The following is a 107,950-nucleotide window of genomic DNA, read 5'->3' as shown; positions in this document are numbered from 1 at the left end:
TGAGGGCGCGGACGCGGATTTTCGTCTACTACCTCTGCGGCGTATTCGCGGCGGCCCAGCTGGGCAAGCTCGCCGCGCTGGCGCCGCTGATCTCGCGCGACCTGCAACTGGGCCTGGCGGCGATGGCGGCCCTGACTTCGCTGCTCGAGGTCTGCGGCGCCCTGCTGGGCGGCGCGGCCGGCCACCATCTGCCGCGCCTGGGCATGCAGCGCAGCCTCGTCCTCGCCATGGGCTGCCTGGCTCTGGGCTCGGCAGGCGCCGCGCTGGCCCACGGCATGCCCCTGGCCGTCCTCGCCCGCCTCGTCGAGAGCCTGGGCTATCTGATCACCGTGGTCGCGGCGCCCGTCATGATTGCGCTGGCCGCGCCCGCTCACCGACAGGCGGCCGCCATGACGTTGTGGGGCACCTTCGTGCCGGTCGGCATGGCTGTCGGTGCTGCGGCCTATGCCTATGCGGCCGGCCTCAGCGACTGGCGCTGGGCCCAGGGCCTCAGCGTGCTGGCCGGCCTGGCCCTGGCGGCCGCGCTGATCAGCATGCATGCCGCCAACCCTCACGCCGGACCACCGGCGGGCCCGGCGAAGAGGCAACGCACCGGCGCCACGCTGTGGGCCCTGGTCGCGGCCTTCGGGGCCTATGTCATCAGCGAGGTGGGCCAGCTGGCCCTGATGCCCAGCCTGCTGAAGGAGGCCGGGCTGTCGCTGTCGGCGGCGGGAAGCTGGACGGCGCTGGCGGCCCTTGCCAATGTGCCGGCCGGCATCATCGGCGCGCGGCTGATGCGCCATGACGGCCTCGTGCGCCGCGCCCTGGTGCTGAGCCTGGTGGTGACCGGAGCGCTGTTCCCGCTGGTCTACCAGCTGGGCGCGCCGCCGCTGCGGCTGGCCGTCATGGCCATCGGCGTCAACCTCGCCTCCGGCATCTTCGCCAGCCTGGTGTTCGCTTTGCTGCCCCGCGTGGCCGGCAGCCCCGAGCGATTGAGCCTGGCCAGCGGGCGGTTGACCCAGTTCGGCGCCTCCGGGGCCCTGATCGGACCGCCGCTGATGGGCAGCATCGTCGAGCACGGCGGCTGGCAGGCTGCGGGTTGGGCCAGCCTGGTGTTGTCCCTCGTCGCGGCGGGCCTGGCGTGGCGAGCGGCCGCGAACGGGGCGCTGTCGCCCGCCCAGCAGCCTCAGTGAATCTGCGCGATGCGCAGCAGATTGGTGGTGCCGGGGGTCCCGAAGGGCATGCCAGCGGAGATGACGACGGTCTGGCCCGGGACGCCGAAGCCTTCGCGGGCGGCGGTGCGGCAGGCCAGCTCGCTCATCTCGGGCACGTCAGCCACCTCGTGGCAGAGCACGGCGTGCACGCCCCAGGCCAGGGCCAGTCTGCGCGCCGTGGCCAGGCGCGGCGTCATGCCGATGACGGGGGCCTGCGGCCGTTCGCGAGCCATGCGCAGGGCCGAGTAGCCCGAGCTGGTGTAGGCCACGGTGGCGACGGCGCCGAGCTGGACGGTGATGTCGCGAACGGCACTGCCGATGGCGTCCGCCGTGCCTGAGCGCATGGCCGAGCGGGACGCGGCAATGGCCTCGCGGTAGTAGGGATCGGCCTCGGTGTGACGCACGATGCTGGCCACCATGCGCACCGCCTCCACCGGGTGGCGGCCGCTGGCGGATTCGGCGGACAGCATGACCGCATCGGCGCCTTCGTAGATGGCGGTCGCCACGTCGGATGCCTCGGCCCGCGTCGGCACCGGCGCGGCCACCATGGACTCCAGCATCTGCGTGGCGACGATGACCGGTTTGCCGGCGCGGCGGCAAGCCTGGATGATGCGCTTCTGGATGGCGGGCACCTGCTCGGCGGGCAGTTCCACACCCAGGTCGCCGCGGGCCACCATGACGGCATCGGTCTCGGCGACGATGGCCTCCAGCGAGGCGATGGCCGCGGGCTTTTCAAGCTTGGCCACGATGCCGGCGCGGCCGTCGACCAGGGCGCGGATCTCGACGATGTCCTCGGGCCGCTGCACGAAGGACAGGGCCACCCAGTCCACGCCCAGCTTCAAACCGAAGGCCAGGTCGGCGCGGTCCTTCTCGGTCAGCGCCGACAGCGGCAGCACCACGCCGGGCACGTTGACGCCCTTGCGGTCGGACAGCGGGCCGCCGTTGACGACGAGGGTCTCGGCGAAGTCTTCGCCGAAGGCCTCGACGCGCAGCCGCACGCGGCCGTCGTCCAGCAGCAGCTCGGTGCCCACCTGCAGGGCCGCGAAGATCTCGGGGTGGGGCAGTGCGACGCGGGTGGCGTTGCCGGGCTTGGCGGTATCCAGGTCCAACCGAAAGGGCTGGCCTTCCTTCAGCTGCACCGGCCCGTTGGCGAAGCTGGCAATGCGCAGCTTGGGGCCTTGCAGGTCCAGCAGCACGGCGATGGGGCGGCCGCTGTCCTGCTCGATCTGGCGGATCAGGTCCAGGCGGCGCTGGTGGTCTTCGTGCCTGCCATGGCTGAAGTTGAGACGGAAGACATCGGCGCCGGCGTCGAACAGGGCGCGGATCGTTTCCTTCTGGTCGCTCGCGGGTCCCAGCGTGGCGACGATCTTGGCGTGCTTGGTGTTGCGTTTCATGCGATGAAGATGGCGCGGAAGTCGTTGACGTTGGTCAGCGTGGGACCGGTGACGACGGAGTCGCCCAAGGCCTCGAAGAAGCCGTGGCCGTCGTTGTCGTCCAGGCTTTCGCGGGGGTTGATCTCGCGGGCCCAGGCGCGGGCCAGCGTGTCGGGGGTGAGGACGGCGCCAGCAATCTCTTCCTGGCCGTCCACGCCGTCGGTGTCACCCGCCAGCGCATGCACGCCGGGTTCGCCCTGCAGGGCGAGGGCCAGGGACAGCAGGAACTCGACGTTGCGCCCGCCGCGGCCGTTGCCGCGCACGGTGACCGTGGTTTCGCCACCGGACAGCAGCACGCAGGGCGGCGTGAAGGGCTGGTGGCGGCGGGCCACCTGCAGCGTGATGCCCGCGAGCGTCTTGGCCACGTCGCGCGACTCGCCTTCCAGCGCGTCGCCCAGGATGTGGGTGGCGATGCCGGCGTCGCGGGCCACGCGGGCGGCGGCCTCGAGGGCCATCTGCGGCGTGGCGATGAAGTGGGTCTGGATGTCGGGCAGGCGCGGGTCGCCGGGCTTGAGCGTCTCGCCTTCGCCGCTCTCGAGCAGCACGAGCGCCGCGGGTGTCACGTCAATGGCGTAGCGGCGCAGGATGTCCAGCGCGTCGGCGCAAGTGCTGGCGTCGGGCACGGTGGGGCCGGAGGCGATGTCGATGGGGTTGTCGCCCGGCACATCGGACAGCAGCAGGTTCACGACCCGGGCCGGTGCACAGGCAGCGGCCAGGCGGCCGCCCTTGATGGCCGACAGGTGGCGGCGCACGCAGTTCATCTCGCTGATGCTGGCGCCGCTGGCGAGCAGCGCCTTGTTCAGCGCCTGCTTGTCCTGCAGCGTGAGCCCGGGGAGTGGCAGGGGCAGCAGCGACGAGCCGCCGCCAGAGATCAGGCAGAGCACCAGATCGTCGGCCGTGAGGCCTTGCACCAGTTGCAGCAGGCGCCGGGCCGCCGCCTCGCCGGCCGCGTCAGGCACGGGATGGGCGGCCTCGACGATCTCGATGCGGTCGCACGGCACGGCATAGCCGTAGCGCGTGACGACCAGGCCGCTCAAGGGCCCCGGCCAATGGTCTTCCACCGCCTTGGCCATGGCCGCGGAGGCCTTGCCGGCGCCGATGACGACCAGCCGCCCCTGGGACGGCTCAGGCAGGAAGCGCGGCACGCACAGGGCCGGCTGGGCCGCCGCAATGGCCGCGTCGAACATGGCCCGCAGCAGCTCGCGGGGATGGTGCGGGTTCATGTCGTTGCGGCGTTAGGGTCTCAGGCGGCCTTGCGCTGCAGGTCAGCGGCCAGGAAGGCGCAGACGGCAGCCGTCACGTCGGCCGTCATGGCCTTGCCGCCCAGGTCGCCCGTGTGCAGCGCGGGGTTGGCGGTGACGCTTTCGATGGCGGCCATGACCGACTTGGCGGCAGCGGTCTCACCCAGGTGCTCCAGCAGCATGACGACCGACCAGAAGGTGCCGACCGGGTTGGCCAGGCCCTTGCCCATGATGTCGAAGGCCGAGCCGTGGATGGGCTCGAACATGGAGGGATAGCGGCGCTCGGGGTCGATGTTGCCAGTGGGCGCGATGCCCAGGCTGCCGGCCAGGGCTGCGGCCAGGTCGCTGAGGATGTCGGCGTGCAGGTTGGTGGCGACGATGGTGTCCAGCGTGGCGGGCTTGTTCACCATGCGGGCCGTGGCGGCGTCCACCAGTTCCTTGCCCCAGGTCACGTCCGGAAATTCCTTGGAGATCTGCAGCGCGATCTCGTCCCACATCACCATGGCGTGGCGCTGGGCATTGCTCTTGGTGATGACGGTCAGCAGCTTGCGGGGGCGCGACTGGGCCAGCTTGAAGGCGAAGCGCATGATGCGTTCGACGCCGGCGCGGGTCATCATGGACACGTCGGTCGCGGCCTCGATGGGGTGGCCCTGGTGCACGCGACCGCCGACGCCGGAGTACTCGCCCTCGGAGTTCTCGCGCACGATGACCCAGTTCAGGTCTTCGGTCCTGCAGCGCTTCAGCGGCGCGTCGATGCCGGGCAGGATGCGCGTGGGGCGCACATTGGCGTACTGGTCGAAGCCCTGGCAGATCTTCAGGCGCAGGCCCCACAGCGTGATGTGGTCGGGGATGTCGGGATCGCCGGCGGAACCGAACAGGATGGCGTCCTTGTTGCGCAGCGCGTCCAGGCCGTTGGCCGGCATCATCTCGCCGTGCTCGCGGTACCAGTCGCCGCCCCAGCCGAAGTTCTCGAACTCGAAGCGGAAGGCGCCGCTGGTGGCGGCCAGGGCTTCCAGCACCTGCTGGCCGGCCGGCACGACTTCCTTGCCGATGCCGTCACCCGGGATGGTTGCGATGCGATAGGTCTTCATGATGGGGTTCTCCGAGAGAAGGATGTGAGGGGGTGTTGAGGTCAGTGCGCAGCGGCCGTGCTGGCCGGCGCCGTCTGGCGTTGGGAGCGGGAGAGCAGCAGGGTCAGCACGGCCGACAGCACGAGCAGGCCGGCGACGAAGTACAGGCCGCCCGCGAAGCTGCCGGTCTGGTCCTTGATCCAGCCGATCATGGCGGGGCCGACGAAGCCGCCGAGGTTGCCGATGGAGTTGATGGTGGCGATGCCCGTGGCGGCGGCGGCACCCGAGAGGAACATGGTGGGCATGCTCCACAGCGGCGGCTTGGCGCAGCTGATGCCGATGTTGACCAGGGTCAGCGCGGCGATCAGGCCGACCATGCCGTTGGCACCGGTGGCGACGACCAGGCCGATGGCCGCGGCCAGGCAGGCCAGCACGACGTGCCAGGTGCGCTCGCCTGTGCGGTCGGAGTGACGAGACCACAGCACCATGGCAACGACCGAGACGGCGGGCGGGATGGCATTGAGCAGGCCCACGGTCATGGACGACACGCCCAGCTGCTTGATGATCTGCGGCGCCCAGATGCCCAGGGTGTAGAGCCCCGCCGAGGTGCCGAAATAGATGAAGGCCAGCGCGATGACACGCGGGTTCAGCAGGCCGGCCAGGCTGCCGTGCTTGGCGTCGCCGCCCTTGGCCGCGGCCTCGGCCTTCATCTCCTTGACCAACCAGGCGCGCTCGTCGTCCTTGAGCCAGGTGGCCTGCTCGGGCCTGTCGGTCATGTAGAAGAACACAACCACACCCAGCAGCAGCGCGGGCACGGCTTCCAGCACGAACATCCACTGCCAGCCGTGCATACCCAGCACGCCGTCCATCTCCAGCAGCGCGGCCGACAGCGGCGAGCCCAGGGCCGTGGAGATGGGTGCGGCCGCCATGAAGAAGGCGGTGACGCCGGCGCGGTGGCGGGCCGGGAACCAGTAGCTGATGTAGAGGATGATGCCGGGGAAGAAGCCGGCCTCGGCGGCGCCCAGCAGGAAGCGCATCAGATAGAAGCTGGTGGGGCCTTCGACGAAGGCCATGCCGGCGGAAATGATGCCCCAGGTGACCATCACGCGGGCGATCCACAGCCGCGCGCCGACCTTGTGCAGGATGATGTTGGAGGGCACCTCGAACAGGAAGTAGCCCCAGAAGAAGATGCCGGCGCCGAAGCCCAGGATAGAGGCCGTGAAGCCCAGGTCGCCCTTCATCGTCAGCGCCGCGAAGCCGATGTTGACGCGGTCGATGTAGGCGATGAAATACAGAAGCATGATGAAGGGCACGATGCGCCAGGTGATGCGCTTCAGCGTCCGCTTCTCGAGTGCCATGTCCATGGCTTGTCTCCTAAGTTGGGTGGTTCCCGCGCCATCCACGGGAGGCTCGGGCCTCGTGCTGGGTATGACGTGGGACGGAGCGTAAGACCGCCGTTTGAAGTGATGAATCGAACTAAACTTCATTCATAGTTGCAAAAAACTGATGAATGAACGCCGACACGGACCTGGGCTTCTTCTGCCTGCTGGTGAAGCAGGGCAGCCTGGCGGCCACGGCGCGTGAGCTCAACCTCACGCCGCCCGCGGTGTCGCGGCGGCTCGCTCTGCTGGAGGCGCGGCTGGGCGTGCGCCTGCTCAACCGCACTACGCGGCGCATCAGCCTGACGAGCGAGGGCGAGGTCTACTTCGCCCACGCCCAGCGCATCAACAGCGACATCGAGGACGTGGAGCGCCTCATCGGCAGCAGCCGCGGCGCACCGCGCGGGCTGCTGCGCGTCAACGCGCCGCTGGGCTTCGGCCGCTCCTACATCGGCCCGGCGATCTCGAGCTTCACCCGCATCTGCCCCGAGGTGGAAGTGCAGCTGCATCTCAGCGACCGGCCCGTCAGCCTGCCGGATGACGCCATCGACCTGGTCATCCATTTCGGCGAGATGCCCGACTCGCGGCTGGTGGCCCGGCGCATCGCCGCCAACCGCCGCCTGCTGGTGGCGTCACCGGCCTACCTCAAGACGGCCGGCGTGCCTGCGGCGCCGCACGATCTGACGCAGCACCAGTGCATCGTGCTGAGGCAGAACACCTCGGCCTATGGCAACTGGCGCCTCAGCAAGGGCGAGCGCACCGAGACCGTCAAGGTGCACGGCCGGCTCAGCACCAACGACGGCGAGGTCGCCTTGAACTGGGCGCTGGAAGGCCACGGCGTGCTGATGCGTGCCGAGTGGGACGTGGCCAAGTATTTGCGCAGCGGCCGGCTGGTGCGCGTGCTGGCCGACTTCGAGACGCCTCCGGCCGACGTCTACGCGGTGTTTCCGGAGCGGCTCAACCTCTCCGCCAAGGTGACCCGCTTCCTGGACCATCTGCGCGAGTTTCTCGGCGAGCACGCCGATGGGCCGGAGGCAGGGGGCGCCAACTGGTAGGGAGGCGCGCCTGGCTAGAGCCTGCTGACGGCCTCGTAGCGGGCCGCGCCGACGACGCCGAAGACGGCGCGCGTGGATTGGCCACCGAGGCTGGTCACGGTGATGGCCTGCTGCAAGGACATCTGGCTGATCACAGGCTTGGAGCCCATGGCGGCCCGGCGTGATGCCTGGACCTCGGCAAGTTCAATCGACCGGACGACAGCGTCCGTCGCCACGATGGAAGGGAGTTTCATCAGACAAAGGCGGCTGCATCGTGCGGCATCGTTGCCGCTGCAGGTCGGCGAGGCTGGCGTGGCTGAGCCCTCGCGACCCAACCGCACATCCTAGGCAAGGGAGATGCCCGGACCGTTCGCGATCCCGCGTCGCCCGTGGCGAATTGCCGCTTGGCGCGCAAATCGTGTCGGAGCGCGCGTCGTCAGCTGCCTCTTCGCGCCTCGAACGCCTGCTTCAACCGCCGCATCGACTCCACCGATTCCTGCTCCACCCGCCGCCTCCCGATCAGCCGGTTGTAGAGCCCCCAGATGAAGCCCGGCAGGGTGTAGACCAGCCGGCGCTCGAAGCGCGTACCGGCCTCGCAGGCCTCTACCCGGTAGTCCACGCGCAGCCACAGACGATGTGGACCTCGGGCCTCGGCCTGCCAGTGCTGCCCCGGCCGATAGCCGGTGACCTGCCAGCGCAGATGCCCCGGGCGGCCGCCAGCATGGATGTCTTCCTCGAAGCAGGCCGCGGGGCCCTGCACGCCGGGCCCGACCTGCACACCGCGCGAGGAAGGGTGCCATTCGGGCCAGTGGCCGGGTGTGCCGGCATAGGCCAGCACCGCGTCGGGCGTGCCGCGGATCTCGACGCTGTGGGTCATCGCGGTCTGCTCAGCTTCATTCACATCGGGCTCCCAATGCAGGGTGCCGCACAGCCAGTCCATCAGCGGCATGACGATGTTGAGATTGCGCTCGGCCATCAGGCTGCGGCGGTGGTGCAGCTGGTGCAGGCGGCGCATCTGGCGGATCCAGGGCCAGGCTGCGAGCGGGTGGCCGTCGGGCAGGTGCTCGCAGGCATGCATGACCTCGTAGAGCAGATAGCCGGCGATGACCGTGCCGCCGAACAGCGCGGCGGCGTTGGGGCTCCAGTGCTGCAGCAGCCACCAGGCCGGCAGGGCCAGCGTCAGCGTGAACACGACGATCAGCCAGGGCGGAAACAGGATGACGCGCCAGTCCCGCGCGCCCTCCCAATGCATATTCCCTTCGGCGAAGAAGCTGTGGTGGTCGCCCGTGTGGCGCTGGTAGAAGAGCTTGCCCAGCCGCGTCTTGGTGTGGCCCAGGCGCTGGTGGATGCGGTACTCGCCCCAGTTGCAGAACAGCAGGGCCGCCGGCACGGCCAACCACTCCAGCGCGCTGGGACCCCCCACCCGGTGCCAGAAGAACCACAGCGTGGCCGCGCCCCAGGCCAGCACGAAGCCGCCGTGCAGCCAGGCGTTGTAGCGCGGCGAGATGGCGGCACGGTAGCGGGCGCGAAAAGGGGCGACGTCGTGGACGGGGGCCGCGGGCTGGCTCATGGGATGTCTCCTGTCTGGCCTCCAGCCTACGCAGCGCACAATCATCTTTCCAATGGATATTGCGGGGCAGCGTTATTCATGAACCCGATATGGCATCGGCTGGACCTGAATCTGCTGCGCGTCTTCGACGCGCTGATGCAGGAAGGCCACCTCACCCGCGCCGCCGAGCGCCTGCACCTGAGCCAGCCGGCGGTCAGCAACGCGCTGGCCCGGCTGCGTGAGCAGCTCGGCGCGCCGCTGTTCGTGCGCAACGCCCGCGGCATGACGCCGACGGCCCAGGCCCTGGCCCTGTACGGCCCGGTGCGCGCCGCGCTGCGCCTGCTGCAGGACGGCCTGGCCCCCGAAGCCGCCTTCGAGCCCCAGCAGGCCGAGCAGCGCTTTCACCTGTCCATGAACGACTACGCGCAGTTCGCGCTGCTGCCCGCGCTGCTGGCACGCGTGCGCGAGCAGGCGCCGCTTCTGCTGCTGCAGGTCGAGCCCGACGCCGCCGACACCCTGCCTACGCGCCTGGCCGCCGGCACCCTGGACCTGGCGCTGGACTACCTTCACTTCGAGGCCTCCGAGCTCTGCTACCAGGCTCTGCACCAGGAGGAGCTCGTCGTCATCGCCCGCCAGGGTCACCCGGCGCTGTCGCGCGGCGGGCGCAGCATCAGCTTGGCCCGCTACGAGGCGGCCCGGCACGTCACCATCCCGCCCCGTGCGGGTCGCGGTTCGCCACTGGAGATCGTGCTCGGCTCCGCCAAGGTCCGCCGCCGCGTCGGCCTGTTCGTGCCCGGCTATATGGCCATCCCCGGCGTCGTCGCCCAGTCCGACCTGCTGGGCACCATCCCCCGCCGCCTGGCCGATGCCTGCGCCACGAGTCTGCCGCTGGCCGTGCTGCCGCTGCCCTTCGCGATGCCCCCGGTGCAGGTCAGCCTGATCTGGCATCGCCAGCAAGACGGCAACCGGGGCCTGCAGTGGCTGCGCCAGCAGGTCGTGGAGGCGGTGACCGGCCTGACGCGCTAGGCGAGGGAGCTCTGCGCAAGCTGGGAATCGAATTGAAGTGAACCTAGGGGTGCGTGCCATCCCATCCGTCCCCTTGTGGATTCGTGCCTAACGCCCCCGAGCGTAGATTGCCTTCATCGCAACCTCGGGGGTGAACCATGATGCTCTTCCAGCAAAGCACGCCCCGGTTCCGCACGCAGGCGCTGCTGGCCGGTTTCGGCCGGACCCTCGCCCTGGCCGCTGCCCTGGCCCTCACGGCCCCGGTGTTCGCCACGCCGCCACGGCCGCCCGCCTTCCTGACGGATGGCGACAAGCTGACGGCCGATCGCGAATGGGTGCTGGAGCGTGCGGCGCTGCCGCTGCAGGTGGTCATGCGCGAACCCGGCATCTCGGCACTGGCGCTGAGTGCCGCGGTGGTGGCCATGGAGCCCGGCAAGCCCGAATTCACGGCGCCGCAAGTGCTGTGGCGCACGGAGGTCAAGCCCGCGGCGCGCGGCGCGTTCGCGGCGGTGGAGGTGCCGCTCAAGGGGCTCAAGCCCGGTGAATGGCGGCTGGAGGTGCGGCTCACCGGCAAGAAGGGTGGGACGGAAGGCTTCTCGCATTTGCTGGTGCGCTACCTGGTCGTAGACGCCGACGGGCGCATCCGCGTGCTCTCGCCGCAGCAGCGCAGCCTGCGCGGTGCGGCCGAGCGGCAGCGGCAGTTCGACGTCGCGCGCCGCGGCGACGACCGCCAGCACCCCATCCGCCTGCTGTTCGGTGACACGGTCACGCTGCCGGCGGATGCGAAGGTGGCCGATGTCGCCACCTTCGTGCCGCGCGACCGCCGCATCGAGGTGCGGCCGGCCGAGCTCACCCCCTTCCTGCGCGAGCACAGCGCCGACAGCACCGCCACCAGCTACACCTCGCGCGATCCCATCACCGTGCGCGGCCGCGTGGTGTTCCGCGACCTGAGCGGCAACTTCGTGCCCCTGGTCAACGTGGCCATCCACCTGTGGGATTCGGACACCTTCGTCGACGAGCACCTGGGCAGCGTGGCCTCCGACTGGGACGGGCGCTGGGCATTCACCGTCAACAACGACGACGGCTTGTTCCAGGACGGCCGCGACCTCTACTACACGATCAAGCTGGACACGAGCCGCCTGTCGCTGGGCACGTGCAACTTCCTGGCCGGCGCCTACGAATGGAAGTCGGCCGTGCACGACGACATGTCCGATGGCACGGTGCTCGACTTCGGCACCGAGACGGTGGGCTCCGACATGGATGCGGCCCGCGTGTGGTCGACGCTGAACCTGGCCTGGAACCATGCCGCGACGGCCGGCGGCTTCGACCCCGGCAAGATCGACGGCTGCTTCCCGGGCAGCGGCACCTTCTACAACGGCAAGATCAACATCGAGGGCGGCGACTTCGACGGCCCCGACTCCATCACCCACGAGTATGGCCATGGCGTGATGGCCCACGCCTACTCCGGCGGCGACCCCTCGCCGGGCGGCGACCACGGCTTCGGCGACTGCGGGCAGAACCAGGCGCTGTCCTGGTCGGAAGGCTGGGCCACGGCCTTCATGCTGACGCTGCGCCAGGACGGGCGCTACAACTGGCACGAGGGCGATGGTGGCCAGGAGATCGAGGCCTTCTCGTCGTCCTGCCAGACCGGCGAGAGCAGCGAAGGCCGCGTGGCCGCGGCGCTGCTGGACATGTTCGACACCCACAACGACGGCAACGGCGGCGACCTCAACCTGGGCCGCAACGGCGCCTCCGACAACAACGCCGGCAGCACGGTGGCGCTGGCCACCATGCTGCGCGACACCATGGTGGGCACGCAGCACTCGACGGTGATCGAGTTCTGGAACGACCTCGCGGGCGAGCTGAACAGCACGCAGCGCCCGGCCGCCCAGACCATCATGAACTACAACTGGATGCCGGTGCTGCTGCCCTCGTCCTGCGTCGCAACCAAGGTGGCGGCGGCCAGCCTGCCCGACAAGGAAGGCGACGGCGTGCTCGCCGGCCTGCGCCGGTTCCGCGACCACGCGCTGCTGCCCTGGCCGGGTGGCCGCGAGCTGGCCAATCTCTACTACCGCAACAGCCCCGAGATCGCCCTCGTGCTGCTGCGCCGCCCGGCGCTGCTGCCCGACGCCCTCGCCGTGATGCGCCACTTCTCGCAGCTCGGCGACACACTGACGACGAACCGCCGCTTCGTCGAGTTCGAGAAGGCCAACGGCCCACTCATCACGCCCGAGGTGCATGCCGCGGCCCAGCGCATCGTGGCCGCCCTCGCCGAAGACGGCAGCGAAGGCCTGCGGCGTGACGCGCAACGCCTGAAGGCCGAGTTCGAAGGACTGCTGAAGACGCGCCTGTCCGACGCGCAGGACCGCGCGGCGAAGGAGAAGGCGGCCTTGGTCGACCGTGGCCAGGGGCTGCCGCCGATCAAGCGGCAGGACTACCAGCCGGGCAGCAAGGAAGCCCTGCAGGACAAGCGCTTGAAGACGGTGCTGGAGCGCAGCGTGGCCCCGAGAAGGTGAGACCGCAGGCCGGCGCTCGCGTCGGCCTGCCTCACCTAGCCGCCTTCCAGCGCGAACCGCGTCGCCTCGTCGGCCGGGAAGAGATGCTCGACCTTCAACGACGCCAGCGTGATGTCCAGCGGCGTGCCGAAGCTGGTGAAAGCCGAGAAGAAGCTCAGCGTCTGCCCGGTGGCCGCGCGCAGGCGCAGGGCCAGCACGGGCAAGCCGCTGGGCTCGATGGCACCCCAAGGACGCAGGGACGGCCGCAATTCGTCGAGCAGGGCGCGCAGCTTGGGCAGATGCTCGGCCTCGCGGCTGGCACGGGCCCACATCTCGCCGCACAGCTCGGCCTCGTTGACGCACAGGGCCCGCAAGCCATCGGGGCGGAATACGGCGCGCAGCAGGTTGAAAGACCCCGCCAGCAGGTGGTCGGCGGGCAGGCCCAGCAGCCCCATCAACCGCAACAGGCCGGCATTGGCCATGACGAGGTTGTATTCGCCATCCAGCACCAGGGCCGGCGTCGGGTCGTGGGCATGCAGCAGCTGCTCCAGCGCGGCCCGCACCGGCGCCATTTCGGGGGCATCCAGTGCACGCTCGGCATGGGCGGGCGCGTAACCGGCGGCGAGCAGCGCCTGGTTGCGCTCCTCCAGCGTGGCGCCGAGGGCGTCGAGCAGGGCAATCAGGGTCTCGCGACCGGCGCGCGAGCGGCCGGTCTCGATGCAGCTGAGATGGCGTTGCGACACACCGGTGCGCAGAGACAGTTCCAGCTGGCTGACGCGGCGCGACTTGCGCAGGGCGGCGAGGGTAGCGGTCATGCGGCCATTCTGCGGCGTGGGCTATCGGCGCGGCGATGACCTCCGAGGTCATTGCGGCGATGCGCGCGGCTGCCGAGCATGAAGGCGTCCACCAACCGCAAAGGAGATCGTCATGCGAACCGTCCTCATCCTCGTCCTCGCCGCCTTCGGCCTGTTCTCGACCTATGTGATGTGGCAGGTCGGCTACCTCGGCATCTGGCAGGCCGGCATGAGCAGCCCGGGCGCCTGGCAGCTGCTGCTGGACCTGGTCATCATGTCCTGGATCGCGCTCGTCTTCATCTGGCGCGACGCGCGGCAGAGCGGCCGCACGGTCTGGCCTTTCGCGCTGATCACGCTGGCCGCCGGTTCCTTCGGGCCGCTGCTCTATCTGCTGCTCAAGCCTTCGAACCGTGACAGCGTACTGAGAGCCGCCTGAAGATTGGCGCGCGCCGGGCCGGCGTGCCGTAGAGCGCCGGCCCGGCGAGCAAGGGGCACAGATCCGCCTCGCACGCACACCCAGGGCAAACCCGCCCCTAGTTCTAGGTTGTCGATCGCGCTTACAAAAATCTCCACTTGCCGCGGGCCTGGTCGGCAAGTGCTTGTTTCCGCAAGGAATTCTGATCGGGCCCGGTTAATGCTTGCTTTGCAGGAAGTCATTTCTCCTTTCTACACATCCCCCTCGATCGGAGTCTCTTCATGCTGAAAAGCACGCTTTCGAAACTGGGCCTCATGCTGGGCATGCTGCTGGCACTGCTGGCCTCCGGCGCCCAAGCGGCCCCCACGCTGACGGCCGCGGCCACCACTGCCGGCTTCGGCCTGAGCCAGTTCGCCGACAACTTCCCGACCACCGGCTTCTGTTGCGGCCCCTTGGGCATCGCCTTCGTGGACGGCGGCGGTGTGATGGTGAGCGATTACCCCGGCAATGTGCGCGTCTTTGCCACCGACGCCGATGGCCAGCACGCCACCAGCGCGCCGGTGGCCCAGAATTACGGCGTCGGCAATGGCGTGGGGCTTGCCCGCCTGGGCAACTTCGTCTACCTGGCCGAGCAGAGTGCCGGCACCGTGGTTCGACTGAACCAGGACGGAACCTTCAATTCGACCGTCGTGACCGGCCTGCCGACGGCGACCGGCATCGTGGCCGATACGCACACCGGCAAGCTCTTCGTGTCGGACTGCTGCAGTGGCACGGGCATCTACATCGTCGATCCGACGACCAACACCAAGACGCTGTTCAAGGTCGGCGGCAGCTATGACGGCGTCAGCCTGTCTGCCGACGGCAGCACCTTGTACGCAGAGTTGGGCGGCCATATCGTGGGTTATCGCGTGTCGGATGGCGTTCAGGTCTACGACTCTGGCTTCATTCCCGGCGGCGCCGATGGCACGGAACTGGGCGCTGGCACGCTGGCCGGCAAGCTCTTCGTCAACACCAACTCCGGCGACCTTTGGGAGTACGACCTCAGCAACCCGCTGGACAACGTGCTGCTGGTCAGCGGCGGCACCCGCGGTGACTTCGTGACGGCCGACCCCAACGGCACCCTGCTGTTCACCCAGACCTCGGACATCTGGCGCCTCACGGCGCCGCAAGGGGGTTGCATCGGCGCCGCCTGCAACGTGCTGCCCGAGCCCAGTGAGGGCAGCTTGGCCCTGGTGGCTTTGCTGGGACTGGCGGTCAGCGCCCGCCGCCGCGCGGCTCGTCACTGATCCTGGATCCCGCCTCGTGAGAACGGCGCCCTCGGGCGTCGTTTTCCATGGCTGGACCCTGAAGCGACACCAGGCCGTGCTCCGACATCTGAAGAGCCGGCTAAACGGCCATGGCCCGTAGGTCGACCGTCGATCGGGGCGAAGGCCTGACAGGAGCAGATGGCGCTGCCATCACCCCGCGCGCGCCTTCTCCCTCTCCTGCAACGCCCGCCACATCACCTTGCCCGCGCCGCTCTTGGGTAGCACGTCGACAAACTCGATCAGGGCCGGCACCTTGTAGACGGCCATGTTGGCGCGGCACCAGTCGCGCAGCTGCTCTTCGGTCAGCGACTCATGCCCGGCACGCTTGACGACGACGGCCTTGACGGTCTCGCCGCGGTAGGGGTCGGGGGCCGAGATGATGCAGGCCTCGGCGATGCCCGGGTGGGCGTGCATCAGGTTCTCGACCTCGCTCGGCCAGACCTTGAAGCCGCTCGCATTGATCATGCGCTTGAGGCGGTCGGTCATGAAGAAATAGCCGTCCTTGTCGGCATAGCCGATGTCGCCGGTGCGGAAGAAGGACTTGCCCTCGAACTCGATGAAGGCCGCGGCCGTCGCGTCCGGGCGGCGCCAGTAGCCGTCGAAAACCATGGGGCCGCGCACGATGATCTCGCCGGCCTCGCCCGGGGGCAGCTCCTTCAGCGTGTCGGGGTCGATGACGCGCGAGTCGCAACTCATATAGGGCACGCCCAGGCATTGCTGCTTGGGAGAGTCGTAGGGGTTGCTGTGGCTGGGCGCGGCCGTCTCGGTCAGGCCATAGCCTTCCATATAGCGCAGGCCCCAGCGTTGCCAGAGCCGCTCGGCAATCGCCTGTGGCATGGAGGCACCGCCGCCGCCGATGGTGACCATGCTGCTCATGTCGAAGCTGTCGACCTGGGGGCTGGCCAGCAGGTCGATGACCATGGTGGGGATGTTGGTCCAGCGCGTGACGCGATGGGTGGCGATGAGGTGGGCGGCGTATTCGCGCTGCCAGCGCGGCATCAGCACCAGGCAGGCCCCGGCCGCCAGCGTGCCATGCATGATGACGACCATGCCGGTGATGTGGAACATGGGCACGACGCCAAGCACGACGTCCTCATGGCTGACATTGGCCCACAGGCCGCCGGCGAAGATGTTGTGCTGCAGGCTGCGGTGCTTGTGCATGCAGCCCTTGGGGTTGCCCGTGGTGCCGCTGGTGTAAGGCAGCAGGGCCAGATCGTCAGCGCCCACGCTCATCGTCGGCGGCGTGGCCGTGCAGGCCAGGGCCTGGCCCCAAGGCGTGGCGCCGGCGGGCAGGGCGATGTCGGCATTCAGCCAGTCGGCCCAGCCCGGGGGCAGGCCGTCACCATTGCTGCGGCCACCGGGCAGCACCTCGGCCATGCGGGTGATGACCAGATCCTTGGCCGCCATGCCGGCCGACAGCCACTCGGCGCTGAGGTCGGCGCTGGTGATGGCCAGCGCGGCGCCGCTGTCCTCGATGAGGTGCTTGATCTCGGCCGCCTTGTTCATCGGGTTGACCGGCACGACGACGGCGTTGGCGCTCAGCACGGCGTAGTGGGCGATGACGAGCTGGGGGCAGTTCTGCAGGCCGACGAGCACGCGGTCGCCCTTGCCAATGCCGCGCTGGGCCAGCCAGGCGGCCAGGCGCGCGACCTGGGCAACCAGCTCGGCATAGGTCGTTTTCTGGCCGAGGAAGACCAGGGCCGGGCGCTGCGGGAAGCGGCGCGCGTTGACCAGCAGGTTGTCGGGCAGGGCCGTGGCCGGCGGCTCGATCGCGTGCGGGATGCGAACGGGCCAGACCTTGTGATGCGCGCGGGTCGTCATGTCAGGGTGTCTCCGGTTTCCTCGCGACGACGAGATAGACGCCGAGCAGCGTCACGCCCATGCCGGCGATGGCTTGTGCGCCAAGTGTCTCGCCGAACAGCAACCACGCCATCACCGAGGTGACAGAGGGCACCAGATACATGGTGCTTGACACGGCCGTCACGCGGCCGTGGCGCAGCATGTAGAACATCAGGCTGATGCCGCCGGCCGTCAGCACCAGGACGCTCCAGGCCATGGCCACCAGCACATGGGCATTCCATTCGATGCGCATGGGCTCGAACAGCCAGGCGGCCGGCAGGGTGACGGCCAGCGCGGCCGCGAACTGCACGACCTGGCCCGTGCGCAGATCGAACTGGGGCACGAAACGCTTCTGGTAGAGCGTGCCGCCCGTGATGGCGAGCAGGGCCATCAGGCACAGCAGCAGCGGCGGGCCGAAGCTGGTGCCAACGTTGAGCTTGTGCCAGATGACGAGGATGACGCCCCCCAGGCCCAGGGCCACGCCGGCCCATTGCCGTGTCGCCACGCGCTCGCCGATCAGCGGCGCCGCTGCGGCCACCAGCACGGGCTGCAGGTTGACGATCAGCGCCGCGGTGCCGGCCGGCAGACCCTGGCGGATGGAGACCCAGACGCCGGCCAGATAGAGGGCCTGGATGCCCAGGCCCGAGACCGCCAGGTGGAGCATGTTGCGCCGCGACGGCCAGGGCGCGCGCGCCGCCAGCGCCAGGCCCAGCATCAGCGCGATGACGCCGGCATAGCGCCAGACCAGGAAGGTCAGCGGATCGGCGTAGGGAGCAGCCAGCTTGGCGACGATATAGCCGGTGGCCCAGATGAAGATGAAAAGGGGCGGGGCGATGCGGTCGAGCAGAGACATCTGCCCATCATGCCTAAGCCGCCAAGACCCTGGCACTCATCAGACGCACCAACTCCGAAGGCTCCGGCAGCGGGCCCGGCAGGGGCAGGCCGGTGAAGGCCGCGTCCAGGCTCAGATGCGAAAGGCCATGGGCCAGGCTCCAACCGGTCAGCGCGACCAGCGGACCGGACGCGGCGTCGAAACGCGTGGCCGCATCCAGCAGCACGCGGAAGGATGCCTCGGCCGCACGGTCCAGGCCCGGATGCTGATGGCGCGACGCCAGCACCGGGCCGAACATCAGCCGGAAGCGCGCCGGGCGACGCCGGGCGAAATCGACGTACGCCGCGGCGATGGCCAGCAACTGCTCGCGCGCATCGCCCGGGTGGGCGTCGACGCCCGCCTGCATGGCGGCACCCAGCTGTCGGAAGCTGCGCTCGGCCAGAGCCGCCAGCAGCTCGGGCAGGCCGGCGAAGTGGTGATAGGGCGCCGCATGCGACACGCCGGCACCGCGGGCCACGTCACGCAGCCCCAGGCCCGCCGCGCCGCGCTGGGCCAGCAGGGTCTCGGCGGCATCCAGCAAGGCCTCGCGCAGATCGCCGTGGTGGTAAGCGCCCGCAGCCTTGGCGCGCGGCCGCGGCGGGCGCTCGGCCGCGGGCGAGCTCGCCACCGGTTCGCCTGCCGCCCGCGGGGCTCGCGGCGCGCGCGCCGGCTTGGCGGTAGCCGCCTTGCCAGCAGACGGTCGGATCGAAGCGGCCTTCCTGATGCTCATGTGCTGCATCTTGCCATCGACAAGATCAAGGCGGATACTGACTTCATCTTTACACCGTCAAGATCATGCATTCGCCGGGCAAGCCGTCATCCGCTCGTCGAGGGGTGGTTGATCGAGGGGGAGCGAGTGGAAGGAGAGCAGCCATGTATCACGCCATCGTCAGGCGCAAGCTGTTGAACGCCTTTGCCGAGCTGAATGCGGGGCGCTACGAGGGCATCCCGGCGAAGTTCGCCGCCACGCATCGCCACCGCATGGTGGGCAGCCACGCCCTGGGCGGCGAGCGCCGCGACCTGACCGCGACGACGCGCTGGTACGGTCGGCTGCAGCGCCTGCTGCCGGGGCTGCGCTTCGAGGTCGACGGTGTCTGGGTCAGCGGCTGGCCCTGGCGCACACGCGCCGTCATCAGCTGGCGCGACCGCTTCCAGCTGCCCGGCGGCCGCGAGGGCAGCAATGTCGGCATGCACGAGTTCGAGCTGCGCTGGGGTCGCGTCAGTGCGCTGACGGTGCACTGCGACACGGCCCGGCTGGCGGGCTATCTGGCCGAGGTGGCGGCGGCCGGTCAGCCCGAGGCGCTGGCGGAGCCGATCACGGGCTGACGCGCGTCTGCATCGATCAGCTCGCGCAGGCAAACCAGGCACAGGCAACCGCTGTATTGCTCGGCGAGCTGCAAGCGCAGCCTCTCGGTCAGCCGGATGCCGAAGCAGGCGCAGTGGCCGGCCTGCACGCCGCATTCGAAGCCGCCACCACAGCGTGGGCAGTTCGCGTCAAGCAGGGGACCGATGCTCATGCGCGCTTGTCCTTCAGCGCTGCCACGCAGAGGGCTTCGAGCGCGCCCAGGTCCACGTCGGCCAGGCGCTTGATGTAGACGCAGCCCTTGCCCTGGCGGTGCTTGCCCAGGCGCGACAGCAGGGCTTCGCGTCCGGTGCCGCCCGCACCGATATAGAGGCTGATGTCGCCCTTGCCGCCGGCACCGCTGGCGAAACCGATCTCGAAGATGTCGCCCTCGCGGCCGCTGTCGTAGACGTAGTGGTGATGGCCGAAGCCGACCATGCGGCCCCACATCACCGGCGGGTGGCCGCTGGCGCGCTGCATCAGCGCGGCGAGCTGCCGGCAGTCGGCGGCACGCGCCTCGGGCTGGGCGGCGAAATGGGCCTCGACGTCGGCGGCGCTCGGGACGGTCTTGTTGGCGGTGGCGGCCATGGGCTCGGGCTCAGGCAGGACTGGCTGAAGCGGATTGTGCGGCGTCGGCCCGTGCCTTGCTCAGGCGTTGCACAAAGGTCAGCCGCACGCGTTCGGAGTTCCGGAAGTAGGTGATCCAGATGGCCGCGAACACGCAGGCACGCACGGCCACCCCGGCGTCCTTGGCCGTCCAGCGCTCGCTCAGCGCCGGGATCAGCGGCGTTGCCAGCGCGTCGCCCAAAGTGGCTGCGGCCGCGAGTACCAGCCAGAGCATGTAGATGCGCGGCATGCTGCTGCGGCGTTTGAGCATCAGCACGAGCAGCAGCAGGGCGCCGGCCACGAGGGCGAGGTTGAGGACGAGTTCGATGAGCAGCAGGGGCGCCCACAGCGGGTGGTAGCTCGACGAGGCCGCCACGGTCAGCGTGCTCCAGCCCTGCACGGTCAGGGCTGGCAGCGAGTCGAGGATCACCTTGCCGACGGTGAAGGGCGTCGCGGCCAGGCCGATCAGGGGCAGCCAGAGCCAGCCCCCCAGGGCCGTGTGCGGCTGGGTCCCACCATGCAAGGCCGCTGGCTCGGGGTCCCAGCGGTAGAGACGCCGCGCCAGCACGCCCAGGCCGCCCAGGGTCAGCAGGCCGACGACCAGCGGCAGCCAGTGCGGCGAGTCGCTACCCAGGGCCTTGGGCGCGGCGGGTGCCGGGGCGGCATCGTCCTGGCGGTAGAGGTTGTAGTGGATGCCGCTGCGCGCCTTGTCGAGCTGGGCCACGTAGCGCTGCATGCCGGCCGCGTCGACATGGTCGGCGCGGGTCTGGTAGTGGTCGGTCAGCACGACGACGTTGCGGTCGTGCCAGGCCTCTTCGCGCTGCAGCAAGAAGGCGGGGTCCTCGAAGACGAGGTTGTCGGGCTTGATGTCCCAGACCTGGGGCAGGCGGAATTCGCTGACGAGCTTGAAGTCCACCGGATGGCGCAGGCCCAGCGGCCCCTGCCGGTTCAGGCCCTGCGGGCGACGCAGCCATTCGTGCAGGTCGGGCACCTCGAGCTCGCCGGTCCAGCGGGCCAGCTTGTCGTTGCGCACCCAGTAGCTGGGCATGCGGTAGTGCTCGACCAGTTCCAGCGTGTTGGCGTCGAGGTCGTCGCGGGTGGTGAAGGGCTGGTCCACGGCCAGGCCCGGATAGCTCGCGGCATAGAAGTCGAGGTATTGCTTCTGCAGGTCCTGGCGGGACGTGGTGGCCAGGGCATTGCGCAGCACCTCGGCGGCTTCGCCCTGGGTGTGCGTCGTGATGGTGAGCGTGGCGGGCTTGTCGTAGCCGGCGCTGGCGTCCAGCACCGCATGCAGCTCGCGCTTGAGCGTCCGGGCCTCGGCGCCGGCCATGGGCACGAGCTCGCGCGTGTCGGCGTCCACGAGCAGGGCGCGGCCGAAATCGGCCTGCACCCATTGCGCGATGCCCTTGCCCGCCTGCGGCGCGCGGGTCGGGTCCAGCCAGACGCGCCGGCCACCGACATCGGCCTGCACCAGCACGTGGTTGAAAGCCCAGGGCGTGGGCAGGCGCTCGGCGGTGGCCTGGCGCAACGTGGTGTGCACGAGGGCCGGCCGGGCCGGGATGCCCAGGCCGCGCAGCAGGGCGAGGCTGAGCAGGGTCTTGTCCTTGCAGTCGCCGAAGCGGCGCTGCAGCACCAGCTCGGGCGCATGCGGCGCATGCGAGTTGGCGCCCATCTCGATGCCGAGGTAGCGCACCTCGCGCTGCACGAAGCGCAGGGCGGCCAGCAGGCGTTGCTCGGGGTCGGTCGTCGCGGCGGCGATGCGGGCGACCTCGCGGTCGACGGCCGGCACCGGGCCGGCCGGCAGGCGGTACAGCGGCAGGGCCCAGCGGACCACGGCGGCCCAGTCCTCGAACTCGCCCCATTCGGCCCAGGAATAGGGGTCGTACCAGCCGGGGCTGTCGTTGTCGACCATCCGCGCCGGCACGTCGCGCAGGCGCCAGCGATGGTCCAGCTCGCCGTTGGCTTCGCTGACGCTGGCGGGCTTGGCGTCGTTGTGCAGCTTCCAGTGCAGCGGCCGGCCCTGGGGCCAGAGCAGGCGTGCATGGCGGTAGGCCACCGGCACGCCCCAGTCGAAATCGAAGCTGCCGAAGCGGCTGCCGCCGAAGACGGGATTGCTGCCCTGCACGCTGTAGACCGTCTCGACGACGTCGCCGACACGCACGTTCTGCAGCGCCACATGGGCCGTCAGCCGGCCGTCGAAGATCAGCGACTCCAGGCTGGCTTCGCGCTGCAGCAGCTTCAGCCCGCCCGGCGCCACGCGGAAGACGACGCGGCCGGCGCGCTTCACCTCGATGCGGTGCACGGTCAGGGTCTGGTAGCTGGGGTCGAAGCGGATCTGCACATTGGCAATGTCCTCGACGCCCCGCTCGTTCACGGCGCGGGTGGCCACGTGGTGGTAGTCGGTCAGCGTCGAGCCGGCGACGCGCACCTGCTGGTCGGCCAGCAGATAGTGGCGGCCCTGGCTCACGCCCTCGGCCGGCGCGGCAGCCTCCAGCGGCACGGCCTGGGCATCCACCCAGGCGGGCGGCGGCGCAAAGCTCACGCCCTTGGCCCCCGCGGGAGCGTCCGCTGCTTGCGCCCCTGGGACCAGCAGCCCCCACAGCAGGCAGGCACCGGCCAGCCTCTTCCTCCACGTGCGCATCATGGCGCCTCCCCTTGTTCTGGCGCGGCGATTATGGGCAGCTTCTCAGGCAAGCTCGGACTGCGGATCCTCGGGCGAGGCGAGGGGCGTCGCACGCGCCAGGGCCATCCAGGTGGCGAAGTCGGGCTTGTGGGCGCGCTTGGGCGCCGGCCGGGCCAGCTCGAGATGGTTCGCGTGGCCAATCAGCACGCCGTAGTCGGCCGGGATCTCCTCGGGCTGGGCAATGCCGGCCTTGATGACGAACCAGCACTGGCCGCACAGGGCCCGATAGGCGGCCGACTTGGCCGGCCGGCGCAGCTCGCCGAGCAGGTCGGCGCGGCTGACCTTGATCTCGTGGATGGCCGGCTCGAGGTAGTCCTCCACCGTGCTGTGGCGGATGGAATAGACGTCGGGCATGGCATTGACCCACAGCGTCTTGCCCTCCTCCCCGGGCAGGCCGGCACGCAGCGTGAGGCCGCGCCAGGCGATGCGGCCCGCACGCTGCATCTCGGTGGCGACGCGCTCGACCAGGCCCTCGTGGGCGTCGCGCGCCGCGCGGTTGCGGGTCAGCGAGGCGGCGATGTGGGCGACGCCGGCATCGGTGACGCGCAGGCGCTCGCGGCCGTCGGCCTCCTGAAGGCGCTCGACCCAGCCGGCCGCCAGCAGCTCGACCTCGACCAGGTCCTGGCTGGGCCAGCCGGCGCTGCGCCAGAGCAGGCGCAGGCGCTGCAGGTGAATGCGAGTTGGAGCGGGCATGCGCGAATCTTCGCCGCGAGCGGGCAAGAAAAAAGCCCCCGGCCGTGAGGCTCGGGGGCTTTTGCGAAGGTCTGCTGACGCTTACGGGCGCTCGCGCTTGGGCAGGGCGGACATGCCCGGCACCGGCGAGTTGGTCGTGGCCGTCGTGGCCGTGTTGGGCACGGCGAAGAAGGTCCAGACGCTGTTGGCCGGGAAGGCCAGCGTGGCGTTGGTGTAGATCGGCGTGGCCGAGGTCGGCACCGTCACGTCGACTTGCGAAGCCGTCGTGGACGAGATGCTGTTCGGCGTGGAGGCCGTACCCGGCAGCACGTTGGACGCGATGGTGCTGAAGTCGACGTTCAGCGACACACCGGCCGTCTGGGCGGCGATGGCGTTGACCATGCGGATCTTCACGTTGCCGCTGATGGTGGGCAGGCGGTTGTCGTCGTCCAGCACCGACATCTTGGGCGCCGAGACGTCACCCCAGACCAGCAGCGTGGTGTCCTTGCCGGCCGTCAGCGTCGGGGCCGTGAAGGGGTAGGTCACGCCACCCACTTGCACCGACAGCGTGGTGGCGCCGGAGGCCGTCGTCACGTAGTCGCTGATCAGCGGGCTGATGGCGCCGGTGAACATGGTCTGGCCGTTGACGGCCGAGGTCACCGTGCCGCCGTTGGTCAGGGCAGCGACGGTACGCACGCGGCTCTGGGTGTTGGCGAAGTTCTTGACGGCGCCCTTCTGGACGACGCTGATGCCGTTGACGAGCACGCCGCCGTCGGAAGCGGTCAGGATCAGCGTGTTCACGCTGGCCGAGTCCAGGGTCACGGCCGGGATGTCCAGGCGCAGGTCGGTGCGCTTGTTGTAGCCGGTCACGCGGACACGGAAGGTGCCCGAGTTGATCTGGATGTAGCCGGAGCCGGCACCGCCCTGCAGATTGGTCGTCAGCGCGGTGGCGGTGTCGATGGAGTCGGTGGCGGTCGTCACATAGACGTCCAGCGCGCCGGCGTCGGGAGCCAGGTTCAGGACCAGCAGCTTGGCCTTGTTGGCGTCGGGCACGACTTCAGCTTCCTGCAGCAGCGTGGTGCGGATGGCACCGGCGAAGCCGTAGGTGATGAAGGTGTAGTTGCTGCCGGAGCTCAGCGTCGGCGTCGTGGCCGACACGCTGGTGCCGACGTCGCTGGTCAGCACCTTGGTGGCGGTGTTGTTGGTGTCGACGGTGCCGTATTCACCGACGGCGGCATAGCCCACCTTGGTGTTGATGGCCTTGTCGTTGACCGTCAGGTCCAGCTGGGCATAGGAGCGCGTCGCATTGAGCAGGCGCACTTGCGTGTCGCTGCTGCCCTTGCCGCCGCCACCGCAGGCGGTCAGGAAGGCGGTGGCCGACAGGCTCAGCGTCAGGACCAGTCGGGTGGCCCAAGGGGTGAATCGCATCGAAAACTCTCCGAAAAAACCAAACCGCCGGGCTGAATGCCGAAAACGCGGACTCGCGATTAGAACTCAAGCCGAGGATGGCACGATTTCCACCTCCTAGCGGCGGGTGAAGAACTGTTGCTAGGGGACTTCCATTAGGGGTGAGGAGAACTCTCCAATTCCGGCGCCAACGCCTCGCTAGCATCCGCGAAATGAACTATCCCCACCTCCTCGCCCCCCTGGACCTCGGCTTCACGACGCTGAAGAACCGCGTGCTGATGGGCAGCATGCACACCGGCCTGGAGGATGGTCGAAAACACTTCGAGCGCATGGCCGTCTTCTTTGCCGAGCGCGCCAAGGGAGAAGTGGGGCTGATCGTCACGGGCGGCTTCGCGCCCAATATCGAAGGCTGGGCCAAGCCCTTTGCCGGCACGCTGGCGACCTCGGGCGCCGCGCGCCGCCACAAGATCATCACCGACGCCGTGCACGCCGAGGGCGGCAAGATCGCGCTGCAGATCCTGCACACCGGCCGCTACGGCTACTCGCCGCTGTGCGTGGCGCCGTCGCGCATCCAGAGCCCGATCTCGCCCTTCACGCCGCGCGAGCTGAGCCCGCGCGGCATCGAGCGCCAGATCAAGGCCTTCATCCGCTGCGCCAAGCTGGCCCGCGAGGCCGGCTACGACGGCGTGGAGGTGATGGGCAGCGAGGGTTATTTCATCAACCAGTTCCTGGTGGAACACACCAACCAGCGCAGCGACGCCTGGGGCGGCTCCTACGAGAACCGCATGCGCCTGCCGCTGGAGATCCTGGCCCGCATGCGCGAGGCCGTGGGGCCGGACTTCATCATCATCTACCGCCTGTCCATGCTGGACCTGGTGCCCAACGGCAGCAGCTGGGAAGAGGTGGTGGAGCTGGCGCGGCGCGTGTCGCGCAGCGGCGCCACCATCATCAACACCGGCATCGGCTGGCACGAGGCGCGCATCCCGACGATCGCGACCAGCGTGCCGCGCGCCGGCTTTGCGTGGGTGACCGCCAAGCTGCGCGCCAAGCTGCGGGAAGAGGGCATCAACACGCCGCTGATCACCAGCAATCGCATCAACACGCCCGAGGTGGCCGAGGGCGTGCTGGCCGACGGCAGCGCCGACATGGTGTCGATGGCGCGGCCCTTCCTGGCGGACTCCGAGTTCGTCAAGAAGGCGCGCCAGGGCAGGGCGGACGAGATCAACACCTGCATCGCCTGCAACCAGGCCTGCCTGGACCACACCTTCGCGCAGAAGATCTCGACTTGCCTGGTCAACCCGCGGGCGGCCTATGAGCAGGAGATCGTGATCAAGCCGGTGAATGGCGCCAAGAAGCGCATTGCCGTCGTCGGCGCCGGCCCGGCTGGCCTGGCCGCTGCGACGACGCTGGCCGAGCGCGGCCATGCGGTGACGCTGTTCGATGCGGCGGCCGAGATCGGCGGCCAGTTCAACATGGCCAAGCGCATCCCGGGCAAGGAGGAGTTCAGCGAGACGCTGCGCTACTTCGGCCGGCGCATCCAGGTCACCGGTGTCGAGCTGCAGCTGAACCGCCGGGTCTCGGCCGAGGACCTGAAGGGCTTCGACGAAGTGCTGCTGGCTACCGGCGTCAGCGCCCGCAACCCGAAGATCAAGGGCCAGGACGAGGGCGCTGCCCGCGGCCAGGTGCTGAGTTATATCGACGTGCTGCGCCACGGCAAGCCGGTGGGCAAGCGGGTGGCCATCGTCGGCGCCGGCGGCATCGGCTTCGACGTGGCCGAGTACCTGCTGGAGGCCGGCCATTCGCTGACGCTGGACCCGGCCGCCTGGCGTCGCCACTGGGGCGTGGGTGATCCGGAGCAAGTGCGGGCCGGTCTGCTGCGCCCGGCACCGGATGCGCCGACGCGCCAGATCACGCTGCTGCAGCGCAAGGCCGGCAAGCCCGGCGCGGGCCTGGGCAAGACGACGGGCTGGATCCATCGCGCCGCGCTGAAGATGAAGAACGTCGACATGCTGGCCAGCGTCAACTACGAGCAGATCACGCCCGAGGGCCTGTGGGTCAGCTATGGCGAGCAGCGCAAGGATGCCCAGCTCATCGAGGCCGACACCATCGTGCTGTGCGCCGGCCAGGAGCCGCTGCGCGAGCTGGAGGCACCCCTGAAGGCCGCGGGCGTCAACGTCCACCTGATCGGCGGCGCGCTCGAGGCCGGCGAGCTGGACGCCAAGCGGGCCATCCTGCAGGGCACCAAGCTGGCCTGCACGCTGTAGCCGGATCAGTTGCGGGAGAGTTCCCAGAGCTGGTACAGCGTGTCGTTGTCCTGCTCCAGGACTTCCAGGCCCTGGGCCAGGTCGAAGCTGGAGTCGTACCAGCCGCAATCCAACTTGCTGCGGGCGCCGGCCCCGGTGTTGATGCAACGAAGCGCGGCCTGGGGCAGCTTGGAGTCGGACCAGGTCGACTGCGAGTTGAAGAATTGCATGGTGTCGGCTCCGCGTTTTTGAAGGGGTGGCGTCGTGTTCAATGCCATGCCGTCAGCATCGCGGCCGGGCCGTTTTCGGGACATCACCCGGAGGGTGGAGCGAGGGGGGAGAAGCCGCCCCACCACCCCCCCGCCTTTCCCCCTTCCTCCCCCAAAAGGGGGAGACAGCCGCGCTAAGCTCGCGGCGCTTTTCATCCCCCCACCGCCTTGATCCGACCTGCAGCTCCATTTCGCCCGTCTCCGGCCCAACGCGGACTGGTGGCCTTGCTGCTGGTGCTGTTGCTGAGCCCCGGCCTGGCCGTCGCCCTGGGCAGCGCCGGGCTGGACCTGCGCGAACGCCTGGCCACGCTGGGCCTGTCCCTGTGGCTGCTGGCGCTGCTGCCCACCCTGCTTGGCAGCCTGCGCTGGGCCCTGCTGGCCTGGACGCCTGCGGTGCTGCTGCTGCCGCCCTATGTCTACCTCTGCCTCAGCCTGGGGGCCGTCCCGGGTGACGCCCTGGTCGCGGCGGCGCTGCACACGGCGCCCACGCGCAGCCTGGAGGTGGTGAGCGGATTCGGCGCCTGGATCCTGCCTTGGGCGGTCCTGGCCCTGGCCTATCCCCTGCTCGCCTGGCGCGTCGACCGGCGCTGGCGGCTGGCGGGCCGCAAGGGCTGGCTGGCCGGCCTGCTGGGCGTGGCCTGCCTGTCGCTGGTGGTGCAGCAGGCCCTGCCCCAGCAGCTGAGCCTGCCCGCGTTCTTCACGCGCGCCACGGCTGACCGGGTCTTTCCTTTGAACCTCGCGGCCAGCCTGCAACGCGTGCTCGAGCAGGACCGGCGCGAAAAGCCGACCGTCTCGCTGCACGGCCGGGCCCGCCCCGGCTCGGCCGACGCGCCGCTGCACCTCGTCCTCGTCATCGGCGAATCGGTGCGCCCCGATCACTTGAGCGTCTACGGCTACGGGCGCGACACGACCCCTGGCCTGGCCGCCGCACGCAACGAGCTGCTGCTGTTTGACGACGTCGCCTCGACAGCGCATTGGACCGGCTTCGCCGTGCCCGGCATCGTCGGCCGGCCGCTCGGCGAGCGCGGCAAGGCCGGCCTGGTGCGTACCCTGCGCGAGGCCGGCTATCACTCCGCCTGGCTGTCCAACCAGGAGAACTCGGACCTGATCAGCGACGCCGACGTGGCGGACTTCGCGCGCAGCGACTACGAATTCCACCTGCGCATGGATGCCGCGCTGCTGCCGCCGTTCGAGGGCCTGTTGCGCCAGGCGGGGCCACGCCAGTTCATCGTGCTGCACATGATCGGCAGCCACTTCCCCTACGAGGAGCGCTACGACGCCCAGGACCGGCGCTTCACGCCGACGCTGGCCGACGCGGGCGTCAGCGGCTGGCCGGGCGCAGCCCACAAGGCCGAGACCATCAACTCCTACGACAACACGCTGGTCGTGCTGGATCGTTTCCTGATGCGCACCCTCGCCGCGCTGCGCGCCGATCCCGTGCCGGCCCTGCTGGTCTTCACCTCGGACCATGGCGAAAACCTCTTCGACGACGAGCGCCAGCGCTTCATGCATGCGCTGACCGATCCGTCGAAGGCCGATACGACGGTGCCCTTGTTCTTCTGGGCCAATGACGCCTACCGCCGCCGCTGGCCCGAGGCCTTGTCGCTGCTGCAGCAACGCCGCACGGCCCCGATCAGCCATGTCGACCTGATGCCGACGCTGCTGGACCTCGCCGGCGTCGACGCCGACGGCATCTCGCCCGCCGAAAGCCTGCGCTCGCCGGACTGGCGCCCGCGCCCGCGCCGCCTGCGCCAGATCGACGGCCCCGGCTGGAACTACGACGACATCCGCTGAGTCCAAACCAAAATTGGGGTCGGAGTCGATTTCCCTCGCGCGAGGCGGATCGGGTAGGCTGGAAAGTCCATCCAGGAGCCGCCATGCCCACCGCCGCCATCAGCCCCGTCGACGTCGCCGCCAGCCTGACCGAGTTCTGGTCGCCGCGCGTCATCGGCGCCTTCGACGACAACTACGTCAAGGTGGCCAAGGTGCAGGGGACCTTCGGCTGGCACCGCCATCCGGACGAGGACGAGCTCTTCCACATCCTGCGCGGCCGGCTGCGCATCGAGATGCGCGAAGGCGCCGTCACGCTGGAGGCCGGCCAGATGTTCGTCGTGCCGCGCGGCGTGGAGCATTGCCCGGTCGCCGAGCAAGAATGCCTGCTGATGCTGGTGGAGCGCAAGTCGACGCTGCACAGCGGCGACTCGCCCAACGAGAAAACGCGCTCCATCGAGGAGCAACTCGGCCAGGCCTAGCCCAGGGCGGCTTCGAACAGGCGACGCTGGACTGTCAGCGCCTCGACCCAGCCCGGCTCCAGCGCATCCGTGAAGACGAGATGGATGTCGACGCTGACCTCGTCGAGCAGTCGACGGCAGGCGACGCCGGCATAGCGCTGGCGGGCCATGGCGGCCGGCATCAACGTGCCGCCACGGCCGGCGGCGATCTGCGCCAGCGTGGCCGTCGTGCCCGGTGCCTCGGCCTCGACGGCAGGACGGAAGCCCGCGGCCTCGTACTGACGCTGGTAGTGCATCCACAGCGACGGGTTCTGGCGCTTGGGAAAGCGCAGGAAAGCCGGCAGGGTTTCGAGATCGCGCAGGCGCAGCGCCCGCTTGCGCGCCAGCGGGCTGGCGCTGGGCACCAGGGCGACATGGCGCAACCGGGCCACCGGCACATGGCGCAGGCCGTGCAGTTCATGCGGCATCGCGATCAGTGCCGCGTCCAGCGCCCCCTGCCGAAGGGCATCGAGCAGCTTGGGCCCGATCTCCAGCACCGGCTCCAGCGCCGCCCGGCCGGAAGCCTCGCGCCAGGCACTGTCCATGGCCTGGAAGCTGCTCAGGTCCACCCACCAGGGCAGGCCCAGGCGCAAGGGCCTGTCGATGTCGGCGCCGCCGGCAGCATGCACCAGGGCGGCATCGAAGGCTTGGACGGCCGCCGCGAAGGCGGCCTGGGCGCGCCGGCCGTCCGCTGTCAGCCGCGTCGCCGGGCCATCGCGGTCCAGCAAGGTCACGCCGAGAGCTGCCTCCAGCGCGGCGATCTGGCGCGACAGCGGCGGCTGCGTCAGATGCAGGCGCTCGGCGGCGCGGCGGAAATTCAGCTCCTCGGCCAGCACGAGGAAATAGCGCAGCTGGCGGATGTCGATGCTGCGGTGGCCGGGCTGCGTCATGCCGAAAAGGTATCACCAATTCGGCAATTCACGGCCGCGCCACGGCGCCCCAGCATGCCGGTCTTGCCGCGCAATGGCGGCGTTTGCAGGGAGAGCAACATGGAACAGCAAAACACCCGACGCGCCGTGCTGATGGCCGGGCTGGGCTTGAGCCTGGCGGGCTGCGGCGGAGGCGGCGACGGCTCGGCACCGATGACGGGCGAGCCCGCGGTGCAGCGCCTGGAGGCGGGCGAGGCCCGCGTCGGCGAGACGGTGCAGATCACGGCCGTCTTCAGCGGCGGACAGGGGCGCATCGAGCCCGACATCGGCCCGGTGCAAAGCGGGGTTCCGGTGCGCACGCCGATGCTGGCTGCGGCGCGGCGCTACACGTTGATCGTCGAGGCTGCGGGGCAGACGAGCGCGCGCCGCGAGCTGGAAGTCCAGCCGGCCTACCGCAACCGCTATGTCGCCCTCGATGGCCCCCCTTTGCCGCTGCAATACCACGCAGCCGTCACGGTGGCGGACGGCAGCGTGCTCGTTATCGGCGGCTCGCGCGGCCTGTCGACGAGCTCCGAAGCCATCGACCGCTACGACCCGGTGACACGCCGCTTCAGCCGCATCGGCAGCCTGTACACCGGCCGCACCCTGCACACGGCGACGCGCCTGTCGGACGGCCGCATCCTCGTGCTCGGCGGCACCGTCGGCCTCAGCAGCGGCGGTTTCGCCGAGCTGATCGACCCTGCCAGCGGCACCGCCGAAGCCGCGGGCTGGCCGTCACGCCTGCGCATCCGCCACGCGGCCGTGGCGCTGGACGATGGTCGCGTCCTTGTCGTCGGTGGCTACCAGAGCAACAGTGTCGAGCTCTGGGACCCGGCGACGCGGCGCTTTCGACTCGTCGCCGACCGCATGGCGAATGCTCGCGAGTTCGCCAGCGCGACACGGCTGGCCGATGGCCGTGTCCTCATCGTCGGCGGCGACCATGTCGGCCCCGCGCAGCGCCTGGCCGAGATCTTCGACCCGCGCACCGAGCGCTTCGACCGCGTCGCCTCGCCCCTGAACGAAGAGCGCCGCTCGATGCATTCGGCCCACGCGCTCGCCAACGGGCGTGTCCTCGTGCTGGGCGGCGAGGTGCGCGGCGACGACGCCTTCGAGCCGCTGGACACGGTGCTGGCTTTCGACCCGGCCGCCCAGCGGCTGACCGAAGTAGGCCGGCTCGAGCAGCCGCGCAGCCTGGTGCGCAGCCTGCTGATGCCGGATGGCCGGGTGCGCCTGTTCGGCGGCCAGACGCCAGCGGATGCGGCCAGCCCTTCGGCCGGCGCCTACGCCCCGGATGGCGTGGCCCAGCCCCTCGCGGCCATGCCGGCCGGCCGCGCCTGGCACACGGTCTCGGCCCTGCTGGACGGTCGCGTCCTCATCCTGGGCGGTGATGCCGCCGACGGCAGCGCCGCGCAGGGCGCCCTGCTCTACGAGTAAGGCCTTCGCTCAGCCGCTGGCCAGCTTCAAGGCTGCCTGGTGCAGCCTCACCATGTGATAAGGATCGGGCTGCACGTCCTTGCAGCCGCCGCTCTTGCAAGGCAGCACCTCGGCGGCGCGCCAGCCACCGTATTCGGCATCGACGAGCTGCTTCTTGATCAGCTCCTGGGTCTGCTCGTAGCGCCGCCACAGGTCGTTGCGCGCCGTCTCCTTGGCCGCGACCATCACGCCGTGCAGGCACTCGGCCTGCTGCCACCAGCCCTTGCTCGTGTCGGCCTTGCCGCCGTCGGGAAAGGCCCTGAGGCCGCAACCGCCCTCGTTGTCGTCATAGCCCGAGGAAAGGGCATAGGACAGCACGCGCTCGGCCACCTGGGCATAGATGGGCGAGACCACCGCACCCGTTGTCAGCAGATGGCTCCACTCGAACTGGTGGCCGAAGTCGATATAGCCTCCCGCCGCCTTGGTTGCCAGCGGCTTCCAGCTCTCGTCGTACCACTCGGGGATGTGGGCGCTGCCCTCGGCCTGGCCCTGCATCAACTGGTTGACGACGAAGTCGCCGACGCGGCGGGCGCCGGTCTCGGCCAGCTTGTCGCCGGTGGCGTCGCGCAGCGCGAGCAGCGCCTCGAACATGTGCATCAGCGGGTTCTGCGTGCGCAAGCCGGGCAGGGGCTTGAAGTCGCGTTCGCACTCGTTGTAGAGGCCGCCTGCCGGATCGAAGAAGCCGAGCTCGATCTCGCGCCAGGCCTGCAGGGCCGCGTCGCGGTAGCGCACGTCGCCGCCGATGCGGTAGACCTCGGACAGGGCCAGCAGCGTGAAGGCGTGGCCATAGGCCCGCTTGAGGGCGGCCTTGGGCTGGCCGTCAGGTCCCACGGTGTGGAAGAAGCCGCCGTTGGCGGGATCGCGGAAGCGCTGCAGCAGGTAGTCGGCGCCGTGCCGCGCCACCTTGAGATAACCCGCATCCGGAATGAATTCGTGGGCCGCCGCAAAGGCGTAGACAAGTCGGGCCTGGCCGGTCAGCTCCAGCTCGGGCTGCGGCTGCGGCTTCCAGGCCCGGTCGAAGGCCAGCTGGAAACTGCCGTCGGGCCGCACCGCCTGACTGTGCCAATGCAGCATCAGCGCTTCGAGGTCGTCGCGGTGCCAGCCGGTATCGATGCGGTTGCGGATGCGGGCGTCCGGGTCGCTGCAGGCGGCCAGCGTGGCCAGGGAGGCCAGCAGGGCAAGGATGGAGCGGCGCTGCATCGTCATGTCAGCGGCCGTGGGGCCAGGTGGCGCGCTTGGTCGGACCCTTGGACGATTTGCCGCGGGCCGTCCAGAGCTTGAACGCCGCCGGCGTCAGCTCGCGCTTGAGCAGGGCCACCAGCTCGCCATGGCCGATGCCATGGGTCAGCAGCACCTTGTTGTAGGGCGGCGTGTCTTCGAAAGCGGTGGCGATGACGCGCTTGACTTCTTCCGGGTTGAGCTTGGGGGCGGGCTTTGCCATTCGCGCGATTTTGCAGGCCTTCTCGGCCCCTCTGACGCGCTTTCGCGAAAGCAGGACGGCCGAGCGCCGGGCCACTTGTCGGCACCCCCTCGGACGAGGGGGGGCGTCAGCTCAGCCGAAACGCTGGGCGACCCAGGCCGCGGCGGCACCGACCAGCGTGCTGGCGAAGACACCCCAGCCCGCGTCCACCAGGGCGAGCTTCAGGGGCCAGTGGCGCAGCGTCGCGAGATTGGTCAGGTCATAGACCCCATAGGCCACCAGGCCGACGAGGGCGGCGCGCGCGATCTGCAGGCCCAGGGGCTGGCCGGCTGGGAAGACGGCCAGGGCCACCAGGGCCGCGGGATAGGCGAAGTAGAAGGCCAGCGCCGGCGCCCACCGGATGGGGTCGGCCATCTGGGCGCCGATCTCCTGTCGATAGAAGTCGCGGGCCAGCCAGCCCAGCCAGAGCGCGTCCAGCACCCCCATGACGAGCAGGGCGGCGGCGTAGGGCTTGAGGAAAGCGTTCATGGCAGGCAAGTGTGCCTGGAGTGCCGCAGCCGCCGGGCCAGTGCCGTCCTACAGCGGCTGTGGCGCCGCGCTGGCACCACGGCAAGAAGCGGCACGCCAGCATCGGGACCATCGACTGATCACCGGCTCACGCCCCGCGGCCATGACCACCACCACACCGACCGTGATCCTGACCCCCAAGCCCGTTATCGCGCCCAGCCGGAGGCCGGCGCTGTCGCTGCTGGCGTCCGAGCCGGCGCGCGCGACGCTGGAAGCGTGGCAGGCCCTGATGCAATGGGGCAAGGCGCCAACGCAGGTCGGCAAGGGCCACACCGTCGTGCTCTTCCCCGGCCTCGGGACCGATGGCCTGACGCTGTGGCCGCTGCGCCGGCATCTGGAACGTGCCGGGTTCCGGGCCCTGGACTGGGGCCAGGGCACCAACACCGGCCCGCGCGGCGACGTCGATGCCTGGCTGGAGAAGCTGGCGGAGTCGCTGCACGAGCGCGTCGCGCCGGCGCGCGAGGTCAGCTTCGTCGGCTGGAGCCTGGGCGGCTTCTATGCCCGCGAACTGGCCAAGCGCTGGCATGACCGAGTCCATCACGTCATCACCATCGGCACGCCCTTCAACGGCTGCGTGGACGACACCAATGTCGGCTGGCTGTTCCGCCTGCTCAACGGCCAGCACGCGCCCAACGAGGCGGCGCTGCGCGCGCGCCTGGCCGAGCCGCCGCCCGTGCCCACCGTGTCGCTCTACAGCCGGCGCGACGGCGTCGTCGCCTGGGAAGCCTGCACCCACGGGCAGCGCTTTCCTCTGGCGCGAGACATCGAGGTGCAGGCCAGCCACATGGGCATGGGCTGGGCACCGGAAGTCCTGCGCCGCGTCACCGGCGTGCTGGGTTGCGGGCGCGCAAACCAGGCGTACCCAACACCCGCCTAGCGCGGCGCGGCGCCCAGCTCCTGCAGCAGGCCGCCCAGCGCGCGCTGCACGAGGCTGGCCTCGGCCACGTCGGTGGCCAGGCCTTCGCTGCGCAATCGCCTGAGACCCCGCCGGGTCATGGAGTGCATGCCGCCGGCCAGGTTGCTGGTGAACATGAAGAAGGCGCCGTTGTCGCTCACCCAGGCCAGCTGGGACGTGGCCCACACGCCCTGGAGGTTGAGCTTGCAGCGCTGGCCGGGGCGAAGCGCGTCGATCCAGTCGCTGGCCGGGTCGCCGTCGGCGGAGCCGTCGAGCTGCATCGGTACCGTCGGCAGCGCGCCGATATGGGTGTCGTGGCCTTGCCAGTCGCGCAATGCGCCTGCCTCGGATTCGGGGGCAGGCTCGGGCGCGGGCGGGACCGGCACCGCTGCCGCCACCGCCTGCGGGACCGCTTCGGGCGGCGGCGGTGCCGCTTCCTCGCTGCGCTCGGCCAGATGGCGGCGGTGGGTCTGCATCAGCTCGGCCAGCACGCGGTTGCGGTGCTGCTGGGGCAGGTCGATGAGGGCCATGCCCTGCTGGACGCGGCCGATCAGCGTTGGCAGGCGCCTCCTCAGGTCGGCCCGCGCAGCCGCCGTCTCGGGCCGCTGCAGGCTGGCCAGCAGTTCGTCCACGGTGTCGACCAGGGCCTGGGCCTCCGGCGACTCGGCGCCTTCGGTGGCCATAGTCTTGGCCAGCACCTCGATCCACGGGCCGCGCAGGAAGGTCTGCACAGTGGGGCTGACCTCCTGGGCCTTGCCGAGCTGCACCTCGACCTGGTCGCGCAGCAGCGGCAGCACGCGGTGCTCGGCCTCCTTCTGGCCGAGCGCGTCCATGGCCGGCCGCGTACGTTCGATCTGCTGCTGCTGTTCGTCGTCGATGAAGGTCTGCACCTGCTGCAGGGCCTCGGCATAGGCTTCGGGCTTGTCCGGCACACCCTGGGTCAGCCGGGCGACGAGCGGGTCGACGAAGCGCTGGAAGGCCTCGCCGCGCCCGGCATCGTGGGCGGGCAGGGAACTCGAATGCCCCGCGATCCTGTTGATCAGGGCCCAGGCCGGGTGCTGCTCCGAGCTGAGCACGCCGGGGTCGCTGGCAGCAAGCTCGCGCACCGGCGCCTCCAGCCGCGCGATGGAGCCGCGCAACGCGGGCGCCACCTGCGGGTCGGCCAGCAGGCGCTCGAACAAGCGGCCGAGCAGCGCATGGCTCACGCTCGCGGCCTCGGCAGCGCTCTCGCCCATGGGCTGCAGCTGGAATTCGGCCTCGCCCGCAGCGCGCGGCAGGGTCGGCATGGCTGCACGCATGCCGCCGCCGGGCAGGCCGCGCTGCAGCAGCGGCATGCTGCGCAGCAGCGCCTGCAGTTGCTCGGGCGGGATGGCCGGCATCGCCGCATCGCCGGCCGCGGCCGGTGCGTCCTTGAGGACGGCGCTGGAGTTGGGGGCCAGGATGGTGCGGTAACGCGGCGCCTGCAGGCCGGCTGCCTTGAGCTGCTGGGTCACGACCGCCAGGAAGGGTCGCAATTGCGCCACCAGCGTCGGCCCGGCAATACGCATCCACAGCGCCTGCTGCTCGGGCTCCAGCACCTGCTCGTAGATGGTCTGGCAGATGGCTCGCGCGAACACGGCCGGCCCGCAAGCGGTCGGGTCCTCGCCCCAGGGCACTTCGGGCAGCATCAAGGCGGCCAGGCCCTGCAGCTCGCGCAGCTCCCATTCGAGCTTGAGGTCGGCGAGCTGCACGACACGGGAGATCTCGATGTCCTTCTCGGCCTGGGCTTCGTCGACCAGGGTCAGCTCGTCGATGTCGAAGCCGCTCAGCGCCGACGCGGCGCCGCCCCGCCCGAGAGCACGCGCTTCGGCGCCCTGCACACCGTGCATCAGATGGCCGGCCAGGCATTCGCCGATGTGCATGCGCAGCGGTTCGGTGGCCCGCAGCAGGCCGGACAGATGCTTGCGGTCCAGCCCGCCCAGGCCGGCCTCGACCGGGTCACGCATCGCCTGCAGCATGGCCTCGACCCAGCCGGTGGCGAACGGCAGGGCCTGCGACTCCAGGTAGCGGACGTGATGGTCGAACTGCGGGTGAACTTCCATGGCCGAGGCCGTACTCCTTCGTTGGAGCCGGACTCTAGCCGCGAAGCCTTGCTGCCGGGCTTCTGGCGCGCAATGTTCAGGCGCCGCGCGTGACCGGCATGTGCACCTTGTCGGCCGGCAGCTTCATGTGGCTGGCCAGTTCCAGCTTGGCCAGCGAGTTGCGGTGCACCTCGTCCGGACCGTCGGCCAGACGCAACGTGCGCTGGTGGGCCCACATCATGGCCAGCGGCGTGTCCTGGGACACGCCCATGCCGCCAAAGACCTGGATGGCCCAGTCGATGACCTGCAGGGCCATGTTGGGGGCGACGATCTTGATCATGGCGATCTCGGCCTTGGCGACCTTGTTGCCCACCGTGTCCATCATGTAGGCGGCCTTCAGCGTCAAGAGGCGCGCCTGCTCGATCATGCAGCGCGACTCGGCGATGCGTTCCTGGGTGACGGTCTGCTGGGCGAGGGTCTTGCCGAAGGCGGTGCGGGCGATGGCGCGTTCGCAAAGCAGCTGCAGGGCGCGCTCGGCGGCGCCGATGGAGCGCATGCAGTGGTGGATGCGGCCCGGGCCGAGGCGGCCCTGGGCGATCTCGAAGCCGCGGCCTTCGCCGAGCAGGATGTTGCCGGCCGGCACGCGCACGTTCTTCAGCTCGACTTCCATGTGGCCGTGGGGCGCATCGTCATAGCCGAACACCGACAGCGGCCGCACGACGGTGATGCCGGGCGCGTTGGCCGGCACGACGATCATGGATTGCTGCTCATGCCTGCCGGCGTCGGGATTGGTCTTGCCCATGACGATGTAGACGGCGCAGCGCGGGTCGCCGGCGCCGGAGCTCCACCACTTGCGGCCGTTGATGACGTAGTCGTCGCCATCGCGCTCGATGCGGCATTCGATGTTGGTCGCGTCGCTGGAGGCCACGGCCGGCTCGGTCATCAGGAAGGCCGAACGGATCTCGCCGCGCAGCAGGGGCTCCAGCCACCTGTCCTTCAGCGACTCGCTGGCGTAGCGCTCCAGCGTCTCCATATTGCCGGTGTCGGGCGCCGAGCAGTTGAAGACCTCGGGGGCCCAGAACACGCGGCCCATGATCTCGCACAGCGGCGCGTATTCCAGATTGGACAGGCCCTCGGGCGCCCGGCTGGACTTGGGCAGGAAGAGGTTCCACAGGCCGGCTGCGCGGGCCTTGGGCTTGAGTTCCTCGATAACCTTGGTCGCCTGCCAGACGTTGCCGGCGCGGCGGTTGGCCTCGACCTCTTCCAGATAGCGGCGCTCGTTGGGGTAGATGTGCTCGTCGAAGAAGGCGAGCAGGCGCTCGCGCATCTGTTCAACCTTGGGGCTGTAGTCGAAGTTCATGCCGCGGCTCCGTGTTCGTGTGCCGCCAGTTTGGCTCAGCCGGCGGCGGGCGCTTGTCACCGAGGCATCAGGAAGAAGCCCGTGGCGCCGCCGCCTCGCCCCGCTGTCGCCGACGAGACGGTGGCAGCCTCGACCGCCCTCAGCCGGCGAGCAGCTTCTCTTCGGCCAGGGCCAGGGCCTGCGGGCTGCCGCTGAGGACCAGGGTGTCGCCGCCCGCCAGCGTGGCGCCCTCGACGAGCAGGCCCTTGCCGCTGGCGCGCCGCAGCGACACCACGGCGACACCGAGGGCATGCAAGGCCAGGTCGTCGAGCAGCTTGCCGGCATGCGGGCTGGCAGTGGGCAGGGTCATGGACGACAGGCGGGCCTGGTCAAGTTCGTCGACGGTGTCGTCGTCGGCGCCGTGGAAGTAGCCGCGCAGCAGGCCGTAGCGCTTGTCACGCGCATCACGGGTGATGCGGATGACGCGGCGCATCGGCACGCCGACCAGGGCCAGCGCATGCGAGGCCAGCATCAGCGAGCCTTCGATGGCCTCGGGCACGACCTCGGTGGCGCCGGCGGCCTTGAGCTTCTCGAGATCGGTGTCGTCGATGGTGCGCACGATGACGGGCACCTTGGGCGCGTGCTCACGCGCGAGGTGAAGAATCTTCAGCGCCGACGGCGTGTCGTGATAGCTGACGACGACGGCGCTGGCGCGCGCCAGGCCGGCCGCCATCAGGCTCTGCACCTTGGCCGCGTCGCCAAAGACCACGCTCTGGCCGGCCGCCGCCGCCTGGCGCACGCGGTCGGGGTCGAGGTCCAGGGCCATATAGGGGATGTGCTCGCCCTCGAGCAGGCGGGCCAGGTTCTGGCCCGAGCGGCCGTAACCGCAGATGATGACGTGGGCCTCGGCCTTGATGCTCTTCTTGGCGATGGTGGTCAGCTGCACCGACTGCATCAGCCAGTCGCTGCTGGACAGCTTCATGACGATGCGGTTGCTGTACATGACCAGGATGGGCGTGATCAGCATGGACAGCACCATGCTGGCCAGCACCGGGCTGACCCATTGCGGCGCGACCAGGCCCTGCTGGGCGCCCAGGGTCAGCAGCACGAAGCCGAATTCGCCGGCCTGGGCGAGGTAGAGGCCGGTGCGCAGCGCCACGCCGGGTGGCGACTTGAACAACCGGGCCAGGCCGGCGATCAGCGCGAACTTGGCGACGACGGGACCCAGGGTCAGCAGGATGACCAGCCACCAGCTGTCCACCAGCGGCCGCCAGTCCAGCTTCATGCCGATGGTGATGAAGAAGAGCCCGAGCAGCACGTCGTGGAAGGGCCGGATGTCGGTTTCCACCTGGTGGCGGTATTCGGTCTCCGAGATCAACATGCCGGCGACAAAGGCGCCCAGGGCCAGGCTGAGGCCGAAATGCTCGGTCAGCCAGGCCAGGCCCAGGGTCACCAGCAGCAGGTTGAGCATGAAGAGCTCGTCGCTCTTGCGTCGGGCCACCAGGGTCAGCCACCAGCGCATGACCTTCTGGCCGCCGTAGAGCAGCAGAGTCAGCAGGGCGGCCGCCTTCAGTCCGGCCCAGGCCAGGGCGCTCATCATTTCACTGCCGCTGCTGTTCAGCGCCGGGATCAGCACCAGCAGGGGCACGACGGCCAGGTCCTGGAACAGCAGCACGCCCATGACGAGCTTGCCGTGCGGACTCTCCAGCTCCAGCCGCTCGGCCATCAGCTTGACGACGATGGCCGTCGAACTCATGGCCATGGCCGAGCCCAGCACCAGGGCGCCTTCCCAGCTCATCTGCCAGGCCAGGCCCAGCAGGGCGAAGCCGGCAATCAGCAGGGTGTTGCCGACGACGGCGCCGGCAATGGTCAGCACCACCTGGGCCATGCCGATGCCGAAAACGGCCGTCTTCAGCGCCCTCAGCTTGGGCAGGTTGAATTCCAGACCGATGGCGAACATCAGAAAGACGACGCCGAACTCGGCCAGGTACTGGATGCTGGCCGAATCGTGGGCGAAGGCCAGGGCGTTCGGGCCGATCAGCACACCGACAGCCAGATAGCCCAGCATGGGCGGCAGCTTCAGGGAGCGGCAGATGACCACCCCGAAGACGGCGGCCACGAGATAGAGCAGGGCGAGGTCGAGGGAGGTCACGACCGGATGGTATTCGGCACCTCGGCACGGCTTTTCGGGATATTGCCGACATGAGGCGTCGAGGCTGCTCCCTATAGTCCGCGCGCCGCCGTTGCCCTACCTGAAACAAGCAGTCGGGCAAGGCCGTGCAGAAGAAGAGGTGCGCCGCCCGGCGCGCCAGTCAACACAAGGGAGATCTCATGTTTGCTCTGCAAGATTGGGCGCGGCGTGCCGCGCTTGGCCTGTTCCTGGCCACCTCGGCCCTGTTGGGGGGCTGTGCCAGCGTCTATCTGGACGGCACGACCAAGGAAGTGCCCGCCACCCAGTTCAAGAGGCCGGCCAGCCCGGCCCCGGTCCAGGTGCTGTTCGACTTCCAGACCAAGGGCGTGGCGAACGCCCAGGCGACGGCCTTCCTGCGCGATCGCGTGATCGCCCAGGTCAAGTCCAGTGGCCTGTTCAGCGAGGTCGGCTCCAACGCGGTGGCCAATGGCGCCCTGCTCAGCATCACCCTGAATAACGTGCCGCTGACGGACAACGCTTTCTCCAAGGGCTTCGTCACCGGCCTGACCTTCGGCTTGGCCGGTTCTCAGGTGTCGGATGGCTATGTCTGCACCGCTTCATATCGATCAGGCAACGACGCGGCAGCCGTGACCAAGCAGGCCCGCCATGCGATCCACACCACCATGGGCGCCGCCGCCACGCCGGGCAATGCCACCAAGATGCCTGATGGCAAGCAGGCCGTCTATCAGATGACGACCGACATCGTCAGCAACGTGCTGAACGACCTGTCCCAAGACGCCAACTTCAAGTGAAGCCGAGATCCGACATCATGAATACCCAATTCCTTTCCAAAACGCTCGTGCGCCGCCTGGCGCTGATTGCCGCCCTCGCTGCCATGACCGGCTGCGCGTCCGTGAAGATGCCCGCGCCGGCACCCAGCGCGGCCAACGCCGAAAAGCTGCGCGCCGCCAAGATCACCCCCACCCAGGTCGGCAGCTTCACGCTGGCCGCCGGCAAGCCCGCAGCCATGGACACCTCGCTGAGCGGTCTGCGCGGCTCCTCGCTCAGCCCCACCAACGGCAGCTTCTCCGGCCAACTGCGCGACGAGATCACCGCAGAGCTGAGTGCAGCGCGCCTGCTGGACCCGAAGTCCAAGGCCGTCATCGAGGGCCAGCTCACCGACAGCATGGTCGACGCCGCCATCGGCACCGGCAAGGGCCGCCTGGCGGCCAAGATCCAGGTCAAGCGCGATGGCAAAACGGTGTTCGACAAGGAGGTCGTCGCCGAGGCCTCGTGGGAATCGTCCTTTGTCGGCGCCGTCGCCATCCCGGCGGCCATGAACCAGTACACCGCCCTCTACAAGACGCTGGTCGGCAAGCTGTTCGACGACGCCGACTTCAGGCGCGCGCTGGCTCCGTAAGGCCATCGCACGCTGCAGGCAACCCGGCTCCGGCCGGGTTTTTTGTTGCCCGTCCGTGGTCTGGGCCGTGAATTCAGGCACGGGAAACCGATGCCATGCGTTGCTTGCATAAGCGCATGAGCACTTGGCTAGACAAGTCGTGGTGGCGGGGCCGGTCTTCGGGATACCGTTCGGCCCACTAAAAGTTACGGAGCATTTCATGCCCAACCTGTCGTTTGTCTCGCCCACTCGCAACAGTCCGTGGGGGACCTATCTGTCGCAGATCGACGCCGTCGAACCCTATCTGGGCTCCCTGAGCCGCTGGGTCGAAACCCTGCGCCGCCCCAAGCGCGCCCTCATCGTCGACATCCCTATCGAGCTGGACAACGGCACCATCGCCCACTATGAAGGCTACCGCGTCCAGCACAGCCTGACGCGCGGCCCGGGCAAGGGTGGCGTGCGCTACCACCCCGACGTGACGCTGGAAGAAGTGATGGCCCTGTCGGGCTGGATGACGATCAAGAACGCCGCCGTCAACCTGCCCTACGGCGGCGCCAAGGGCGGCATCCGCCTCGATCCGTCGGTGCTGTCGATGAAGGAACTGGAAAAGGTTACGCGCCGGTACACCAGCGAGATCGGCATCATCATCGGCCCCAACCAGGACATCCCGGCCCCCGACGTCAACACCAACGGTCAGATCATGGCCTGGATGATGGACACCTACTCGATGAACGTCGGCGCCACGGCAACCGGCGTCGTCACCGGCAAGCCCATCCCCCTGGGTGGCTCGCTGGGCCGCGTGGCCGCCACCGGCCGCGGCGTGTTCGTCGTCGGCCGTGAAGCCATGCGCCGCCTCAACATCGACATGGAAGGCGCCCGCGTCGCCGTGCAGGGCTTCGGCAACGTCGGCTCCATCGCCGCCAAGCTGTTCGCCGCCAATGGCGCCAAGATCGTCTGCGTGCAGGACCACACCGGCACCCTGGTCAACCACAACGGCTTCGACATGCAGAGCCTGCTCGACCATGTGGCCCAGACCCGTGGCGTGGCCGGCTTCAAGGGTGGCGACATGATCGCCAACGAAGACTTCTGGGACATCAAGAGCGACATCCTGATCCCGGCCGCCCTGGAAGGCCAGATCACCGCCGAGCGCGCCCAGCGCATCCAGACCCGCCTGGTGCTGGAAGGCGCCAATGGCCCGACCACGCCGGACGGCGAGGCCGTGCTGGCCGACCGTGGCATCGTCGTCGTGCCCGACGTGATCGCCAACGCCGGCGGCGTGACCGTGTCCTATTTCGAGTGGGTGCAGGACTTCTCGTCCTTCTTCTGGACCGAGGATGAGATCAACGTCCGCCTGGACAAGATCATGATCGGCGCCTTCAAGCACATCTGGGAGACGGGCGAGCAGCACAAGATCCCGCTGCGCACCGCCGCCTTCACGGTCGCCTGCACGCGGGTGCTGCAGGCGCGCGAAGAGCGCGGTCTGTATCCGTAAAGCCCGGCCGCCCCGGCAAAGACGCCGCCAGCCGCCGCAAGGCCTGGCGGCTTTTCATTTCTACAAATAGGGCACAGGTAGGTACGTAGGCACAATTCGGTCACCCCGGATGGACAGCCCGCGCCAAGCAGGCACATTGCTGCAAGCGCTGTCATGACCCCTGAAATGCCCGAATCCCTCCCGACCGGCCTGGGCCGACGCCAGCTGCTGCGCGGCGCGGTCGCTTCGGCCCTGCCCGTGCTGGGCCTGCCCGCCGTGGCCGCCTCCGGCCCGCTCATCGTCGGCGGCCTGCCCGTCACCTGCAATCTGACCCTGCCCGTCGCCTGCTCGGCACGCGCCGCCAGCAACAAGGCGGCCGGCAGCTCGGCCTTCCAGTTCGAGTACAGCAAGTACAACGGCTGGCCGGAGATCAAGGAGTCGCTGATGACGGGCGGCATCCAGGCCGCCTACATGCTGGCGCCCCTGGTCATGGACCTGGCCGACAAGAAGATCCCGGTCAAGATCGTGTCGCTGGGCCACCGCTCGGGTGCCGTCATCATGGTGCGCACCGACTCGCCCTACAAGAAGTTCAAGGACCTGACGGGCAAGCGCATCGCCATCCCCAGCCGCTTCGCGGTGGACTTCCTGTTCCTGCGCAAGATGCTGGCCCAGGAGGGCATGACGCCCAAGGACATCCAGATCGTCGAGATGCCGCCGCCCGACATGCCGGCGGCCCTGTTCGCCAAGGCGGTGGACGGCTACTGCACCGGCGAGCCCTTCGGCGCCGCGGCCCAGCGCGCAGGCTACGCCAAGCCCCTGCGCATGACGCGCGACGAGTGGCGCAACTACATCTGCTGCGTGCTGACCGTGCGCGAGGAACTCATCAAGGACAACCGGCCGCTGGTGCAGAACTTGGTCGACCATGTGCAGGGCGCCGGCAACTGGCTGGACCTGCAGCAGGGCAACCGCGAGAAGGCCATCCAGATCGCCGCCGGCCGCAAGTTCTTCAACCAGGACCCCAACATCCTGCGCTTCGTGATGGAGAACCCGACCGACCGCGTGACCTACGGCGACCTGCGCATGATCCGCGCCGAGTTCGACGAGCTGATGCAGCTGTCCATCGAGGCCGGCACGCTGAAGACACCGGTGGCCTACGAGAGATACGTGGACGACAGCTTCGTCAAGGCGGCCAAGGCGGCGCCGATTCCGCTATGAAGCGTCGCGCCCTGTTGCTGGCCTCGCTGCCGCTATCTGCGATGGCAGCGACCGAGAGATTGAAGGCCGGCGTCTTCGAGCCCGCCCAGGCCGCGCCCGAGTTCGCTCTCAGGGGCAGCGATGGTGCCGCCCTGAGCCTCGCCCGCTTCAAGGGCAAGCTGGTGCTGCTGGTGTTCGGCTTCACGAACTGCCCCGAGGTCTGCCCGACCACGCTGGCCACTCTGGCCCAGGCGCGCAAAGCATTGGGCACGGATGCCGCCGATGTGCAGGTCGTTTACGTGACCGTCGACCCCGAGCGCGACGACGTGAATCGCATCCGCCAATACCTGACGGCCTTCGACCCGACCTTCATCGGCGGCACCGAGGCGCCCGACAAGCTGGCCGCCATGCGCAAGCGCTATGGCGTCGTCGCCGAGAAGATCGCGCCCAAGCCAGCGAATGCAGCAAATGCGGCCTACGGCATGAACCACTCGACCTCGGTCTGGCTGATCGACCGCAGCGGCAAGCTGCGGGCCATGATGCCCTATGGCCACGAGGCCAAGGACTTCGTGCACGACCTCAGCTTGCTGCTGGCCACGAAGTGAAGCGCCTGTTGTGGCTCCTGCCGGTCGTCGTGCTGGCACCACTTGCCTGGGCCGCCTTCGCCCCGCTTGAGCCCGCCACGCGCGATGAGCTCTTCGAGATCCCGAAGGGCACCTATGCCCGCCGCATGGCCGGCGACAAGATCGAGATCCTGCCCGACACCATCCACCTGACGCTCGGGCTCAACGACCAGCTGCTGCTGCGCAACCACGACGAAGTGCCGCAGCAGTTCGGGCCGGTGCTGATCATGCCGGGGCAGAGCTTTCGCCTGCCCTTCGAGGTCGCCTCGACCTACAGCTTTGCCTGCAGCGCGCACGCCAGCGGCCAGATGGCCGTCATCGTCGCGCCCACGCCCGAGGCCGGCTGGCCGCGGCTGCAGTGGCGCTGGCGGCACTGGAAGAACAACAAGACCGCCACGGAGACCCTCACTTGAACTCACGCCTGGGCAAGATCCTGCCGCCTCTGGCCGTCATCGCCATCGTCATCGCCTTCTGGTGGTGGATCGTCGTCTACAACGAGAGCCCGATCTTCCCGACACCGTGGCAGGTGGTCACCGGCACGCTGGAACTGGCCCAGGACGGCACGCTGTGGGAGCACATTACCGCGTCGCTCTACCGCGTCGGCATCGGCTTCGGCCTGGCCATGCTCGTCGGCATCCCGCTGGGCCTGTGGATGGGCTGGGTGGCCGGCGCCTACCGCACCTTCAATCCCATCTTCCAGATGCTGAGGCCCATCTCGCCCATCGCCTGGATTCCGCTGGCCATCCTGTGGTTCGGCGTCGGCGACGTGTCGCCCATCTTCCTGATCTTCATCTCGTCGGTGTTCCCGCTCATCGTGCAGACGACCTCGGGCGTGCACACCATCGACAGGCGCTATCTGCGCGCGGCGGCCAACTTCGGCGTCACGCGCGGCGTGCTGTTCCGGCGCGTCGTCATCCCCGCCGTGCTGCCGGAAATCATCATCGGCATGCGCATCGGCATCGGCGTGGCCTGGCTGGTGGTGGTGGCGGCCGAGATGATCGCGCTGCGCTCGGGCCTGGGCTATCTCATCATGGACTCGCGCAATGCCGGCAACCGCTATGACCTCGTCATCGCCGCCATGATCATCATCGGCGTCATCGGCCTCATGCTGGACGGCATCACGCGCCTGCTAGAAAAACTCAAAACGGTCCGTTGGCGCTATGTCCGATAACAAGCCTCCCAAGATCGCCGTCAGCGGCCTGCGCAAGAGCTTCAAGGCCGCCAAGGGTGCGACCTTGCCCGTCATCGACGGCATCGACTTCGAAGTCGCCGAGGGCGAGTTCGTCGCCATCGTCGGCCCCTCGGGCTGCGGCAAGTCGACGCTGATGAACATCCTGGCCGGCTTCGAGAAGCCCGACGGCGGTTCGCTGCTCATCGACGGCAAGCCCCATCCGGGTCCCAGCCCGCAGGGCATCGTCATCTCGCAATACGGCTCGGTCTTCCCCTGGCTGACCGTGCAGCAGAACCTGATGTTCGGCCTGACCGGCCAGGAGCATGGCGACGATGCCGAGCGCATCAAGCTGGCCGACCATTACGCGGCCATGGTCGGCCTGACGGGTTTCGAGAACGCCTACCCGCACGAACTGTCGGGCGGCATGCTCAAGCGCGTAGAGCTGGCACGGGCCTTCATCGTCAAGCCCGAGATCCTGTATCTGGACGAGCCCTTCTCGGCCCTGGATGCACTGATGAACCTGCGCATGCGCAACGAGCTGCTGCGCATCCTGGCCGAGGAGAAGCACACCGTGCTCCTGATCACCCACGACGTCGACGAGGCCCTCTACATGGCCGACCGCATCCTGGTGCTGTCACCGCGGCCGACGCGCATCCAGGCCCGCTTCGAGCTGGACATGCCGCATCCGCGGCGCCTCATCAGCCCTGAGATGGATCAGCTGCGCGAAGCCATCCTCAAGGAGCTGGGCCTGGAAATGCCGGCCTAGCCTTTCAGCAGCGCGCCGCTGCTGTCCAGCACCCGCAGCGTGACCGGAATCGCCGGCGCCACGCTCTGGGTGACGGTGCAGAAGTCCTCGAAGGTCTCCAGAACGCGCTGGATGTGGCCGAGTTCGGCGGCCGGCTTGCCCAGGTGCAGGTCGACCTCCAGCCCTTGCACGCGATTGCGGCCGTGCTCGTTGCGGCCTACCGTCGCCTTGACCTCGGTTCGCAGCGGCGAGGGATCGTCCTTGTACTTCTGGCAGGCGAACCACAGCGAGGCGCTCAGGCAGTTGCCGACGGCCGAGGCCAGCAGCTCGACCGGGTCGGGCCCGAGGCCCGTACCGAAGGGCACGGGCTCGTCGGACAGCAGCACCGGGATGCTGGCGCCGTAGTGGTGTTCGAACTGATAGCCCTGGCGCTGAGTCAGGGTGACGCTTGGGTTTTCCATCGAAAGGCCCCTGGGAAGTGAATTGGCGATCAATGTATCGAACCTCGATGCAGCCCCGGAACGCACGGTCATTCCAGGAAGGGACACCCCCAGGAGGGGTGGGCCACGTACTTCCGCGTAGGGATGCCAGCCATCGAATGAATCAGTACCGTGTCCGGTACTCGGTCCTAACGGGAGGCCCCATGATCTCCAGATGGCTTGTGGCCCGCAGCCTTGCTGCTTTGGCCTGCGCATGCGGCCTGTCCGCGGTGCAGGCCGGACCGGTGGGGTCGGAGTTCGGTCCCAATCTCGTCGTGAACGGCGGGTTCGAGAACACCACGTCGATGGCGGGTTCCGGCTGGACGGCGTCGGGCTTCCTGGCCGAGGGCTTCGACTACGCCATCGACTCCTCCTCCGCCAACGCCCACAGTGGCTCGAACTCCTTCATGGGCGGTGGCATCGGTACGCCCGGCAGCATCTTGCAGACGCTCGCGACGGTGGCCGGCGCCCACTACAACATCCATCTGTGGCTGGCCAACCTCTCGGGCTTCACCAGCAAAACCGAGCTGGACGTCTACTGGAACGGCGCGCTGGTGTATTCCGCCAGCGATATCGCTGGGTCCGGTTACAGCGAAATCGTCATCGATCCGATGGCCAGCGACGTGTTCGCAACGCTGACCCTGTCGCTGCGGGATGACGACTTCTTCCTGAACGTCGACGACGTCGCGGTCTACCGGGTACGCGACAGCGGCCGACTTCCGGAACCCGCCAGCCTGGGCCTGGTGGGCCTTGCCGTGTCGGCGTGGGCCTTCGGGGCTCGACGCCGCTCCAACGCAGGTCTGGCCAAACTCAGCGCAGGTCGTCGGTCTCGAAATAGATCTCGGCAAGGCCCTGCGCCTTGAAGGCACCCTGGACGGCGGCGCTGGGCCTGGCGACGCCTTGCAGCGGCACATCGGCCTCGCCTCTTACCTCGGGAGACTGCAAGCGCACGATGTGGTCGAAATCCGGCCGCCGGTCGATGGTCTTGAAGGCGAACCACTCACTGCCCTTGCCGATCAGCCGATAGCGCCCGGTCGAGGCCTCGCGCGGCGCGGGGCTCAGGCGGCGGAACAGCAGCACCTCGTCGATGACGACGCGCTGCTCGGCCGCCTGGGGCTTGCCGCCGCGCTCGAAATGGCCCTCGAAAAAGCGGGCCTTGAACTCGCGCAGGGGCTTGGCATGGCCCGGTGCGAAGCGCAGCAGGTCGAATGGCTCGGGGTCGAAGGTCCACAGCCTGGGCTCGCGCGCCAGCGTCTCGCGCAGCGCCTTGTCGGCGGTCGCGTCGGCGAGATGGAAGCGGAACACGAGCTGGCTGTCGTGCGGCGTGTGGAACATCGGCAGATGCGAGGCGTACAGGCCCTCGCGGCCGCCGAAGACGGCCATGCCGTGGCCGCCCATGGCAGCCTCCTCGGCGCGCGCCAGCAGCGGCAGGGCGGCCAGGGTCAGCAGGGCACGGCGCTTCATTCGGCGGCCTCCACGATCAACTTGCCGCGGTGGTCGCTGGTGAACAGGCTCTGCAGCGTCGCCGGCAGCTTCTCGAAACCCTTGACCACCGTCTCCTCGAAGACGATCTCGCCCCGTTGCACCATGGGCCCGACGACGCGCAGCATCTCGTCCATGCGGTGCAGATAGTCGCGGGCCAGCACGCCCTGGATGGTGGCGCGCTGGTAGAGCATGTGGTGCAGGAAGCGCGGGCCAAGCTCGGGCGCGTCCAGGCCGCCCGAGTACTGGCTGATGGCGCCGCAGATGACGATGCGGGCACGGCGGTTGATGAGGGGAATGATGGCGTCGGTGATCCAGCCACCGACGTTGTCGAAATAAACATCCACGCCGCCAGTCGATGCCTTGATCTCGTTCGCCAGCGATTCAGTGTTGGCATGGGCCTTGTAGTCCACCGCCCAGGTCAGGCCCAGCGTCTCGCGCAGCCAGCCGCACTTGGCCGCACCGCCGGCAATGCCCAGCACGCGGCAGCCGTTCTTCAGCGCGAACTGCGCCACCAGCGAGCCCACGGCCCCGGCCGCGCCCGACACGACGACGACCTCGCCCGCCTTCGGAACACCCGACTCCATCAGCCCGAACCAGGCCGTGCGGCCCGGCATGCCCAGCACGCCGATGGCGGTGGACGGCGGTGCGAGCGACGGGTCAAGCTTGCGCAGCACCGAGTGGTGGACGCGCGCATGCGTCTGCCAGCCCAGCATGCCCTCGACCCAGTCACCCGCGGCTAGCGCCGGCACGGACGATGCCAGCACGCGGCCGACGACGCCGGCCGTCTGCACGGTGTCCAGCGCATGCGGCAGCTCGTTGTAGGTGCGCTTGAGCGACTGGTTGATGCGCATATACGGGTCCACCGACCAGTACTTCGCCTCGACCAGCACCTCGCCGGCCGACAGCGCGGTGGCCAGCGGCGCGCTGACGAGTTCGTAATGCTCAGGCCCGACCAGGCCCTCGGGATGGCGGCGGTAAAGCCACTGGCGGTTGTCGATGAAGGCGTCCATGGCAGTGATTCTTCAACCATAGATCGTGCCTGTGAAGCAAAACAAAGTCGACAATCGGTGCCCGACAAGACACAAACAGCCATGGACATCACCGACCTGCGCAGCTTTCTCGTCATCGCCCGCCACGCCAATCTGCGCGCGGCGGCGGACGAGTTGCACCAGACGCCGTCGGCCCTGTCCAAAGCCGTCAAGCGCCTGGAGGCCTCGCTGGCCACGCCGGTCTTCGACCGCGTCGGCAAGGCCATACGCCTGAACGCGGCGGGGGACAGACTGCGCGAACGGGCCCTGGCCCTGGTCACGCTGGCCGACCAGATGCAAGCCGAATTTCGCGGCGTGAGCCTGCGCTCACATTGCCGCTTGCTGGCACCGGCCGTGCTGCAATGGGGGTTTGGTGCAGCCCTCGCCGGCCAGCTTTCGGCACGACAGCCGCAGGCCAGCCTGGCCTTCGCGACGCTGTTCGAGGACGCCGCGCTGGCCGCCCTGGCGCGTGGCGAGGGCGACCTGGCCCTGGTCACGGGCGTCGCCCTGGGCGCCGCCCTGCCGGCCGGGCTGGCAGCCAAGCGGCTCGGCGAGATTCGCATGCAGCTCGCCGCGGGCCCCGGCCACCCCTTGGCCGGCCGCACCGAGGTGCCCACCGCCGAGGTGCTGCAGCACGACTTCGCCTGCCCCCAGCATTCGATGTTCTGCGGCCTGGAGCGCGGCAGCCGCGCCGACGGCTGGCGCGACGACCGCCTGCCACGACGCATCCGCTTCTGGCTGGACGACCTGCAACTGCTCATCAACCTGGTGCGCGGCGGCCAGGCCCTGGCCTATCTGCCCGACTTTGCGCTGGCCCAGCAGGGCGACCTTGTGCGCCTCACCGTGCCCGACTGCCCCTACGACTGCGTCGAGCAGGTCCATCTGGTGTGGCGCCCGGCCACCACCGGCGGCTGGCTGGCGGCCTGGCTGGCCACCGGCTCCTGAATTGCCCTGTCATCGGCACCGGCCCCGGCTGCGTTGGCCTGCGCCACCGCCCGCGCAAAGTCCGGCAACAAAGCGCAACCTGACGACGGAATAATCCCGGTATGCCAAGCATTCGCACCCTTGCCCTGACCGCCTTGCTCGCCTCCCTGCTGGCCGGCTGCGGCGGTCTGCCGTCCCGGTCGACCAAAGCCGAGAAGTCTGTCTACCAGGGCGAGAGCTTTGCCGCCGAGGAGACCTTCTCGCGGCTCTTCGATGCCAATGTCGAAGACACCTGCGAGGCGGCGCGCCGCGCCCTGCTCAGCCAAGGCTATGTGATCAGCAAGGCCGCCAGCGGCGTCGTGCAGGGCGCCAAGCATTTCCAGCCCGCGGGCGAAGTGCACGTCGAGATCGCCTTCAACGTCGTCTGCGTGGGCGACGGCCCCAAGCAGCAGATCGCCACCGCCTATGTCAGCGCCCAGCAGGACCGCTACGCACTGAAGAAGAGCAACCAGGCCGCCAGCCTCGGCCTCAGCGCGCTGGGCTCGATCTCGGTGCCGCTGTCATCGAGCGACGACGCCCTCGTCAAGGTGGCGTCCGAGACCATCCCAGCCGGCGAGTTCTACGACCGCTTCTTCACGCTGATGCAGCGCATGCTGCGCGAGAACACCGCGTCGCGCTGACGGCTTGATGTCAAAAATCACCTTGGAATAAATCATTTCTCAGGCATTGCGTCACAACCACGCGAGCCTGCGCGCGCCTAGGATGGTCCGGCCATGGTCGAGCCGCCGCCTCCTTTCGCCCTGCCTGCGGCGCCAGGTTGGCGGCCGCTGTCGGGCTTCCGGCGCCTGATCGACGCCGCCTGGAAGGTGCCGGGCGATGCCGCCGAGGCTGCGCGCCTGCGCGACGACCAGTGGCGCGCCGTCGTCGACCAGCTGCCCGCCTCCGTCATCGCCACGTCCATCGCCGTCGGCCTGCTGCTGGTGGCCATCGCCGGCCACGCCGATCTGCTCACCATCGCGCCCACGCTGTTCGGGCTGGTGGCCCTCAACGGCTTCAATTTCGCACTTTGGTGGCATGAGCACCGCCACCGCTCGCCGGGCGCCCCGCCGCGTGGCGTTGCGGCCGGCCTGCTGCTGGCCCTGGACCTATTCATCGGTGGCGTGCTGGACTGCTTGCTGCTGCTGCAGGTCGCCCAGCAGGTCCCGGCCAGCCTGCATGCGCCGCTGGTGGCCACCGTGGCCGGCGCCATCGCCGCCGCGGCGTGGATGTTCGCGCTGCTGCCGGCCGTGGCCATCGCCTGGATCGTCGGCGCCTGCGGCACGCTGGCCGTCGGCATCGCGCTGCTTCCCCTGCCATGGATGGACGGCTTGCTGCCGCTGCTGCCGCTGTACGCCATCGTGCTGTGCATGGCGGCCCTGCTGAACGCCCGCCTCTTCCTGCAGGGGCGCCACGCCCAGCACGCCGCCGCGCGTGACCGGCTCACCGTGTCGCTGCTGCTGCGCGACTTCGAGAACCATGCCAGCGACTGGCTGTGGGAACTCGGCCGCGATGGCCGCCTGCGCCATGTGTCGCAGCGCATGGCCGAGCGCCTGGGCAAGCCCACCCAGGACCTCGTCGGCGAACCCCTGCTGGCCCTGTTGAGCCGCCACCTGCCCCCGGACAACGCCGAGGCTCGGCAGCGCCTGGACCGGTTGGGCGACGCGCTGCTGGCGTCCGAGCCGCTGCGCGATCACGCCCTGCACCTGCGCATCGACGGCGAGGACGTCTGGTGGGCGCTGAGCGGCCGCCGCCTCGAAGGCGATGGCGGCTGGCGCGGCGTGGGCAGCGATGTCAGCGAGGTGCGCGAGCGCGAGCGCGAGTTGCTGCGCCTGACCGACCAGGACCCCGTCACCGGCCTGGCCAACCGCCATCAGTTCCACCGCCGCCTGGCCCTGTATCTCGGCGGCGGCGGGCCCATCTCGCCCTGCACGGTGCTGCTGCTGGATCTGGACTGCTTCAAGCAGGTCAATGACAGCCTGGGCCATGCCGCCGGCGACCACCTGCTCGCCGCCGTGGGCGAACGCCTGCGCGACAGCCTGGCCTCCCGGCGCGGCAGTGGCGACCTGGTGGCGCGGCTGGCCGCCGACGAGTTCGCCATCCTGCTGCGCGGCGAGCTGACGCCCGAGGCCACGCAGCGCCTGGGCAAGCAGCTGCGCTCGGCCCTGCGCGTGCCCGTGTCCATCGCCGGCCACGAGATCGACGTGCGCGCCAGCATCGGCGCCGCCTGTGCGCCGCGCCACGCCCAGGCGGTCGACCCCTTGCTGCGCGCGGCCGACCTGGCCCTGTTCGCCGCCAAGGCCGCCGGGCGCGACCGGCTGGTGCTCTATGAACCGGCCCTGCAGCAGGAGGCCCAGGACCGCCTGGCGCTGCTGGCCGACCTGCGCCTGGCCCTGGACGCGGGTCAACTGGAGATGCACTACCAGCCGCAGATCGAGCTGGCCAGTCGCAAGCTGCTGGGCTTCGAGGCGCTGATGCGCTGGCGTCATCCCACCCGCGGCCTGGTGCCGCCGGCCGTCTTCATCCCGCTGGCCGAGGACAGCGGCCTCATCGTCGCCATCGGCGCCTGGGCCCTGCTGGTGGCCTGCCGCGACGCCGCGCGCTGGCCGGGCGACCTGCGCGTGGCCGTCAATGTGTCGGCCCTGCAATTCGAGCGCAGCCCGCTCGAGCTGCATGTGCTGGAAGCGCTGGAGCGCAGCGGCCTGCCCGCCGACCGCCTTGAGATCGAGCTGACCGAATCGGCCCTGCTGAACGACGGCAACCACGCCATCGACCTGCTGACACGGCTGCGCGCCCTGGGCGTTCGCATCGCGCTGGACGACTTCGGCACCGGCTTCTCGTCGCTCGCCTATCTGCGCCGCCTGCCGCTGGACCAGCTGAAGATCGATCGCGCCTTCATCACCGACCTCGACCACCCGCGCGCCGGCCCGACGGCGCGGGCCATCGTCTCGGCCATCCACGAGCTGGCCCAGGCCCTGGGCCTGCACACGGTGGCCGAGGGCATCGAGACCCCCGAGCAGCAGCAGGTGCTGACCGAACTGGGCTGCGGCCTCGGCCAGGGTTTCCTGTTCGCCCAGGCCCTGCCGCGCGACGCCACCCAGGCCTTCGTCGAGCTGGCCCACCGCCAGGGGCTGGCCGCCGCGCGCGACGCCCAGCTGGATTCGGTCAACCCGCCGTTGACGGCCTGGCCGTCGACAAGGCTGCAAATGCGCAACCTGATGCACCTGCCGGACACGCGATTCAGCGCGGGCGATCACTAGCGCCACGGCTCGACGCGGCCCTGATCAAGGCGCCCGGTTGCCGCCCGCGATGCGCTCCAGTTCACCGCTGGCCAGCGCCGCCTTCATCGCCGCGGACAGGCGCTGGGCCAGGGCCTGCTGGCCCGGCGCGACCCAGACATGCAGGTTCACGCGTGCCAGCACGCTGCGGTGCAGGGTCACGTCATTGACCAGCAAGGGCGGGTCGTAGTCGCGCTCGGCGTTCAGCAGGCAGAGGTCGACGCGCCGCATGGCGACCATGCCCAGGCAGGACTCGGCCGAGCTCGTGGTCTCGACGCCGGCGCGGCCGGCCAGGGCCAGCTCCATGGCCTTGATGCCGCGCACATGGGCCAGCTTCAGTGTCCCCAGCTCCGCCCAGGAGGTCGGCGCCAGCGACGCCGACCGGCTGAAGGCCATGACCGTGGTGCTGAGGAAGTGCGGGTCGACGCGCAGGGCGCCAGGCACGACCTGGTCGAACTTCGGCAGGCGCAGCATGTCGGCGTCGTAGAGGCCGGCGCGAAAGCTCGCCACCGCCCGCTCGACCGGCTCGCGCGCCAGCGTGTAGGAAAGGCCCGCATGCCGCATCAGCAGCGCGATGGCCGCGTCCGCGATCTCGTTGCCGCGCGCCGACGCCGCCGGGCTGACAACCAGGCGCACCGGCTCCGCGACGGGGGCCGCGGCGGCAGGCCCGGCCCAGGACAGCAGGCCCGCCGCCCAGGCGGCAAGGTGGCGACGCAACATGCAGCCATCATGCGGCAAGGGCGTTCGCTGCATCGCAAAGAAACCCGCTTCGTACCGCCCTGCCGACACCTCCCCCGATCCAAGGGTTTGCCACCGGTTTGCAGGACAAGCCGGATTTGAAACGCAGCGGTGCGCCGCCCAAGCTCTTCGAACCGGAGGGATTCCGGACAAGGAGTGACCCCATGAACACCATGTCCACCCTGGCGACCCGCACGGCCGTGGCCGCCCTGGCCTTCGCCCCCCTGCTGGCGGCGGCCCAGGCCAACTGCGGCGTTCCCGGCGCGCCGCCCTGCCCGACGCCCGAGCCCGGCAGCTGGCCGCTGGTGGCCCTGGCCCTGGGCATGCTGGCGGTGGCGAAGTTCATCCGCCGCAAATAGCACGCTTCAGTTCGCCAAGCGAGCGGCGCGTGCCTGCAACAGCTCGCGCTGCATCTCGTTGTCGGTCAGCTCGGCCGCCCGAAGATAGGCCTCGCGCGCCTCGACGGCGCGGCCCAGTCGCTCCAGCACATCGGCCTGGGCACCCGCCAGGAAGGGGTAGCGCTTGAGCTGCGGCTCGGCGGCCAGCTGCTCCAGCAAAGGCAAGGCGGCCGCCGGGCCGCGCGCGAAGCTGATGGCCACGGCGCGGTTCAGCGCGATGACGGGTGAGGGGTTCATGGCCAGCAGGCGGTCGTAGCCGCTGACGATGGCACGCCAGTCCGTGTCCTCGGCCCGGGCGGCGCGTGCATGGCAGGCCGCGATGACGGCCTGCAGCGTGTAGGGGCCGGGCTCGCCCAGGCCCAGCGCGTGCTCGAGCGCAACCAGGCCGCGGCGGATCAGCAGCGGGTCCCAGCGCCGGCGATCCTGGTCGGGCAGCAGCACGGGTCGTCCTTGCGCATCCATCCGGGCGGGCAGGCGCGAGGCCTGGATCTCCAGCAGGGCGGCCAGGCCGTGCACCTCGGAGTCCCCGGGCAGCAGATGCTGCAGCTGGCGCGCCAGACGCAGGGCTTCGTCGCACAGGGTCGGGCGCAGCAGGCTGGCGCCACTGCCCGCGCTGTGGCCCTCGTTGAAGATCAGGTAGACGACGGCGAGCACCGCGCCCAGGCGCTGCTCGCGCTCGGCCGGGCCGGGCAGCTCGTAGGCCTGGCCGTTGAGGGCCTTCTTGGCGCGCACGATGCGCTGGGCGACGGTCGCCTCGGGCTGCAGGAAGGCGCGGGCGATCTCGGGCGTCTCCAGGCCGCCAAGCAGTCTCAGCGTCAGCGCGACCTGGGCCTCGCGCGGCAGCACCGGATGGCAGGCGATGAAGATCAGGCGCAGCTGCTCGTCGCCGATCTCGGCCTGGTCGCGCGCGGCATCGAGGTGGTCGACGAAGTCCGGCACGACATGGGTACCGGCGGCCTCGTCGTCGGCCGCGAGATGCTCATGCTCGCGCTCCAGCATGGCGCGGCGGCGCAGCCGATCCAGGGCCTTGTTGCGGGTGGAGGTCATCAGCCAGGCGGCAGGGTTGGCGGGCTGGCCGTCGCGCGGCCAGGTCTCCATGGCGGCGATGAGGGCGTCCTGGGCGCAGTCCTCGGCTTCGTCGAGGTCGCGCAGCATCTTGGCGGCGGCGCCGACGAGGCGGCTGCGCTCGATGCGCCAGACGCCCGCGGCCAGCTCGGCATGGTCCACCCCTCAAGCTCCGTCGTAGGCGCGTTGAAGGGCGGCGAGGTCGATCTTCTGCATCTGCCAGATGGCCTGGAAGACGCGCTGCACGCGGGCCGGATCGGGGTCGCGGATCATGTCGAACCAGGTCGCAGGGATGACCTGCCAGGACAGGCCCCAGGCGTCTTCCACCCAACCACAGGCCTTCTCGCGGCCGCCGCCGGCCTGCAGCTCGGTCCAGAGGTGGTCGATCTCCTGTTGGTCCTCGCAGGCGACCATCAGCGAAAAGGCCTCGGTGAGCTTGAAGTGCGGGCCGCCGTTGAAGGCCGTCATCTGCTGGCCGAGCAGTTCGAACTGCACCACCATGACCGTGCCGGCCTCGCCCGGCGAGTTCTCGCCCCAGCGCTGCGTGTGCGTGACCTGGCCGCTGCCGAAGACCTTCAAGTAGTGCGCGACCGCGTCCTCGGCGCCCTTCTCGTACCAGATGAAGGGCGTGATTTTTTGCTGGATCTTCATGGTGCTTACTCCTGAGGAGGCATGCCGGTCATGTGGACCAGTTCCCAGTGGTGGCCATCCAGGTCTTCGAAGCCATGGCCGTACATGAAGCCATGGTCCTGCGCCTCGCCGGGGATGTTGCCGCCGGCGGCCTTGGCCTTGGCGACGAGGGCGTCGACCTCCGCGCGGCTCTCGCAGCTCAGGCAGACCCAGCCGGTGGTGGCGGTCTTGGCATCCGGGAAGGCCTTGGGCGTGAAGGTCCTGGCGAAGTCCTCGGCCAGCAGCATGGCGTAGAGGTTCTCACCCAGCTCCATGCCGGCGCCCTTGTCGTTGGTGAACTGCGGGTTGAACTTGTAGCCGACGGCCTCGAAGAAGGCCTTGCTGGCGGCCAGGTCCTTGACGGGCATGTTGACGTAGATCTGCTTGTGCATGGCGGGGCTCACAGAGGTTGGACGAGATGGATGAGGTTGCCGCAGCCGTCCTCGAACATGACGGCCTTGATGGGGCCCATGTTCTCGGGCTGGCCGCGCACGACGACGCCACGTTCGCGCAGCTTCTGCGCCTCGGCTTCGACGTCGGTGGTGACGAAGGCGGTGCAGGGCATGTTGGCGTCGTAGAGGGCCTTCTGGTAGACCTTGGCGGGCGCGAAGCCCAGGGCCTCGAGGGCCAGTTCGACCCCTTCGATGCCGTCGGGCGACACGACGGTCAGCCAGCGGTAGGTCGGGCCCATCGGGATGTCGGCCATCTTCCTGAAGCCGAGCTTCTCCGTGTAGAAGGCCAGGGCCTTGGCCTGGTCGTCGACGAAGACGGATGCGATCTTGATCTGCATGGTGGGTTCTCTTCAGGTCGGTGTTTCGGACAGGGCCTTGAGGCGAAGCAGGGCCTGGGGCCAGGTGGTCTGCAGGAAGTCGGTGAAGCCGTCGTTCCAGCTCTGCAGGTGGATGGCAAGGTGCGTTCCCGCCGGCGTGGCGCGGAAGACATAGCGCTCGTGCGCCGGATCGCGGGCCAGCGGGCTGTCGGCCAAGGGCCGGCCGTCCTTGATCTCGCCCACCAGGCGCAGCGACAGCTTCTCGTGCTCGACGCGCTCGTCGACGATGGCCTCCATGCCGAAGCCGCGCGGGTCGAGGAAGCGCAGCCGGCGGCCGGCCTTCCAGTGGCCTTCGAAGTAGGAGCCCTCGGCGAAGGCGCTGGTCCAGTCGCGGTAGGCGATGGGGTCGAACATGCAGTCCCAGACCCGCGCGACCGGAGCGGCGATGTCGACGCCGAACTGCAGGTCCTTCATGCCGTGCCCCCTTCCGCGATCTGGCGCAAGTTCTGCAGGCCGTCTTCGAAATCGCGGCCCACCATCTTGTCCATGTCGATGAAGATGCCCATTAGCTTGCTGATGAAGTTGGCGGGGCCGTTCATGGTCCAGCGCACCTCGGTGGCGCCGTCGGCGGTGGGCTGCAGCGCGAACTCGGCCTGGTTGTGGGCCTCGAAGGGCTTCACGAAATCCAGCTTCATCTGCACCGCGCGGCCGGGCTGCTGGCTGGTGATCTCCAGGCTGCCGCTGCCGACCTCCTTGCTGTCCCAGTCGTAGCGGGAGCCGACGCCGCTGGCGGCGCCGCTGTAGGCACTCTTGATCAACGGGTCCTTGCGTTCGTAGGGGTTCCAGCGGTTGAAGCCGCGCAACTCGCTGACGAGAGGCCAGAGCTTGTCGGCCGGGGCCGCGATGCGCAGGCGGCGCTCGACGCGGAACTCGTCGGGACGGGTGGCTGCAAAGGCCAGCAGCAGCGCCAGGGCCGTGCCCAGGCAGATCAGGATGATGGAGAGGTTGCTCATGGGGCTCTCCTTCATTCGCTGCGGATGGCCATGTCGCCACCGGGCGCGAAGTCGGCGTCTTCGTAGAGACGACGCACCTCGATCTCGCAGCCTTCCTCGAGGAAGGGGCGGGGAAAGCGGCTGGCCCAGGCTCGCGCCTCTTCCTCGGACCGCACCTGGATCAGCGTGTAGCCCGCGATCAACTCCTTGGTCTCGACGAAGGGACCGTCGATGACCTCGTGGCTGCCATCGGCTCGATAGCGCTGCCGCCAGCCATCACGACTCGGGCGCAAGCCTGCGCCGTCGAGCAGCACGCCGGCGCGTGCCATTTCCTCGTGGAAGGCGCCCATCTCCTCGAAGAGCTTGGCGTACTCGGGGCCGGGCGGGTCGCCGCGCTCGCTGGTGGCTCTGGCGCGGACTTGGATCATGAAGCGCATGACAGGTCTCCTGGGTTTGACGAGGCAGACCGTTTGGTTTTGCTGCCTTCATTCCCACGACGATCCATGCGACCCGGAATCGACAAACTCCGGGAAATTACCTAATCCCCCTACATATAGCAGGGGCCGACTCCGCGGATCTCGACGGTCGCCCACTCCGCGGCCGGGCAGCGCTCGGCCCAGGCCATGGCGACGGCCGGGTCCTCGGTATCGAGCAGGAAATAGCCGCCCACCATCTCCTTGGCTTCGGCAAAGGGGCCGTCCCAGACCTGGGCGCCGCTGTCGCGCCTGGCATAGCGCTTGGCCGCGGTGCCCAGCGAATTGGTGCCCAGCAGCAGGCCGGCCTCCTTCAGCTCAGCGGCGAAGTCCAGCATGCGCTGGTAGACGGCCTCACCGGCGACGCGGCCGCGTTCGGCACGTTGGCCAATGGGTTCGACGATGAGCAGCATCTGGGGCATGGTCGGGTCCGCGGTCGGTGGCGATGGGCGGCATTCTGGCGCCAGTCCCTCCTCATTTCTGACAGCAGTTGGGTGAATCGCCGGGATGGGGCACAGTCGGACCTCAGCGGGATGCATAAGCTCGCAACTCAGCGGAGGCCGAGATGCACGACATGACCCATGTCGCGATATTGCTCGTGAAGGCCACGCCCGAGCTGCCCATCGTCGGCGCAGCCTCGGGTCGGGCCAAGGTACTGGGCTATGACGCGCAGGCCCTGCGCGGCATGCCACTGTCGCTGCTTTGCCCGCTGCGCCAACCCGACGGCCGGCCTTCGGCTGCCACGCTGGACGGCGTGCTGGCGCAGCTGCAACAGGGCGGTTCACTGAGCCTGCCCTGGACCTTCCAGACTCGCGCCGGCGAGACCCGACCCCATGAACTGCATCTGACGCTGACCGAGCGCGACGGCGAACCGCAGGTCGCCGTCTGCATGGTGGACGTCAGCCGCATGCAGTTCGCCGAGGTGCTGAACCAGGCCAAGAACGAGCTGCTGGAGATGGTGGCCACCGGCCAGGCCCTGCAACCCGTGCTGAACCGGCTGACCGCACTCATCGAATCGCAGTTCGAAGGCCTGTACTGCACCGTGCTGCTGCTGGACCTGGACGGCAGGCATGTGCGTGTGGGCGCCGGCCCGCGCATGCCGGTCGACTACATGAACGCGCTGGAAGGCGCCGAGATCGGTCCCACCGCCGGCTCCTGCGGCACCGCCATGTTCGACGACCGCCTCGTCATCGTCGACGACATCGCCAGCCACCCGCTGTGGGCGGCCTACCGCGAGCTGGCCCTGCCCTTTGGCTTCAAGGCCTGCTGGTCGGCCCCCATCCACGCCGCCAACCAGGGCGTCATCGGCAGCTTCGCGATGTACTACCGCGAGGTGCGCCGCCCCAGCGCCGAAGAGATCAGCGCGCTGAACACCGCCAGCCACCTGGCCGGCATCGCCATCGACCAGGCACGCCGCGATGAGGAAAGGCGCCGCACTGCGCAGTGGCTGGAGGAGCAGGTCCAGGCCCGCACGGCCGAGCTGCTCACCACGCAGGACGAACTCGTCAACAGCCGCAAGCTGGCGGCCTTGGGCCAGCTGCTGGCCGGCATCGCCCACGAGATGAACACGCCGCTGGGCAATGCCCTGCTCAGCGCCAGCGCGCTGCGCGCCGGCAGCGCCAGCTTTGCCGAGCGCATGGCCGGCGGCGCGCCGCTGAAGCGCCAGGAGCTGGTGGACTGGATCGCGCAGACGCGCACCGGCACCGAGCTGGTCGAGCAGAACGTCGACCGCGCACTGCGCCTGGTCAACCGCTTCAAGGAGCTGACCGAGGGCAGCGGCCGCGCGGTGCGCTCGCGATTCGACCTGCGCGAGGCCGTGCTGCAAGCCTGGGCCCGCGTACAGACCCGCCAGGCGGCGGAGGGCGTGCAGCTGGCCTGCGACCTGCCCGACGGTTTCGCGCTCGACGGCTATCCCGAGGTGATGCAGCAGGTGCTGGAGCAACTGCTGGAGAACGCCTGCCTGCATGCCTTCCGCGACCGGGACGGCGGCCAGATCCGCCAGATCCGCGTCATCGCGCGCCGCAGCGGCGACGACCGCCTGACGCTGGAATTGCGCGACAACGGCGCGGGCATGCCCGCGGCCGACCTGGCCCGCGCCTTCGAGCCCTTCTTCACGACGACATTCGGCCAGGGCGGCAGCGGCCTGGGCCTGTTCGTCGCCCACAGCCTGGTCAGCGGCATGCTGGGCGGCAACCTGGAGCTGGAGAGCCAGCCGGGCCAGGGCACGGTGGCCCGGCTGGAGTTGCCGTTGCAGGGCGACACGGCGCTCGCCCTCGCGGCTTAGCGGCGGATCGGCGAGCTGCCTCGCCAGGCGGGGTCGCTCCAGCGCTGAAAAGCGCCCATCAGCGCTGGCTCGCTGGACTGGCGTTCGGTCGTCAGTGTGGCCAGGGACACGACCTCGAAGCTGCGGCGGTATTTGCCGTCGGCGCGGAACTCGCGCGCCAGCAGCATCTGCGCGCCGCCCGGCACCCAACCGGCGAACTCGGCCACGCCCAGGCCCGGCTGGGCAGGCGCCGGCGGCATGACCTCGATGCGCCAGCCGCCGTTCTTGCCCGGCTCCTTCAGCAAGACCCACAGCTCGCGCCAGCCGTCCAGGGGCTGGGCGGCCAGGGTCAGGGCACGGCCCTCGCGGTTCAGCGAGGCCGAGGCCAGCGCGATCTGGCCATAGCTGCAGCGGCGCGTGGCCAGCTTGCCGCCTTCCTTCAGTTCGACGCAGCGCTCGCCATCGGCACCGGGCACCAGCGCCAGCTGCACGGCACCGAAGTCACGCGCGGTCGCGCTCGTGCCCAGCCAGCGCGCGGCGTTCACGCGCATGGCGGTATCGGCGTAGGCGGCCTGGTCGTCCTCGGTCAGCTCGGTGGGCACGATGCCGGCGAACTCGGCCAGGGCCGGCACGGCTTCGGCGCCGGAACCACCCGGATTCCGCCGTGCCTGGGCGAAGGCCAGGCTGGCGGCGACCGAGGCGCGGCGCATCAGCAGACGGTTCTTCCAGTGCACCGGCAACGCGGCTGCATCCACCTGGGCCAGCACCTGCTGGCGCCATTGGTCGCGCGCCTCGGCTTCACGCGCCGTCGCGCGCGGGTTCAGGCAGTCCGGGCGCGTCAGGGCCAGGGCGGCGCGCACGCGCTGCTCGGGCGTGGCTGCCGCCGCCAGCATGCGGCGGAAGGCTTCACCGTCGTAGCAGACCTGCACCCGACCCTCCTCGGCATCGAAGGACTCGAACTTCAGGCCATAGCGTGCCGCCACGTCCATCTGTGCCGCCAGCTGACCCTCGGTCGGCTTGGCCGCAGGCAGGGAGGCGCGGTCGGCGATGCGCTCGGCAAACGTGCCCATAGCCTCCATGGTCTCGGCGCCGCCGGGGCCGGCCATCTCGGCCGGCGTGGCCACCTGCACATAGGCCGCGGCCAGGCCCAGGCCCAGGCCTTCGGTGCCCCATTGCTGGCGGGCCAGTCGCAGCTGCGACAGCAGCTCGGCGCTGGCGCCATCACCACGCGGCATGACGAGGACCTGGCCCTTGCGCATCCAGCCGCCGCGCTCGCGGCGGTAATCCCACACTTGCCAGTGGTCACCGCGCTCGGCGCGGATCTCCAGCGCCTCGCCACGGCCCATCTGGGCCTGCAGCGAGGCGGTGTCGCGCGGCGCGCCGCGCAGCGGCGAGTCCTGCACGACGAGGCCGGCGCGCGGGAAGGCGGGCAGCTCGGCGGGGGTCGCGGCTTCGGCCTTGGTCATGACGACGGCAGCGACCGCGGAGGCGACGACGATCAGGGCAATGCGACGCATGATGGCTTACTCCTTCTCCGTTTCGCCATTGCCTTCGGCCGCGGCCTTGGGCTGGGGCGAGGTGCCGGCCAGCAGCGCGTTGCCGATGAAGCCCCCCGAGCCGGGCGGGGCGATGATGACCTGCACCTTGTCCGACAGCTTGTCGGCCATGGCCTTCTGCACCAGCAGCGGGTGCTTGGTCAGCAGGGCGCCCTCGGCCGCCATCTGGGTGGCCGTGGCCTTGCCGACCTGGTTCAGGCGATAGGCCTCGGCATCGGCCAGCTTCTGGCGCGCGGCGGCCTCGGCGTCGATCTCGATGCGGCGCGCCTTGGCGGCGCCTTCGGCCTGCTGGACGCGCGCGGCGCTGTCGGCTTGCGCTTCCAGGGCACGCTGCTCGATCTGCTTCTGCTTGAAGGGCAGCACATGCTTCATGGCCTCTTCCTGGGCCTTGGCGGCAATGATCTGCTCACGGCCGGCCGCTTCGGCGGCGGTCTCGCGGCGCACCTTGTCGGCCGCGGCTTCGAGCTCGGTTTCCTTGACCTTCTTCTCGCTGATCTCCAGCGTGTAGCGCATGCGCTCGCTGGCCAGGCTGTCGGCCAGCAGGTTGTCCATGCCGCGGCGGTAGTCGGACGGCAGGTCGACCGAGCCGATCTGCACGCTCTTGAGCAGGATGCCGTCGCCGGCCAGCTTGGCGCGCAGCTCGGCTTCCAGAGAACTGGCGATCTCGGCGCGCTGGCTGGAGAAGATCTCGCGCACCGTGTGCTTGGCGATCTGCTTGTAGACGACGGCCTGCACGGCCGGCGCGATGACGTCGGCTTCGATGTTGTCGGGCAGCTTGCGCGACAGCTCGGCCAGGCGCTTCTCGTCCACGGCCCAGCGCACATTCATGTCCAGGCCCAGGGACAGGCCTTCCACCGACTGCAGCGGTGCCTGGCCGTTGGCCTTGGCAATGGCACCGGGGTGGTAGCTCTGGTCGCGCAGCGGGAAGAAGCGCACTTCGTGCAGGCTGGGGATGCGCAGGAAGCTGCCTTCGCGGAACTCGGTGGTGCCGCCGCTGAACTGGTTGGTACGCAGGGCCGCCTGGCCGTGGGGCACGGCCTGCAGGGGCGGGTGGGTCACGACCGCATAGCCCAGGCCGGTCACGGCCGTCAGGATCAGCAGCGGGGGCAGGGCGCGGCGCAGGGAAAGCGCAGCGCCCGGGGCGGCGGTGGAGGCGGCCTCGAAACCACGGCTGGCGCCGCGGCCGAAGGCGTTGCGGATGGAAGCGGCAAGAGTCTTGAGGCGTTGCAGCATGATGGTTTTCCTTGGCGTTGCTGCATCGCTGGGTGGGTTGTGCGATGCATGGCGGCCATGGTTGCAACTCATGCGGGAAGGGACGAGAGCGCCGGCGGGTGGGTGTCTTCCGTCGTGGCGGAAGGAATCTTCCGGGGCCATACTCGGTGGCGATTCCCCAAGGAGATGACGATGCGTTTCCTCAGACTGATGTTCGCGACCCTGCTGCTGTCCTTCGCAGCGACGCATGCCCTGGCCCAGCAGCATGTGGTCTACCACTTCGACGATGCGCAGACCCAGGCCCTCAAAGGCCTGCGCAACATCCGCAACCACCTGGACGGCGACCCCACGGCGCAGATCACCGTCGTGGCCCTGGGCCCGGGCGTGGACATGCTGATGCCCGGCTACAAGGACGCCAATGGCGCCGACTACGCCGCCCAGGTCACGGCCCTGAAGGCGCGCGGCGTCAGGTTCGAGGTCTGCGAGAACACCATGAAGGGCCGCGGCTTCAAGAAGGAGCAGTTCCTTCCCGAAGCCGAATTCACGGCGTCCGGCGTGGTCCGTGTCGCGAAGCTGCAGGGCCAGGGCTTCGCCTACATCAAGCCCTGACGACGGTCCGGCCGGTGCTCAGGCCAGGTCTTCATGGATGCAGAGGTAGTTGCCCTCGGTGTCCTTGAACCAGGCCGCCTTCTCCGAACCCAGCACGCAGACGTGGTCGACCGTCTTGAAGTCGGGGAAGTCATAGTCCTCGAAGACGACGCCGGCCTGCTTGAGCCCGGCAATGCTGGCGGCGATGTCATCCACCTTGAAGCTGATGGCCGTGTGGTCGGCCTTGGTGCCCCCCGGCTTGGGGAAGAGGGCCAGGGTGCTGCCACCCACGCTGTAGACGAACTTGCCATCCGGCCTCAGGCCGCCGGGCACCAGGCCCAGGCGACCCTCGTAGAAGGCCCGGGCGCGGGCCATGTCGGCCACGGGCAGCATGGTCGTGACGGGAGCGCTGTTCAGCATATGCAGTCCTTTCGCTCGGCCGGTCACGCGAAGCTGGCCGGGAGGCCAGCATAGGACGCCGACTGCGACAACGCCAGCCGCGCTAGGGGCCGCTCGCAGCCCTGGCGGCCTGCGGGAGAAACAGCTCATTGGCAACCCAACCGGCCGGGACGCCGACTTCGCGGCAGGCCATCATGGCCGCAATCAAGGCTTCCTCGGGTGCACGTTCGGAGAATCGAAGATGGACCGCCAGCTTCTGTCTCGGCTGCTGCCTGGACCTGAGGACCTCAACGAGGCGCGCCTTCTCGACCGTCCGGCCGTCGAAGACATAGGCTCCCGCGTCCGAAATCTCGAGCTCGAGGGTCAGCATGGGCAAGTCGGGCGGCTCGGACGTGCAGGCTTGCACCACCAGGGCCGTCAACAAGACGGCAGTGATCCGGCATGCGCCATGCCGCAGGCGGGGCCAGGGTTTCATGGCAAGACAGGCCTGAAGAAGCTGCGCTCATAGCTCAGGAAGCACCGCGTCCTCTTTGCATAGGCGAAGGCGGCCTGGCATTCGGGGTCCTGCAGCGAGCGCTGGCGGTAGTCCTCATAGGCCGCCAGGGACGGGAAGGAGAACAGGGCCAGCGCGATGTTGTTGGCGCCCTCGGACGGCAGGAAATAGCCGTGGTGCGTGCCGCCGAACTTCGCCACCAGCGGCAGCCAGAGCTTGCCGTAGTGCTCGAACTCCTGGAGCTTGTCGGGATCGATGACGTAGCGCAGATAGCAGGTGACCATGGACGGCTGGACAGCGATTCGATGAGTCGCCCATTCTGCGTTGACCGCCAGGGCGCCGAGGTGAGCACCTTCCCGCGCGCCGATTCCGTGCACAGAATCCGCCATGCCCAAGATGACCGCCGCCGACACCTCCGTCGCTGTCGACCGCTTCATGGCCGACCTCGATCACCCCTTCAAGGCCGAACTCGAGACGCTGCGCCGGGCCATGCTCGCCACCGACCCGGCCATCGCCGAAGGCATCAAGTGGAATACGCCGGGCTGGCGCACCACAGAGTACTTCGCCACCACGCATCTGCGCAGCAAGACCAGCTTCGCGCTGATCCTGCATCTCGGCGCCAAGGTGCGTGCCCTGCCGGCGGGCGGCCTGGACATTCCCGATCCCACCGGTCTGCTGAAGTGGCTCGGCAAAGACCGTGCCCAGATCGAGTTCACTTCGGCCGCCGACCTCGCCGCCAAGCTGCCCGCGCTGAAGACGCTTTTGCGGGCATGGATACGCCATGTCTGACGTGCAGTTGCTGTAGCCACAAGCCGGTACGCCTTCGTCAGCCCCGGTTGCTACTCTCACAGCCCTCACTTCAAGGAAGCCTTCGATGAAAAGCACGCTGATCGCCACCGCCTGCCTGCTCGCCAGCTCCCTGGCCCTGGCCGCCGAAATCCAGGTGCCCGTGAACATGGCCGAGAAGACCGGCGACGGCGCGGCCGTCGGCAGCGTCCGCATCGTCGAGACGCCCTACGGCCTGGCCTTCTATCCCGAGCTCAAGGGCCTGCCTCCTGGCCTGCATGGCTTCCACGTCCACGAGAAGCCCTCCTGCGCGCCCACCGAGGCCAATGGCGCCACCGTGCCGGCCGGTGGTGCCGGCGGCCACCTCGACCCACTGGGCACCAAGAAGCATGGCGAGCCCTGGGGCGACGGCCACCTCGGCGACCTGCCACCCCTCTTCGTCGCCGCCGACGGCACGGCCAGCGCCCCCGTGCTCGGCCCGCGCCTCAAGCTGGCCGACGTGAAAGGCCACGCGCTGATGGTCCACGCGGGCGGCGACAACCATTCCGACCATCCGGCCATGCTGGGTGGCGGCGGGGCGCGGGTGGCTTGCGGGGTGATTGGCGGCTGAGGGCACGGAAGAATCCTTCCGCCGCCACGCGGGGCGGCATCCAGATAATCTCACCATGCCCCGCATCGCCGTCATCGAAGACGATCCCACCACCAGCGAGCAGATTGCCGGCTGGATCCGCCACGCCCGCCCCGAGCTGACGGTCGACCAATGGTTCGACCGCGACGCCGCCGAGGCGGCCCTGCTGCGCGAGCGCTACGACCTCGTCGTGCTCGACATCGAGCTGGGCCGCGAGCGCAATGCCGGCGTGGCCCTGATCAACGAGATCAACAAGCAGGGCCTGGGCACACCGGTGCTGGTGGTGTCGGCCATGCCGGCCGCCATCTACCGCAGCATCATGAAGGCGCTGGACGCCTGGGACTATCTGCAGAAGACGACCTTCGATGAAGCCGAGTTCATCGAGACCTTCCTGGACATCCTGCGCACCGCGCGGCTGCGCGAACCGGCTGCCAAGCCGTCCGCCACCAAGGCCGGCGACGAGAGCCTGCAGCTCGACCCGCTGAAGCAGCGCACGCCGATGTGGCGCGGCCAGCGCATCAACCTGCCGCTGACGGCCCAGCGCATCCTCGCCACCCTGCATGCGCGCGCGGGCGAGGTCGTCAGCTACGAGGACCTGTTCGACGTCGTCAAGAGTGGCCGCAACCGCGACAACGTGCGCAAGCATGTGGCCACCATCCGCGACGCCTTCCGCGACGTGGACCCGAGCTTCGACGGCATCGAGAACATCCCAATGCGCGGCTTTCGCTGGACTCCCGGCGGATGAAGCTCGGCCGCGTCGAGCTGCCACTGCCCGACATGCCGCGCCTGGGGCTGGCGGCCTTTCGCAACCGCATCGTCTTCCACCTCGTCTTCGTCGCGCTGGCCCTGGCCACGCTGGCCCTGGCCCTGGCCCTGCTGAACGAGGAGAGGCAGCGCAACGCCCAGCGCTACGAGCAGACCTTTGCCAAGTCGCTGGGCGAAATCGTCGCCCAGCTGCGCCATCCTTCGGGCCAGCTGGCGCTGATGAATCCCGAGCCGTCGCAGGTGGGCGAGGGCTGGGTGGCGCCGCTGGTGCTGCCCTTTGCCGCCATTGACTTCGACGATGCCACCAAGGCGCAGCGCGCCGTCGAGATGGCCGGCTGCGCCCTGCAATACCCCGGCGGCACCAGCCTGTGCACGGCGGTGGGCAGCAATGCCTATGCGGGCGGCTTCATCTACCTGGTGGCCAGCCTGGACGCACCGCCGCTGGTGTCGCGCCTGCGCGGCACCCTCGACCTGGCCGATGTGCATCGCGTGCAGCTGAGCCTGCAACGCGACGGCAGCGAGCAGCACTGGCTGGCCCCCGTCGAGATGATCGACGCACAGCGCGGCCAGTTGCCTGGCTTCACCGTCGCCGCAGGCGACAACACGACGACCCTGCCCTACAAGGCCCGCCCGCAGCGCGACTTCCGCGGCTGGGTCTGGCGCGAAGGGCCCTGCCTGAGCACGGCCGAGCCCTGCCCGCGCCGCACGACCATCTCCATCCGCCTGCCGGTCGAGGCCTTCCGCGAGGCCCTGTTCCGCCCCGGCGGGCCGCAGTGGCCGCCGGCCGACCTGCCGCGCACCGGCCTGCGCCTGGCGCTGATCGGGCCCGACAACGCGACGCTGTTCGACAGCGGGGCGTCGACGGCCCAGCCGCCGCTGACGCTGGCGCGCCTGTCCGGCACGCTGGCGCCGGGCGAGACGTTGAAGATCACGCGCGGCAACAGCGTCGTCGCGCTGCTGCAGGGCGACGAGGAAGCCAGCGCGCCGTCCTCGCCCTGGCTGACGGCGCTGATCCAGCACCTGCCCGCCCCCGCCATGCCGCACACGCTGACGGCCCAGGACAGCGTGACGACACCGGCGGGCCGCTTCGACATCACGCTCAGCGGCGACCTGCAAGGCCTGGACCGCTCCCTGAGCGCGAGCGCCGCTCGCCTGGCCTGGCCGGTGGGCGCCATGCTGGCCGCCATCGCCCTGGCCTGGCTCATCATCGAGATGGGCCTGATCCGCCGCGTCGCCATGTTGACGAAGCGCGCCGCCACGCTGTCCCACCAGCTGCAAAAGCCCGAGCGCTTCGAGCTGGGCACGCTGGACGTGACCGACCTGCGCGGCCGCGATGAACTGGGCATCCTCGCGGGCAGCCTGTCCGACCTGCTGCAGCACGCCCGAGACAGCCTGCGGCGCGAACAGCTGCGCGCCGAGCGCGAGCACGACCAGTGGCATGCGGTGGGTCACGAGATCATGTCGCCGCTGCAGTCGCTGATGCTGCTGCACGCCGCCGATGCCGACCCGAGCCGGCGCTATGTGCAGCGCATGCAGCAGGCCGTGAAAGTGCTCTACGGCCAGGCTTCGCCGAGTGAGGCCCTGGCCGCCGCGACGCTGGCCGTGGGCCGGCTGGACCTGGACGCCTTCCTGCGCCAGGTGGCCGAGAACGCGGCCTATGCGGGCATCGCCAACGTGGCCTATGCCGCCGGCGAACCGGTCTGGGCGCAAGCCGACGAATACCCGCTGGAAGACGCCATCACGCATGTGCTGACCAATGCCGACCGCTACCGCGTGGCCGGCACGCCCGTCACGCTGGCCCTGCGCGTCGAGGGCGAGCTGGCCCTCATCGACATCCACAACCAGGGCCCGCACATCCCCGACGATCAGCTCACGCGCATCTTCGACTACGGCGTCAGCGATGCTGAAGCCCTGGACGGCGTGCGCCGCGGCCAGGGCCTGTTCGTGGCCAAGACCTACCTGGCCAAGATGGGCGGCAGCATCGCCGCCCGCAATGTCGACGACGGCGTCGTGTTCGAGATCGGGCTGAGGCGCGGCTGAGCCCGCGGGTGTTTTTGCCATTTCCCGGGCGGAGCCGATCGGCTAGCGTCGGCCGCATTCATCGCCCCGGAGCACCGCGCATGGCCATCCTGCCCGAGACCCCGATCCGCACGCTCGACGACCTCGCCCGCTTCGAGGCCGAGATGCCGCTGGACGAACGCCTGCCCGAACGCAGCGTGCTGGACGTGATCGCCCACGCCGCCGAGCGCTGGCCCGAACGCACCGCGCTGACGCAGCTCATGACGGGCGCGCCCGACGAGACGCCGCGGCGCGTCAACTACCGCGAGCTGCTCGGCCTGGTGCGGCGCGCGGCCAACCTCTTCCACACGCTGGCCGGCCCGCGGCCCGGCGTCGCCTACATGCTGCCCGGCCTGATCGAAACCCACGCCACGCTGTGGGGCGCGGAGGCGGCCGGCTACGCGGTGCCGATCAACTTCCTGCTGCAGCCCGAGCACATCGCCGCGCTCCTGAAGGCTTCGGGCGCGCGCATCCTGGTGGCACTGGGACCGCATCCCGTGCTGGACATCTGGCAGAAGGCGCTGGCCCTGCGCGAGCAGCTGCCGGAGCTGACGCTCGTGCGCGTGGCACCACCCGGCACCCCATCGGAGGCCGGCGTCATCGACCTGCCCGCGGCGCTGGCCGCGCAGCCCGCCGACCAGTTGGTCTTCGGCGCACCCGGCCGCGATGCCGACGTGGCGGCCTATTTCCACACCGGCGGCACCACGGGCACGCCGCGCCTGGTGGCCCATACCCACCGCAGCCAGCTCGTCGCGGCGCTGGGGGGCGCGGTGCTGGGCGACCTGCAGCCCACCGACACCCTCACGGCCACGCTGCCCCTCTTCCATGTCGGCGGCACCATCTTCTGCGCCCTGAGTGCCTTCATGGCCGGCGTCAGCCTGCTCATCATGTCGCCCTCGGGCCTGCGCAACCCGGCCATGGTGCAGGGCTTCTGGCGGCTGTCTGCGCGCTACGGCGCCACGCTGGTGGGAGCGGTGCCGACCTCGGTGGGCGCCGTGCTCGAGGTGCCGCTGGACGGCGCCGACATCAGCCGAGTGCGCGCCGGCTTTTGCGGCGCGGCCTCACTGCCGCTGGCGGTGGGTGAGCGCTTTCGCCAGGTCACCGGCCGCGGCCTGTACGAGGTCTACGGCATGACCGAAGCCTCGGGCCTGATCGCCATCGATGCGGTGGGCGGGCCGGGCGGCGTCGGCTCGGTGGGCTGGCCCCTGCCCTACACCCGCGTCATGGTGCGCCGGCTCGGCAGCGACGGGCGCCTCGGCGAGGCCTGCGACACGAACGAGATCGGTGTCATCACCGTGCAGGGGCCACATGTGTCGCCGGGCTATCGCAACCCTGAGCACAACGCCGGCATCTTCGAGGACGGCCTGCTCAACAGCGGTGACCTCGGCTATGTGGACGACAGCGGCCGGCTGCACATCGCCGGCCGCGCCAAGGACCTCATCATCCGCAGCGGCCACAACATCGACCCGCTGATGATCGAGAACGCGCTGGCCGAGCACCCCGCCGTGGCACTGGCCGCAGCCGTGGGCATGCCCGATGCCTATGCGGGCGAACTGCCCGTCTGCTATGTGGCACTGCGCCCCGGCGCCCAGGCCAGCGAGGACGAACTGCAGGCGCACGCCCAAGCCCGCATCGGCGAGCGGCCGGCCTGGCCCAGGCGCATCCATGTCGTCGACGCCATCCCGCTCACCTCGGTCGGCAAGATCTACAAGCCGCAGCTGCGCTGCGACGCGGCGGCAAGGCTGGTGACGCAACTCGTGCGCGAGAAGCTCGGGCAAGCCGACGCGCAGGTCCAGGTTCGCGAGGGCGGCCGGCGCGGCATGCGGGTCAGCGTGAGCCTGCCGTCGGCCAGCCCCGAGGCCGTCGGGGCCGTGGAACGCGAGCTCGCGACCTATCTGTTCGAGGCCGAGGTCAGCGGCGGCTGAACTTGGCCTCAGCGGGCCCGAATGCGCTCCAGCAGGCTGCGCGTCGCCAGCTCCGACCCGAGCGACATCTCCAGCGGCGCCCGCACCAGGCCGGCGTGGCCGTATTGCAGGTTCTCGTAGACCTCGGCGGCCGCCGGGAAGTGATCCAGCAGTCCGGCCAGCAGCTCGTGGCCCTGCTGCTCGCGCAGCTCGGCGCTGAGCCGGGTGACCAGCAGCTGGTATTGATGCGGATCGGCCGCACGACCCAGGCCCTCGAGGGCCTGCAGCAACTGGGCGAGGCGGACGAGGGACAGCAGTTCGGCGGGAACGGCGAGCTTGGTGACGGAAGCCATAGCCTGCAGATGCCCCCGTCCACCGGCATTTCAAGCGCCCCGGTTGCGGCATGTTTCACAGTCGCCCGCACAATCGGCGCAGGAGACCTCCCCATGAAGTTCCTGCCCGACGCGACCTACGCCCTGCTTGACGCCAATGGCGGCATCCGCCAGCAGGCCGGTGGCCACGAGTTCTGGAGCCAGCCGCAGGAAGCGCTCGAAGCCCTGGGCAAGGCCTGGCTGGTGTCCGAGTTCGTCTGCGACACCGACTGGGGCAGCTGGGAGATGCATCCCCAGGGCGAGGAGTTCGTCTACCTGCTGGACGGCGACATCGAGTTCCGGCTGGAGACGCTCGAGGGCGTCGTCGCCCAGCGCATCACCGACCGCGGTGCCGTCGTCGTGCCGCGCGGCGTCTGGCACACGGCCAAGGTGTTCCGGCCCAGCCGCATGTTCTTCATCACGTTGGGCGCCGGCACCCGTCACCGGCCCGTCTGAACCCGAGGAGGTCCCATGGCCCGCGACATCGTCTACACCCCCAAGGCCGCCAAGCCGCCCCCCGTCTACAGCCAGGCCGTCAAGGCGGCCGGGCTGGTCTTCGTGTCCGGCACGGCGCCGACCGACCCCGAGACCGGCCAGTTCGTCGGCACGACGGTGCAGGAACAGACGCGCCAGTGCCTGACCAATATCGCTGCCATCCTGGAAGCTGCGGGCAGTTCCATGGACAGGATCGTCAGCGTCACCATCGTGCTGGCCGACGAGGACGACTTCGCCGGCATGAACGAGGAATACCTGCGCTGGTTCCCGGTCGACCCGCCGGCCCGCCAGGGCGCCAAGCTGCCAGCGCGCATCCCGGGGCTGAAGGTGTCGATCGCGGCGATCGCCGAAGCTTGAGGCCTACTTCTCGCCCACCACCAGCAGCGTGAACGAGCCCGGCTTCATGGTGCGGCGCGGGCGCGTCTGGCCTTGGGCCGGCGGCTGCTCGTCGAACTCCGCCGTCACCAGATAGACCTGGTGATCCACCGGGTTCAGCGCCATCGTGCGGGCGCCGCGCGCGGTGGCCACGGTCTGCTGGACCTTGAAGCTGTCGGCCCCCGCGGCATGGATGACCGACAGGGTGCCATCGCCTTGCGAGCTGAAGACCAGCTGGCGCTGTGCATCGAAGCCGTTGGCATCGACGCCCTCGCCGATGGGCAGCTGGGCCACCGTCTTGCCGGTGTCGGCATTGACGACCAGCAGGGTCTTGTTGTGGCAGCCGACGAAGAGGCGGCGCGTGGCGCGGTCCATGGCCAGGCCGGCGGGCTCGTCGCAGCCTTCCAGCGGCCAGGTCGCCACGACGGCGCCGGTCTTCAGGTTGAGGACCTGCAGCGCGTTCTTGTCCTCGATGTCGACGAAGACCATGCCGCGCCCGTCCGACATGGCGGCCTCGGGCTTGCCGGCGAGGGCGATGGTCACCACCAGCTTCTCGCCCACGGCGTCGATGACGCTGGCGTTGTGGCTGCGGCCATTGAAGGCCAGCACTTGCTTCGTGCTCTCGTCGTAGGCGATGAAGTCAGGGTTTTGGCCCAGCGGCGTGGCGATCTTTCCGGTCGTCTTCAGGCTGCTGGCGGTGAAGACGCTGATCGAATTGTCACGCCCGTTGCTGGTGAAGCCCTTGTCCAGCTCGGGCGCCAGCGCGATGCCGTGCACGCCGGGCGTGTCGAGGATGTCGCCCACGACGCTGCCGCTGCGCGGGTCGACGACCTGCACATGCTGGCCGCGCGAGATGAAGAGGCGGTGCGACGGCGCGTCGTAGCTGAGGTAGTCCCAGCCGCCTTCGCCGCCGAGGCTGTAGCGGTGCAGCACCTCGAGATCGCCGGCAGCGGCGGCGAGGGGCAGCAGCATGCAGGCCAGCAGGCTGGCTAGACGGAAGGTGGCGCTTGTGGACATCGTGGAAACTCCGGCGGACGGATTTCCAGTTTAGGCAGGTGCACGGCCACCCAACCCGTCTGTTCACCTTCACCCGTATGACACTTTCCTTGGACGACGAACTCGACTGCCAGCGCTGTGGCGCCTGCTGCGCCGTCTTCCGCGTGTCCTTCTACTGGGCCGAAGCCGACGACGCACCCGGCGGCACCGTGCCGGTCGCGCTGACGCGGTCGGTCGGCGAGCTGCACCGCTGCATGGCCGGCACCGAGACGCGCCCGGTGCGCTGCATCGCGCTGCAAGGGGAGGTCGGGCAGGCGGTCGGCTGCGGCATCTATGCCCAGCGCTCCAGCACCTGCAAGAGCGTCGAGCCCGGCGATCCCCAATGCCTGAAGGCGCGCGCCGCCCATGGCCTTGAAAGCCCGCGCCCAGTCGCCATCTCAGCGGACTCGTCCCAACATCCCCTGCCATGAAGTCACTCGGCAAACGCGCCAACGGCCCCCGTCTCGAACGCATGCGGGCCTCGCCGCGCTACCGGGTGACCGACTCGGGCGAGGGCTTCCACAACGTCCATCCCATCCAGCCGGGCCTGCGCGACCGCAGCGAGAGGCCGTCGCTGGGCGACTTCCTGTGTTCCGAAGGCCGCCGCACGCCGGCCGGGCCCCTGCCCGCCCACAACCCGCTGGACGCCTGGCTCAAGCCCACCGACACCGGCCTGCGCGCCACCTGGCTGGGCCACTCGACGGTGATGATCGAGATCGACGGTTTCCGGGTGCTGACCGACCCGGTCTGGGGCAAGCGCGCCTCACCGTCTCAGCTCGCCGGCCCCAAGCGCTTCCAGCCCGTGCCGCTGGCGCTGAAGGCCCTGCCCCCGCTGGACGCCGTCGTCATCTCCCACGACCACTACGACCACCTCGACATGGGCACGGTCAAGGAGCTAGTCAAGCTGCAGGACGTGCCCTTCATCACGTCCCTCGGCGTCGGCGCCCACCTCGAGGCCTGGGGCATCCCAGCCGAGCGCATCGTCGAGCTGGACTGGTGGGAGCACTGGCAGGCCCCCAAGGGCGAGTTGCGCATCCATGCGGCGCCGTCCCAGCATTTCTCGGGCCGGTCGCTGACCGACCGCAACGCCACGCTGTGGTCGTCCATCGTCATCGAGACGCCCAGGCACCGCGCCTTCTTCAGCGGCGACACCGGGCTGACCAGCGAATACGCCGCCATCCGCGAACACTTCGGACCCTTCGACCTCGTCATGCTGGAAGTGGGCGCCTTCCACCCGTCATGGGGCGACATCCACCTCGGCCCGGACAACGCCCTCAAGGCGCTGCAACACCTCGGCGGCGGCGCCTTCCTGCCAGTGCATTGGGGCACCTTCTCGCTGGCCCTGCACGACTGGGATCAACCGGCCGAAACGCTGCTGGAGCTCGGTCCGAAACAGGGTGCCCAGCTGCTGATGCCGCGCCTGGGCCAGGCCGTAGAGCCGGCCAAGGGGGACATGGCGAAGCCCTGGTGGCGCGAGGCCGAGGCACCCGGCCACAAGATCCTCAAGCCCGCGGAGCCCGACGACCCGGGCAAGATGCCCAAGGCCATGCCCTGGCCGCTTGACTAGTTCGAGGAGCCTGAAGCCGGCGCGCTGCCGCTGGTGCTGCCTTCGACCTTGCCGGCGGTCTTGCGTACCGCATTGCTGGTGGCGTCGGCACCCTTCTTGACGCCGCTGGCCGCCGCGTCCACGCCCTTGGAAACCCCGCGGGCGGTGGCATTGGCGCCCTTCTCGATGCCGCGCACGGTCGCCTTGGCGCCGCGCTCGATGCCGCTCGCCGCCGCATGCACGCCACGGGCGACGCCGCTGGCGGCCGCCTGGGCACCGCGCGCCACGGCGCCTTCGACCTTGTCGAGCGTGGAGGGAGCCTCTTCTGCCGCCATCGCGGTGGTGGCGAACAGCAGGCCGGCGACAACCAGGGCGGTGGATTTGCGATTCACGAGTCTTCCAATCCGTCGGGAGGAAAGACCGATTCTGCATTCAGCCCGCCACCCCGGGCTGTCGGACGTCACCGCGTGACGATGGGGAAGGTACCCGGCGCCTTGTCGATGAGGCCGAGGAAACGGGCCAGGTCGATCTTGCTGCCGGTGACCTTGATCTCGTCCGAGGTCAGCATGTCCTTGGCGCCGGCCGTGCCAGCCATCATGCGCACGAAGAAGCCCTGGGTCAGCGTCAGCGTCGCATTCGCATCGGCGGCCGGTTCGGCGCGGCGATGGTGCAGCACGGCGTTCTCTATCCACAGCACGTAAGACTCTTTCGTGTCCGTCAGCACGAGGTTGATCTTGAAGTTCTTGCCCTCGGCCGCCGGGCCGTTGAGGCCGGCGGCCATGGCTTCGAGGAAGCGCTCGATGGGCGTTTGCGACAGCATGTCGACGAAGGCGGCGCGGTCGATGCCCTGCTTGGGCGGGCCGCCGCGCAGCTCGGCCGCGGCGGTCAGATAGCTGTTGCGCCAGGTCGAGGCTTCGGCGACGAAGCCGAGCTGGTCGTAGACCCGCGCCAGCAGCTCGCGCGCCACCTTGTTGCCGGCGTCGGCGAACACAACGTGGTTGAGCAGCTCGGCGGCCCAACGGTAGTCGCCCTTGTCGAAGGCCGCCTGCGCGGCGGCCACGGCCTTGTCGGCGCCGCCGGCCAGCGCCAAATAGCGCTTGGCCATCTCCACCGGCGGCAGCGGGTCGAGGTGGGCGGGGTTGCCGTCGTAGGCGCCGAGGTAGAACTGGTAGACGGCCTTCACGTTGTGGCGCAGGTCGCCGTAATAGCCGCGGGTGCCGAAATAGGCTTGCAGCGACTTCGGCATGCGGATCTGGTCGGCGATCTCGGCCGGCGTCAGGCCGGCATTGATGAGGCGCACCGTCTGGTCATGGGTGTATTTGTAGACGTCGCGGTGCTGGGTGATGAACTGCGCGATGCGCTCATGGCCCCAGACCGGCCAGTTGTGCTGGCCGACATAGACCTCGGCATCGCCGAGCTGGTCCAGCGCGTCCTGCATGTAGGCGGCCCAACGCAGCGCGTCGCGCACCTTGGCGCCGCGCACCGGCAGCAGGTTGTGCATGGTCTGCGCCAGGTTCTCCGCGCCGCCGTAGACCTTGAGCGCGGGGATGGAGAAGCTCATCTCCGCCGGCGCCTCGGCGCCCGGCACGTTGTGGAAGACAAAGCGCACGCCGTCCAGCACCCGCTCTTCCGTCGGCTTGGTGATGAGATCAGTCGGCGCCAGCACGCCAAAAGTGCCGTAGCCCACGCCCTTGCCCAGGCCGGTGTCCACCAGGCCCTTGGCCGTGCGCTCCAGGTTCTTGCCGAACTGGTAGGCCGAGCGCCGGCCCATGGCAGTGCCCACCAGCACGTTCTCGCTGGTGGCTTCTTCCATGAAGCCGTTGGAGGCGATGACGGGCACACCCGCCTTGACCTGCTCGGGCGTCAGCACACCCAGCGCCCCGCCGAAATGGTCGACATGGCTGTGCGTGAACATCAGCGCCGTGACAGGCTTGTTGCCCAGCTGCTGGCGCGCGAAGGCGAGGGCCGCGGTCGCGGTCTCGCGGCAGGTCAGCGCGTCGATGACGATCCAGCCGGTCTTGCCTTCGACCAGGGTCATGTTGCCGATGTCGAAGCCACGCAATTGGTAAACACCTTCGACGACCTTGAAGAGGCCGATCTGGGCGTTGAGCCTGGCGTGTCGCCACAGGCTGGGGTTGACAGTGGGCGGTGCATCGCCGTCGACAAAATTGAAGACGTCGAAGTCGGTGATGACGCTGCCGTCGGCGGCGAGGATCTTGCCGCCGGGGCGGGCGACGAGGCCGCGCTTGGCGTCCTCGAAGTCTTGTTGATCGGCCAGCGGCAAAGACTTGGCGAACTCGGCGTTCGCCTGCACCGTGGTTGCGCTGGCGTCGCCGGAGGGTGCCGCGGTCTCGCGGCTGCAGCCGACCAGGGCCAGGGCGGCGACAAGGGCAAGCGTCGTCTTCATGATCTGTTGTCTCCTTGGATCATGTCGGCCGCCTTCTCGCCGATCATGAGGGTGGGGGCGTTGGTATTGCCGCCGGTCAGCGTCGGCATGACGGAGGCGTCGACGACGCGCAGGCCGCCCACGCCGTGAACGCGCAGGCGCTCGTCGACAACAGCCATGGCGTCGTGGCCCATCTTGCAACTGCCCACCGGGTGGTATTGCGTGTCGGCACGGGCGCGGATGTCGGCGGCAAGGCCGGCCTCGTCATCGGCCCGCACCGGGTAGAGCATCTCGCCGCGGATGCCGTCGAAGGGCGAGGACTCGACCAGGCGCTGCTGGATCTGCGCGCCCTTGACGAGCAGCCGCAGGTCACGCTCGTCGCTGAGGAAGCGCGGGTCGATGCGCGGTGCGGCCAGCGGGTCGGGGCCGGCCAGCTCGACCGTGCCGCGGCTGTGCGGCCGCAGCACGTCGACATGGCAGGAGATGCCATGGCCCCAGTGCAGCTTGCGGGCATGGTCGTCGACGATGCCCATGACGAAGACGAGCTGCAGGTCGGGCACCGTGATGTGGGGCTCGGAGCGCAGGAAGGCACCCGACTCGGCGATGCTGCTGGTCAGCAGGCCGGTGCGCTGGCGGCGCCATTCGCCCACCGCCCGCGCCAGCCGCACGCCGCCGCGCATGGAAACGCCGAAGGTCGGCGTGGATGAATGGCAGCGCCAGGTCTGCACATAGTCGATGTGGTCCTGCAGGTTCTGGCCGACCCCGGGCAGATCGCGCTCGACGGGGATGCCCATGCGCTGCAGATGCGCGCCGGGGCCTATGCCCGACAGCATCAGCAGCTGCGGCGAGCCGAAGGCGCCGGCGCTGACGAGGACTTCGCGACGTGCCCTCACGAGCTGGCTGGCGCCGCCGACGCGGTAGTCCACGCCCACCGCACGGCCATTGGCCAGACGCAGCTTCGTTGCCTTGGCGTGGGTGATGACCTTGAGGTTGGGCCGTGCCAGATGAGGCGTCAGATAGGCCTTGGCGGCGCTGCAGCGCTCGCCGTTGACTTGCGTCACCTGGTAGATGAAGGAGCCGAAGGGTTCGGCGCCGTTGTAGTCGCCGATATTGGGCAGGCCCTGCAGGGCCGCCGCCGCGAGGAAGACCTGGTTGATGGGGCTGGGGCTGCGCGGCAGCGTCACGTTCAGCGGGCCGTCCCGGCCGTGCAGGGGGCAGTCGCCGAACTGCTCGTTGCGCTCGCTGCGGCGGAACCAGGGCAGCACCTCGTCATGGCTCCAGCCGCTGTTGCCCAGGCTGGCCCAGTGGTCGTAGTCGCTGCGGTGGCCACGCACATAAAGCATGGCGTTGATGGAGCTGCTGCCGCCCAGGGTCTTGCCGCGCGGCTGGTAGCCGCGGCGGCCGTTGAGGCCGGGCTGGGGCACGGTCTCGTAGGCGTAGTTGTTCAGGCGCGTGGGCACCATGGCGACGACGCCGGCCGGCGCATGGATGAAGGCGCTGCTGTCGGGCCCGCCGTTTTCCAGCAGGCAGACGGAAACGCCGGGATCCTCACTGAGGCGCGCGGCCAGCACGCAGCCGGCCGAGCCGGCGCCCACGATGACGTAATCGAACTCCACCCGTCGGTCCTTTGCTTGTGTGACGGGGCGAAGGATGAAAGCCGGCGGCCAATACGTCCAACGCATAATTCGCCGGCATTCATTGCACGGAGTGCATATTGAATCTACGCCAGCTGAGCCATCTGATCGCTCTGGCCGACGAGGGCCGCTTCGTCGCGGCGGCGGAGCGCGTGCACCTCAGCCAGGCCGCCTTCAGTCGCAGCATCCAGGCGCTGGAAGAGGATTGGGGCCTGCGCCTTTTCGAGCGCGGACCGCAGGGCGCGGTGCTGACGCCGGCCGGCCGCACGCTGGTGGAGAGGGCGCGCCGCCTGGTCTTCGACGCCGACTGCCTGGAGCGCGACGCGACTCTGCTGCGCGGTGGCCTGCTGGGCGAGCTGGCCTTCGGCGCCGGCCCGGTGCCGGCGGCCGTGCTGGTGCCGCCACTGCTGGCCGAGCTGAGGCGCCAGGCACCGCAGATCGTCGCCCGCGTGCGCTACGGCAATGTCGACAGCCTGCTGACCCAGTTGACCGACGAGGCCATCGAGTTCTTCATCGCCGACCCGCGCATGCTCGGCGACACCAACCGCGTGGAGATCGCGCCGGTCATGCGCATCCGCGGCAGCGTCTACGCGCGCGCCGGCCACCCGCTGCTGCAGGCCAGCCGCGTGACGGCCGCCGACCTGAGCCACTACGGCCTGGGCCTCGTGTCGGTGTCACCGCAGTTGCAGGCCTATGTGGCGCAGGGCCTGGGCTTTGCGAGCCCGGCGGACCTGCCCGTCGTCGTCGAATGCGACGACCTCGTCACGCTGGCGCGCCTGGCCGCCGACGGCGACCTGCTCGCCGCCCTGCCGCGCGGCCTGCCCCTCATCGACAGCCTGGGCCTGCAACCCATCAAGGGGCTGAAGACGCTCGGTGAGCTCTACGTGGACGCCCACGCCGTCTGGTTGCGCGGTCGCACCCTCGCCCCGGCGGCCGAGACGGCCCTGCGCCTGGTCAGGGCGATGGCGGGTTCGGGTAGCTGACGATCAGCGCCAGCGGCGCCTCGCCGAGCTGGCGGATGCCGACGACAGCGCCTTCGTAGAGATAGGCCGCCATGCCGGTAGACATACGCTGCGTCTGGCCATCCGACGTGACTTCGCCTTCGCCGAACAGCACGTAATAGACCTCGTCGTGCGTCAGTGGATGCAGGCCGATGGCCGCGCCCGGATGCAGCACTCGCTTGCGGAACTCCATGGCCCGCGGGGCCGGCGCCGCGTCGCTGATGCGGTAGGCCGTCGACATGCCGATGGCGCCGTGCGGCGGCGGCTCTTCGACGCGGGTGTCGGATTCGTGGATGACGAGCATGGCTCGCGTTTTATCAAAGCTCAATTGGCCGCCTTCATCCTCTCCGCCAGCCAGTCCACAAACACCCGGACCCGCGACGACAGCTGGCGCGCATGCGGGTAGAGCACATAGACCGGCATGGGCGCGGGTTGCCAGTCGGGGAAGACCTCGACCAGCTCGCCGCTCTGCAGCTCGGCCTCGAAGTTGTAGCGCGGCGCCTGGATGAAGCCCAGGCCCGCAAGGCAGCAGGCGCCATAACCCGAGGCGCTGTTGACGCTGACCGGGCCGTGCAAGCTGATGCTGCGCGGCTGGCCGTCGACGATGAAGTCGAAGGGCAGGACCCGGCCGCTGTTGCCCACGTAGTTCACTGCCTGGTGCTCGTTCGCAAACTCTTCCAGCGTGCGCGGCAGGCCGCGGCGCTGGATGTAGCCGCGACTGGCGCAGGTCATCTGCCGCAATTGGGCAACGCGGCGGCCCACCATGGACGAGTCCTTGGGTTCGCCCGAGCGCAGCACGCAGTCCACGCCTTCGCGCACGAGGTCGACGAAACGGTCGCCCAGGCCGATTTCCAGCTCGACGTCAGGGTAGCGCTCATGGAAGTCGCCCAGGAAGGGCAGCACGAAGCGCTGGGCCTGGTTGCCCTGCATGTCCACGCGCAGCTTGCCGCGCGGCTTGAGCTGGCTGCTGCGGAACAGGTCCTCGGCCTCACCCACGTCCTGAAGGATCTGCTGGCAGCGCAGGTAATAGGCCTGGCCGTCCAGCGTCGGGCTCACATGGCGCGTCGTGCGGTTGAGCAGCCGCACGCCCAGCCGCGCCTCCAGCTGCTGCAGGGCCAGGCTGACGGAGGCGCGCGGCAGTTGCAGCGCGTCGGCCGCCTTGGTGAAGCTGCCCAGGTCGACGATGCGCACAAAGAGCTGCATGGCGTCCAGCCTGTCCATGACCTGCTCCCTGATTGTTTAGGTGATCTGGATTGTGATGTCGATTCAATCGTGTTTATCCGAATTAAGTCGATCAATACAGTGAACTCACCCCACCCAACAGGAGTTCACCATGAGCCCGAACGCCAGCACTTCCTCCCCCGTCGCCATCGTCACCGGCGCCTCGCGCGGCATCGGCGCGGCCATCGCCCAGCGCCTGGCGGCCGAGGGCCATGCCGTCGTCGTCAACTACGCCGGCAGCGCTGGCGAAGCACAAAAGGTCGTCGACGCCATCATCGCCACCGGCGGCCGCGCCATCGCCGTGCAGGCCGACGTGGCCGACGCCGGCGCCGCCAGGCGCCTGTTCGACGCCGCCACCGAGGCCTTCGGCGGCGTGGACGTCCTGGTCAACAACGCCGGCGCCATGGCCAACGAACTGCCGCATCTGGCCGACACCAGCGACGAGACCTTCGACCGCCTCTTCGACATCAATGTGAAGGGCAGCTTCCTCGCCATGCGCGAAGCCGCCAGGCGCCTGCGTCAGGGAGGCCGCATCATCAATTTCTCGACCAGCGTCATCGGCCTGGGCCTGCCGGGCTACGCCGTCTACGCCGCCACCAAGAGTGCCATCGAGACCATGACGAACATCCTCGCCAAGGAGCTGCGCGGCAAGGCCATCACGGTCAACGCGGTGGCCCCCGGCCCGACGGCGACGAATCTGTTCCTGAACGGCAAGACGCCCGAGCAGGTCGAGCGCCTGGCCAAGATGGCGCCGCTGGAACGCCTGGGCCAGCCCGAGGACATCGCGGCCATGGTCAGCGTGCTGGCCGGCCCTCAGGGCAGCTGGGTCAACGGCCAGACCCTGCGTGTCAACGGCGGCATCGTCTGAGAGACGAGGAGAACCCCATGAGCAAGCCACGGCAAGTCATCCTCGTCACCGGCGCGTCCAGCGGCATCGGCCGCCTGAGCGCTCAGTCCCTGGCCGCCGCCGGCCACACCGTCTATGCCAGCATGCGCGGCGTCACCAGCCGCAACGCGGCCAGGGCCCGCGAGCTGCGCGACTGGAGCTTTGCCCGCGGCCTGGACCTGCGCGTCGTCGAGCTCGACGTGCTGTCGCAGGCCAGCGCGAACGCGGCCGTCGCCACCGTCATGGCCGAGCAGGGGCGCCTCGACGTCGTGCTGCACAACGCCGGCCATCTGGTCGTCGGGCCCACCGAGGCCTACACGCCGGAGGAGATGACGGCCGTCTTTGACAGCAATGTGCTGGGTACCCAACGCGTCAACCGAGCGGCATTGCCGGTGCTGCGCGAGCAGCAGCGCGGCCTGCTGTTGTGGATAGGCAGCACGACGACGCGCGGCGGCTTCCCGCCCTTCCTCGGCCCCTATGCCGCGGCCAAGGCGGCCATGGACTCCCTGGCCGTGACGATGAGCGCGGAGCTGGCCCGCTTCAACATCGAGACCAGCATCGTCGTGCCGGGCGCCTTCACCAGCGGCACCGAGCACTTCGCCAACGCGGGCAAGCCGAGCGATGGCGAGGTGGCTTCGGCCTATGGTCGCTATGTCGGCCTGATGGACCAGATCGGCGCCCGCCTGACCGCGCTGATGCCGCCCGAGGCCGATCCGCAGGCGGTGGCCGACGCGGTCGTGCGCATCGTCGGCCTGCCCCATGGCCAGCGGCCCTTCCGCTCGGTCGTCGACTTCCTCGACGACGGCGCGGCGGCCGTCACCGAGGTGGCTGAGCGGGTGCGCGAGGACTTCGCCGCGCGCATCGGCATCGCGGACCTGCTCAGGCCCGCCGTCGCCTGATCAGAAGCTGAAGTTGACCGGCGTCGTGCCGCCAGCCGTCACCGCCACCGGGGTCACCACCTGGGTCGTGCCGTTGAAACTGGCATTCAGCGTGTAGAGCAGATCGACACCGCTGGCGCCGGCGACGAAGTTGAGCATGGCCGGCGGTGCGGCATAGGTCGCCACCCAAGGCGGCGAAGCGGGCAGGCCCAGCATGTAGGCGCCCGTGGTCGAGTCCGACATCGTCTCGGCGATGGTGACGACGCGCCCGCTGCTGAGTTGCTGGGTCGCCCAGACGCTGGCCGTGGCGGCAATGTCGGCAGCCTTCACGCTGCCCATGACCTGGCCGTCGAAGGCAGCCACCGGTGTCAACGGCGCGGCCGAGGTGCTGACAGCGGTCACCGTGCTGGTCGTCACCGGCACGCCCGTCACGACCAGCGAAGCCCGCGCCGTCGCCTTGACGACGAGGTCGTAGCTGCCTGCCGCCACCGGCGCCAGCACGAAGCGGCCGCTGGCTTCAGGCGTGGTGGCCTTCAGCACGACACCGCCCTGCTGCAAGCTGACCGTGGTGCCGCCGTTGGCCACGCTGGCGTCCACGTAGCCGCTGACGCCGGACTGCAGATTGGGCACGACGGAGACGACGGGCTTGAGCAGGTATTGCCCGGAGTTGCCGGCGCTGACGACCGATTTGCAGGCGTCGAAGTCGAGCACGAAGTCGGCCAACTGATTGGCCGCGATGTCGATGTTGGCATTGAGCTTGAGGCCGCTGGTCTGGCCGCTGGGCGTCTTCAGCGCCACCTCCGTGCCGCCGCTGGGCACCACCGAGTTGGCCAGCGGCGTGGCCGTACTGTTCTCGGCCAGCACCAGGCGCAGCTGGGCATAGTGCCCGGCTGCCAGCGGCACCTGGCCCAGGCTGGCCAGCACGCCGTTGCGCAGGGTCAGCAGGTCGAAGCGCTGCGTCGGGCCGACCATCAGGTCCGTCCAACCCACGCCGTCCTCGCTGGCATCGGCGCTGGCGTTGACGCGAACCTTCTGCACGGTCACATAGACATGGTCGAAGCCGCAGGCCGGCGCGTCGGTGAGGCTGAGGGCGAGGGTGCCCGAGGCGGTGGGGGGGGTGGGGGTGGCCGGGGTCGTGACGACCGGTGTGCCGGCATCGCCACCACCACCGCCACCGCAGGCCGCCAGGGCCAGGGTCGCCGCACATGCGCTCAGGGTCAAGTACTTCATGCAAACCTCCAGAGGTGATCCCCTCCCCGACGCCAGTGTTCGCTTCCGTGACGTTCCCAGGCTTTACCAATCGCGACCGGTTGTTAACCGCCAGCGACGCCAGCGCGTCAGACCCGCCGCGATCAGCGAGGCACGTCGTAAACCAGCATCTGGATGCCGCTGGCGAGCGAGGTGGCCGACACCAGGCTCAGGCGCTGACGGGGCCCCGGCGGCAGCAGCGGGATGCCGGTGCGCAGCAGCACCGGCATCAAGGCCACTTCGATGCGGTCCACCAGGCCTGCATCGAGGAGCTGGGCGGCCAGCTCGCTGCCGCCGAACAACCAGATGTCCCGCCCGCCCGGCTCGGCCTTCAAGGCCGCGACGTGGCCGACCAGGTCGTCACGAACCAGCGTCACATCGGGTTGCGCAGCGGCGTCCAGGGTGCGCGACGCCACGACGACGCGCTTGCCGCGCAAGGGGTTGGCATCGCCCTGGGCCTGCATGACCTCCCAGGTCTTGCGGCCCATGACGAAGGTGTCGAACTCGGCGAAGAGGGCCGCAAAGTCGATGCTCGCGTCCTCGACGATCCAGTCATAGCCCCCGTCGACGTCGGCAATGAAACCGTCCAGCGTGGCCGCGCAGTTGTAGCGAAGGCGGCGCATCGTCAGGCCTTGATCGGACGACGCCGACCGTCGTCGTGCACGACTTCGCCGTCGGACTTGGTGAAGGGCGGCAGCGGCCCGACGGGCAGCAGCTCCAGCACCGCTTCCGACGGCCGGCACAGCGCCGTGCCCAGAGGCGTCACGACGATGGGGCGGTTGAGCAGCACCGGGTGCTGCTCGATCGTATCCAGCAGCGCGTCGTCGCTGAGGGCGGGATCGGCGAGGCCGAGTTCAGCGAACACGGCTTCCTTGTCGCGCAGCAGGGCGCGCAACGGCTGCCCCGTGGCAGCGGCCAGGGCGCGGATCTCGTCGCGACTCGGCGGCGTGCTCATGTACTCGACGATGCGCGGCTCCAGGCCGGCATGGCGGATCAGTGCCAGCACATTGCGCGAAGTGCCGCACTTGGGGTTGTGGAAGATGGTGACGTTGCTCATGGCACTACCTTAGCCTGCTCCACGCGATCCACGCATCGATGCGCCTCTCCAGCACCGACAGCGGCAGCGATCCTTCGCCCAGCACCTGGTCATGAAAGGCGGCGAGGCTGAACCTGGAACCCAGCTTCTGCTCGGCCCGGCGGCGCAGTTCCTGGATCTTCAGCGCGCCTATCTTGTAGCCCAGAGCCTGGCCGGGCCAGGCGAGGTAGCGGTCGATCTGGGCCACGGCCTGCTGCTCGCCGGCTCCCGTCACGTCCATCCAGTACTTCAGCGCCTGCTCGCGGCTCCAGCCCTTGGCGTGCAGGCCGGTGTCGACGACGAGGCGGGCGGCGCGGCTGATCTCCAGGCGCAGCTCGCCGGCATAGGCGATGGGATCGGTGTACAGGCCCAGCTCATGCCCCAGGGTCTCGGCATACAGGGCCCAGCCCTCGCCGTAGGCATTGATCCAGTTGCGGCGGCGGAACTCGGGCAGCTGCGGCATTTCCAGCTGGCGCGCCAGGTGGAAGTGGTGGCCGGGCTGGCCCTCGTGCAGGAACAGGGCGGTCATGGTGGCGACGCTGTAGATGCCAGGGTCGGTGATGACGGCCCAGAACACGCCCGGCGCGCTGCCATCGGCCTGGCCGACGGTGTAGTGGTCGGAAGCGGTCGCGCGCGTCAGCTCGGGCTCAGCGCGGATGTCCAGCGGCATGCGCGGCAGCTGGCCAAAGAGCTTGCGCAGCTGGGGCTCGACGCGGGCGTTGATGGCGCGGTAGGCGTCCAGGATCTCGGCCTCGGTCTTGAAGGGCCGAAAGCGTGCGTCGGTGCGCGCCCAGGCCAGCAGGCCGCCGTTCTTCAGCGGGTCGCCGGTGTAGCCGAGCAGCGGCGCCAGGTGCGTGATCTCGCCCTGGATGCGCGCCACCTCCTGCAGGCCGAGCTGGTGCACCTGCTCTGGCGTGAGATGGGTCGTCGTCTGCTCGCGCACCAGCTGCTGGTACCAGGCCTTGCCATTGGGGAGGGCGCCGACGCCGATGGCATCGCGGCGCGCGGCAGCGAGATAGTCGGTCTGCACGAAGGCGAGCAGGCGCTGCAGGGCCGGCACGGTGCGCTCCGCCACCTCGCGGCGGTAGGCCTGGGCAATGCGGCGGGCATCTTCGGGCGCCAGACCTTCGTGCGGCGCGCGCACAGGCGCGGCGAAAGGGTTGCGCGCAAGGTCGGCATCGGCCAGGTCCTTCAGCAGCGGCAGCGTCGCCTCGACGACCGGTCGCGACTGCACGATGCCGCGCTTCATGCCCTCGCGCATATTGGCGATGGCCTGGTCGCACCAGGCCGGCAGCACGGCCACGCGCTTCAGATAGGCATCCAGCTGCGCCGCCGTCTTCAGCGGCTGCTCGGCCTGGCCGCTGGCATAGATGGCGAGCTGGATGGGCACGGAATCCATCTGCTGCAGCGGCAGCAGATGGTCGGGAAAGCGCTCGGCAGCGAGGCGGCCGCGCAGGCTGCTTTCCAGCAGCTCGCGGGTCAGGCGTTCGCTGGCCGGCAGCGAAGCGGCGGGGACGCTGGCCAGCTCCTTGAGGAAGGCGCGGTAGGCGGCAAAGCGGCGTGCGCGCTCGGCCGGCGCGAGGGCCAGCACCAGCTGATCGTCGAAGCGGTTGTCGCCGCTGCTGGTGGTCGTCAGCGGGTCGAAGCGTGCCTGGGCGTCGTAATAGCGGGTGGCCAGGTCGGCCAGGCGCTGCGAGGGCGTTGCCGCCTGGGCGGGCAGCACGAAAGCGAGGGCGAGGGTCAGGGCGAGCAGGCGCATCGTCGGGAGCGGTGTTCGTGACAAGGAGCCGGATTGTGTCCAGCCGCCTTGTCAATTGCCGGCAGCAGGGATCCAGAATGGCGGGACATCAAGATCGGCGACTGCGCACAGCGACTGTCCGCCCCAGGGAGATTTCCGAATGAAACCGACGACCGTCACGATCGCCAGCCTGCTGCTTGCGCTGCCGGCGCTGGCCGCTGCCAACGTCTACCGCTGCACCGATGCCCAGGGCAAGGTGACCTACCAGGCCCAGCCCTGCGACGACGCCTCGGGTGGCCGCAAGCTGGAGGTCGAGCAACGCAGCGCGAACCCGGCTGCGCCGCCAGCGCGTCGGCCGGTACCGCAGGGCTTCGAACCTACGGCTGCACCTCCGGCCCCCGCGCTGGCATTGCCGGCACCCGTGGCGAATCCCAAGCCGCCCCTGCGCGTCGTCGAGCCCGCCAGCCAGCCGGCCGGCATGGCGCAATGGGGTGCGCAGGCGGACACCCTGGCCGTCTCGGCTTACGAATTCGTAGGCAATGCCACGCAGGTGCTCGTAGACCACCCGGCTCGGCCCGTGCTGCTGGTCCTTTCCAGCTACCACGCCACCACCTGGAAGGTACAGGTGACGCCGGGCACCCGGCTGCTGGCCATCGTCGTGGGTTCCTACGAAAAGTCCACCCGCGTGCAGGGTCCGGCCCAGGTGCCGGTCGTCACCGACGAGCTGCCCTATGCCTATGAAGCCGACAACATCAACTTCCGCACGCTGATCCGCCGCCTCAACAGCCGCTACGGCGTGACCCAGCTCACCGCCCTGCGCGGCAGCTATCAATTGCCCGAGAGCGTCACCCTGCGCGGTCCCTATGTGGCCGACCCCGTGCTGTCGATGGACGGCATTCGCCCGGAAGTCGCCAAGGCACGAATGAATTTCGACCTGCTGAGCCTGGACGGCCGCCGCCTACCCTGGACCAACACCGGCCCGCGCGAGGGCCAGCGCTTCAGCGGCATCGTGCGCGGTGGCGGCATCTCAGCCTGGAGCAAGGGCGCACCCGCCGCGGTACGCGACGACGGCAAGGAGGCCTTCGTGCTGGAGGGCAACGGCAGCGACCTGCTGTGGCTGCCCCAGGGGCCCACGGGACCGAAGCAGAAGCTCGAACTGCCCAAGTCCCTGCCGGCCCTGTCCTGGGGCTCGGGGTTGGCCTGGGACCAGGCCAAGGGCATCCTCGCCATGGTGTCCTTCGGCGGCGAGGGCTACTTCTACCGCTACGACACGCGCCGCCGCGAGTGGTTGAGCGCGGTCTCGCTGAAAGACCGCGACCTGAGCGGGTTGGCGCATGACGCCGCCACCGGCCGCTACGTGGGCATCACGGTCGAGGCCCAGCTGCTGGTATTCAACGAGCGCGGCGAAGTCGACGAGGTGTTGCCGCTGATGAAGCAGCTGGCTGACCTCGGCAGCGTCTACGACCGCGGCAACGCGCGCCTGGATAGCCTCTCTGTTGCCATCCAGGGCCCCTTGGTGGCCATCGTCAATGTGCGCGACAACAATGTCACCCACATTTGGACCTGTGACCTGCGCAGCCGCAAGGTCCAGCTGACCTACAAAGCCGTGGACTGAGGCGCCAGCCAAAATCGCGCCGCTTCAACCGCCCAGCCATGACTCCATTGCGCCTCCTCTCACTCGCTCTGCTGCTGACCACCGCCTTCGTCCTGCCCGGCTGCAATAAGCGCCTGGCCGACGTACCCGCCGCGCTGCCGGCCGCTTCGGCGGCGCAGGACACCAGCGCCGCCGCCAGGCTGCGCGAGCAGGGCGACGGCCTGCTAGCCCTGCACCGCCAGATCGTCGTGCTGATGGACGGCGAGGCCACCCTGCCGCCGGCCCAGCGCCGCGAGGTCCAGGCCCTGGGCCAGCAGCTTTTTCACGAACTGCTGCAGCGCCAGCAGGCCCTGGCCGACGCGGCACTGAAGCCCGAGGCGCTGGAGGCCACCACGGCCCTCATCACCCGCATCGAGAGCGAGCCGAGCTGGTTCGACGCCGACCGCCTCGCCTTCAAGGAGGTGCTGGGCGAGCTGGCGACCGGCCTGAAGAGCGCCCAGACCCTGGACGGCATCAAGCTCGCCCGCCGCGCCCAGGACGACCTGGACACCCTGGCCGAGGTGGAGAAGGCCTATGAGCAGGAGCTGAAGGAAGTCTTCGGCGGCTTTGCCAAGCGCGGCATCGAGCTCAAGCGCGAGAAGTGGGCCGACTACATCGCCAAGCTCAAGGCCCTGCACACGCGCGAAGCGGTCATGAAGCAATACGGCGCCCAACTGCCGGCCGCGGCGGACCTGGCGCCTGAACAGCCCGCCTCGGCGGCCTCGGGTGCCATGCGCGGCGTGGCAGCCAAGGAGCGCGAAGTCTTCGGCGACAAGCTGCCGCCCAAGACCGTTCTGCTGACCTTCGACGACGGCCCGCATGCGCGCTACACCGACGAGATCCTGGAGATCCTGAAGCGCTACAACGCGCCGGCCGTTTTCTTCGAGCTGGGCCAGAACCTCGGCAAGGTCGGCGCCGACGGCAAGATGCAGCCGGGCAACGGCAGCGCCGTGGCCAAGCGGGTTCTCGCGGCCGGCCACCAGATCGCCAATCACAGCTTCACGCATGGACTGATGAGCAAGTTCGAGCTCGTCAAGGTCAAGGAAGAGGCTGCCAACACGGAGGCGCTGCTGGATGCGGCGGGTCGCAATGGCGACGCCCTGTTTCGCTTTCCCTACGGTGCCCGCAACGACGGCGCCCTGACCACCATCGAGGCGCTGAAGCTGCGCTCGATGATGTGGAACGTCGACTCCCTGGACTGGAGCGACCCCATCCCCAAGAGCATCGCCGCCCGCGTGATGGCCGAGCTGGACAAGCAGCAGCGCGGCATCGTGCTCTTCCACGACATCCACGCCCGCACCGTTCAGGCCCTGCCCCTGGTGCTGGACCAGCTCGCCGCCGAAGGCTGGCGCTTCGCCAGCTTCAAGGACGGCCAGTTCGTCGTCTCCAGCGACAAGGCCGCCGCGCCCCCGCCGGTGGCCGCCGGCGAGCTCTACCGAGACAGCCATGCCCTGGTCATTGGCATCAACCAATACTCGGCCTGGCCCAAGCTCTCGCACGCGGTGCGCGACGCCCAGGCCGTGCGTGAATCGCTGGTCACGCGCTTCGGCTTCAAGACCGACAACGTCACGCTGCTGACCGACGCCGACGCCACCCGCGCCAACATCCTGAAGGCCCTCAACGAGCGCTTCGGCGACAGCAAGCGCGTCAAGCGCGACGACCGCGTCTTCGTCTTCTTCGCCGGCCACGGCAGCACGCGCAAGCTGCCCAGCGGCCGCGAGGTCGGCTATATCGTGCCGGTGGACGCGGGGCTGAACGACCTGCAGTCCGACGCCATCGCCATGCCCCAGCTGCAGGAGGTGGCCGAGGCCATCACGGCTAAGCACGCCCTCTTCGTCATCGACGCCTGCTACTCCGGCCTGGGCCTGACCCGCGGCGGCTCGGCCGCGGCCGACAGCAACTTCGCCCGCACCAACGCCCGCCGCATCGGCCGCCAGATGATGACGGCCGGCGGCGCTGACCAGCAGGTGGCCGACGACGGCCCCGGCGGCCACTCGGTGTTCACGTGGACGCTGCTGCAGGCCCTGAACGGCAAGGCCGACCTGAACGGTGACGGCCTCATCACCGCCACCGAACTGGCCGCCTATGTCGCGCCCGCCGTGTCGTCCATCGCCCACCAGACGCCGGCCTTCGGCAGCCTGCCGGGCAGCGAGGGCGGCGAATTCGTCTTCGAGCTACCGACGGCCCAGGAGCCGGCCCTGAGCGGCGCCGTCGCCCAGCTCGACGACAAGGCCAGCCAGTTCGCCGCCAAGCTGGACGAGGCCAGCAGTGCCGGCCGCCAGGTCGCCCCCGCCGCGAGCGGCGCGGCCAGTGCCGTGCAGGTCACCATCAAGGGCCTGGACGGCAAGGACCAAGCCCTGGCCGCGCCGACGGCCCGCGTCGATGCCAGTGCCCGCGTGACCGCCCAACGCGCCAACGACCGCGGCCTGCAGCTGTATCGCGAGCGCCGCTACGACGAGGCCGAAGCCGCCTTCAAGGAGGCGATGCAGCTGCAACCCAGGTTCGCGCTGGCTGCCAACAACCTCGGCTTCGTGCTGTATCGCCGCGGCAAGTTCGCTGATGCGTCAGCCTGGTTCGAGAAGGCTGTCGAGATGGATGCCAGCCGGTCGCTGGCCTGGCTCAATCTCGGGGACGCGCGCCTGCAGGCCGGCGATGAAGGCAAAGCAATGGCGGCGTACAAGACCTTCCTGGAGCTGGCGCCCAAGCATGCGCGGGCGGGAGAGCTGCAGGCCTGGATTGCGAATCCGTCGGACGCGACGAAGCCGAAGCCGTTGTAAAGAGTCCGGAGGCGCTGTCCATGTACACCTGCCCCTGCTGCGGATATGAGGTCTTCGACACATTCCCGGACTCGTTCGACATCTGTCCCATCTGCTTTTGGGAGGACGACGGCTTCCAGCTCTACTTCCCGCTTGAATCCGGCGGGGCCAACCAATGCAGCCTGGTGGAGGCTCAGGTCAACTTCGTGCAGTTCGGCGCCTGCAAGCGCGAAATGGCGAAGAACACCCGCCCTGCAACGGCGACCGAGCGCCGCGATCCCCTGTGGTTTCCGCTTTGGGAGCGTCGAATCGAGATCTCCGACTCAGAAACGGAGTGGGCCCAGGTCCAGCAAGAGCGCTCCGTTGCGAAGCATTGCTATTGGCTTCGCCACCCCTAGCGATCGCCCTTTTCCATCAACACCTTCAACGTCCTCAAATCCTTGAGCACATGGGCCGCATCCCGGGCGAAGTCCTCATCGCTCGCCCCCGCCATCCTCAGCACCACAAACGTCAGCGCGCAGCCCTCATCCACCGGCGTCACCCGGAACGCGTTGTGCGTGGTGACGCCATCGGGCGTCGTCACGTCATGGTCCAAAACACCGAAGTCATTGCGCGGCGCCATGCGGATCTGGATGCGCCCCATGGGTGAGTCGGTGACGACCCAGTGGTCGCCCTCCTGCTCGATGTCGTTCGTCGCCAGGCCCGAGGCCCAGCGGTGCAGGTTCTCGCGCTGGCGGGCGAACTCGTAGACGGTTTGCGCCGGCGCGGCGACGGTGTCGCTGACGACCTTGATGTCTCGTGGCATGCGGTCCTCCGATGGGCTGGAGCTTGTCATGGGGAAGACCCCGCGGGCAAACGATAGGCCTGCCGTTCGTCGGCCGCACCGGTTTCGTCACAGGTCTGTGTTCCACTTCATTCCCGGAGTCTGTTCATGACCTCCGGAGATCTTGATGAACGCATCTGCTTCGTTCCCCGCCGCAGCCCGACGCGACGTGCTTCGCGACCGGTTGCTCGCCACCGTGGACCTGCTCAAGCAGCGACGGGCGGCCGAGATCGCGGAGGGCTATATCGAAGACTACGTCGCCATGCACTGGATGGAATGGCAGGGCGGCACGCTGCGCCTGACAACGACGGGCGAGAACGTCTGCAAGCATCTGAAGGCCTTGCTGAGCCGCACTGCCGGGCGCCGCGCGGCCTGACTTCGACGCAGGCACCGGCCTTCGCGGTGCGACTGGCCGGCGCAGCGCCCTAGAATGGCTTGCAACCATCGCGTGTCTGCTCAACGGCGCGACTTCGGTGGCTGGACGCCGGCGCCCTCCTTCCTCGCGCCCCAGGCCCGGTTGGCTCCCGCCGGCCGGCAATGCCGTCAGCCACCCTCAAGCGGCGAGCCCCCACCCGGCCTCTCTTGAACCCTTGTCGAGGCGGCCGCTCCACCTTGCCCCGGCTCGTCCGCCACCCACACCCGCGGAAACCACCGAGACATCAGCCCAGCCAAGGGCACGCATCTTGCACGCCCAGATGCCTGCCATCCCTGACCGTTTGGAGATCTCGATGAAGCCTTCCCGCCCCCTGCCAGCACCCTCGCCCGCCACGTCACGCCGCGACACCCTGCGCGACCGGCTGCTCGCCACCGTTGACCTGCTCAAGCGCCGCCGCGCGGCCGAGATCGACGCGGGTTTCATCGAGGACTACGTCGCCCTGAACTGGATGGAGTGGCATGGCGGTTCGCTGCGCCTGACGACGACGGGCGAGAACGTCTGCAAGCACCTGGCGTCGCTGCTGGCCCGCGCCACGCCGCAACCCTCGTTCTGAGCGCCATGACGAAGGCCGCAGCTGTGGCAACCAGACCAACGAGAGGCTCTGCCTCGACAGCAGCCGGCATGTCTTCATCGAACGCGGCCTGGGACCGGACATCGCCATGACCTTGACCGCGCCCGCGACGGACTGACAGGCGTCGAAACCGCCGCGCGCATGGACACACCCTCCAACATCGACGTCGACGAGCAGCGGCTCATTTTGCTGCGGCGCGAGATCGCCGCGGCCGAGGCGACGCTGCTGGCTCTGCACGGCGCCATCCAGGAGGCGCGCAGCGAGTCCGGCCTGGTCGCGGCCCACGATGCCCGCGAGGAGAACCAGCGCCTGCATCGGCGCCACCTCGAGATGACCCGGCAGGCCGAGACCGCCCACGCGGCGCTGGAAGTGGCCGTCAAGGCCGCGCAGACCGACGCGCTGACCGGCGTCTGCAACCGCGAGGTGCTGTGGGACCGCCTGGCCCACGACCTGGCGCTGGCGCGCCGGCATGGCAGCCGGCTGGCGATCTACTTCCTCGACGTGAACGGCTTCAAGCGCGTGAACGACGAGTACGGCCACGCGGTGGGCGACCTGCTGCTGCAGCATGTGGCACGCGCGCTGACGGCCACCGTGCGCGCCAGCGACACGGTCTGCCGCATCGGCGGAGACGAGTTCGTCATCCTGGCCTCGGCCAGCCGGCGCGAGGACGCCGAGCAGGTGGCCGCCAAGATCGGCCAGGCCCTGGCCGCGCCCTGCGTGCTGGCCGGCCACGCCATGGAGGTGTCCGCCAGCATCGGCTTCAGCCTCTTCCCCGACGACGGCGAATCGCCCGGCGTGCTGGTGCACAAGGCCGACGAGGCGATGTACCGCGTCAAGCGGACCCTGGGCAGCCAGCGCTAGCCGGCCGGCGGCGCGCCTGTGTTCCACTTCCCCCGTGAAGTCTGACTCCCCCTCGCCCAAGCCCCCCGCGCCCGCCTTTCCCCTGCCGCAGCCCCGCCACGCCGCCCGGCTGCCCGCCAGCCTCGCGCCCGAGGACTGGGCACGCATCCGCCAGGCCGCCTACGCCCTGCCACAGGTGCTGGTGCCCGACGACCTCAACGACGGCACGGACGAGTCGCTGGACCGCCTGGGCTGCATCCAGATCTCCAAGGCCGCCGGCGGTGGCCGCCCCAGCCGCTGGATCCTGCCTGCCCACCTCCCCGTCGCGCTGGCGCAGCTGGACGCCACGCCGCTGGCCAACACGCTGCGCACGCAGATGCAGCAGCGCCTGCACCAGCTCGAAAGCCTGGGCCTGCGCCGCGAGGGCCTGGTGTTCACGCGCTTGTGCGTGCACCCGATCACGCTCGCGCATGAGAACTGGCGCATCGACCTGTCCCACCGCGTGCCGGTGCCGGAAGGCGCCATCTGGGCCTTCTTCCGCGATGGCGACACGGCGGCGCTGAGGCATGCCCTGGGGCAGGCGCCCGAGTACTCCTACAAGGCCGAGCTGGCCCTGCACCTGAACCATCTGGTGGCGCGCAGCGAGGCCATGGGCGATTCGGCCCAGCTCGCCTCGCTGCTGCCGCGCCTGCAGGCCGAATGCGGCGTGCCCATGCCTTTCGAGGACCTGAAGGCCGCGCTGACGCGGGCCCAGGACCGCTGGGAGCAGACCGTCGAGGAGCAGAGCACGCTGGCCAGCCTGGGCCGCGAGCTGGCCTTCCAGGGCTACCCGGACAGCTTCGACGCGGCGCGCAAGCTGGGCCGCAAGGTGACCCTCTACCTCGGCCCGCCCAACAGCGGCAAGACGCATGCGGCCTTCGAGCGCCTGGCCCAGGCCCTGGACGGCGCCTATCTGGCGCCGCTGCGCCTGCTGGCGCTGGAGGGCCGTGACCGCCTCGTCGGCCGCGGCGTGCCCTGCTCGCTGCTGACCGGCGAGGAGAGCGTGCCGGCGGCCGATGCGCGCGTCGTCAGCAGCACCATCGAGATGGTCAACACCCGCGACATCGTCGACGTCGCCGTCATCGACGAGGCGCAGATGATCTTCGACGACTCGCGCGGCTGGGCCTGGACCCAGGCCATCGTCGGCGTGCCGGCGCGCGAACTCATCATCATCGGCTCGGCCTATGCGGCGCCCGCCATCGAGCGCCTGCTGCAGCTTTGCGGCGAGAAGCCGGAGCGCCGCACTTTCGAGCGCAAGCAGCATGTGCAGCTGATGCCGGCGCCGGTGCCGATGACGCATCTGCATGCGGGCGATGCCGTGGTGGCCTTCAGCCGCCGCGACGTGTTGATGCTGCGCGACCAGATCTCGCAGAACGGCCACGCCGTCAGCGTCATCTACGGCGCCCTGCCGCCCGAGGTGCGCCGCCGCGAGGCCGAGCGCTTTGCGGTCGGCGCGAGCGACGTGCTGGTCGCCACCGACGCCATCGGCATGGGCCTGAACCTGCCCATCCGCCGCGTTCTGTTCTCGACTCTGACCAAGTTCGACGGCGTCGGCGACCGCGAACTGTCGGTCAGCGAGGTGCACCAGATCGCCGGCCGCGCGGGCCGCTACGGCATGCACGACGAAGGCTTTGTCAGCGTGCTGAAGGAGGCCGAGGCCGACGCGATGAAGACGCTGCGCAGCCTGCTGCCCAAGGAGCCGCGCGCGCCGCGCGACTTCAAGGCACCGGTGGCGCCGAACTGGCGCCATGTCGACACCATTTCGCGGCGCCTGGGCGTCAACAAGCTGCATGCGGTGCTGGACATCTTCATGCAGCAGCTGCGCCTGGACGATGCCCACTTCGCCGTGGCCGAGCTGGAGCAGATGCTGGAGCTGGCCGAGGCCCTGGACCGCAACGCGGCCGCCCTGCCGCTGCAGGAGCGCTTCCGCTACGCCCAGGCACCGGTGGATTCACGCCTGCCCATGCTGGTGGAGCAGTTCCACGGCTGGGCCATGAGCCACGCCCGCACCGGCAAGGCCGGCGAGCCGCATTTCCTCGACGAATACGACCAGCACGGCCGCTTGGACCGCATGGAGCAGGCCCTGCGCATCTGCACGCTATGGCTGTGGCTGGACCTGCGCTTCCCCGAGGTGTATGGCCACGTCGAAGAGGTCATCGACCTGCGCGCGCGGCTCAACGACGGCATCGAGAGGCAGTTGAAGGGCAAGAAGGCGCTGTGGCAGAGGCGGGGTCGCTAGCGGGCATGCGCCGGGTCATCACCATCCTCCTGCTGACCATCCCGCCCCTGCTGCTGCTGCGCTGGGATGGCCATCACGGCCACCAGGTGCCGAAGTGGCTGCTGCTGGCGATCTGCGCCCCTTTGGCAATTGCCTTGCTGATCTGGGAAGACGACGACGTCAGCGACACCGGCCGTGCCATGGGCAACTGGCTGCTGTTCCTGATGGGCCTCTTCGCCATGGGCATGGGACTGTTCGGCTTCGCGCTGCGGCATGAGGAAGGCTGGGGCGGCCTGCTCGGCTTGCTGGCCTGGGTGTTTCCCGTGGGCGTGCTGATGACCGTCGCGGCCGTGGTGCGCGCGTTGCGGGATTGACCCAACAGGCGGCATTTGCGCGAAGCCTTCGTGCACAACTTCGACGTGCCTGCCACCCCAGCTGACCCGACGCGGCGCAAGGGCTTGGCGACAACCACGGCAGGCAGCCGTTGGATGCAATGACACTCCGGCATCGCTTTTCGGAGATGGCATCCATGATCAAGGTCAGCGTCCTCTACCCGCAGGCGCCCGGCACGCGCTTCGACCACGACTACTACCGCGACCGCCACATGCCGCTGGTGCAGGCCCGGCTGGGGTCGGCCTTGTTGCGCTACACGGTCGACCGCGGCCTGGCAAACGGTGCCGCGCCCGGCCAGCCGCCGCCCTTCGTGGCCGGCTGCGAGCTGTTCTTCGACAGCGTCGAGAGCCACCAGACGGCCTTCGGTCCGCATGCCGCCGAGATCATGGCCGACATCGCCAACTACACCGACCGCCGGCCGGTGGTGCAGATCAGCGAGGTGGTGGTGGGCTGACGCGCGGAGCGCGGCACAGCGGAAGCAAGTCTCCGCGATCCACCTGTTTTCTTCCACGGCGCCTGTCCAGAATCGCAGCGTCGCTTTGAAGGAGAAACCATGGCTGGACTGCACCGCGCAGGTCGCGCCGTCATGGGCCTGGGCTCGCTGCTGCTCTGGTCCGCGGCGGCCCAGGCCGCCGACCGCGTGCAGGCCCTGCGCCCCGGCATCAACCGCATTGCCTTGCAGCGCGGCTCCGCGCCCGGCATGGCCGTGCTGGCCCACCGGGAGAACTTCAATGCCCATGGCTTTGAAGTGTTGACGTTGTACGCCGAGCTGCCGGCGTCCGAAGGGCGGCGACCGCAATGGCAGATCGTGCCGCTGTTCGACGCGGCAGGCGAGCATCTGGAGCTGAAGGCCGGTGGCGGCGCCGACTGCCTGCTGCAGGACTTCCGGCTGCTGCGCCCGGCGCGCGGCCGTGACGCCGAACTGGTGCTGGCGGAACGCGAACTGGGCGAGAGCTTCGCGGCCGCCGCCCAGGTCACGTTCCGCTTTTTCCGGCTGCGCGCCAACCGGGAAGGCGAAGTCGGCCGGCCGGTGCTCTATTTCGAGCTCGATCGTGCCCAGGTCGCCAAGGCCACGTACTGCGATGTCGGCGAGGCGATGCACGCCGAGCTTGGCCTGCCAGCGGCCTTGTCGCGCTAGACCATACCCAGCGCCACCAGGTCCCGCGCCGTCTGCACGATGGCCTCGCGCGGCGGCCGCGGCACCCAGCCCAGCACTTCGCGCGCATGGCTCGAATCCTGGTGCCGCGCCGTGCCCAGCTCGCTGGCGGCGGCGCGCACCGCCGGGCTGACCTTGGCCAGCAGCCGCACGGCCCAGTCGGGCATGTTGAGCGTCGGCACACGCCGCGCCTGTTCGCCCAGTTCGGCGCGCAGGATGGCCGCGATCTCGCGCAGCCACAGGAAGCCGCCGCAGGCGATGAAGCGCTCGTCGGCCATGCTTTGCGGCGCCGACAGCGCGCGCCAGTGCAGCTCGGCCACGTCGCGCACGTCGACAATGCCGAAGCCGATATGGGGCAGGGCGGGAATCCTGCCGCGCAGCAGGCTCTGCACGATGACGACGCTGGCGGAATAGTCGGCGCTGGCGACCGGCCCCAGCACGACGGACGGGTTGACGGTGCAGAACTCCAGGCCGCCGCCCTCGCGCGCCACCCAGTCGCGCGCAGCGCGCTCGGCGACGGTCTTGGACTGGACGTAGGGCGGGATGCCGGGCGTCTGCAGCTGCGTCCAGTCGTCCTCGGTGAAGTGGTGGTCGCCGCGGCCATGGCCGTAGGAGACGGCCGCGACGGAGGAGGTCATGACGACCCGCCGCACGCCGGCATCGCGCGCCGCCCTCAGCGCCCGCAGCGCACCGTCGCGGGCCGGGACGATGAGTTCATTGGCGTCGCGCGGCGCGCCCACCGGCAGCGGCGATGCAAGATGGGCCAGATGGCTGCAGCCCGCCGCGGCCTCGGCCCAGCCGGCGTCGGCGGTCAGGTCGGCGGCAAAGCAGCGCAGCTGCTCGCTGGCGCCCACGCCCAGCAGCTGGCGCAGGCCGGCTTCGCGCTTCAGGTCGCGCAGGGTGGTGTGGACCTGCCAACCGGCGGCCAGCAGCTGGCGGATCAGCACGCCGGCGATGAAGCCAGTGCCGCCGGTGACGACGACGCGGGAAGGGGTCGAACTCATATTGCCGGATTGTGTCGGCCGGACATGACACCCATGACGCCAGTCACCCGCGGGCGACTGCGCATTGCCAGCCGGGCCGCGGGCGTGGACAGTCTCGGCTTTCTCAATGTCCCGGGACACCCCCTTGACCTCCGCCACCCTGACCGCGGCCGCCGACGCCACAAGCGACGAGCGCGCCCGCCACGACCGGTCCTTCCTGGGCCACCCCGCCGGCCTCGGCTGGCTGTCCTTCTGCGAGCTGTGGGAACGCTTCAGCTACTACGGCATGCAGGCCCTGCTGGTGCTCTACCTCAGCAACTACCTGTTCCTGCCGGCCCACATCGCCAACGTGACCGGCATCGACGCGCTGCGCCATGCCATCGAGAACGTCACCGGCCCGCGCTCGCCGCAGCAGCTGGCCTCGGCCGTGTTCGGCCTCTACGTCGGCCTGGTCTATCTGACGCCCATCTTCGGCGGCCTGCTGGCCGACCGCGTGCTGGGACGCACCCGCACCGTCGTCATCGGCGCCCTGCTGATGGCCACCGGCCACTTCCTGATGGCCTTCGAGACGGCGCTGCTGCCGGCCCTGGGCTGCCTGCTACTGGGCGTGGGTTGCTTCAAGGGCAATATCGCGGCGCAGGTGGGCGACCTCTACGCGCCGGGCGACAAGCGCCGCGCCAGTGCCTTCCAGATCTTCATGCTGGCGGTGCAGATCGCCGTCATCGCCGCGCCCATCGTCTGCGGCACGCTGGGCGAGCGGGTGGGCTGGCACTGGGGCTTCGGCTCGGCCGGCGTGGGCATGCTGATCGGGCTGTTCGTCTACCTGGCCGGCCGCCGCCATCTGCCGCCCGAGCCCAAGCGCGGGGCAAACAAGGCGGAACCCCGGCCCACCATCGGCCGCCGGGGCGCGCTGCAGGTGGCCCTGCTGGTGGCCATGATCCCGCTGTTGATGCTGTCCATCGTCGGCAACCAGCAGTTCAACAACGCCTATCCGCTGTGGTCGCAGCAGCACATGGACATGAACGTGGGCGGCTTCGAGGTGCCGGTGACCTGGCTGCAGGCCGTCGATGCCACGGTGAGCTTCGTCACCATGCTGGGCTCCATCGCCTTCTGGCGCTGGTGGGCCACGCGCCGCCGCGAGCCCGACGAGGTCACCAAGATGGCCCTGGGCTGCTTCGCCGCCTGCGGTGCACCGGCCCTGCTGCTGATCCCGGCCTTCGCCATCGAGGGCGGCGGCGGCAAGATCAGCATCCTGTGGACCTTTGCCTACACCCTGGTCAACGACATCGGCTTCGCCAACATCATGCCGGTGGGCCTGGCCCTGTACTCGCGCGCCGCGCCGCGCGGCCTGCAGGGCGTCATGATCGGCCTCTACTACCTGCACCTGTTCTTCGGCAACACCTTCGTCGGTTGGCTGGCCGGCAAGCTGGAGGAGATGCCGGGCTCGCAGTTCTGGGCCATGCATGCCGTGCTGGTGGCCTCCGCCGGTGTCGGCCTGCTGGTCGTCAAGCTGCTGTTCGGCCGCCTGCTGGCGCCGGACGACGAGCTGGCCAAGGCCTGACGCGCTCAGTGGGGGGCGTGGTCCGGCGTGGCCACGCCGAGTGAACGCGTCAGCGCCGCCATCAGCGCCTTGTAGCTGGCGCGCACTTCCGGCTTGCCGACGGCAGCACCCGGCTCCGAGAAGCTGGCCGTCCAGGACTCGTCCCAGGTGTAGCCGCAGTCGCTGCGGCGGTCACCATCGGGACCCCAGATCAGGGCCCGCAGCCGCGCGTCATGGCCGGCGCCCGTGTAGGTCTCGAACAGCGCCCCGATGAAGGCCTGGTAGGCCTCGTAGACCTCGGCCTCGAAGACGTGGCGGTAGATGTTGAGGGTGCGGTCCAGCTCGCGCTTGGCCTGGATGGCCTCGGCGGGCGAGACCGTCTTCCAGTAGCCCACCCAGGTGAAGAAGCACAGCAGCTTGTTCAGCCGCGGCGCGATCTCGTCGTAGATGGCCAGGCGCTTCTCGATGAGCTTCTGGTTGGTCCAGTTGGCCAGGTCCAGGCGCTTGAGCTGGCTGCTGACGAACCAGCCCAGCAGCGCGACCGACAGCGGCGTCAGCACGCCGACGATGAGCTTGGCGATTTCCAATGTCGGCCATTGAGCCATGGCGCCCTCCTCGGCATGGATTGCCGCGCCGCAGCGTAGCCGGCCGCGGCAGCACGAGGCAATCCCATCTGCTTAAACTCGCCCGCATGAACGACGCCCTCGACCGCCTGGCCCGCGAGCTGGCGCTGGATGTGCCGGCCCGACGCGGCTTGAGCCTGCGCTTCGGCCTGGCCTGCGCGCAGCGGGTGAGGCATCTGCTCGAGGACCCGGCCGTCATCGCCTGCCTAGACACGCTGGCCCGCCATGTGGCCGACGGCGCTTCGCAGGCCGAGCTGGAAGCGGCTGCAACCGAGGCCGCCAGCCTGGCCAATCACCACCCCGGTTCGCGCTCTCTGGACGGCGTGGGCCACGCCGCCGTGTCGGCCTCCTATGCGGTGGCCAATGCACTCGCCGGCCGTGCGCTGCGCGCAGCCGAGTACGCGGCGTATGCGACGGTCTACGGCGAGGGCGGCTATGGAGCGGTGCAGCAGCGTGAGTCCTTCCAGCCCGAGCTCGACTGGCAGCTGGACACGCTGAGAAGCCTTGCCGCTGAAGAGCCGCGCTAGCAGCCTGCCTACACTCGGCCCCATGATCACCGTCCACCACCTCAACAACTCCCGCTCGCAGCGCGTGCTGTGGCTGCTCGAAGAGCTCGGCCTGCCCTACGAGATCAAGCACTACCAGCGCGATGCCAAGACCTCGCTGGCGCCGCCGGAACTGCTCAAGGTGCACCCGCTGGGCAAGTCGCCCGTCATCACCGACGGCGGGCTGACGGTGGCCGAGAGCGGCGCCATCCTGGAATACCTGGTGGACCGCCACGGCCAGGGGCGGCTCAAGCCCACGGGCGAGCAGGACCTGCTGCACTACCGCTACTTCATGCACTTCGCCGAAGGCTCGGCCATGCCGCCGCTGGTCATGAAGCTGGTCTTCAACAAGGTCAAGCGCGCGCCCATGCCCTTCTTCGTCAAGCCGATTGCCAAGGGCATCGCCGACAAGGTGCTGTCCAGTTTCGTGCAGCCCAATATCGACCGTCAGCTGGCCTTCCTCGAATCGGAACTGGCCACGCGGCCCTGGTTTGCCGGCGCCGAGTTCTCGGCGGCGGATGTGCAGATGAGCTTCCCGGTGGAGGCCGCTTCGGCACGCGGATCGATGGATGGCTATCCCAAACTGAAAGACTTCCTGGCGCGCATCCACGCGCGGCCGGCCTACCAGAAGGCCCTGGAACGCGGCGGTCCCTACAGCCTGATGAGCTGAGCGGCCTACACTGCCCCACGGCCGCACGCTGCGCGGCCGCCATCGTCTTGCCCCGCCGGCCTGTCGCCCGGCCGCTGTGAATGAACAGCGGCGCTGACCTCCCCGTGTCGCATTGCGCTCGAACACAGGTCAACCCGGAGGGCGCATGCCCGGCTATGAAGTCAAAGTCCAGACACTCGCCATCGATGGCGCGGCGGATCTGCAGATCCGCTCGCTGCTGGACCACCAGCAATTCGCCGACCCCGCCGGTGCGGCCGAGGCCCTGGGCATCTCGTCCGCGCAATGGTCGCTGTTCGGCCAGGTCTGGCCCTCCGGGCTGCACCTGGCCGCCACGATGGCGATCCGCCCCCTGACGGACGGCGAGCGCATCCTGGAGATCGGCTGCGGCCTGGCCCTGGCCAGCCTGGTCTGCCACCGGCGCGGCGCGGAGGTCACGGCCAGCGACATCCATCCGCTGGCCGGCGCCTTCCTGCTGGAGAACCTGCGCCTGAACGAGATGGCGCCGATGCGCTACTGCCACGGCGACTGGAGCGAGGACGCCGTGATCGCAGAGCGCGGCGCGCCACGTGTACAGGGCCGCTTTGACCTCATCATCGGCAGCGACGTGCTCTACGAACGCGACGACGGCGGTGCGCTGGCGGCCTTCATCGAGAAGCACGCGCTGCCGCGCTGCGAGCTCCTCATCGTCGACCCCAACCGCGGCAACCGCACGGCCTTCGTGCGGCGCATGGCGGCGTTGGGGTTCGAGTTCGGCGAGGTGCTGCTGAGCGCCGGCGCCGGCCGCGCGGACTATCGCGGCCGGCTGATGCGCTTCTTGCGCGCTTGACTCTCAGCCGTAGAGCCGCCGCCCCATCAGCACCAGGTCGCGCTCGCTGCCCTCCAGCCGGGCTACGCGGGGCATGAAGCCCCAACGCTCGAAGGCGTGCTTCTCGAACAGGCGGATGCTGCCGGCGTTGGACGCAAAGATGGTGGCGCTCAGCACTTCGATGCCCAGGCCGGGCGCGGCGGCAATCGCCTGCTCCAGCAGATAGCTGCCCTGGCCGCAGCGCTGATAGTCCGGATGCAGATAGACGGCCAGGTCGGCCGTCATGAAATAGCCGGGGCGCTCGTTCATGAAGTGGAAGAAGCCCAGATAGCCGATGACGCCGGCAGCCGGATCGTCGGCATCCTCGGCCACCCACAGCGGCCGGTGGTCGGGCGTGTGCTGCAGGAAGGACGCGCGCCGCGCCTCGACGGTGATGGGGTCGAGGTCGCAGCTGCAGCTGCGCGTCGCGACGGCGGCGTTGTAGATCTCGACGATGCGAGCCAGGTCGGCCTCGGTGGCGTGGCGGTGGGTGAAGCGCATGGCTTGCTCCTGCATCATCGGGCGCCGCTGCCGGTACACCACTGCCTCTCGCAGGGCACGCCGTCGCGGTCGCCGTCCATCTGCGTGCCCGGGCAATGGTTGATGAACCAGGTCGCCTCGGCGCAGGACGTCATCTGCGAGCAGCTCGTGCGCCCATCGCAGCGGTAGGCCGGCGTGCTGAGCTGCGCGCCGCGCTCCCCGCTGTGCAGCGATTCTGGCACCGTGGTCGTCGCGGGCAGGGTCTCGAGGTGCAGACGATGGGCACGCGCTCGATAGGCGCTGTAGCCCCAGCTGCCCGCGGCGACGATGAGGACGAGCAGCAGGCCTGCGAACAGCCATTCCAGCGCGCTCTTGCTTCCTCGGGTTGCGGTGCGCCCACGGCTCGGCTTCGCATCGGCGCCTACCGCTAGACGAATCACGTTGATCGCCTGCGGCCTGCCGTCCTTGCCGCGACCCAGCTCGAAGCTGACGGTCTCGCCGACAACGGGCCGCGAGCCATCGCGCGGCAACGCGCTGATGTGAACGAAGAGTTCAGCGCCTCCTTGTGCGGGAGCGATGAAGCCGAAGCCGCGTTCGTCATTCCAGGAGCGCAAGATGCCGTTCACTCTCATGGCACGGCCCTCCATCGAAGGTATTCAGCGCTTCGCTGACTTCGGCCCGTACTCCACCACCCTGCACCCCGCCCCCTGCGGGTTCTCGCAACACGCCGCCAGCTTCTTGAGGCTGTCGGCGAACTGCTCGTCCCACTGCGCCTGGCTGTGCAGATTGCCGGGGCTCATCCAGTGCGATTGCGGGAATTTCTTCGACCACTCGTCGCCGCCTTCCTGGGGCGCATGGCCGGTGGACTGCTGCATGGCCACCTGGCAGGAGTTCATATTGCCCATGCGATGGCAGGCCGTGCAGGTGTTGCCACGCGTCGTGATGCCGAAGGCGTTCAGCCGCGCCCAGGCGCGCTTGAAGTCCTCGCCGATGGCCTTGGGCTGGTAGAAGCCAAAGGGGTCGCCCGGCAGTTGCGTCGTCTGCGCGATGTAGGGGCTGTACATGAAGGGCCCGCTGTCGTGGCAGTTCACGCAGGCGGGCTGGCTCCAGGCCACTTGATGCGGCGTCTGCCAGACCTTGTCGGCTGGCACCGCTGGGCGCTTCAAGGTGCTGGGTGAAGGCACGGCACGGCCGTCGATGCCGGTGGCCGCGCTCAAAGGCGCCTTGGCCTTGGCGGTGAACCAGCAGGTCTTGCCATCTTTGAGGCTGTGCGAGATGACATTGATCTCGTCGAACAGCGGGCTGCCCGCGGGCCGGGCGACTTGCTTGCGGCAGACGGCGCTGATCTGGGCCGTCTTGTCGTCGCGCAGCACCAGGGCACGGCTGCCGGGCACGCATTGGCTTTGCGCATCGGCCTGGGGCAGCAGCGACGGCCGGTCGCAGCTGGGCGCTGCCTTGTCGGCCGGCACGGGCTTGCCGTCGACGGTGATGGGAATCTCCTCGCCGGCCATGCAGTCGAAGGCCGGGATCTCGCTGATCTGCTCGGCACACTGGCGCCCGTACTCGAACAGCGTCTCGGCCTGGGCAGCGCCGGCAAGCAGCAGCAACAACAGCGCTCTCATGCGACCACCAGCCCCTTCTCCGCCAGCACCACGGCGCGGATGGCCTGGTGGTAGCGGGCGTAGCCGGTGCAGCGGCAGATGTGTTGGCCGACGGCGTCCTCGATGGCCGCGTCGAGCTGGTCGCGCCTCACCGGCTGCGCGCGCAGGCGCCCGAGCAGCATCTCGGTGGCCATCACGAAGCCCGGCGTGCAGTAGCCGCACTGGAAGGCGAAGTGGTCGAGGAAGGCCTGTTGCACGGCGCTGGGCTTCTCCATGCTGCCGGTGCCCTCCACCGTCGTGATGCTCTGGCCTTGCAGCAGGACCACCGGCGTGGAGCAGGCCAGCATGGGCTGGGCCTGGCTGGTCGGCGCCCGGCGCGCGGCCACCGTACAGGCCTTGCAGACGCCGATGCCGCAGCACAGCCGCGTGCCGGACAGGCCCAGCTCCTCGCGCAGGAAGTCGATAAGGGGCAGGTCGGTCGGCACCTCGGTCTTGACGGGCCGGCCATTGACGTGGAACTGGACGTGAACGTGGTCGCTCATGACAGGGCCTTCTCGATGTCGGCGGCGGTGATGGGCAGGGAACGGAAGCGCTTCCCCGTCGCGTGGGCGATGGCGTTGCCGATGGCCGGGGCGATGGGGCAGAGCACCGCTTCGGCAACGCCCTTGGCCGTGGTCTCGGTGGTCGGCAGCGGCGTGATGCTCATGCGCGCCAAAGGCATATCTCCACTCAGCGCGACCTGATAGCGGTCGAGGTTCCAGCGCCCGTCGCCGGCGCCGCCGGCTTCCAGCGGCAGGTCCTCCAGCAGCGCGTAACCGATGCCCATGGCGATGCCGCCCTGGGCCTGGCCCATCAGCAGGTCGGGCTGCAGCACCTTGCCGGCATCCACCAGCAGCTGCACGTCGACGACGCGCGGCGCATGGTTGCTGGGTCCGATCTCGACGGCGACCAGCACGCCCGACGGCGCATACAGGCTGCGGCCGTAGAGCGAGGCCTTGGGGTTCGGCGGGACAACGTTCTGGCGCAGCACAGCCGTCCAGTCCTGCTGGCCTGCGGTGCGCAGCGACAGCCCGTCGATGGGCAGCTGCAGCGACTGCGCGGCGGGCAGGGCATAGGTGCCGGCCACCCAGGAACCCTCGTAGCAGCCATGGACCATGGCGGCCGCGGTCAGCTTCATCCGGTGGACGAAGGCGGCCAGCACGGGCAGCGAAAGCGGCGCCAATCCCACCGCGATGAGATGACCCTTGTGCCAGCTCGTATTGCCCTGCACCTGCGCCAGCGGCACGCCCCACAGCGCCGCCGCCGCCGGCAGCAGGCCGGCCTGGAACAGCACCTGGCTGGCCTGCTCGGTCACGTGGACCTGATGGAAGGCCGTCAGGCAGGCGCTGCTCGACATCGCGAAAGCGGCCGTCCAGTTGGGCTGGCTCCAGTCGCCGCCCGCGTAGGTGCTGACGTCGAGCGCATTGAAGCTGGCGACGTCGCCCATGACGACGTCGTGGGCGTTGTGGCCCAGCCAGCCAGCCGTGGAGATGGCCAGCGTCGTCGCCGAGCCATTGCCCATGTCGACGCAGTTGGTGCGCACCGTGAGGTGGCCGGTGGAATCGATGGCGACCTCGGCCATGACGCCGTCCTTGCCGGTGCCATAGGCCTGGTTGGCCAGGGCGAAGCCGACGCCGTAGCGGATGCCCTCGCGGGCCTTGCGCGCCTTCACGGCCTCGCGGTCGCGCCACAGCGCGTGCTCGCGCGAGCGGCGGCAGATCTCGCGCAGGGTCATGGCCTGGGTCAACGGCGCGCCGGTGATGGTGCGGTCGCCCTCGCGCAGCGCATTGAGCTCGCGCAGGGCGATGGGGTCGCGCTTGAGCGCCACGGCGACTTCGTCCACCAGGGTCTCGACCGCGAAGCTGGCCTGGGGCCCGCCGAAGCCGCGCATGGAGCCGGCCACGACGCCGGTGCTGGGCTGGGCGATGGCGTCGACATAGGCCTGCTTGATGTCGTAGCCGCTGAGGCCGCAATAGGCGGCCAGCATGGCGACGAACTGGCTGTAGTTGTTCTGGCCGCCGGAGGGCAGGACCTGCTGGCTGCCGAAGGCCAGGAACTTGCCGGTCTTCGCGTCCACCGCGATGCGCTGGCTGATGTTGCTGGCCAACTGCTTGAGGCCGCCCTGGAACTGCTCGTAGCGGTCCTGGGCGACGCGCACCGGCCCATCGGCCAGGGCCGCGGTGACGGCCAGCAGCGGCGGGAAGGTGGACACGTCACGCCCGCCGAAGCCGCCGCCGGGATAGCAGGAGTTCAGCACCACGGTCCCGACCTTGATGCTGGGGCAGGCCTTGAACAGGTCCAGGCTGTCGAGCGAGTCGCCGTTGGTGGCCTGGGTGCCGAGCACGAGGTTGAGGGTGCCGCCGCCGGACTTG

The 107,950-nt window shown here is 69.4% G+C and carries 112 protein-coding genes (2 of these 112 running past the window's edge); 53 read left to right on the top strand and 59 right to left on the bottom strand.

From position 1 onward, the window contains the following. Positions 1–1,172: the 3' portion of an MFS transporter gene (locus tag AC3WOE_RS05595; RefSeq protein ID WP_492688894.1), read on the top strand. The gene continues 1 nt to the left of window position 1, outside the view; only the last 1,172 of its 1,173 coding nucleotides appear in the window; only part of the start codon is in view: it crosses the left edge, with 2 bases visible at positions 1–2; it ends in the stop codon at positions 1,170–1,172. Here AC3WOE_RS05595 and pyk read toward each other — a convergent pair. Genes pyk through AC3WOE_RS05575 form a run of 4 tightly spaced genes read right to left on the bottom strand, consistent with a single transcriptional unit; the run spans position 1,166 to position 6,301 of the window. Next, positions 1,166–2,587 (bottom strand): pyruvate kinase, encoded by a 1,422-nt coding sequence (gene pyk / locus AC3WOE_RS05590; RefSeq protein ID WP_492688892.1) that lies wholly within the window; start codon positions 2,585–2,587, stop codon positions 1,166–1,168. The two genes, AC3WOE_RS05595 and pyk, sit on opposite strands and share 7 nt — an antisense overlap. Next, a complete protein-coding gene (locus AC3WOE_RS05585; protein WP_492688891.1) occupies positions 2,584–3,849 on the bottom strand; it encodes a glycerate kinase type-2 family protein in 1,266 nt (421 codons plus the stop codon). The genes pyk and AC3WOE_RS05585 overlap by 4 nt, the downstream gene beginning before the upstream one ends. A gap of 20 nt (positions 3,850–3,869) precedes the next feature. Beyond that, the gene (locus AC3WOE_RS05580; protein ID WP_492688890.1) at positions 3,870–4,958 is read right to left on the bottom strand and encodes a tartrate dehydrogenase; all 1,089 of its coding nucleotides are present in this window, start codon (positions 4,956–4,958) and stop codon (positions 3,870–3,872) included. A 41-nt stretch (positions 4,959–4,999) separates the two neighbouring features. Continuing rightward, positions 5,000–6,301: an MFS transporter gene (locus tag AC3WOE_RS05575; protein ID WP_492688888.1), complete on the bottom strand. Its 1,302-nt coding sequence runs from the start codon at positions 6,299–6,301 to the stop codon at positions 5,000–5,002. A gap of 146 nt (positions 6,302–6,447) precedes the next feature. Here AC3WOE_RS05575 and AC3WOE_RS05570 point away from each other — a divergent pair, with 146 nt between their 5' ends. Continuing rightward, the gene (locus AC3WOE_RS05570) at positions 6,448–7,371 is read left to right on the top strand and encodes a LysR family transcriptional regulator (protein ID WP_492688886.1); all 924 of its coding nucleotides are present in this window, start codon (positions 6,448–6,450) and stop codon (positions 7,369–7,371) included. A 14-nt stretch (positions 7,372–7,385) separates the two neighbouring features. On the opposite strand, the gene AC3WOE_RS05565 is transcribed toward AC3WOE_RS05570, so the two are convergent. Both AC3WOE_RS05565 and AC3WOE_RS05560 read right to left on the bottom strand, forming a co-directional pair. Beyond that, a complete protein-coding gene (locus tag AC3WOE_RS05565; protein ID WP_492688884.1) occupies positions 7,386–7,604 on the bottom strand; it encodes a hypothetical protein in 219 nt (72 codons plus the stop codon). 182 nt (positions 7,605–7,786) lie between these two features. After that, the gene (locus AC3WOE_RS05560; protein ID WP_492688883.1) at positions 7,787–8,920 is read right to left on the bottom strand and encodes an SRPBCC family protein; all 1,134 of its coding nucleotides are present in this window, start codon (positions 8,918–8,920) and stop codon (positions 7,787–7,789) included. A 78-nt stretch (positions 8,921–8,998) separates the two neighbouring features. On the opposite strand from AC3WOE_RS05560, the gene AC3WOE_RS05555 reads away from it, so the two are divergent. Together AC3WOE_RS05555 and AC3WOE_RS05550 are read left to right on the top strand one after the other, a co-directional pair. Continuing rightward, on the top strand, positions 8,999–9,925 hold the full coding sequence (locus tag AC3WOE_RS05555) for a LysR family transcriptional regulator (protein ID WP_492688882.1): 927 nt from the start codon (positions 8,999–9,001) through the stop codon (positions 9,923–9,925). 137 nt (positions 9,926–10,062) lie between these two features. Further along, positions 10,063–12,420 carry a hypothetical protein gene (locus AC3WOE_RS05550; protein ID WP_492688881.1) on the top strand — a complete coding sequence of 786 codons (2,358 nt, stop codon included), beginning with the start codon at positions 10,063–10,065 and terminating at the stop codon, positions 12,418–12,420. Between the two features lie 35 nt (positions 12,421–12,455). Here AC3WOE_RS05550 and AC3WOE_RS05545 read toward each other — a convergent pair whose 3' ends face one another. Then, complete coding sequence (locus AC3WOE_RS05545; RefSeq protein ID WP_492688879.1) at positions 12,456–13,214, bottom strand: helix-turn-helix domain-containing protein; 759 nt, start codon at positions 13,212–13,214, stop codon at positions 12,456–12,458. Positions 13,215–13,326: 112 nt separating this feature from the next. Between AC3WOE_RS05545 and AC3WOE_RS05540 the strand changes: the two genes are divergently transcribed. Together AC3WOE_RS05540 and AC3WOE_RS05535 are read left to right on the top strand one after the other, a co-directional pair. Continuing rightward, positions 13,327–13,629, top strand: coding sequence for a DUF2834 domain-containing protein (locus AC3WOE_RS05540; RefSeq protein WP_492688878.1), 303 nt, complete (start codon positions 13,327–13,329; stop codon positions 13,627–13,629). Positions 13,630–13,889: 260 nt separating this feature from the next. Then, a complete protein-coding gene (locus AC3WOE_RS05535; RefSeq protein WP_492688877.1) occupies positions 13,890–14,894 on the top strand; it encodes a YncE family protein in 1,005 nt (334 codons plus the stop codon). A gap of 171 nt (positions 14,895–15,065) precedes the next feature. On the opposite strand, the gene AC3WOE_RS05530 is transcribed toward AC3WOE_RS05535, so the two are convergent. From AC3WOE_RS05530 to AC3WOE_RS05520, 3 genes are read right to left on the bottom strand one after another with little or no spacing between them, the layout of a single operon-like run. After that, entirely contained in the window at positions 15,066–16,736 is a 1,671-nt protein-coding gene (locus AC3WOE_RS05530) for a long-chain-fatty-acid--CoA ligase (protein ID WP_492688875.1), read from the bottom strand. Position 16,737: 1 nt separating this feature from the next. Beyond that, positions 16,738–17,607: a DMT family transporter gene (locus AC3WOE_RS05525; RefSeq protein ID WP_492688874.1), complete on the bottom strand. Its 870-nt coding sequence runs from the start codon at positions 17,605–17,607 to the stop codon at positions 16,738–16,740. A gap of 13 nt (positions 17,608–17,620) precedes the next feature. Continuing rightward, a complete protein-coding gene (locus AC3WOE_RS05520; protein WP_492688872.1) occupies positions 17,621–18,253 on the bottom strand; it encodes a TetR/AcrR family transcriptional regulator in 633 nt (210 codons plus the stop codon). A 245-nt stretch (positions 18,254–18,498) separates the two neighbouring features. Here AC3WOE_RS05520 and AC3WOE_RS05515 point away from each other — a divergent pair, with 245 nt between their 5' ends. Continuing rightward, complete coding sequence (locus AC3WOE_RS05515) at positions 18,499–18,951, top strand: nuclear transport factor 2 family protein (protein ID WP_492688871.1); 453 nt, start codon at positions 18,499–18,501, stop codon at positions 18,949–18,951. Here AC3WOE_RS05515 and AC3WOE_RS05510 read toward each other — a convergent pair. The 5 genes from AC3WOE_RS05510 to AC3WOE_RS05490 all read right to left on the bottom strand — a co-directional run bounded on the left by AC3WOE_RS05510 (position 18,915) and on the right by AC3WOE_RS05490 (position 24,356). Further along, on the bottom strand, positions 18,915–19,142 hold the full coding sequence (locus AC3WOE_RS05510) for a cysteine-rich CWC family protein (RefSeq protein ID WP_492688869.1): 228 nt from the start codon (positions 19,140–19,142) through the stop codon (positions 18,915–18,917). The genes AC3WOE_RS05515 and AC3WOE_RS05510 overlap by 37 nt on opposite strands. Further along, positions 19,139–19,555: a DUF1801 domain-containing protein gene (locus tag AC3WOE_RS05505; protein WP_492688868.1), complete on the bottom strand. Its 417-nt coding sequence runs from the start codon at positions 19,553–19,555 to the stop codon at positions 19,139–19,141. Before AC3WOE_RS05505 ends, AC3WOE_RS05510 begins: the two co-directional genes overlap by 4 nt. A gap of 10 nt (positions 19,556–19,565) precedes the next feature. After that, positions 19,566–22,217, bottom strand: coding sequence for a DUF3857 domain-containing protein (locus tag AC3WOE_RS05500; RefSeq protein ID WP_492688867.1), 2,652 nt, complete (start codon positions 22,215–22,217; stop codon positions 19,566–19,568). Positions 22,218–22,259: 42 nt separating this feature from the next. Beyond that, a complete protein-coding gene (locus AC3WOE_RS05495; protein ID WP_492688866.1) occupies positions 22,260–22,949 on the bottom strand; it encodes a hypothetical protein in 690 nt (229 codons plus the stop codon). Between the two features lie 81 nt (positions 22,950–23,030). Then, complete coding sequence (locus tag AC3WOE_RS05490) at positions 23,031–24,356, bottom strand: DUF4397 domain-containing protein (RefSeq protein WP_492688865.1); 1,326 nt, start codon at positions 24,354–24,356, stop codon at positions 23,031–23,033. A gap of 191 nt (positions 24,357–24,547) precedes the next feature. Between AC3WOE_RS05490 and AC3WOE_RS05485 the strand changes: the two genes are divergently transcribed. Next, positions 24,548–26,599 carry an oxidoreductase gene (locus AC3WOE_RS05485; protein ID WP_492688864.1) on the top strand — a complete coding sequence of 684 codons (2,052 nt, stop codon included), beginning with the start codon at positions 24,548–24,550 and terminating at the stop codon, positions 26,597–26,599. A 5-nt stretch (positions 26,600–26,604) separates the two neighbouring features. On the opposite strand, the gene AC3WOE_RS05480 is transcribed toward AC3WOE_RS05485, so the two are convergent. After that, the gene (locus AC3WOE_RS05480) at positions 26,605–26,808 is read right to left on the bottom strand and encodes a hypothetical protein (protein WP_492688863.1); all 204 of its coding nucleotides are present in this window, start codon (positions 26,806–26,808) and stop codon (positions 26,605–26,607) included. Positions 26,809–27,066: 258 nt separating this feature from the next. Here AC3WOE_RS05480 and AC3WOE_RS05475 point away from each other — a divergent pair, with 258 nt between their 5' ends. Together AC3WOE_RS05475 and AC3WOE_RS05470 are read left to right on the top strand one after the other, a co-directional pair. Beyond that, positions 27,067–28,641, top strand: coding sequence for a phosphoethanolamine transferase (locus AC3WOE_RS05475; RefSeq protein WP_492688862.1), 1,575 nt, complete (start codon positions 27,067–27,069; stop codon positions 28,639–28,641). 83 nt (positions 28,642–28,724) lie between these two features. Continuing rightward, positions 28,725–29,099, top strand: a complete 375-nt coding sequence (locus AC3WOE_RS05470; protein WP_492688861.1) for a cupin domain-containing protein — start codon at positions 28,725–28,727, stop codon at positions 29,097–29,099. Here the strand turns inward: AC3WOE_RS05470 and AC3WOE_RS05465 are convergent. Next, positions 29,096–30,007, bottom strand: a complete 912-nt coding sequence (locus AC3WOE_RS05465) for a LysR family transcriptional regulator (RefSeq protein ID WP_492688860.1) — start codon at positions 30,005–30,007, stop codon at positions 29,096–29,098. The two genes, AC3WOE_RS05470 and AC3WOE_RS05465, sit on opposite strands and share 4 nt — an antisense overlap. A 99-nt stretch (positions 30,008–30,106) precedes the next feature. Between AC3WOE_RS05465 and AC3WOE_RS05460 the strand changes: the two genes are divergently transcribed. Further along, positions 30,107–31,459, top strand: a complete 1,353-nt coding sequence (locus tag AC3WOE_RS05460) for a Kelch repeat-containing protein (protein WP_492688859.1) — start codon at positions 30,107–30,109, stop codon at positions 31,457–31,459. Positions 31,460–31,468: 9 nt separating this feature from the next. Here AC3WOE_RS05460 and AC3WOE_RS05455 read toward each other — a convergent pair whose 3' ends face one another. From AC3WOE_RS05455 to AC3WOE_RS05445, 3 genes are all read right to left on the bottom strand, one after another. Further along, positions 31,469–32,704: an AGE family epimerase/isomerase gene (locus AC3WOE_RS05455; RefSeq protein WP_492688858.1), complete on the bottom strand. Its 1,236-nt coding sequence runs from the start codon at positions 32,702–32,704 to the stop codon at positions 31,469–31,471. Between the two features lies 1 nt (position 32,705). Next, entirely contained in the window at positions 32,706–32,939 is a 234-nt protein-coding gene (locus AC3WOE_RS05450; protein ID WP_492688856.1) for a DUF2805 domain-containing protein, read from the bottom strand. Positions 32,940–33,050: 111 nt separating this feature from the next. After that, positions 33,051–33,446 carry a DUF2177 family protein gene (locus AC3WOE_RS05445; RefSeq protein WP_492688854.1) on the bottom strand — a complete coding sequence of 132 codons (396 nt, stop codon included), beginning with the start codon at positions 33,444–33,446 and terminating at the stop codon, positions 33,051–33,053. Between the two features lie 142 nt (positions 33,447–33,588). On the opposite strand from AC3WOE_RS05445, the gene AC3WOE_RS05440 reads away from it, so the two are divergent. Further along, entirely contained in the window at positions 33,589–34,362 is a 774-nt protein-coding gene (locus AC3WOE_RS05440) for an esterase/lipase family protein (RefSeq protein ID WP_492688852.1), read from the top strand. Here the strand turns inward: AC3WOE_RS05440 and AC3WOE_RS05435 are convergent. From AC3WOE_RS05435 to AC3WOE_RS05425, 3 genes are all read right to left on the bottom strand, one after another. Beyond that, the gene (locus tag AC3WOE_RS05435; protein ID WP_492688850.1) at positions 34,359–36,461 is read right to left on the bottom strand and encodes a DUF1631 family protein; all 2,103 of its coding nucleotides are present in this window, start codon (positions 36,459–36,461) and stop codon (positions 34,359–34,361) included. The genes AC3WOE_RS05440 and AC3WOE_RS05435 overlap by 4 nt on opposite strands. A gap of 76 nt (positions 36,462–36,537) precedes the next feature. Further along, on the bottom strand, positions 36,538–37,800 hold the full coding sequence (locus AC3WOE_RS05430; RefSeq protein WP_492688848.1) for an acyl-CoA dehydrogenase family protein: 1,263 nt from the start codon (positions 37,798–37,800) through the stop codon (positions 36,538–36,540). 139 nt (positions 37,801–37,939) lie between these two features. Further along, complete coding sequence (locus AC3WOE_RS05425; protein ID WP_492688846.1) at positions 37,940–39,931, bottom strand: cation:proton antiporter; 1,992 nt, start codon at positions 39,929–39,931, stop codon at positions 37,940–37,942. A gap of 179 nt (positions 39,932–40,110) precedes the next feature. On the opposite strand from AC3WOE_RS05425, the gene AC3WOE_RS05420 reads away from it, so the two are divergent. The 8 genes from AC3WOE_RS05420 (at position 40,111) to AC3WOE_RS05385 (ending at position 46,534) form a co-directional block, all read left to right on the top strand. Further along, positions 40,111–40,722, top strand: a complete 612-nt coding sequence (locus AC3WOE_RS05420; RefSeq protein ID WP_492688844.1) for a hypothetical protein — start codon at positions 40,111–40,113, stop codon at positions 40,720–40,722. A gap of 17 nt (positions 40,723–40,739) precedes the next feature. Then, positions 40,740–41,330, top strand: a complete 591-nt coding sequence (locus tag AC3WOE_RS05415) for a hypothetical protein (RefSeq protein WP_492688842.1) — start codon at positions 40,740–40,742, stop codon at positions 41,328–41,330. 199 nt (positions 41,331–41,529) lie between these two features. After that, positions 41,530–42,801, top strand: a complete 1,272-nt coding sequence (locus tag AC3WOE_RS05410) for a Glu/Leu/Phe/Val family dehydrogenase (RefSeq protein ID WP_492688840.1) — start codon at positions 41,530–41,532, stop codon at positions 42,799–42,801. 165 nt (positions 42,802–42,966) lie between these two features. Further along, positions 42,967–43,995 (top strand): ABC transporter substrate-binding protein, encoded by a 1,029-nt coding sequence (locus AC3WOE_RS05405; protein ID WP_492688838.1) that lies wholly within the window; start codon positions 42,967–42,969, stop codon positions 43,993–43,995. Next, the gene (locus AC3WOE_RS05400; RefSeq protein WP_492688836.1) at positions 43,992–44,579 is read left to right on the top strand and encodes an SCO family protein; all 588 of its coding nucleotides are present in this window, start codon (positions 43,992–43,994) and stop codon (positions 44,577–44,579) included. Before AC3WOE_RS05405 ends, AC3WOE_RS05400 begins: the two co-directional genes overlap by 4 nt. A gap of 8 nt (positions 44,580–44,587) precedes the next feature. Continuing rightward, on the top strand, positions 44,588–45,010 hold the full coding sequence (locus AC3WOE_RS05395) for a cupredoxin domain-containing protein (RefSeq protein ID WP_492688835.1): 423 nt from the start codon (positions 44,588–44,590) through the stop codon (positions 45,008–45,010). Then, positions 45,007–45,768, top strand: coding sequence for an ABC transporter permease (locus AC3WOE_RS05390; RefSeq protein WP_492688834.1), 762 nt, complete (start codon positions 45,007–45,009; stop codon positions 45,766–45,768). Before AC3WOE_RS05395 ends, AC3WOE_RS05390 begins: the two co-directional genes overlap by 4 nt. Beyond that, a complete protein-coding gene (locus AC3WOE_RS05385; protein WP_492688832.1) occupies positions 45,758–46,534 on the top strand; it encodes an ABC transporter ATP-binding protein in 777 nt (258 codons plus the stop codon). The genes AC3WOE_RS05390 and AC3WOE_RS05385 overlap by 11 nt, the downstream gene beginning before the upstream one ends. On the opposite strand, the gene AC3WOE_RS05380 is transcribed toward AC3WOE_RS05385, so the two are convergent. After that, positions 46,531–46,974, bottom strand: a complete 444-nt coding sequence (locus tag AC3WOE_RS05380; protein ID WP_492688830.1) for an OsmC family protein — start codon at positions 46,972–46,974, stop codon at positions 46,531–46,533. The two genes, AC3WOE_RS05385 and AC3WOE_RS05380, sit on opposite strands and share 4 nt — an antisense overlap. A 182-nt stretch (positions 46,975–47,156) precedes the next feature. On the opposite strand from AC3WOE_RS05380, the gene AC3WOE_RS05375 reads away from it, so the two are divergent. Continuing rightward, positions 47,157–47,855 (top strand): PEP-CTERM sorting domain-containing protein, encoded by a 699-nt coding sequence (locus AC3WOE_RS05375; RefSeq protein ID WP_492688829.1) that lies wholly within the window; start codon positions 47,157–47,159, stop codon positions 47,853–47,855. Here the strand turns inward: AC3WOE_RS05375 and AC3WOE_RS05370 are convergent. After that, a complete protein-coding gene (locus AC3WOE_RS05370; protein ID WP_492688828.1) occupies positions 47,803–48,456 on the bottom strand; it encodes a hypothetical protein in 654 nt (217 codons plus the stop codon). The two genes, AC3WOE_RS05375 and AC3WOE_RS05370, sit on opposite strands and share 53 nt — an antisense overlap. Then, entirely contained in the window at positions 48,453–49,487 is a 1,035-nt protein-coding gene (locus tag AC3WOE_RS05365; RefSeq protein WP_492688826.1) for an NADP-dependent oxidoreductase, read from the bottom strand. The genes AC3WOE_RS05370 and AC3WOE_RS05365 overlap by 4 nt, the downstream gene beginning before the upstream one ends. An 81-nt stretch (positions 49,488–49,568) precedes the next feature. Here AC3WOE_RS05365 and AC3WOE_RS05360 point away from each other — a divergent pair, with 81 nt between their 5' ends. The 3 genes from AC3WOE_RS05360 to AC3WOE_RS05350 all read left to right on the top strand — a co-directional run bounded on the left by AC3WOE_RS05360 (position 49,569) and on the right by AC3WOE_RS05350 (position 53,725). Next, the gene (locus AC3WOE_RS05360; RefSeq protein WP_492688825.1) at positions 49,569–50,450 is read left to right on the top strand and encodes a LysR family transcriptional regulator; all 882 of its coding nucleotides are present in this window, start codon (positions 49,569–49,571) and stop codon (positions 50,448–50,450) included. Positions 50,451–50,551: 101 nt separating this feature from the next. Continuing rightward, positions 50,552–51,109: a DUF2242 domain-containing protein gene (locus AC3WOE_RS05355; protein WP_492688824.1), complete on the top strand. Its 558-nt coding sequence runs from the start codon at positions 50,552–50,554 to the stop codon at positions 51,107–51,109. Positions 51,110–51,202: 93 nt separating this feature from the next. Beyond that, a complete protein-coding gene (locus tag AC3WOE_RS05350; RefSeq protein ID WP_492688823.1) occupies positions 51,203–53,725 on the top strand; it encodes a putative bifunctional diguanylate cyclase/phosphodiesterase in 2,523 nt (840 codons plus the stop codon). Between the two features lie 24 nt (positions 53,726–53,749). Here the strand turns inward: AC3WOE_RS05350 and AC3WOE_RS05345 are convergent, their stop codons facing one another. Continuing rightward, positions 53,750–54,463 carry a hypothetical protein gene (locus tag AC3WOE_RS05345; RefSeq protein WP_492688821.1) on the bottom strand — a complete coding sequence of 238 codons (714 nt, stop codon included), beginning with the start codon at positions 54,461–54,463 and terminating at the stop codon, positions 53,750–53,752. A gap of 182 nt (positions 54,464–54,645) precedes the next feature. Between AC3WOE_RS05345 and AC3WOE_RS05340 the strand changes: the two genes are divergently transcribed. Next, positions 54,646–54,840 (top strand): PEP-CTERM sorting domain-containing protein, encoded by a 195-nt coding sequence (locus AC3WOE_RS05340; RefSeq protein ID WP_492688820.1) that lies wholly within the window; start codon positions 54,646–54,648, stop codon positions 54,838–54,840. A gap of 6 nt (positions 54,841–54,846) precedes the next feature. Here the strand turns inward: AC3WOE_RS05340 and AC3WOE_RS05335 are convergent, their stop codons facing one another. The 8 genes from AC3WOE_RS05335 to AC3WOE_RS05300 form a co-directional block, all read right to left on the bottom strand. Then, the gene (locus AC3WOE_RS05335) at positions 54,847–56,106 is read right to left on the bottom strand and encodes an RNA polymerase sigma factor (RefSeq protein WP_492688818.1); all 1,260 of its coding nucleotides are present in this window, start codon (positions 56,104–56,106) and stop codon (positions 54,847–54,849) included. Between the two features lie 3 nt (positions 56,107–56,109). After that, on the bottom strand, positions 56,110–56,595 hold the full coding sequence (locus AC3WOE_RS05330) for a VOC family protein (RefSeq protein WP_492688817.1): 486 nt from the start codon (positions 56,593–56,595) through the stop codon (positions 56,110–56,112). A gap of 5 nt (positions 56,596–56,600) precedes the next feature. After that, positions 56,601–57,005 carry a VOC family protein gene (locus AC3WOE_RS05325; protein ID WP_492688816.1) on the bottom strand — a complete coding sequence of 135 codons (405 nt, stop codon included), beginning with the start codon at positions 57,003–57,005 and terminating at the stop codon, positions 56,601–56,603. Positions 57,006–57,013: 8 nt separating this feature from the next. Further along, complete coding sequence (locus tag AC3WOE_RS05320) at positions 57,014–57,403, bottom strand: VOC family protein (protein WP_492688815.1); 390 nt, start codon at positions 57,401–57,403, stop codon at positions 57,014–57,016. Positions 57,404–57,415: 12 nt separating this feature from the next. Further along, positions 57,416–57,856: an SRPBCC family protein gene (locus AC3WOE_RS05315; protein WP_492688813.1), complete on the bottom strand. Its 441-nt coding sequence runs from the start codon at positions 57,854–57,856 to the stop codon at positions 57,416–57,418. Then, complete coding sequence (locus tag AC3WOE_RS05310; protein WP_492688811.1) at positions 57,853–58,395, bottom strand: SRPBCC family protein; 543 nt, start codon at positions 58,393–58,395, stop codon at positions 57,853–57,855. Before AC3WOE_RS05310 ends, AC3WOE_RS05315 begins: the two co-directional genes overlap by 4 nt. 11 nt (positions 58,396–58,406) lie before the next feature. Then, the gene (locus tag AC3WOE_RS05305) at positions 58,407–58,811 is read right to left on the bottom strand and encodes a YciI family protein (RefSeq protein ID WP_492688810.1); all 405 of its coding nucleotides are present in this window, start codon (positions 58,809–58,811) and stop codon (positions 58,407–58,409) included. Positions 58,812–58,921: 110 nt separating this feature from the next. Continuing rightward, positions 58,922–59,269, bottom strand: a complete 348-nt coding sequence (locus tag AC3WOE_RS05300) for a YciI family protein (RefSeq protein WP_492688808.1) — start codon at positions 59,267–59,269, stop codon at positions 58,922–58,924. 143 nt (positions 59,270–59,412) lie between these two features. Between AC3WOE_RS05300 and AC3WOE_RS05295 the strand changes: the two genes are divergently transcribed. Further along, positions 59,413–61,131 (top strand): sensor histidine kinase, encoded by a 1,719-nt coding sequence (locus AC3WOE_RS05295; RefSeq protein ID WP_492688807.1) that lies wholly within the window; start codon positions 59,413–59,415, stop codon positions 61,129–61,131. On the opposite strand, the gene AC3WOE_RS05290 is transcribed toward AC3WOE_RS05295, so the two are convergent. Further along, entirely contained in the window at positions 61,128–62,627 is a 1,500-nt protein-coding gene (locus AC3WOE_RS05290; RefSeq protein WP_492688806.1) for a hypothetical protein, read from the bottom strand. The genes AC3WOE_RS05295 and AC3WOE_RS05290 overlap by 4 nt on opposite strands. Positions 62,628–62,633: 6 nt before the next feature. Then, positions 62,634–63,899, bottom strand: coding sequence for an SPFH domain-containing protein (locus AC3WOE_RS05285; protein WP_492688805.1), 1,266 nt, complete (start codon positions 63,897–63,899; stop codon positions 62,634–62,636). Positions 63,900–64,070: 171 nt separating this feature from the next. Between AC3WOE_RS05285 and AC3WOE_RS05280 the strand changes: the two genes are divergently transcribed. Then, a complete protein-coding gene (locus tag AC3WOE_RS05280) occupies positions 64,071–64,487 on the top strand; it encodes a DsrE family protein (RefSeq protein ID WP_492688804.1) in 417 nt (138 codons plus the stop codon). 18 nt (positions 64,488–64,505) lie between these two features. Here the strand turns inward: AC3WOE_RS05280 and AC3WOE_RS05275 are convergent, their stop codons facing one another. The 3 genes from AC3WOE_RS05275 to AC3WOE_RS05265 form a co-directional block, all read right to left on the bottom strand. Continuing rightward, on the bottom strand, positions 64,506–64,886 hold the full coding sequence (locus AC3WOE_RS05275; protein ID WP_492688802.1) for a VOC family protein: 381 nt from the start codon (positions 64,884–64,886) through the stop codon (positions 64,506–64,508). 82 nt (positions 64,887–64,968) lie between these two features. Further along, the gene (locus AC3WOE_RS05270) at positions 64,969–65,340 is read right to left on the bottom strand and encodes an ExbD/TolR family protein (protein WP_492688801.1); all 372 of its coding nucleotides are present in this window, start codon (positions 65,338–65,340) and stop codon (positions 64,969–64,971) included. Then, positions 65,337–65,642: an NIPSNAP family protein gene (locus tag AC3WOE_RS05265; RefSeq protein WP_492688800.1), complete on the bottom strand. Its 306-nt coding sequence runs from the start codon at positions 65,640–65,642 to the stop codon at positions 65,337–65,339. Before AC3WOE_RS05265 ends, AC3WOE_RS05270 begins: the two co-directional genes overlap by 4 nt. Before the next feature lie 103 nt (positions 65,643–65,745). Here AC3WOE_RS05265 and AC3WOE_RS05260 point away from each other — a divergent pair, with 103 nt between their 5' ends. The 5 genes from AC3WOE_RS05260 to AC3WOE_RS05240 all read left to right on the top strand — a co-directional run bounded on the left by AC3WOE_RS05260 (position 65,746) and on the right by AC3WOE_RS05240 (position 71,520). Continuing rightward, positions 65,746–66,147: a DUF1801 domain-containing protein gene (locus AC3WOE_RS05260; RefSeq protein ID WP_492688798.1), complete on the top strand. Its 402-nt coding sequence runs from the start codon at positions 65,746–65,748 to the stop codon at positions 66,145–66,147. An 85-nt stretch (positions 66,148–66,232) separates the two neighbouring features. Beyond that, positions 66,233–66,754: a superoxide dismutase [Cu-Zn] SodC gene (sodC, locus tag AC3WOE_RS05255; protein WP_492688797.1), complete on the top strand. Its 522-nt coding sequence runs from the start codon at positions 66,233–66,235 to the stop codon at positions 66,752–66,754. Positions 66,755–66,809: 55 nt separating this feature from the next. Beyond that, the gene (locus AC3WOE_RS05250) at positions 66,810–67,517 is read left to right on the top strand and encodes a response regulator transcription factor (protein WP_492688795.1); all 708 of its coding nucleotides are present in this window, start codon (positions 66,810–66,812) and stop codon (positions 67,515–67,517) included. Then, positions 67,514–69,577 carry a sensor histidine kinase gene (locus AC3WOE_RS05245; RefSeq protein ID WP_492688793.1) on the top strand — a complete coding sequence of 688 codons (2,064 nt, stop codon included), beginning with the start codon at positions 67,514–67,516 and terminating at the stop codon, positions 69,575–69,577. Before AC3WOE_RS05250 ends, AC3WOE_RS05245 begins: the two co-directional genes overlap by 4 nt. 80 nt (positions 69,578–69,657) lie before the next feature. Next, complete coding sequence (locus AC3WOE_RS05240; protein ID WP_492688791.1) at positions 69,658–71,520, top strand: AMP-binding protein; 1,863 nt, start codon at positions 69,658–69,660, stop codon at positions 71,518–71,520. Positions 71,521–71,528: 8 nt separating this feature from the next. Here AC3WOE_RS05240 and AC3WOE_RS05235 read toward each other — a convergent pair whose 3' ends face one another. Further along, entirely contained in the window at positions 71,529–71,852 is a 324-nt protein-coding gene (locus tag AC3WOE_RS05235) for a hypothetical protein (protein WP_492688790.1), read from the bottom strand. 93 nt (positions 71,853–71,945) lie between these two features. On the opposite strand from AC3WOE_RS05235, the gene AC3WOE_RS05230 reads away from it, so the two are divergent. Continuing rightward, complete coding sequence (locus tag AC3WOE_RS05230; protein ID WP_492688788.1) at positions 71,946–72,326, top strand: cupin domain-containing protein; 381 nt, start codon at positions 71,946–71,948, stop codon at positions 72,324–72,326. Positions 72,327–72,341: 15 nt separating this feature from the next. Next, on the top strand, positions 72,342–72,722 hold the full coding sequence (locus tag AC3WOE_RS05225; RefSeq protein WP_492688786.1) for a RidA family protein: 381 nt from the start codon (positions 72,342–72,344) through the stop codon (positions 72,720–72,722). Positions 72,723–72,725: 3 nt separating this feature from the next. On the opposite strand, the gene AC3WOE_RS05220 is transcribed toward AC3WOE_RS05225, so the two are convergent. Continuing rightward, positions 72,726–73,757 (bottom strand): YncE family protein, encoded by a 1,032-nt coding sequence (locus tag AC3WOE_RS05220; protein ID WP_492688785.1) that lies wholly within the window; start codon positions 73,755–73,757, stop codon positions 72,726–72,728. A 77-nt stretch (positions 73,758–73,834) separates the two neighbouring features. Here AC3WOE_RS05220 and AC3WOE_RS05215 point away from each other — a divergent pair, with 77 nt between their 5' ends. Further along, entirely contained in the window at positions 73,835–74,206 is a 372-nt protein-coding gene (locus AC3WOE_RS05215; protein ID WP_492688784.1) for a YkgJ family cysteine cluster protein, read from the top strand. After that, positions 74,203–75,342, top strand: coding sequence for an MBL fold metallo-hydrolase (locus AC3WOE_RS05210; RefSeq protein ID WP_492688783.1), 1,140 nt, complete (start codon positions 74,203–74,205; stop codon positions 75,340–75,342). The genes AC3WOE_RS05215 and AC3WOE_RS05210 overlap by 4 nt, the downstream gene beginning before the upstream one ends. Here AC3WOE_RS05210 and AC3WOE_RS05205 read toward each other — a convergent pair. The 3 genes from AC3WOE_RS05205 to AC3WOE_RS05195 form a co-directional block, all read right to left on the bottom strand. Beyond that, complete coding sequence (locus tag AC3WOE_RS05205; protein WP_492688781.1) at positions 75,339–75,713, bottom strand: hypothetical protein; 375 nt, start codon at positions 75,711–75,713, stop codon at positions 75,339–75,341. The genes AC3WOE_RS05210 and AC3WOE_RS05205 overlap by 4 nt on opposite strands. A 68-nt stretch (positions 75,714–75,781) precedes the next feature. Then, positions 75,782–77,728 carry an alkyl/aryl-sulfatase gene (locus AC3WOE_RS05200; RefSeq protein ID WP_492688780.1) on the bottom strand — a complete coding sequence of 649 codons (1,947 nt, stop codon included), beginning with the start codon at positions 77,726–77,728 and terminating at the stop codon, positions 75,782–75,784. Next, positions 77,725–79,323, bottom strand: coding sequence for a GMC family oxidoreductase (locus tag AC3WOE_RS05195; protein ID WP_492688778.1), 1,599 nt, complete (start codon positions 79,321–79,323; stop codon positions 77,725–77,727). The genes AC3WOE_RS05200 and AC3WOE_RS05195 overlap by 4 nt, the downstream gene beginning before the upstream one ends. Positions 79,324–79,421: 98 nt before the next feature. Between AC3WOE_RS05195 and AC3WOE_RS05190 the strand changes: the two genes are divergently transcribed. Continuing rightward, entirely contained in the window at positions 79,422–80,324 is a 903-nt protein-coding gene (locus tag AC3WOE_RS05190) for a LysR family transcriptional regulator (RefSeq protein ID WP_492688777.1), read from the top strand. On the opposite strand, the gene AC3WOE_RS05185 is transcribed toward AC3WOE_RS05190, so the two are convergent. Continuing rightward, on the bottom strand, positions 80,296–80,646 hold the full coding sequence (locus tag AC3WOE_RS05185) for a cupin domain-containing protein (RefSeq protein ID WP_492688776.1): 351 nt from the start codon (positions 80,644–80,646) through the stop codon (positions 80,296–80,298). The genes AC3WOE_RS05190 and AC3WOE_RS05185 overlap by 29 nt on opposite strands. A gap of 20 nt (positions 80,647–80,666) precedes the next feature. Further along, positions 80,667–81,563, bottom strand: coding sequence for a LysR family transcriptional regulator (locus tag AC3WOE_RS05180; RefSeq protein ID WP_492688775.1), 897 nt, complete (start codon positions 81,561–81,563; stop codon positions 80,667–80,669). Positions 81,564–81,675: 112 nt separating this feature from the next. Here AC3WOE_RS05180 and AC3WOE_RS05175 point away from each other — a divergent pair, with 112 nt between their 5' ends. Together AC3WOE_RS05175 and AC3WOE_RS05170 are read left to right on the top strand one after the other, a co-directional pair. Next, on the top strand, positions 81,676–82,431 hold the full coding sequence (locus AC3WOE_RS05175; protein WP_492688774.1) for an SDR family oxidoreductase: 756 nt from the start codon (positions 81,676–81,678) through the stop codon (positions 82,429–82,431). Positions 82,432–82,448: 17 nt separating this feature from the next. Next, the gene (locus AC3WOE_RS05170) at positions 82,449–83,348 is read left to right on the top strand and encodes an SDR family oxidoreductase (RefSeq protein WP_492688772.1); all 900 of its coding nucleotides are present in this window, start codon (positions 82,449–82,451) and stop codon (positions 83,346–83,348) included. Here the strand turns inward: AC3WOE_RS05170 and AC3WOE_RS05165 are convergent, their stop codons facing one another. From AC3WOE_RS05165 to AC3WOE_RS05150, 4 genes are all read right to left on the bottom strand, one after another. Then, entirely contained in the window at positions 83,349–84,557 is a 1,209-nt protein-coding gene (locus AC3WOE_RS05165; protein ID WP_492688770.1) for a DUF4382 domain-containing protein, read from the bottom strand. A gap of 122 nt (positions 84,558–84,679) precedes the next feature. Then, entirely contained in the window at positions 84,680–85,198 is a 519-nt protein-coding gene (locus tag AC3WOE_RS05160; protein WP_492688768.1) for a dihydrofolate reductase family protein, read from the bottom strand. Between the two features lie 2 nt (positions 85,199–85,200). After that, positions 85,201–85,632 carry an arsenate reductase (glutaredoxin) gene (arsC, locus tag AC3WOE_RS05155; RefSeq protein WP_492688766.1) on the bottom strand — a complete coding sequence of 144 codons (432 nt, stop codon included), beginning with the start codon at positions 85,630–85,632 and terminating at the stop codon, positions 85,201–85,203. A gap of 4 nt (positions 85,633–85,636) precedes the next feature. Then, positions 85,637–87,409, bottom strand: coding sequence for a DUF885 domain-containing protein (locus AC3WOE_RS05150; RefSeq protein WP_492688765.1), 1,773 nt, complete (start codon positions 87,407–87,409; stop codon positions 85,637–85,639). A 139-nt stretch (positions 87,410–87,548) separates the two neighbouring features. Here AC3WOE_RS05150 and AC3WOE_RS05145 point away from each other — a divergent pair, with 139 nt between their 5' ends. Genes AC3WOE_RS05145 through AC3WOE_RS05135 form a run of 3 tightly spaced genes read left to right on the top strand, consistent with a single transcriptional unit; the run spans position 87,549 to position 92,175 of the window. Then, entirely contained in the window at positions 87,549–89,003 is a 1,455-nt protein-coding gene (locus AC3WOE_RS05145) for a DUF4124 domain-containing protein (RefSeq protein WP_492688763.1), read from the top strand. 38 nt (positions 89,004–89,041) lie between these two features. Beyond that, positions 89,042–91,798 carry a polysaccharide deacetylase family protein gene (locus AC3WOE_RS05140; protein WP_492688761.1) on the top strand — a complete coding sequence of 919 codons (2,757 nt, stop codon included), beginning with the start codon at positions 89,042–89,044 and terminating at the stop codon, positions 91,796–91,798. 20 nt (positions 91,799–91,818) lie between these two features. Continuing rightward, on the top strand, positions 91,819–92,175 hold the full coding sequence (locus AC3WOE_RS05135) for a CPCC family cysteine-rich protein (RefSeq protein ID WP_492688759.1): 357 nt from the start codon (positions 91,819–91,821) through the stop codon (positions 92,173–92,175). On the opposite strand, the gene AC3WOE_RS05130 is transcribed toward AC3WOE_RS05135, so the two are convergent. Then, entirely contained in the window at positions 92,172–92,582 is a 411-nt protein-coding gene (locus AC3WOE_RS05130; protein WP_492688758.1) for an SRPBCC family protein, read from the bottom strand. The two genes, AC3WOE_RS05135 and AC3WOE_RS05130, sit on opposite strands and share 4 nt — an antisense overlap. Before the next feature lie 145 nt (positions 92,583–92,727). On the opposite strand from AC3WOE_RS05130, the gene AC3WOE_RS05125 reads away from it, so the two are divergent. The 7 genes from AC3WOE_RS05125 (at position 92,728) to AC3WOE_RS05095 (ending at position 98,235) form a co-directional block, all read left to right on the top strand. Continuing rightward, complete coding sequence (locus tag AC3WOE_RS05125; RefSeq protein ID WP_492688756.1) at positions 92,728–92,976, top strand: hypothetical protein; 249 nt, start codon at positions 92,728–92,730, stop codon at positions 92,974–92,976. 352 nt (positions 92,977–93,328) lie between these two features. Next, positions 93,329–93,589: a hypothetical protein gene (locus AC3WOE_RS05120; RefSeq protein ID WP_492688754.1), complete on the top strand. Its 261-nt coding sequence runs from the start codon at positions 93,329–93,331 to the stop codon at positions 93,587–93,589. Positions 93,590–93,748: 159 nt separating this feature from the next. Further along, the gene (locus AC3WOE_RS05115; RefSeq protein ID WP_492688752.1) at positions 93,749–94,468 is read left to right on the top strand and encodes a GGDEF domain-containing protein; all 720 of its coding nucleotides are present in this window, start codon (positions 93,749–93,751) and stop codon (positions 94,466–94,468) included. A gap of 34 nt (positions 94,469–94,502) precedes the next feature. After that, positions 94,503–96,725, top strand: coding sequence for a helicase-related protein (locus tag AC3WOE_RS05110; protein ID WP_492688750.1), 2,223 nt, complete (start codon positions 94,503–94,505; stop codon positions 96,723–96,725). A 5-nt stretch (positions 96,726–96,730) separates the two neighbouring features. Then, complete coding sequence (locus AC3WOE_RS05105) at positions 96,731–97,078, top strand: hypothetical protein (RefSeq protein WP_492688748.1); 348 nt, start codon at positions 96,731–96,733, stop codon at positions 97,076–97,078. 155 nt (positions 97,079–97,233) lie between these two features. Further along, the gene (locus AC3WOE_RS05100; protein WP_492688746.1) at positions 97,234–97,551 is read left to right on the top strand and encodes an EthD family reductase; all 318 of its coding nucleotides are present in this window, start codon (positions 97,234–97,236) and stop codon (positions 97,549–97,551) included. Positions 97,552–97,650: 99 nt separating this feature from the next. Then, entirely contained in the window at positions 97,651–98,235 is a 585-nt protein-coding gene (locus AC3WOE_RS05095; RefSeq protein ID WP_492688744.1) for a hypothetical protein, read from the top strand. Here AC3WOE_RS05095 and AC3WOE_RS05090 read toward each other — a convergent pair. Continuing rightward, a complete protein-coding gene (locus AC3WOE_RS05090) occupies positions 98,232–99,257 on the bottom strand; it encodes an NAD-dependent epimerase/dehydratase family protein (RefSeq protein ID WP_492688743.1) in 1,026 nt (341 codons plus the stop codon). The two genes, AC3WOE_RS05095 and AC3WOE_RS05090, sit on opposite strands and share 4 nt — an antisense overlap. Before the next feature lie 124 nt (positions 99,258–99,381). On the opposite strand from AC3WOE_RS05090, the gene AC3WOE_RS05085 reads away from it, so the two are divergent. After that, positions 99,382–100,797, top strand: coding sequence for a peptide MFS transporter (locus AC3WOE_RS05085; protein WP_492688741.1), 1,416 nt, complete (start codon positions 99,382–99,384; stop codon positions 100,795–100,797). 5 nt (positions 100,798–100,802) lie between these two features. Here the strand turns inward: AC3WOE_RS05085 and AC3WOE_RS05080 are convergent, their stop codons facing one another. Further along, positions 100,803–101,381, bottom strand: coding sequence for a hypothetical protein (locus tag AC3WOE_RS05080; protein WP_492688740.1), 579 nt, complete (start codon positions 101,379–101,381; stop codon positions 100,803–100,805). Between the two features lie 86 nt (positions 101,382–101,467). Between AC3WOE_RS05080 and AC3WOE_RS05075 the strand changes: the two genes are divergently transcribed. The 3 genes from AC3WOE_RS05075 (at position 101,468) to AC3WOE_RS05065 (ending at position 103,440) form a co-directional block, all read left to right on the top strand. Further along, complete coding sequence (locus tag AC3WOE_RS05075) at positions 101,468–101,926, top strand: hypothetical protein (protein WP_492688738.1); 459 nt, start codon at positions 101,468–101,470, stop codon at positions 101,924–101,926. 22 nt (positions 101,927–101,948) lie between these two features. Beyond that, a complete protein-coding gene (locus tag AC3WOE_RS05070) occupies positions 101,949–102,614 on the top strand; it encodes a glutathione S-transferase family protein (RefSeq protein ID WP_492688736.1) in 666 nt (221 codons plus the stop codon). Between the two features lie 145 nt (positions 102,615–102,759). After that, positions 102,760–103,440 carry a class I SAM-dependent methyltransferase gene (locus AC3WOE_RS05065; protein WP_492688734.1) on the top strand — a complete coding sequence of 227 codons (681 nt, stop codon included), beginning with the start codon at positions 102,760–102,762 and terminating at the stop codon, positions 103,438–103,440. 3 nt (positions 103,441–103,443) lie between these two features. On the opposite strand, the gene AC3WOE_RS05060 is transcribed toward AC3WOE_RS05065, so the two are convergent. The 5 genes in view from AC3WOE_RS05060 to AC3WOE_RS05040 are tightly spaced (at most 24 nt apart) and all read right to left on the bottom strand, a layout consistent with a single transcriptional unit that may run on beyond the window. Further along, complete coding sequence (locus AC3WOE_RS05060) at positions 103,444–103,959, bottom strand: GNAT family N-acetyltransferase (protein WP_492688732.1); 516 nt, start codon at positions 103,957–103,959, stop codon at positions 103,444–103,446. A gap of 14 nt (positions 103,960–103,973) precedes the next feature. After that, a complete protein-coding gene (locus AC3WOE_RS05055; protein ID WP_492688730.1) occupies positions 103,974–104,570 on the bottom strand; it encodes a cold shock domain-containing protein in 597 nt (198 codons plus the stop codon). Positions 104,571–104,594: 24 nt separating this feature from the next. Then, complete coding sequence (locus AC3WOE_RS05050) at positions 104,595–105,560, bottom strand: hypothetical protein (RefSeq protein WP_492688729.1); 966 nt, start codon at positions 105,558–105,560, stop codon at positions 104,595–104,597. After that, complete coding sequence (locus AC3WOE_RS05045) at positions 105,557–106,081, bottom strand: (2Fe-2S)-binding protein (RefSeq protein ID WP_492688728.1); 525 nt, start codon at positions 106,079–106,081, stop codon at positions 105,557–105,559. The genes AC3WOE_RS05050 and AC3WOE_RS05045 overlap by 4 nt, the downstream gene beginning before the upstream one ends. Further along, positions 106,078–107,950: the 3' portion of a xanthine dehydrogenase family protein molybdopterin-binding subunit gene (locus AC3WOE_RS05040; RefSeq protein WP_492688727.1), read on the bottom strand. It continues 950 nt past the right edge of the window; 1,873 of the gene's 2,823 nt are visible here — the last part of the coding sequence; its start codon lies off the right edge, out of view — the gene reads right to left on this strand; its stop codon occupies positions 106,078–106,080. Before AC3WOE_RS05040 ends, AC3WOE_RS05045 begins: the two co-directional genes overlap by 4 nt.

This window comes from Roseateles sp. FW305-36, from assembly GCF_058787015.1.
This window is presented reverse-complemented; position numbering and strand designations above follow the sequence as displayed.

What these genes read in the sequence shown, in the direction of transcription:
- AC3WOE_RS05235 (WP_492688790.1), bottom strand. Translation starts at nt 71,852, where the DNA reads ATGGCTTCCGTCACCAAGCTCGCCGTTCCCGCCGAACTGCTGTCCCTC.
- AC3WOE_RS05380 (WP_492688830.1), bottom strand. Translation starts at nt 46,974, where the DNA reads ATGGAAAACCCAAGCGTCACCCTGACTCAGCGCCAGGGCTATCAGTTC.
- sodC (WP_492688797.1), top strand. Translation starts at nt 66,233, where the DNA reads ATGAAAAGCACGCTGATCGCCACCGCCTGCCTGCTCGCCAGCTCCCTG.
- AC3WOE_RS05095 (WP_492688744.1), top strand. Translation starts at nt 97,651, where the DNA reads ATGGCTGGACTGCACCGCGCAGGTCGCGCCGTCATGGGCCTGGGCTCG.
- AC3WOE_RS05185 (WP_492688776.1), bottom strand. Translation starts at nt 80,646, where the DNA reads ATGCTCGTCATCCACGAATCCGACACCCGCGTCGAAGAGCCGCCGCCG.
- AC3WOE_RS05105 (WP_492688748.1), top strand. Translation starts at nt 96,731, where the DNA reads ATGCGCCGGGTCATCACCATCCTCCTGCTGACCATCCCGCCCCTGCTG.
- AC3WOE_RS05400 (WP_492688836.1), top strand. Translation starts at nt 43,992, where the DNA reads ATGAAGCGTCGCGCCCTGTTGCTGGCCTCGCTGCCGCTATCTGCGATG.
- AC3WOE_RS05285 (WP_492688805.1), bottom strand. Translation starts at nt 63,899, where the DNA reads ATGCTGCAACGCCTCAAGACTCTTGCCGCTTCCATCCGCAACGCCTTC.
- AC3WOE_RS05570 (WP_492688886.1), top strand. Translation starts at nt 6,448, where the DNA reads ATGAACGCCGACACGGACCTGGGCTTCTTCTGCCTGCTGGTGAAGCAG.
- AC3WOE_RS05355 (WP_492688824.1), top strand. Translation starts at nt 50,552, where the DNA reads ATGCCAAGCATTCGCACCCTTGCCCTGACCGCCTTGCTCGCCTCCCTG.
- AC3WOE_RS05455 (WP_492688858.1), bottom strand. Translation starts at nt 32,704, where the DNA reads ATGACGATGCAGCGCCGCTCCATCCTTGCCCTGCTGGCCTCCCTGGCC.
- AC3WOE_RS05175 (WP_492688774.1), top strand. Translation starts at nt 81,676, where the DNA reads ATGAGCCCGAACGCCAGCACTTCCTCCCCCGTCGCCATCGTCACCGGC.
- AC3WOE_RS05220 (WP_492688785.1), bottom strand. Translation starts at nt 73,757, where the DNA reads ATGTCCACAAGCGCCACCTTCCGTCTAGCCAGCCTGCTGGCCTGCATG.
- AC3WOE_RS05565 (WP_492688884.1), bottom strand. Translation starts at nt 7,604, where the DNA reads ATGAAACTCCCTTCCATCGTGGCGACGGACGCTGTCGTCCGGTCGATT.
- AC3WOE_RS05160 (WP_492688768.1), bottom strand. Translation starts at nt 85,198, where the DNA reads ATGCGCCGCCTTCGCTACAACTGCGCGGCCACGCTGGACGGTTTCATT.
- AC3WOE_RS05545 (WP_492688879.1), bottom strand. Translation starts at nt 13,214, where the DNA reads ATGACCGCTACCCTCGCCGCCCTGCGCAAGTCGCGCCGCGTCAGCCAG.
- AC3WOE_RS05510 (WP_492688869.1), bottom strand. Translation starts at nt 19,142, where the DNA reads ATGAGCATCGGTCCCCTGCTTGACGCGAACTGCCCACGCTGTGGTGGC.
- AC3WOE_RS05295 (WP_492688807.1), top strand. Translation starts at nt 59,413, where the DNA reads ATGCACGACATGACCCATGTCGCGATATTGCTCGTGAAGGCCACGCCC.
- AC3WOE_RS05405 (WP_492688838.1), top strand. Translation starts at nt 42,967, where the DNA reads ATGCCCGAATCCCTCCCGACCGGCCTGGGCCGACGCCAGCTGCTGCGC.
- AC3WOE_RS05320 (WP_492688815.1), bottom strand. Translation starts at nt 57,403, where the DNA reads ATGCAGATCAAGATCGCATCCGTCTTCGTCGACGACCAGGCCAAGGCC.
- AC3WOE_RS05260 (WP_492688798.1), top strand. Translation starts at nt 65,746, where the DNA reads ATGCCCAAGATGACCGCCGCCGACACCTCCGTCGCTGTCGACCGCTTC.
- AC3WOE_RS05055 (WP_492688730.1), bottom strand. Translation starts at nt 104,570, where the DNA reads ATGAGAGTGAACGGCATCTTGCGCTCCTGGAATGACGAACGCGGCTTC.
- AC3WOE_RS05140 (WP_492688761.1), top strand. Translation starts at nt 89,042, where the DNA reads ATGACTCCATTGCGCCTCCTCTCACTCGCTCTGCTGCTGACCACCGCC.
- AC3WOE_RS05500 (WP_492688867.1), bottom strand. Translation starts at nt 22,217, where the DNA reads ATGATGCGCACGTGGAGGAAGAGGCTGGCCGGTGCCTGCCTGCTGTGG.
- AC3WOE_RS05580 (WP_492688890.1), bottom strand. Translation starts at nt 4,958, where the DNA reads ATGAAGACCTATCGCATCGCAACCATCCCGGGTGACGGCATCGGCAAG.
- AC3WOE_RS05445 (WP_492688854.1), bottom strand. Translation starts at nt 33,446, where the DNA reads ATGAACGCTTTCCTCAAGCCCTACGCCGCCGCCCTGCTCGTCATGGGG.
- pyk (WP_492688892.1), bottom strand. Translation starts at nt 2,587, where the DNA reads ATGAAACGCAACACCAAGCACGCCAAGATCGTCGCCACGCTGGGACCC.
- AC3WOE_RS05065 (WP_492688734.1), top strand. Translation starts at nt 102,760, where the DNA reads ATGCCCGGCTATGAAGTCAAAGTCCAGACACTCGCCATCGATGGCGCG.
- AC3WOE_RS05340 (WP_492688820.1), top strand. Translation starts at nt 54,646, where the DNA reads ATGAACACCATGTCCACCCTGGCGACCCGCACGGCCGTGGCCGCCCTG.
- AC3WOE_RS05325 (WP_492688816.1), bottom strand. Translation starts at nt 57,005, where the DNA reads ATGCACAAGCAGATCTACGTCAACATGCCCGTCAAGGACCTGGCCGCC.
- AC3WOE_RS05555 (WP_492688882.1), top strand. Translation starts at nt 8,999, where the DNA reads ATGAACCCGATATGGCATCGGCTGGACCTGAATCTGCTGCGCGTCTTC.
- AC3WOE_RS05495 (WP_492688866.1), bottom strand. Translation starts at nt 22,949, where the DNA reads ATGCCCGCTCCAACTCGCATTCACCTGCAGCGCCTGCGCCTGCTCTGG.
- AC3WOE_RS05225 (WP_492688786.1), top strand. Translation starts at nt 72,342, where the DNA reads ATGGCCCGCGACATCGTCTACACCCCCAAGGCCGCCAAGCCGCCCCCC.
- AC3WOE_RS05115 (WP_492688752.1), top strand. Translation starts at nt 93,749, where the DNA reads ATGGACACACCCTCCAACATCGACGTCGACGAGCAGCGGCTCATTTTG.
- AC3WOE_RS05560 (WP_492688883.1), bottom strand. Translation starts at nt 8,920, where the DNA reads ATGAGCCAGCCCGCGGCCCCCGTCCACGACGTCGCCCCTTTTCGCGCC.
- AC3WOE_RS05200 (WP_492688780.1), bottom strand. Translation starts at nt 77,728, where the DNA reads ATGAAGACGACGCTTGCCCTTGTCGCCGCCCTGGCCCTGGTCGGCTGC.
- AC3WOE_RS05180 (WP_492688775.1), bottom strand. Translation starts at nt 81,563, where the DNA reads ATGGACAGGCTGGACGCCATGCAGCTCTTTGTGCGCATCGTCGACCTG.
- AC3WOE_RS05435 (WP_492688850.1), bottom strand. Translation starts at nt 36,461, where the DNA reads ATGGAAGTTCACCCGCAGTTCGACCATCACGTCCGCTACCTGGAGTCG.
- AC3WOE_RS05075 (WP_492688738.1), top strand. Translation starts at nt 101,468, where the DNA reads ATGAACGACGCCCTCGACCGCCTGGCCCGCGAGCTGGCGCTGGATGTG.
- AC3WOE_RS05125 (WP_492688756.1), top strand. Translation starts at nt 92,728, where the DNA reads ATGAACGCATCTGCTTCGTTCCCCGCCGCAGCCCGACGCGACGTGCTT.
- AC3WOE_RS05045 (WP_492688728.1), bottom strand. Translation starts at nt 106,081, where the DNA reads ATGAGCGACCACGTTCACGTCCAGTTCCACGTCAATGGCCGGCCCGTC.
- AC3WOE_RS05385 (WP_492688832.1), top strand. Translation starts at nt 45,758, where the DNA reads ATGTCCGATAACAAGCCTCCCAAGATCGCCGTCAGCGGCCTGCGCAAG.
- AC3WOE_RS05165 (WP_492688770.1), bottom strand. Translation starts at nt 84,557, where the DNA reads ATGAAGTACTTGACCCTGAGCGCATGTGCGGCGACCCTGGCCCTGGCG.
- AC3WOE_RS05525 (WP_492688874.1), bottom strand. Translation starts at nt 17,607, where the DNA reads ATGTCTCTGCTCGACCGCATCGCCCCGCCCCTTTTCATCTTCATCTGG.
- AC3WOE_RS05505 (WP_492688868.1), bottom strand. Translation starts at nt 19,555, where the DNA reads ATGGCCGCCACCGCCAACAAGACCGTCCCGAGCGCCGCCGACGTCGAG.
- AC3WOE_RS05215 (WP_492688784.1), top strand. Translation starts at nt 73,835, where the DNA reads ATGACACTTTCCTTGGACGACGAACTCGACTGCCAGCGCTGTGGCGCC.
- AC3WOE_RS05100 (WP_492688746.1), top strand. Translation starts at nt 97,234, where the DNA reads ATGATCAAGGTCAGCGTCCTCTACCCGCAGGCGCCCGGCACGCGCTTC.
- AC3WOE_RS05430 (WP_492688848.1), bottom strand. Translation starts at nt 37,800, where the DNA reads ATGAACTTCGACTACAGCCCCAAGGTTGAACAGATGCGCGAGCGCCTG.
- AC3WOE_RS05550 (WP_492688881.1), top strand. Translation starts at nt 10,063, where the DNA reads ATGATGCTCTTCCAGCAAAGCACGCCCCGGTTCCGCACGCAGGCGCTG.
- AC3WOE_RS05280 (WP_492688804.1), top strand. Translation starts at nt 64,071, where the DNA reads ATGCGTTTCCTCAGACTGATGTTCGCGACCCTGCTGCTGTCCTTCGCA.
- AC3WOE_RS05465 (WP_492688860.1), bottom strand. Translation starts at nt 30,007, where the DNA reads ATGACGCAGCCCGGCCACCGCAGCATCGACATCCGCCAGCTGCGCTAT.
- AC3WOE_RS05265 (WP_492688800.1), bottom strand. Translation starts at nt 65,642, where the DNA reads ATGGTCACCTGCTATCTGCGCTACGTCATCGATCCCGACAAGCTCCAG.
- AC3WOE_RS05420 (WP_492688844.1), top strand. Translation starts at nt 40,111, where the DNA reads ATGTTTGCTCTGCAAGATTGGGCGCGGCGTGCCGCGCTTGGCCTGTTC.
- AC3WOE_RS05060 (WP_492688732.1), bottom strand. Translation starts at nt 103,959, where the DNA reads ATGCGCTTCACCCACCGCCACGCCACCGAGGCCGACCTGGCTCGCATC.
- AC3WOE_RS05250 (WP_492688795.1), top strand. Translation starts at nt 66,810, where the DNA reads ATGCCCCGCATCGCCGTCATCGAAGACGATCCCACCACCAGCGAGCAG.
- arsC (WP_492688766.1), bottom strand. Translation starts at nt 85,632, where the DNA reads ATGAGCAACGTCACCATCTTCCACAACCCCAAGTGCGGCACTTCGCGC.
- AC3WOE_RS05480 (WP_492688863.1), bottom strand. Translation starts at nt 26,808, where the DNA reads ATGCAATTCTTCAACTCGCAGTCGACCTGGTCCGACTCCAAGCTGCCC.
- AC3WOE_RS05080 (WP_492688740.1), bottom strand. Translation starts at nt 101,381, where the DNA reads ATGGCTCAATGGCCGACATTGGAAATCGCCAAGCTCATCGTCGGCGTG.
- AC3WOE_RS05535 (WP_492688877.1), top strand. Translation starts at nt 13,890, where the DNA reads ATGCTGAAAAGCACGCTTTCGAAACTGGGCCTCATGCTGGGCATGCTG.
- AC3WOE_RS05210 (WP_492688783.1), top strand. Translation starts at nt 74,203, where the DNA reads ATGAAGTCACTCGGCAAACGCGCCAACGGCCCCCGTCTCGAACGCATG.
- AC3WOE_RS05135 (WP_492688759.1), top strand. Translation starts at nt 91,819, where the DNA reads ATGTACACCTGCCCCTGCTGCGGATATGAGGTCTTCGACACATTCCCG.
- AC3WOE_RS05415 (WP_492688842.1), top strand. Translation starts at nt 40,740, where the DNA reads ATGAATACCCAATTCCTTTCCAAAACGCTCGTGCGCCGCCTGGCGCTG.
- AC3WOE_RS05370 (WP_492688828.1), bottom strand. Translation starts at nt 48,456, where the DNA reads ATGAAGCGCCGTGCCCTGCTGACCCTGGCCGCCCTGCCGCTGCTGGCG.
- AC3WOE_RS05245 (WP_492688793.1), top strand. Translation starts at nt 67,514, where the DNA reads ATGAAGCTCGGCCGCGTCGAGCTGCCACTGCCCGACATGCCGCGCCTG.
- AC3WOE_RS05130 (WP_492688758.1), bottom strand. Translation starts at nt 92,582, where the DNA reads ATGCCACGAGACATCAAGGTCGTCAGCGACACCGTCGCCGCGCCGGCG.
- AC3WOE_RS05330 (WP_492688817.1), bottom strand. Translation starts at nt 56,595, where the DNA reads ATGAAGATCCAGCAAAAAATCACGCCCTTCATCTGGTACGAGAAGGGC.
- AC3WOE_RS05470 (WP_492688861.1), top strand. Translation starts at nt 28,725, where the DNA reads ATGCCCACCGCCGCCATCAGCCCCGTCGACGTCGCCGCCAGCCTGACC.
- AC3WOE_RS05275 (WP_492688802.1), bottom strand. Translation starts at nt 64,886, where the DNA reads ATGCTGAACAGCGCTCCCGTCACGACCATGCTGCCCGTGGCCGACATG.
- AC3WOE_RS05485 (WP_492688864.1), top strand. Translation starts at nt 24,548, where the DNA reads ATGAACTATCCCCACCTCCTCGCCCCCCTGGACCTCGGCTTCACGACG.
- AC3WOE_RS05270 (WP_492688801.1), bottom strand. Translation starts at nt 65,340, where the DNA reads ATGAAACCCTGGCCCCGCCTGCGGCATGGCGCATGCCGGATCACTGCC.
- AC3WOE_RS05450 (WP_492688856.1), bottom strand. Translation starts at nt 32,939, where the DNA reads ATGGCAAAGCCCGCCCCCAAGCTCAACCCGGAAGAAGTCAAGCGCGTC.
- AC3WOE_RS05170 (WP_492688772.1), top strand. Translation starts at nt 82,449, where the DNA reads ATGAGCAAGCCACGGCAAGTCATCCTCGTCACCGGCGCGTCCAGCGGC.
- AC3WOE_RS05230 (WP_492688788.1), top strand. Translation starts at nt 71,946, where the DNA reads ATGAAGTTCCTGCCCGACGCGACCTACGCCCTGCTTGACGCCAATGGC.
- AC3WOE_RS05290 (WP_492688806.1), bottom strand. Translation starts at nt 62,627, where the DNA reads ATGCGTCGCATTGCCCTGATCGTCGTCGCCTCCGCGGTCGCTGCCGTC.
- AC3WOE_RS05375 (WP_492688829.1), top strand. Translation starts at nt 47,157, where the DNA reads ATGATCTCCAGATGGCTTGTGGCCCGCAGCCTTGCTGCTTTGGCCTGC.
- AC3WOE_RS05540 (WP_492688878.1), top strand. Translation starts at nt 13,327, where the DNA reads ATGCGAACCGTCCTCATCCTCGTCCTCGCCGCCTTCGGCCTGTTCTCG.
- AC3WOE_RS05530 (WP_492688875.1), bottom strand. Translation starts at nt 16,736, where the DNA reads ATGACGACCCGCGCGCATCACAAGGTCTGGCCCGTTCGCATCCCGCAC.
- AC3WOE_RS05090 (WP_492688743.1), bottom strand. Translation starts at nt 99,257, where the DNA reads ATGAGTTCGACCCCTTCCCGCGTCGTCGTCACCGGCGGCACTGGCTTC.
- AC3WOE_RS05150 (WP_492688765.1), bottom strand. Translation starts at nt 87,409, where the DNA reads ATGCGCCTGCTCGCCCTGACCCTCGCCCTCGCTTTCGTGCTGCCCGCC.
- AC3WOE_RS05305 (WP_492688810.1), bottom strand. Translation starts at nt 58,811, where the DNA reads ATGCGCTTCATGATCCAAGTCCGCGCCAGAGCCACCAGCGAGCGCGGC.
- AC3WOE_RS05315 (WP_492688813.1), bottom strand. Translation starts at nt 57,856, where the DNA reads ATGAAGGACCTGCAGTTCGGCGTCGACATCGCCGCTCCGGTCGCGCGG.
- AC3WOE_RS05365 (WP_492688826.1), bottom strand. Translation starts at nt 49,487, where the DNA reads ATGGACGCCTTCATCGACAACCGCCAGTGGCTTTACCGCCGCCATCCC.
- AC3WOE_RS05490 (WP_492688865.1), bottom strand. Translation starts at nt 24,356, where the DNA reads ATGCGATTCACCCCTTGGGCCACCCGACTGGTCCTGACGCTGAGCCTG.
- AC3WOE_RS05145 (WP_492688763.1), top strand. Translation starts at nt 87,549, where the DNA reads ATGAAACCGACGACCGTCACGATCGCCAGCCTGCTGCTTGCGCTGCCG.
- AC3WOE_RS05050 (WP_492688729.1), bottom strand. Translation starts at nt 105,560, where the DNA reads ATGAGAGCGCTGTTGTTGCTGCTGCTTGCCGGCGCTGCCCAGGCCGAG.
- AC3WOE_RS05240 (WP_492688791.1), top strand. Translation starts at nt 69,658, where the DNA reads ATGGCCATCCTGCCCGAGACCCCGATCCGCACGCTCGACGACCTCGCC.
- AC3WOE_RS05440 (WP_492688852.1), top strand. Translation starts at nt 33,589, where the DNA reads ATGACCACCACCACACCGACCGTGATCCTGACCCCCAAGCCCGTTATC.
- AC3WOE_RS05070 (WP_492688736.1), top strand. Translation starts at nt 101,949, where the DNA reads ATGATCACCGTCCACCACCTCAACAACTCCCGCTCGCAGCGCGTGCTG.
- AC3WOE_RS05410 (WP_492688840.1), top strand. Translation starts at nt 41,530, where the DNA reads ATGCCCAACCTGTCGTTTGTCTCGCCCACTCGCAACAGTCCGTGGGGG.
- AC3WOE_RS05460 (WP_492688859.1), top strand. Translation starts at nt 30,107, where the DNA reads ATGGAACAGCAAAACACCCGACGCGCCGTGCTGATGGCCGGGCTGGGC.
- AC3WOE_RS05310 (WP_492688811.1), bottom strand. Translation starts at nt 58,395, where the DNA reads ATGAGCAACCTCTCCATCATCCTGATCTGCCTGGGCACGGCCCTGGCG.
- AC3WOE_RS05575 (WP_492688888.1), bottom strand. Translation starts at nt 6,301, where the DNA reads ATGGACATGGCACTCGAGAAGCGGACGCTGAAGCGCATCACCTGGCGC.
- AC3WOE_RS05345 (WP_492688821.1), bottom strand. Translation starts at nt 54,463, where the DNA reads ATGTTGCGTCGCCACCTTGCCGCCTGGGCGGCGGGCCTGCTGTCCTGG.
- AC3WOE_RS05300 (WP_492688808.1), bottom strand. Translation starts at nt 59,269, where the DNA reads ATGCCCCAGATGCTGCTCATCGTCGAACCCATTGGCCAACGTGCCGAA.
- AC3WOE_RS05515 (WP_492688871.1), top strand. Translation starts at nt 18,499, where the DNA reads ATGTATCACGCCATCGTCAGGCGCAAGCTGTTGAACGCCTTTGCCGAG.
- AC3WOE_RS05360 (WP_492688825.1), top strand. Translation starts at nt 49,569, where the DNA reads ATGGACATCACCGACCTGCGCAGCTTTCTCGTCATCGCCCGCCACGCC.
- AC3WOE_RS05350 (WP_492688823.1), top strand. Translation starts at nt 51,203, where the DNA reads ATGGTCGAGCCGCCGCCTCCTTTCGCCCTGCCTGCGGCGCCAGGTTGG.
- AC3WOE_RS05120 (WP_492688754.1), top strand. Translation starts at nt 93,329, where the DNA reads ATGAAGCCTTCCCGCCCCCTGCCAGCACCCTCGCCCGCCACGTCACGC.
- AC3WOE_RS05585 (WP_492688891.1), bottom strand. Translation starts at nt 3,849, where the DNA reads ATGAACCCGCACCATCCCCGCGAGCTGCTGCGGGCCATGTTCGACGCG.